The 114705-nt window shown below is 64.2% G+C and carries 102 protein-coding genes, 2 other RNA genes and 3 pseudogenes (1 of these 107 running past the window's edge); 59 read left to right on the top strand and 48 right to left on the bottom strand.

Annotated elements, in window-relative coordinates; translation table 11 throughout:
* On the bottom strand, positions 1–62 hold the 5' end (the start) of the coding sequence (locus ASF90_RS18050) for a PA4780 family RIO1-like protein kinase (RefSeq protein ID WP_055853372.1). 799 nt of this gene lie to the left of the window's left edge; the window shows 62 of its 861 coding nt (coding positions 1–62); it begins with the start codon at positions 60–62; its stop codon lies off the left edge, out of view.
* 146 nt (positions 63–208) lie between these two features.
* Between ASF90_RS18050 and ASF90_RS18055 the strand changes: the two genes are divergently transcribed.
* Entirely contained in the window at positions 209–1069 is an 861-nt protein-coding gene (locus ASF90_RS18055) for an IclR family transcriptional regulator C-terminal domain-containing protein (RefSeq protein WP_055853373.1), read from the top strand.
* Between the two features lie 218 nt (positions 1070–1287).
* On the opposite strand, the gene ASF90_RS18060 is transcribed toward ASF90_RS18055, so the two are convergent.
* The 9 genes from ASF90_RS18060 to ASF90_RS18100 all read right to left on the bottom strand — a co-directional run bounded on the left by ASF90_RS18060 (position 1288) and on the right by ASF90_RS18100 (position 9362).
* Positions 1288–2214, bottom strand: a complete 927-nt coding sequence (locus ASF90_RS18060) for an alpha/beta fold hydrolase (protein WP_055853375.1) — start codon at positions 2212–2214, stop codon at positions 1288–1290.
* Positions 2215–2296: 82 nt separating this feature from the next.
* Positions 2297–2683 (bottom strand): 4-carboxymuconolactone decarboxylase, encoded by a 387-nt coding sequence (gene pcaC / locus ASF90_RS18065; RefSeq protein WP_055853377.1) that lies wholly within the window; start codon positions 2681–2683, stop codon positions 2297–2299.
* A gap of 25 nt (positions 2684–2708) precedes the next feature.
* Positions 2709–3491: a 3-oxoadipate enol-lactonase gene (gene pcaD, locus ASF90_RS18070; RefSeq protein ID WP_055853379.1), complete on the bottom strand. Its 783-nt coding sequence runs from the start codon at positions 3489–3491 to the stop codon at positions 2709–2711.
* A 10-nt stretch (positions 3492–3501) separates the two neighbouring features.
* On the bottom strand, positions 3502–4854 hold the full coding sequence (locus ASF90_RS18075; protein WP_055853947.1) for a 3-carboxy-cis,cis-muconate cycloisomerase: 1353 nt from the start codon (positions 4852–4854) through the stop codon (positions 3502–3504).
* Between the two features lie 271 nt (positions 4855–5125).
* Positions 5126–5689 carry a protocatechuate 3,4-dioxygenase subunit alpha gene (gene pcaG / locus ASF90_RS18080; protein WP_055853381.1) on the bottom strand — a complete coding sequence of 188 codons (564 nt, stop codon included), beginning with the start codon at positions 5687–5689 and terminating at the stop codon, positions 5126–5128.
* A 4-nt stretch (positions 5690–5693) separates the two neighbouring features.
* A complete protein-coding gene (gene pcaH / locus ASF90_RS18085; protein ID WP_055853383.1) occupies positions 5694–6425 on the bottom strand; it encodes a protocatechuate 3,4-dioxygenase subunit beta in 732 nt (243 codons plus the stop codon).
* Positions 6426–6508: 83 nt separating this feature from the next.
* A complete protein-coding gene (gene pcaF / locus ASF90_RS18090; protein ID WP_055853386.1) occupies positions 6509–7717 on the bottom strand; it encodes a 3-oxoadipyl-CoA thiolase in 1209 nt (402 codons plus the stop codon).
* Positions 7714–8502 carry a CoA-transferase subunit beta gene (locus ASF90_RS18095; RefSeq protein ID WP_055853388.1) on the bottom strand — a complete coding sequence of 263 codons (789 nt, stop codon included), beginning with the start codon at positions 8500–8502 and terminating at the stop codon, positions 7714–7716. Before ASF90_RS18095 ends, pcaF begins: the two co-directional genes overlap by 4 nt.
* Positions 8499–9362, bottom strand: a complete 864-nt coding sequence (locus tag ASF90_RS18100) for a CoA-transferase (protein WP_055853389.1) — start codon at positions 9360–9362, stop codon at positions 8499–8501. The genes ASF90_RS18095 and ASF90_RS18100 overlap by 4 nt, the downstream gene beginning before the upstream one ends.
* A 254-nt stretch (positions 9363–9616) precedes the next feature.
* On the opposite strand from ASF90_RS18100, the gene ASF90_RS18105 reads away from it, so the two are divergent.
* The 7 genes from ASF90_RS18105 to glpK all read left to right on the top strand — a co-directional run bounded on the left by ASF90_RS18105 (position 9617) and on the right by glpK (position 17824).
* Positions 9617–10693, top strand: coding sequence for an aromatic ring-hydroxylating dioxygenase subunit alpha (locus ASF90_RS18105; protein ID WP_055853391.1), 1077 nt, complete (start codon positions 9617–9619; stop codon positions 10691–10693).
* Between the two features lie 22 nt (positions 10694–10715).
* A complete protein-coding gene (locus tag ASF90_RS18110; RefSeq protein ID WP_055853392.1) occupies positions 10716–11519 on the top strand; it encodes a GntR family transcriptional regulator in 804 nt (267 codons plus the stop codon).
* Positions 11512–12495 carry a PDR/VanB family oxidoreductase gene (locus ASF90_RS18115; protein ID WP_055853394.1) on the top strand — a complete coding sequence of 328 codons (984 nt, stop codon included), beginning with the start codon at positions 11512–11514 and terminating at the stop codon, positions 12493–12495. Before ASF90_RS18110 ends, ASF90_RS18115 begins: the two co-directional genes overlap by 8 nt.
* A gap of 141 nt (positions 12496–12636) precedes the next feature.
* The gene (locus ASF90_RS18120) at positions 12637–13464 is read left to right on the top strand and encodes a DeoR family transcriptional regulator (RefSeq protein WP_055853396.1); all 828 of its coding nucleotides are present in this window, start codon (positions 12637–12639) and stop codon (positions 13462–13464) included.
* 223 nt (positions 13465–13687) lie between these two features.
* Positions 13688–15202, top strand: a complete 1515-nt coding sequence (gene glpD, locus ASF90_RS18125) for a glycerol-3-phosphate dehydrogenase (RefSeq protein ID WP_055853397.1) — start codon at positions 13688–13690, stop codon at positions 15200–15202.
* A gap of 170 nt (positions 15203–15372) precedes the next feature.
* Positions 15373–16194, top strand: a complete 822-nt coding sequence (locus ASF90_RS18130; protein WP_055853399.1) for an MIP/aquaporin family protein — start codon at positions 15373–15375, stop codon at positions 16192–16194.
* Between the two features lie 130 nt (positions 16195–16324).
* Complete coding sequence (gene glpK / locus ASF90_RS18135) at positions 16325–17824, top strand: glycerol kinase GlpK (RefSeq protein ID WP_055853401.1); 1500 nt, start codon at positions 16325–16327, stop codon at positions 17822–17824.
* A gap of 111 nt (positions 17825–17935) precedes the next feature.
* On the opposite strand, the gene ASF90_RS18140 is transcribed toward glpK, so the two are convergent.
* Together ASF90_RS18140 and pobA are read right to left on the bottom strand one after the other, a co-directional pair.
* Entirely contained in the window at positions 17936–18448 is a 513-nt protein-coding gene (locus ASF90_RS18140; RefSeq protein ID WP_055853403.1) for a nuclear transport factor 2 family protein, read from the bottom strand.
* A 214-nt stretch (positions 18449–18662) separates the two neighbouring features.
* A complete protein-coding gene (pobA, locus tag ASF90_RS18145; RefSeq protein WP_055853405.1) occupies positions 18663–19850 on the bottom strand; it encodes a 4-hydroxybenzoate 3-monooxygenase in 1188 nt (395 codons plus the stop codon).
* 96 nt (positions 19851–19946) lie between these two features.
* Between pobA and ASF90_RS18150 the strand changes: the two genes are divergently transcribed.
* Positions 19947–20843, top strand: a complete 897-nt coding sequence (locus tag ASF90_RS18150) for a helix-turn-helix domain-containing protein (RefSeq protein WP_055853407.1) — start codon at positions 19947–19949, stop codon at positions 20841–20843.
* Between the two features lie 125 nt (positions 20844–20968).
* On the opposite strand, the gene ASF90_RS18155 is transcribed toward ASF90_RS18150, so the two are convergent.
* The 6 genes from ASF90_RS18155 to ASF90_RS18180 all read right to left on the bottom strand — a co-directional run bounded on the left by ASF90_RS18155 (position 20969) and on the right by ASF90_RS18180 (position 28302).
* Positions 20969–22450 (bottom strand): benzaldehyde dehydrogenase, encoded by a 1482-nt coding sequence (locus ASF90_RS18155; RefSeq protein WP_055853409.1) that lies wholly within the window; start codon positions 22448–22450, stop codon positions 20969–20971.
* A 30-nt stretch (positions 22451–22480) separates the two neighbouring features.
* Positions 22481–23248: a coniferyl-alcohol dehydrogenase gene (locus ASF90_RS18160; protein WP_055853410.1), complete on the bottom strand. Its 768-nt coding sequence runs from the start codon at positions 23246–23248 to the stop codon at positions 22481–22483.
* Between the two features lie 33 nt (positions 23249–23281).
* Positions 23282–24301 (bottom strand): transporter, encoded by a 1020-nt coding sequence (locus ASF90_RS18165; RefSeq protein WP_055853413.1) that lies wholly within the window; start codon positions 24299–24301, stop codon positions 23282–23284.
* A gap of 137 nt (positions 24302–24438) precedes the next feature.
* Complete coding sequence (locus tag ASF90_RS18170) at positions 24439–24915, bottom strand: MarR family transcriptional regulator (RefSeq protein ID WP_055853415.1); 477 nt, start codon at positions 24913–24915, stop codon at positions 24439–24441.
* Positions 24916–25587: 672 nt separating this feature from the next.
* Positions 25588–26841, bottom strand: a complete 1254-nt coding sequence (locus ASF90_RS18175) for an HD-GYP domain-containing protein (RefSeq protein WP_055853950.1) — start codon at positions 26839–26841, stop codon at positions 25588–25590.
* A 150-nt stretch (positions 26842–26991) separates the two neighbouring features.
* On the bottom strand, positions 26992–28302 hold the full coding sequence (locus ASF90_RS18180; protein WP_055853418.1) for an MFS transporter: 1311 nt from the start codon (positions 28300–28302) through the stop codon (positions 26992–26994).
* A 917-nt stretch (positions 28303–29219) separates the two neighbouring features.
* Here ASF90_RS18180 and ASF90_RS18185 point away from each other — a divergent pair.
* The gene (locus ASF90_RS18185; protein ID WP_055853420.1) at positions 29220–29765 is read left to right on the top strand and encodes a gamma carbonic anhydrase family protein; all 546 of its coding nucleotides are present in this window, start codon (positions 29220–29222) and stop codon (positions 29763–29765) included.
* A 56-nt stretch (positions 29766–29821) separates the two neighbouring features.
* Here the strand turns inward: ASF90_RS18185 and ASF90_RS18190 are convergent, their stop codons facing one another.
* A complete protein-coding gene (locus tag ASF90_RS18190) occupies positions 29822–30088 on the bottom strand; it encodes a YkgJ family cysteine cluster protein (RefSeq protein WP_082473614.1) in 267 nt (88 codons plus the stop codon).
* Positions 30089–30494: 406 nt separating this feature from the next.
* Here ASF90_RS18190 and ilvD point away from each other — a divergent pair, with 406 nt between their 5' ends.
* Entirely contained in the window at positions 30495–32333 is a 1839-nt protein-coding gene (gene ilvD, locus ASF90_RS18195) for a dihydroxy-acid dehydratase (RefSeq protein ID WP_055853423.1), read from the top strand.
* 381 nt (positions 32334–32714) lie between these two features.
* Here the strand turns inward: ilvD and ASF90_RS18200 are convergent, their stop codons facing one another.
* Positions 32715–33278, bottom strand: a complete 564-nt coding sequence (locus ASF90_RS18200; protein ID WP_055853425.1) for a phage integrase N-terminal SAM-like domain-containing protein — start codon at positions 33276–33278, stop codon at positions 32715–32717.
* Positions 33279–33562: 284 nt separating this feature from the next.
* On the opposite strand from ASF90_RS18200, the gene ASF90_RS18205 reads away from it, so the two are divergent.
* The 9 genes from ASF90_RS18205 to ASF90_RS18265 all read left to right on the top strand — a co-directional run bounded on the left by ASF90_RS18205 (position 33563) and on the right by ASF90_RS18265 (position 41534).
* Entirely contained in the window at positions 33563–34072 is a 510-nt protein-coding gene (locus tag ASF90_RS18205; protein ID WP_153066520.1) for a hypothetical protein, read from the top strand.
* Positions 34073–35127: 1055 nt separating this feature from the next.
* Entirely contained in the window at positions 35128–35634 is a 507-nt protein-coding gene (locus tag ASF90_RS18215; protein WP_055853433.1) for a DUF1579 family protein, read from the top strand.
* Between the two features lie 1277 nt (positions 35635–36911).
* Positions 36912–37283 (top strand): hypothetical protein, encoded by a 372-nt coding sequence (locus tag ASF90_RS18230; RefSeq protein ID WP_055853437.1) that lies wholly within the window; start codon positions 36912–36914, stop codon positions 37281–37283.
* Positions 37284–37646: 363 nt separating this feature from the next.
* Complete coding sequence (locus ASF90_RS18235) at positions 37647–37916, top strand: hypothetical protein (RefSeq protein WP_055853439.1); 270 nt, start codon at positions 37647–37649, stop codon at positions 37914–37916.
* Between the two features lie 751 nt (positions 37917–38667).
* On the top strand, positions 38668–39126 hold the full coding sequence (locus tag ASF90_RS18240; protein WP_055853441.1) for a hypothetical protein: 459 nt from the start codon (positions 38668–38670) through the stop codon (positions 39124–39126).
* 44 nt (positions 39127–39170) lie between these two features.
* A complete protein-coding gene (locus tag ASF90_RS18245; protein WP_055853444.1) occupies positions 39171–39710 on the top strand; it encodes an HAD family hydrolase in 540 nt (179 codons plus the stop codon).
* 69 nt (positions 39711–39779) lie between these two features.
* Positions 39780–40097: a ribonuclease E inhibitor RraB gene (locus tag ASF90_RS18250; protein ID WP_055853953.1), complete on the top strand. Its 318-nt coding sequence runs from the start codon at positions 39780–39782 to the stop codon at positions 40095–40097.
* Positions 40098–40177: 80 nt separating this feature from the next.
* Positions 40178–40444 (top strand): hypothetical protein, encoded by a 267-nt coding sequence (locus ASF90_RS18255; RefSeq protein WP_153066519.1) that lies wholly within the window; start codon positions 40178–40180, stop codon positions 40442–40444.
* Positions 40445–41318: 874 nt separating this feature from the next.
* A complete protein-coding gene (locus tag ASF90_RS18265) occupies positions 41319–41534 on the top strand; it encodes a DUF4287 domain-containing protein (RefSeq protein WP_055853449.1) in 216 nt (71 codons plus the stop codon).
* A gap of 48 nt (positions 41535–41582) precedes the next feature.
* Here ASF90_RS18265 and ASF90_RS24345 read toward each other — a convergent pair whose 3' ends face one another.
* The gene (locus ASF90_RS24345; protein ID WP_236699306.1) at positions 41583–41816 is read right to left on the bottom strand and encodes a hypothetical protein; all 234 of its coding nucleotides are present in this window, start codon (positions 41814–41816) and stop codon (positions 41583–41585) included.
* A 95-nt stretch (positions 41817–41911) separates the two neighbouring features.
* On the opposite strand from ASF90_RS24345, the gene ASF90_RS18275 reads away from it, so the two are divergent.
* The 3 genes from ASF90_RS18275 to ASF90_RS18285 all read left to right on the top strand — a co-directional run bounded on the left by ASF90_RS18275 (position 41912) and on the right by ASF90_RS18285 (position 44307).
* Complete coding sequence (locus ASF90_RS18275) at positions 41912–42406, top strand: N-acetyltransferase (protein ID WP_055853453.1); 495 nt, start codon at positions 41912–41914, stop codon at positions 42404–42406.
* Positions 42407–42811: 405 nt separating this feature from the next.
* Entirely contained in the window at positions 42812–43678 is an 867-nt protein-coding gene (locus tag ASF90_RS18280; RefSeq protein WP_236699307.1) for a hypothetical protein, read from the top strand.
* A gap of 242 nt (positions 43679–43920) precedes the next feature.
* Positions 43921–44307: a YfeK family protein gene (locus ASF90_RS18285; protein ID WP_055853457.1), complete on the top strand. Its 387-nt coding sequence runs from the start codon at positions 43921–43923 to the stop codon at positions 44305–44307.
* A 4-nt stretch (positions 44308–44311) separates the two neighbouring features.
* Here ASF90_RS18285 and ASF90_RS22900 read toward each other — a convergent pair.
* Positions 44312–44380: non-coding RNA, sX9 sRNA (locus ASF90_RS22900), on the bottom strand.
* Between the two features lie 950 nt (positions 44381–45330).
* Between ASF90_RS22900 and ASF90_RS18290 the strand changes: the two genes are divergently transcribed.
* Together ASF90_RS18290 and ASF90_RS23665 are read left to right on the top strand one after the other, a co-directional pair.
* Positions 45331–45726 (top strand): DUF1801 domain-containing protein, encoded by a 396-nt coding sequence (locus ASF90_RS18290; RefSeq protein WP_055853956.1) that lies wholly within the window; start codon positions 45331–45333, stop codon positions 45724–45726.
* Between the two features lie 141 nt (positions 45727–45867).
* Complete coding sequence (locus tag ASF90_RS23665; RefSeq protein WP_269079398.1) at positions 45868–46281, top strand: DUF5655 domain-containing protein; 414 nt, start codon at positions 45868–45870, stop codon at positions 46279–46281.
* Positions 46282–46387: 106 nt separating this feature from the next.
* Here ASF90_RS23665 and ASF90_RS18300 read toward each other — a convergent pair whose 3' ends face one another.
* The 3 genes from ASF90_RS18300 to ASF90_RS18310 form a co-directional block, all read right to left on the bottom strand.
* Positions 46388–48472 (bottom strand): methyl-accepting chemotaxis protein, encoded by a 2085-nt coding sequence (locus ASF90_RS18300; protein WP_236699308.1) that lies wholly within the window; start codon positions 48470–48472, stop codon positions 46388–46390.
* Positions 48469–48882: a hypothetical protein gene (locus ASF90_RS18305; RefSeq protein ID WP_236699309.1), complete on the bottom strand. Its 414-nt coding sequence runs from the start codon at positions 48880–48882 to the stop codon at positions 48469–48471. The genes ASF90_RS18300 and ASF90_RS18305 overlap by 4 nt, the downstream gene beginning before the upstream one ends.
* Positions 48883–49453: 571 nt before the next feature.
* Positions 49454–49891, bottom strand: coding sequence for a helix-turn-helix domain-containing protein (locus tag ASF90_RS18310; protein ID WP_055853463.1), 438 nt, complete (start codon positions 49889–49891; stop codon positions 49454–49456).
* 135 nt (positions 49892–50026) lie between these two features.
* On the opposite strand from ASF90_RS18310, the gene ASF90_RS18315 reads away from it, so the two are divergent.
* Together ASF90_RS18315 and ASF90_RS18320 are read left to right on the top strand one after the other, a co-directional pair.
* Positions 50027–50917, top strand: coding sequence for an SDR family oxidoreductase (locus tag ASF90_RS18315; RefSeq protein ID WP_055853466.1), 891 nt, complete (start codon positions 50027–50029; stop codon positions 50915–50917).
* A 1205-nt stretch (positions 50918–52122) separates the two neighbouring features.
* Positions 52123–53574, top strand: coding sequence for an OprO/OprP family phosphate-selective porin (locus tag ASF90_RS18320; protein ID WP_055853468.1), 1452 nt, complete (start codon positions 52123–52125; stop codon positions 53572–53574).
* Positions 53575–54003: 429 nt separating this feature from the next.
* Here the strand turns inward: ASF90_RS18320 and ASF90_RS18325 are convergent, their stop codons facing one another.
* Positions 54004–54375, bottom strand: coding sequence for a helix-turn-helix domain-containing protein (locus ASF90_RS18325; RefSeq protein ID WP_055853470.1), 372 nt, complete (start codon positions 54373–54375; stop codon positions 54004–54006).
* A gap of 191 nt (positions 54376–54566) precedes the next feature.
* Here ASF90_RS18325 and ASF90_RS18330 point away from each other — a divergent pair, with 191 nt between their 5' ends.
* From ASF90_RS18330 to ASF90_RS18345, 5 genes are all read left to right on the top strand, one after another.
* On the top strand, positions 54567–55550 hold the full coding sequence (locus ASF90_RS18330) for a zinc-binding dehydrogenase (RefSeq protein ID WP_055853472.1): 984 nt from the start codon (positions 54567–54569) through the stop codon (positions 55548–55550).
* Positions 55551–56191: 641 nt separating this feature from the next.
* Positions 56192–56269: non-coding RNA, sX9 sRNA (locus tag ASF90_RS22910), on the top strand.
* A gap of 63 nt (positions 56270–56332) precedes the next feature.
* Complete coding sequence (locus tag ASF90_RS18335; RefSeq protein ID WP_055853474.1) at positions 56333–56965, top strand: dihydrofolate reductase family protein; 633 nt, start codon at positions 56333–56335, stop codon at positions 56963–56965.
* A 77-nt stretch (positions 56966–57042) separates the two neighbouring features.
* Positions 57043–57450 carry a DUF4259 domain-containing protein gene (locus ASF90_RS18340; protein ID WP_055853477.1) on the top strand — a complete coding sequence of 136 codons (408 nt, stop codon included), beginning with the start codon at positions 57043–57045 and terminating at the stop codon, positions 57448–57450.
* 58 nt (positions 57451–57508) lie between these two features.
* Positions 57509–57895, top strand: coding sequence for a hypothetical protein (locus tag ASF90_RS18345; protein WP_055853479.1), 387 nt, complete (start codon positions 57509–57511; stop codon positions 57893–57895).
* Positions 57896–58061: 166 nt separating this feature from the next.
* Here ASF90_RS18345 and ASF90_RS18350 read toward each other — a convergent pair whose 3' ends face one another.
* The 3 genes from ASF90_RS18350 to ASF90_RS18360 all read right to left on the bottom strand — a co-directional run bounded on the left by ASF90_RS18350 (position 58062) and on the right by ASF90_RS18360 (position 60736).
* The gene (locus tag ASF90_RS18350) at positions 58062–59060 is read right to left on the bottom strand and encodes an NADP-dependent oxidoreductase (protein WP_055853481.1); all 999 of its coding nucleotides are present in this window, start codon (positions 59058–59060) and stop codon (positions 58062–58064) included.
* Between the two features lie 58 nt (positions 59061–59118).
* Positions 59119–59979 (bottom strand): oxidoreductase, encoded by an 861-nt coding sequence (locus ASF90_RS18355; protein WP_055853483.1) that lies wholly within the window; start codon positions 59977–59979, stop codon positions 59119–59121.
* 163 nt (positions 59980–60142) lie between these two features.
* The gene (locus ASF90_RS18360) at positions 60143–60736 is read right to left on the bottom strand and encodes a TetR/AcrR family transcriptional regulator (RefSeq protein ID WP_236699310.1); all 594 of its coding nucleotides are present in this window, start codon (positions 60734–60736) and stop codon (positions 60143–60145) included.
* 604 nt (positions 60737–61340) lie between these two features.
* Here ASF90_RS18360 and ASF90_RS18365 point away from each other — a divergent pair.
* Positions 61341–62276, top strand: a complete 936-nt coding sequence (locus ASF90_RS18365) for an NAD(P)-dependent alcohol dehydrogenase (RefSeq protein ID WP_055853486.1) — start codon at positions 61341–61343, stop codon at positions 62274–62276.
* 1 nt (position 62277) lies between these two features.
* Positions 62278–62976 (top strand): YafY family protein, encoded by a 699-nt coding sequence (locus ASF90_RS18370; protein WP_055853488.1) that lies wholly within the window; start codon positions 62278–62280, stop codon positions 62974–62976.
* Between the two features lie 101 nt (positions 62977–63077).
* Here ASF90_RS18370 and ASF90_RS18375 read toward each other — a convergent pair whose 3' ends face one another.
* The gene (locus tag ASF90_RS18375) at positions 63078–63815 is read right to left on the bottom strand and encodes an SDR family oxidoreductase (RefSeq protein ID WP_055853490.1); all 738 of its coding nucleotides are present in this window, start codon (positions 63813–63815) and stop codon (positions 63078–63080) included.
* 376 nt (positions 63816–64191) lie between these two features.
* Here ASF90_RS18375 and ASF90_RS24350 point away from each other — a divergent pair.
* A pseudogene (locus ASF90_RS24350) lies at positions 64192–64344 on the top strand (porin); the annotation flags it as partial.
* 204 nt (positions 64345–64548) lie between these two features.
* On the opposite strand, the gene ASF90_RS18385 reads toward ASF90_RS24350, so the two are convergent.
* The 3 genes from ASF90_RS18385 to msuE form a co-directional block, all read right to left on the bottom strand.
* A complete protein-coding gene (locus ASF90_RS18385; RefSeq protein WP_055853494.1) occupies positions 64549–65580 on the bottom strand; it encodes a methionine synthase in 1032 nt (343 codons plus the stop codon).
* A 28-nt stretch (positions 65581–65608) separates the two neighbouring features.
* Entirely contained in the window at positions 65609–66592 is a 984-nt protein-coding gene (locus ASF90_RS18390; RefSeq protein WP_055853496.1) for a DUF1852 domain-containing protein, read from the bottom strand.
* 160 nt (positions 66593–66752) lie between these two features.
* Positions 66753–67352 carry an FMN reductase gene (gene msuE, locus ASF90_RS18395; RefSeq protein ID WP_115560497.1) on the bottom strand — a complete coding sequence of 200 codons (600 nt, stop codon included), beginning with the start codon at positions 67350–67352 and terminating at the stop codon, positions 66753–66755.
* Between the two features lie 109 nt (positions 67353–67461).
* On the opposite strand from msuE, the gene ASF90_RS18400 reads away from it, so the two are divergent.
* The 3 genes from ASF90_RS18400 (at position 67462) to ASF90_RS18410 (ending at position 71507) form a co-directional block, all read left to right on the top strand.
* Positions 67462–68376, top strand: a complete 915-nt coding sequence (locus tag ASF90_RS18400; protein WP_055853500.1) for a LysR family transcriptional regulator — start codon at positions 67462–67464, stop codon at positions 68374–68376.
* Positions 68377–68398: 22 nt separating this feature from the next.
* Positions 68399–69283: a methylenetetrahydrofolate reductase gene (locus ASF90_RS18405; RefSeq protein WP_156364988.1), complete on the top strand. Its 885-nt coding sequence runs from the start codon at positions 68399–68401 to the stop codon at positions 69281–69283.
* 274 nt (positions 69284–69557) lie between these two features.
* Positions 69558–71507, top strand: coding sequence for a choice-of-anchor X domain-containing protein (locus ASF90_RS18410; RefSeq protein WP_055853503.1), 1950 nt, complete (start codon positions 69558–69560; stop codon positions 71505–71507).
* Between the two features lie 242 nt (positions 71508–71749).
* Here the strand turns inward: ASF90_RS18410 and ASF90_RS18415 are convergent, their stop codons facing one another.
* From ASF90_RS18415 to ASF90_RS18455, 8 genes and pseudogenes are all read right to left on the bottom strand, one after another.
* Complete coding sequence (locus ASF90_RS18415; RefSeq protein ID WP_055853505.1) at positions 71750–72889, bottom strand: MFS transporter; 1140 nt, start codon at positions 72887–72889, stop codon at positions 71750–71752.
* 145 nt (positions 72890–73034) lie between these two features.
* The gene (gene purU, locus ASF90_RS18420) at positions 73035–73886 is read right to left on the bottom strand and encodes a formyltetrahydrofolate deformylase (protein WP_055853506.1); all 852 of its coding nucleotides are present in this window, start codon (positions 73884–73886) and stop codon (positions 73035–73037) included.
* A gap of 218 nt (positions 73887–74104) precedes the next feature.
* Positions 74105–74497 (bottom strand): XVIPCD domain-containing protein, encoded by a 393-nt coding sequence (locus ASF90_RS18425; protein WP_055853508.1) that lies wholly within the window; start codon positions 74495–74497, stop codon positions 74105–74107.
* A 206-nt stretch (positions 74498–74703) separates the two neighbouring features.
* On the bottom strand, positions 74704–75579 hold the full coding sequence (locus ASF90_RS18430) for an NAD(P)-dependent oxidoreductase (RefSeq protein ID WP_055853510.1): 876 nt from the start codon (positions 75577–75579) through the stop codon (positions 74704–74706).
* A gap of 39 nt (positions 75580–75618) precedes the next feature.
* Entirely contained in the window at positions 75619–76737 is a 1119-nt protein-coding gene (locus ASF90_RS18435; protein ID WP_055853512.1) for an NADH:flavin oxidoreductase/NADH oxidase, read from the bottom strand.
* Positions 76738–76797: 60 nt separating this feature from the next.
* A complete protein-coding gene (locus tag ASF90_RS18440) occupies positions 76798–77679 on the bottom strand; it encodes an NAD-dependent protein deacetylase (protein WP_055853515.1) in 882 nt (293 codons plus the stop codon).
* Between the two features lie 519 nt (positions 77680–78198).
* Positions 78199–78616, bottom strand: a pseudogene (locus tag ASF90_RS18450) (VOC family protein).
* Positions 78579–79853, bottom strand: a complete 1275-nt coding sequence (locus tag ASF90_RS18455; protein ID WP_055853518.1) for an MFS transporter — start codon at positions 79851–79853, stop codon at positions 78579–78581. The pseudogene ASF90_RS18450 and the gene ASF90_RS18455 overlap by 38 nt, the downstream one beginning before the upstream one ends.
* 97 nt (positions 79854–79950) lie before the next feature.
* On the opposite strand from ASF90_RS18455, the gene ASF90_RS18460 reads away from it, so the two are divergent.
* Positions 79951–80838, top strand: coding sequence for a LysR family transcriptional regulator (locus tag ASF90_RS18460; RefSeq protein ID WP_055853960.1), 888 nt, complete (start codon positions 79951–79953; stop codon positions 80836–80838).
* A gap of 968 nt (positions 80839–81806) precedes the next feature.
* Positions 81807–82475: a hypothetical protein gene (locus ASF90_RS18465; protein WP_055853520.1), complete on the top strand. Its 669-nt coding sequence runs from the start codon at positions 81807–81809 to the stop codon at positions 82473–82475.
* A gap of 218 nt (positions 82476–82693) precedes the next feature.
* On the opposite strand, the gene ASF90_RS18470 is transcribed toward ASF90_RS18465, so the two are convergent.
* From ASF90_RS18470 to ASF90_RS18480, 3 genes are all read right to left on the bottom strand, one after another.
* The gene (locus ASF90_RS18470; RefSeq protein WP_115515047.1) at positions 82694–83194 is read right to left on the bottom strand and encodes a hypothetical protein; all 501 of its coding nucleotides are present in this window, start codon (positions 83192–83194) and stop codon (positions 82694–82696) included.
* Between the two features lie 328 nt (positions 83195–83522).
* The gene (locus ASF90_RS18475) at positions 83523–84329 is read right to left on the bottom strand and encodes a TatD family hydrolase (RefSeq protein ID WP_055853523.1); all 807 of its coding nucleotides are present in this window, start codon (positions 84327–84329) and stop codon (positions 83523–83525) included.
* Positions 84330–84802: 473 nt separating this feature from the next.
* The gene (locus ASF90_RS18480) at positions 84803–85720 is read right to left on the bottom strand and encodes a LysR family transcriptional regulator (protein ID WP_055853525.1); all 918 of its coding nucleotides are present in this window, start codon (positions 85718–85720) and stop codon (positions 84803–84805) included.
* Positions 85721–85846: 126 nt separating this feature from the next.
* On the opposite strand from ASF90_RS18480, the gene ASF90_RS18485 reads away from it, so the two are divergent.
* From ASF90_RS18485 to gvpU, 9 genes and pseudogenes are all read left to right on the top strand, one after another.
* Complete coding sequence (locus tag ASF90_RS18485) at positions 85847–86899, top strand: aromatic ring-hydroxylating dioxygenase subunit alpha (RefSeq protein WP_055853528.1); 1053 nt, start codon at positions 85847–85849, stop codon at positions 86897–86899.
* Between the two features lie 17 nt (positions 86900–86916).
* The gene (locus tag ASF90_RS18490) at positions 86917–87876 is read left to right on the top strand and encodes a PDR/VanB family oxidoreductase (protein WP_055853530.1); all 960 of its coding nucleotides are present in this window, start codon (positions 86917–86919) and stop codon (positions 87874–87876) included.
* Positions 87877–88276: 400 nt separating this feature from the next.
* Positions 88277–89590, top strand: a complete 1314-nt coding sequence (locus tag ASF90_RS18495) for an NCS2 family permease (protein ID WP_055853963.1) — start codon at positions 88277–88279, stop codon at positions 89588–89590.
* A 118-nt stretch (positions 89591–89708) separates the two neighbouring features.
* A complete protein-coding gene (locus ASF90_RS18500) occupies positions 89709–91253 on the top strand; it encodes an adenosine deaminase (protein WP_055853533.1) in 1545 nt (514 codons plus the stop codon).
* 404 nt (positions 91254–91657) lie between these two features.
* Complete coding sequence (locus ASF90_RS18505) at positions 91658–93118, top strand: AtzE family amidohydrolase (protein ID WP_055853535.1); 1461 nt, start codon at positions 91658–91660, stop codon at positions 93116–93118.
* On the top strand, positions 93118–94698 hold the full coding sequence (ggt, locus tag ASF90_RS18510) for a gamma-glutamyltransferase (protein ID WP_055853537.1): 1581 nt from the start codon (positions 93118–93120) through the stop codon (positions 94696–94698). The genes ASF90_RS18505 and ggt overlap by 1 nt, the downstream gene beginning before the upstream one ends.
* Before the next feature lie 230 nt (positions 94699–94928).
* A complete protein-coding gene (locus ASF90_RS18515) occupies positions 94929–95459 on the top strand; it encodes a hypothetical protein (RefSeq protein WP_055853540.1) in 531 nt (176 codons plus the stop codon).
* Positions 95460–95473: 14 nt separating this feature from the next.
* Positions 95474–97328, top strand: a pseudogene (locus ASF90_RS24540) (XVIPCD domain-containing protein).
* A 239-nt stretch (positions 97329–97567) separates the two neighbouring features.
* Complete coding sequence (gvpU, locus tag ASF90_RS18525; protein WP_055853542.1) at positions 97568–98026, top strand: gas vesicle accessory protein GvpU; 459 nt, start codon at positions 97568–97570, stop codon at positions 98024–98026.
* A gap of 147 nt (positions 98027–98173) precedes the next feature.
* Here the strand turns inward: gvpU and ASF90_RS18530 are convergent, their stop codons facing one another.
* Together ASF90_RS18530 and ASF90_RS18535 are read right to left on the bottom strand one after the other, a co-directional pair.
* Positions 98174–100678, bottom strand: a complete 2505-nt coding sequence (locus ASF90_RS18530; RefSeq protein WP_055853545.1) for a prolyl oligopeptidase family serine peptidase — start codon at positions 100676–100678, stop codon at positions 98174–98176.
* Positions 100679–100792: 114 nt separating this feature from the next.
* Positions 100793–101680, bottom strand: coding sequence for an alpha/beta hydrolase (locus tag ASF90_RS18535; protein ID WP_115528152.1), 888 nt, complete (start codon positions 101678–101680; stop codon positions 100793–100795).
* 371 nt (positions 101681–102051) lie between these two features.
* Here ASF90_RS18535 and ASF90_RS18540 point away from each other — a divergent pair, with 371 nt between their 5' ends.
* The 3 genes from ASF90_RS18540 (at position 102052) to ASF90_RS18550 (ending at position 105185) form a co-directional block, all read left to right on the top strand.
* Positions 102052–102945, top strand: a complete 894-nt coding sequence (locus tag ASF90_RS18540; RefSeq protein WP_055853550.1) for a LysR family transcriptional regulator — start codon at positions 102052–102054, stop codon at positions 102943–102945.
* A 491-nt stretch (positions 102946–103436) separates the two neighbouring features.
* Positions 103437–104225 (top strand): SDR family oxidoreductase, encoded by a 789-nt coding sequence (locus ASF90_RS18545; RefSeq protein WP_055853552.1) that lies wholly within the window; start codon positions 103437–103439, stop codon positions 104223–104225.
* A 150-nt stretch (positions 104226–104375) separates the two neighbouring features.
* Complete coding sequence (locus tag ASF90_RS18550; protein ID WP_055853555.1) at positions 104376–105185, top strand: oxidoreductase; 810 nt, start codon at positions 104376–104378, stop codon at positions 105183–105185.
* Positions 105186–105285: 100 nt separating this feature from the next.
* On the opposite strand, the gene ASF90_RS18555 is transcribed toward ASF90_RS18550, so the two are convergent.
* Positions 105286–106485, bottom strand: a complete 1200-nt coding sequence (locus tag ASF90_RS18555) for an MFS transporter (protein WP_055853557.1) — start codon at positions 106483–106485, stop codon at positions 105286–105288.
* Positions 106486–107025: 540 nt separating this feature from the next.
* Positions 107026–107919 (bottom strand): LysR family transcriptional regulator, encoded by an 894-nt coding sequence (locus tag ASF90_RS18560; RefSeq protein ID WP_055853559.1) that lies wholly within the window; start codon positions 107917–107919, stop codon positions 107026–107028.
* 557 nt (positions 107920–108476) lie between these two features.
* On the opposite strand from ASF90_RS18560, the gene ASF90_RS18565 reads away from it, so the two are divergent.
* Genes ASF90_RS18565 through uraH form a run of 7 tightly spaced genes read left to right on the top strand, consistent with a single transcriptional unit; the run spans position 108477 to position 114508 of the window.
* On the top strand, positions 108477–109748 hold the full coding sequence (locus ASF90_RS18565; protein WP_055853561.1) for an allantoate amidohydrolase: 1272 nt from the start codon (positions 108477–108479) through the stop codon (positions 109746–109748).
* The gene (locus ASF90_RS18570) at positions 109738–110994 is read left to right on the top strand and encodes an alanine--glyoxylate aminotransferase family protein (protein ID WP_055853564.1); all 1257 of its coding nucleotides are present in this window, start codon (positions 109738–109740) and stop codon (positions 110992–110994) included. The genes ASF90_RS18565 and ASF90_RS18570 overlap by 11 nt, the downstream gene beginning before the upstream one ends.
* Complete coding sequence (gene puuE, locus ASF90_RS18575) at positions 110991–111881, top strand: allantoinase PuuE (protein ID WP_055853567.1); 891 nt, start codon at positions 110991–110993, stop codon at positions 111879–111881. The genes ASF90_RS18570 and puuE overlap by 4 nt, the downstream gene beginning before the upstream one ends.
* Complete coding sequence (gene hpxZ / locus ASF90_RS18580; RefSeq protein WP_055853569.1) at positions 111878–112273, top strand: oxalurate catabolism protein HpxZ; 396 nt, start codon at positions 111878–111880, stop codon at positions 112271–112273. Before puuE ends, hpxZ begins: the two co-directional genes overlap by 4 nt.
* Complete coding sequence (uraD, locus tag ASF90_RS18585; protein WP_055853571.1) at positions 112270–112761, top strand: 2-oxo-4-hydroxy-4-carboxy-5-ureidoimidazoline decarboxylase; 492 nt, start codon at positions 112270–112272, stop codon at positions 112759–112761. Before hpxZ ends, uraD begins: the two co-directional genes overlap by 4 nt.
* Entirely contained in the window at positions 112758–114179 is a 1422-nt protein-coding gene (gene hpyO, locus ASF90_RS18590; RefSeq protein WP_055853574.1) for an FAD-dependent urate hydroxylase HpyO, read from the top strand. The genes uraD and hpyO overlap by 4 nt, the downstream gene beginning before the upstream one ends.
* Positions 114176–114508: a hydroxyisourate hydrolase gene (gene uraH / locus ASF90_RS18595; RefSeq protein WP_055853576.1), complete on the top strand. Its 333-nt coding sequence runs from the start codon at positions 114176–114178 to the stop codon at positions 114506–114508. Before hpyO ends, uraH begins: the two co-directional genes overlap by 4 nt.
* Positions 114509–114705 lie beyond the last annotated feature (197 nt).

Consider the following 114705-nt stretch of genomic DNA (forward strand, 5'->3'; position numbering starts at 1 on the left):
CGCAACACTTCGTCGATGACACCGTCGTCGATCAGCGGCTGCAGGCCCTTGGGGGTTTTCATGGACGAGGGGGACCGATCCGAAACAAGTCAGCAGCGATTATGCGGCAAGCAGGATGAAGTGCTTACATGCGAGGCGCACAGTGCGACCGGAAGCAGGCATTGGCGCGAGCGCTTACCATGCGTGGACCTGCCTGACGCGCGATCCGATGCCCGAGCCCACCACCAGCCGCCGCAAACGTCCCGCCGCCATCGCCGCGACCGGGAGCGAGCGCGGCCTGCCATACGAGTTGATGCAGCAGATTGCCGCCGCCCAGGGCGACCCGGACTTCATGACCTCGCTGGGGCGCGGGCTGGTGGTGCTGAGCGTGTTCGCCCAGCACCCGCGCGAGGTGACCATGTCGCAGATCAGCCTGGAAACCGGCATCTCGCGCGCGGCGGTGCGGCGGGTGCTGCATACGCTGGCCAAGCTGGGCTATGTCGGCGAGCAGGGCCGTGGCTATGTGCTGTTGCCGCGCGTGCTGGGCATTGGCGGCGCGTATGCGGCGTCTTCGGCGATGACCGCGGCGGCCCAGCCGGTGCTGGACGGGTTGCGCGACCAACTGCACGAGTCCTGCTCGCTGGGCGTACTGGACGGCGACGATCTGCTGTACGTGGCGCGCGCGGAGACGGTGCGGATCATGTCGATCGGGCTACGCCCGGGCACGCGGTTGCCGGCCTATTGCACCTCGATGGGCCGGGTGCTGCTGGCGGCCCTGCCCGGCGATACCTTGCAGGCCTACCTGGAGCGCACCACGCTGCGCCCGCGCACCGACCGGACGGTGACCCAGGCCTCGGCGCTGCTGGAGGTCCTGGCGCGTGCGCGCCGCGAAGGCATGTGCCTGACCGATCAGGAGCTGGAAATCGGCCTGCGTTCGATCGCAGTGCCGGTGCGTAACCTGCGTGGCGAGGTGATTGCCGCACTCAACATCGGCGCACAGGCCGGGCGCGTCAGCCTGCAGACCATGCAGACGCAGTTGCTGGAGCCGTTGAAGCTGGCGGCGCAGCGCTTGGGGGCGTTGCTGAGTTAGCTAGCGCGTGCGGCGCGTCTTGAGCGCCTTAGCAGTCTCGATCCTGGGTGAAGCGGCCGAGGGCCGCGGGCTGCGCGCGGCCTGGGTCCCGCGCACAAGCGTGACGTGCGCCCCGCGCACAGCTGTATTCATTGCTTCGCATGCAGCAGGCAGCGCGTTGGTCGCGTGCTCCTGCACCCTCCCGACGCACCCGACGCACCCGCCACCCGCGTCAGGGCTCAGCGCGGCCGACGCAGGAAGCCCACCACCGCATCCACCCAGGCCGCGTGGGTGTCTTCCACATGCGCCACATGATCGGCGTGCGGCAAGGTGATCCAAGTACGGTCTTGGCTGCCCAGGCGTGCGAACAGATGCGCGTTGTCGGCTTGCGTGGCGATGGGATCGTCGACGCCGCGCAGCAGCAGCACCGGCAACGTCGTGACCTGCTCGGGCTGGAACGCGAACTGCGCCATCGCGTGCCAGTCCGTGCGCACCGGGTCGGCTGCCAGCGCCTGCGCCACGTAGGCCGCACGCACGCCTGGGGGCGCGGCGTTGGCAGTGATGAAATCCTCGCCGGCCGCCGCGGCGGTGGTGCGTGCGCGCAAGGGCTGGGCCGGTGTTGTCGCGTCGGTGGGCGGCGCATCGACATCGTCGGGAAAGCCGTACAGCACCAGCGCGGACACTGCCTGCGGGTGTTGCTGGCCGACCAGCAGCGCCACCCGCGCGCCGTTGGAATAGCCGATCAAGGCGGGCGGCGGCAGACCCGGGTATTGCCGGGCAACCCAGGCCAGCACCTGCGCGACATCGCACACCGCGCGGTCGGGCGTGTTCCATCCGCTGCGATGGCGTGCACTGCCGCCGTAGCCGCGCAGGTCCACCGCGTAGGCGGCGAGCCCGGCCTGTGCGAAGGCGGCCAGCACCGAGCGCGAATCGGCCGCTTCGCCCGGCACCTGCAGGTCGAAGTTGGGCAGCGAACTCCAGGTCCGGCCATGCACCAGCAGTACCGCGCCACGCGGCTGCACAGGCACGCGCGACCACACCGCCAGTGCCTGGCCATCGTCGGCGCGAACCTGCGCCAGCTGGGTGCCGGGCCCGGGCTGCGGCTGTGCCCCGGCAGCCAGCGAGAACAGCAACAGCAGGAGCAGGTAGACGGGTCGGAACGTCATGCGGCATCTCGTCAAGGGCGCGGTGGACTGGGCACGCTGCGTGGCATGGCAGGCAGACGCGAAAACGACGATGCGGGCCGCGTCAGGTCTCGGCAGCCTGTTCTTCCAGGATCGGTTTGGCCAGCGCAAAAGCGTGGTTGGCCGCCGGGACGCCGCAATAGATGGCCGCCTGCAGCAGCACTTCCTTGATCTGCTCGGGGGTGACGCCGTTGTTGCGCGCGGCGCGCACATGCAGCTTGAATTCTTCGTCGTGGCCCAACGCGACCATCATCGACAACGTGATCAACGAGCGGGTATGCGCAGGCAGGCCGTCGCGGGTCCAGATGGTGCCCCAGGCGTAACGGGTGATCAGGTCCTGAAACTCGGTGGTGAGCTCGGTGCGTGCGGCCAGCGAGCGCTCGACATGCGCTTCGCCCAGCACACGGCGGCGTTCGCGCAGGCCGGCTTGATAGCGTTCGTCTTCGTGCATGTGCGTCCTCGTCATACGGAAAAGATCAGTCGGCTTGCAGGAACCCCAGCACCGCGTCGTTGAACGCGGCCGGCGATTCCAGATTGCAGATATGGCGGCCCGGTACCTGGGCGTAATGTCCGTCGGGCGCGGCGTAGGCGATCTCGCGCAGGTCCGGCGGCGGGCACACCGGGTCGTCGTCGCCGGCCAGGGCCAGCAGTGGCAGGTTCAGCCCATCCAGCGCGCCGCGGAAATCGGCCTCGGCCACCGCCTGGCAGCAGGCGATGTATCCGTCCGGGGAGGTGGAGACGAAGGCGGCGGCGATCATGTCCAGGCGCTGTGCGTGGCTGATGGAAAATTCCGGGGTAAACCAGCGCTGCAGCGTGGCATCGATCAGCATCGGCAGGCCTTCGCTGCGCACCTGCTCGATGCGGGTTTCCCAGGTGGCGGTGCTGCCGATCTTCTGCGCGGTGGCGCAGACCACCAGCCGGCGCAGCCGTTGCGCGGCATGCAGCCCCAGCCACTGCCCGGTCAGCCCGCCGATCGACAGCCCGCAGAAATCGCTGCGCTCGATCTGCAAGGCATCCCATAGCGCCAGCACGTCCTGTCCCAGGTCGGCCACGCTGTAGGGACCTGGCGGAGAGTCGGAATAGCCATGGCCGCGGCGGTCGTAACGCAGGATGCGGTAATGCGGGGCGAAGGCTTCGATCTGCACGTCCCACATGTGCATGTCGGTGCCGAGCGAATTGCAGAAGGTCAGCCAGGGCCGCCCGTCGGTGCCGTCCAGACGGTAATGCAGGCGATGCGTGGGCAATTGCAGATAGGCCATCGAAGCACCGTCAACGGGAGGAAGAAGCGGCCAGTACGCGATCGATCCAGACCGAGGACATGCCGCGCCAGCTGTCGCTATCGAACACCGCGTGCAGTTGCGCGTGCGTGAGTACCGCGCTCACCTGCGCGTCCTCTGCCAAGACCTCGCGCAGATGCCGCTGCTGCGCCTGCGCACGCGCCACTGCCTGTTCGACCAGCGCGTGCGCCTGCGGCTTGCCGAGCTGCGGGGCCAGCGCGAACACCACCGCCTCGGCGTAGAGCACGCCGCCATGGCTGTCCAGGTGCTGGCGCATGCGCGTGCGGTCCAGTTCCAGCTCGGCCAGGCAGGCCTGCATCTGCGCCAGGCTGCCGGCAGTCAGGCAGACGATTTGTGGCAAGGTGTCCCATTCGGCATGCCACTGCCCGGCGGCACGCTCATGCGGCTGCGCCATCGCACTGAACAAGGTAGAAATCAGCCCGGGCACGCGGGTGGCCGCGGCCACCGCCGCCACGCTGGAAACGGGGTTGCGCTTGTGCGGCATCGCCGATGAGCCGCCCTTGCCGGCCGCCGCAGGCTCGAACGCTTCGCCGACCTCCGATTGCATCAGCAGCACCACATCGCCGCCGATCTTGCCCAGCGTGCCGGCGAGCAGGCCGAACGCGCAACCAACCTCGACGATGCGGTCGCGCGCGGTGTGCCAGGGCAACGCAGGCAAGGGCAGCGCCAAGGTGGTGGCCAGGGCCTGGGCCACGTCCAGGCCGCGCGCCTGCAATGAGGCCAAGGTGCCGGCCGCGCCACCAAACTGCAGCACCAGCGCGTCGTGCCGCAGCGCGTGCAGGCGCCGATGCGCGCGCTGCAAGGCATCCAGCCAGCCGGCCACCTTGAGCCCGAAGGTCACCGGCACGGCCTGCTGCAACAAGGTGCGACCGGGCAGACCGGTGTCGCGCTCGCGTGCGGCCAACGCGGCCAACGTGTCGCACAGACGCTGCAGGCGCGGCAGCAGCAAATCGAGCGCGGCACGCAGCTGCAACACGCTGCCGGTATCGATGACGTCCTGACTGGTGGCCCCCCAATGCACCCAGCGCGCGGCCGCAGCATCGTGCGCGGCGACGCGCGCGGTCAGCGCCTTGACCAGCGGAATGGCAGGGTTGCCAGCGAGCGCGGTGGCCTGCGCCAAGGCGGCCATGTCGTAGTGCTGCACATCGCAGGCCGCTGCGATGGACGCGGCAGCTTCGGCAGGAATGACATCGCACTGCGCCTGCGCGCGGGCAAGCGCGGATTCGAAGTGCAGCATGGCCTGCACACGCGCCGCATCGTTGAACAATGCGTCGCACGCAGGCTCGCCAAACAAGGATCCCAACAACAAAGACGTCGCACTCATGCATCGCATCTCTTGGCGTGCCGGCAGCATGGCACCGAAGCACGGGGGTGCCAACTAGACGTTAGGGCAATACGCGCAGCGCCCGCAGCGTGGTCGCAGCGGGCGAAGGTGACAGCGTGCACGCCTGGTTTGCATGCGTGCCTTGGGCACCCCGATGTGCGCTTGTGCACCCGCCTTGCTGCCGTGCGCGGCGCTGCATGCCGCCTGGCCAGGCCAGTGGCGCACGTGCAGACACAGGCCGTCGTGTGCGGCACGTGTGCCGATCTACGGATCAATACCGGAAGAACACGGTCTCCGTGTCGCCTTGCATATGGATATCCCAGGCATAGGCGCCATTGCCGGATGGCCGGGCCAGCAGGGTGGCGCGGCGCGCGGCCGGCACCAGCGCCAGGATCGGGTCGCTGCCCAGCTGCGGGTCATCGGCGAAGTACAGGCGCGTCGATGCGCCCCGCAACAGCCCGCGCATGAACACCAGCACGCTCAAATGCGCGGCCTGCGGCGTGCCCTCCGGCCCGGCGACGGCGCCCGGCTTGACCGTACTGAAGCTAAAACGCCCCTGCGCATCGGTCGGCACCCGGCCCCAGCCATCGAAGCTGGCGTCGTGCGTCTGGTAACGGCTGTCGGCGGCATGCGCATAGATACCAGCGGCATCGGCTTGCCACAGTTCCAGCACCGCGTCGGCCACCGGGACGCCGGCACCATCGAAGATGCAGCCGCTGATCTGCACGTGCGTGCCGGCCGCCTGCGCCGGTGCGAGCTGGTCGCGATACAGCGGTTCCAGCCCAAGCCGGTAATACGGGCCGACGGTTTGCGAAGGGGTTGCGTGCAGGCTCATCGATTCACTCCCAGACCGTTTGCTTGCGGCCGCGCAGCACGATGTCGAAGCGGTAGGCCAGGGCATATTCGCTGATGGCGTTTTCCCAGTCGAAACTGGACACCATGCGCTCGCGCGCCTGCGCATCGTCGACGCAGTTGTAGATGGGGTCGTGCGCCAGCAGCGGGTCGCCCGGGAAATACATCTGGGTGATCAGCCGTTGCCCGATGCCATCGCCATGCAGCGAAAAATGGATGTGCGCCGGCCGCCAGGCGTTGTAGTGATTGCGCCACGGATACGCGCCCGGCTTGATGGTCTTGAAGACGTAGCGGCCATGCTCATCGGTGAGCACCTGGCCAGTGCCGCGGAAGTTGGGGTCCAGCGGTGCGTCGTGACGATCGCCAGCATGCTGATAACGGCCGGCCGCGTTGCATTGCCACACTTCCACCACGCTGTTGCGCACCGGCTTGCCGTTTTCGTCGAGCACGTGGCCGGAAACGATGATGCGCTCGCCCAGCGGCTCGCCACTGAATCCTGCGGTGAGGTCGGCAGCATGCTCGCCCAGGGTGAGCCGATCCAAACGCGGGCCGGTGACTTCCGACAGGGTGGCCGGGATATCGATGGGCGCCTGCGTTGGGCCGCGCAAGGCGGTTGAGGCGTAGGCCGGATGCAGATAGGCCGGCTGCGTGCCCGGCCGGGTGCGGCGGTAGCCGAGCAGCGGGTGGGCAAGTATCGAATCATCGGGGGCATCGCGCATCGTGAGATCTCCCTGCGCCGCACTGCGGCATGGTCAAGCGGTGTAGGTGTGCGGTGGCGGCGCAGTGGTTGCAGTGGGCTGGCTCACAGGCGCTCGATCGCCAGTGCCACGCCCTGCCCCACTCCGACGCACATGCTGGCCAGCCCGAGCCGGCCGTTGCGGGCTTCCAGTTGCCGCAGCAAGGTGAGCGCCAGCCGCGCGCCGCTCATGCCGAGCGGATGACCGAGCGCAATGGCGCCGCCGTTGGCGTTGACATGCGCGGCATCGTCGGGGAACCCGAACGCGCGCGTGCAGGCCAACGCCTGCGCGGCGAAGGCTTCGTTGAGTTCGATCGCATCGAACTGCTCGATGCGCAAGTTCAGCCGCGCCAACAGACGCTGCGTGGCCGGCACCGGGCCCATGCCCATGTAGGCCGGCTCGACACCTGCCGACGCAAAACCCAGCACGCGCGCGCGCGGGGTCAACCGATGCGTCTGCACGGCCTGCGCGGACGCCAACAACAACGCGGCGGCACCGTCGTTGATGCCGGACGCATTGCCGGCCGTCACGCTGCCGGGCTGGCGGAACACCGGTTTGAGCTTGGCCAGCATCTCGATGGTGGTATTCGGGCGCGGGGCTTCGTCGTATGCGACGGTGACGGCATCGCCGCCCTTGCGTGCGGCCACCGGCACCGAGGTGATCTCCGCATCGAAGAAACCGGCCGCCTGCGCGGCGGCCACGCGTTGCTGGCTGCGCAGTGCGAAAGCGTCCTGATCCTCGCGCGAAATGGCATGGCGCTGCGCGACGTTCTCGGCGGTTTCGCCCATCAACTCGGTGCCGTAGGCGGCTTGCATACGCGGGTTGATGAAGCGCCAGCCCATGGTGGTGTCTTCGAGCTGCTGGGTGCGGGCAAAGGCGCTTTCGGCCTTGCCCATCACCCAGGGCGCGCGCGACATCGACTCGACACCGCCGGCGATCGCCAGGCCCAGTTCCTCGGCGCGGATGCCGCGCGCCACCGTGCCGATCGCATCCAGCCCGGAACCGCACAGGCGATTGAGCGTGCTGCCCGGCACAGAACTCGGCAGGCCCGCCAGCAACAGGCTCATACGCGCGACATTGCGATTGTCTTCGCCGGCCTGATTGGCGCAGCCCAGATACACATCGTCGATGGCGGCCGGGTCCAGCTGCGGATGACGGACCAGCAACGCGGCAATCGGCACCGCGCCCAGGTCGTCGGGGCGCACGCTGGACAGCACGCCGCCGTAACGGCCGATGGGCGTGCGGATGCCGTCGATCAGATAGACCTCGCTCATGCCTCCGCTCCCGCCGAGTGGGTGCCATGTGCGGCGTCGGTACGCGCCTGCAGCGCGCGCAATGCCTGCAGTTCCGTGGTGCTGGGCGGTGCGGTCTGGGCGAGGTCGTCGGCAAAGCGGATCGGCCAGCCAGTCGCCGCGCTGACCTGTTCGCGGCTGATCCCCGGGTGCAGCGAAGTCACGGTGAGTTCGCGGGTCACCGCATCGGGTTCCATCACGCACAGGTCGGTGACCACCACGGTGGGGCCGGCGCCGGGCAGGCCGGCACGCGTGCGCGCATCGCCGCCGTCCAGATGCCCGACCGTGGTGATGAAGTCCAGCACCGACACGAAGCTGCGTTTGGACTGCCGCATGATGATGAACACCTGCTTGGCGCTGGCCGCGATTTCCGGCGCGCCACCGGCGCCCGGCAACCGCGTCTTCGGCGCTGTGTAATCGCCGATCACGGTGGTGTTGAGGTTGGCGTGGCGATCGATCTGCGCCGCGCCCAGGAAGCCGACATCCACCCGCCCCCCCTGCAACCAGTAGCGAAAGATCTCCGGCGTGGAGACCACGGTATCGGCAGTTTCGGCCAGCTCGCCGTCGCCGATCGAGAGCGGCAGCACGTCCGGGCGTGCGCCGATCGGGCCGGATTCGTAGATCAAGGTGACATCCGGCGCATGCGTGAGCCGGGCCAGATTGGCCGCGGTGGACGGCAGACCGATGCCGACGAAACACACCGCCTCATCGGGCAGGCGGCGCGCCGCGGCCACGGTCATCATTTCATTGGTGCTGTACGCGCTCATGCGGCCTCCTGCTGCTGCGAGTGCGCATACACGCGCATGAATGCGGCGAAGTCGTCGGTGTCCAGGATATGCGTCTGGATCCACGCCTGGAAACGCGCGCGGTCGCGCGCAATCGCGTCCCAGGCCAGATAAAACCGGTTGTCGCGGGCGTAGTAGCCATGCGCGTACGACGGCGCCGCGCCGCCAGGCACATGACACACCGCATCGACCACCCAGCGCGGCAGGATGCAGGCATTGGGTGGCGCGTCGAGCGTGTCGACGATTTCTTCCACCGTCACGATCAGCTTGCGCGCGGCCAGTGCCGCCTCCTTCTGCACCCCAAGAATCCCCCACAGCAAGACGTTGCCACGTCGGTCGGCCTGCTGTGCGTGGATGACCGTGACATCGGGGTTCACCGCCGGCGTGGTGGCCAGCGTTTCGCCGGTGTACGGGCATTGCAGGAACTTGATGCTGTCGTTGACGCGCGGCAGGTCCGAACCGACATAGCCGCGCAGCACCGCGAATGGCAGGCCCGACGCACCGGCCACGTAGGCGTTGGCCATGTCGGCATGGCTATGTTCGCGAATCTGCAGCGGCTGCGGCCAGGCGTGTTCGACCGCATCGCGCAGCCGGTGCAGCGAGCCGACCCCCGGATTGCCGCCCCACGAAAACCGCAGCGCCGATGCGCAGCCGGCGCCGATCAGCTGGTCGTAGATCAGGTCCGGTGTCATGCGCACCAGACGCAGCTCGCGTTTGCGCTGGCGGATCACTTCATGGCCGGCCGCATGCGGGATCAGATGGGTGAAACCCTCCATCGCCACACAATCGCCGTCGGCGATCAGGTGGGACACCGCATCTCTCAGGGAGACGATTTCGACCATGGCACCACCCCGCGCTGAACGTGCAGCCACGGTAGAGCCGGCCGAACAGCGCGGTCAATACGATTATCGGCGATTGAATTCGATAATCGCACAATTTCCATCTGGCAATAACGCTCCGACATTGTCTCCGGTGTATACATAACTTCGCTCGCAAGCAGACGCCAGCGCTGGAATGCGCGCTAACTGGTTGCCGGCCGACGCAGTGCGTCGATTCGTATCCCAGGTTGTATACAAAAACCCCAGGAGTCACGGTCATGTCCCAGTCCAAGCCGCTGTTTCCCCTCAACGCGTGGTATGCCGTCGCCTGGGACCACGAAATCAAGCACGCCCTGACGCCGCGCAAGGTGTGCAACCTGGAAGTGGTGGTCTACCGCACCACGGCCGGCGCAGTGGTCGCCCTGGAAGACGCTTGCTGGCACCGGCTGGTGCCGCTGTCGATGGGCAAGCTGCGCGGCGACGATGTGGTGTGCGGCTATCACGGCCTGGTCTACAACACCCAGGGCCGCTGCGTGCACATGCCCTCGCAGGAGACCATCAACCCGTCCGCCTGCGTGCGCAGTTTTCCGGTGGCCGAGAAGCATCGCTACGTGTGGATCTGGCCGGGCGACCCGGCCCAGGCCGACACCGCGCTCATCCCCGACCTGCACTGGGCGCACGACCCGGCCTGGGCCGGCGATGGCCGCACCATCTACGCCAAGTGCGATTACCGGTTGGTGCTGGATAACCTGATGGACCTGACCCACGAGACCTTCGTGCACGGGTCCAGCATCGGCCAGGACGAGATCGCCGAAGCGCCGTTCGATGTTGTGCATGGCGACCGCTCGGTGGTGGTCTCGCGCTGGATGCGCAACATCGACCCGCCGCCGTTCTGGGCCAGTCAGATTGCGAAACACCTGGATTACCACGGCAAGGTCGACCGCTGGCAGATCATCCGCTTCGAAGCGCCCGGCACCATCGCGATCGATGTCGGTGTGGCCATCACCGGCACCGGCGCGCCGGAGGGCGACCGCAGCCAGGGCGTCAACGGTTATGTACTCAATACGATTACGCCGGAGACCGACACCACCTGCCACTACTTCTGGGCGTTCATGCGCAACTACGCGCTGCACGATCAGTCGTTGACCACGCTCACCCGCGCCGGCGTCACCGGTGTGTTCGGCGAGGACGAGGCGATCCTGGAAGCGCAGCAACGCGCCATCGATGCGCACCCGGATCACACCTTCTACAACCTCAACGTCGATTCCGGCGGCATGTGGGCACGGCGGGTGATCGACCGCCTGATTGCCCAGGAACAGCGCGCGCAGGATCTGTCGCTGCGCATGGTGGGCTGAGCGCAGCGCACAGGAGACCGCCATGCCACCGACCACACCGTTCCACAGCAGCGCAGCGCAGACCACGCGCGCGCTGCTCTCGCTGCGTGAGCTGATCCTCGACGGCACCCTGCCCTCTGGTGCGCGATTGTCCGAGTTGGCCGTGGTGCAACGGCTGGGCATGTCGCGTACGCCGGTACGTGCGGCACTGCAACGCCTGTGCGAAGAAGGCCTGGCCCGCGCGCTGCCGGGTGGCGGCTACGCGGTGCAGGCCTTCAGCGAGCGCGACGTGCACGACGCCATCGAACTGCGCGGCACGCTCGAAGGGCTGGCCGCACGCATGGCCGCCGAGCGCGGCGTCTCACACGCGCAGCTTGCCCAGGCGCACGCGCTGCTGGCGGAGATCGATGCCATTGTCGGCACGCCACCACAGGCCATCGACTTCGCCGCCTATGTCCAGGCCAATGCGCTGTTCCACGCCTTGCTGGTGGCGATGGCCGGCAGCGACGTGCTCGGCCGCGAACTCACCCGCGTGCTGCAGCTGCCCTTCGCCTCGCCCAATAGCCTGGTCATGGCACAGACCAGTGCTGCCGACGCGCATGTGATCCTGACCCTGGCACAGGACCAGCATCGCGAAGTGATTGCCGCCATCGAGCAGCGCCACGGCAGCCGCGCCGAAGCGCTGATGCGCGAGCACGCACGTCTGGCGCACCGCAATTTACGCCACATCCTGCAAACCCCCGCGGCCATCGCCCAGGTGCGCGGCGGCGCACTGATCGGCCGCGCCCATGCATTCAACGCCGGCAGTGCCCGGCACGCTCTTCTGCCTGGAGTTCCTTATGCGTAAAGACACCCAATGGCACCGCGCCCATGTCGTCAGCATTGCCGACGCCTGCGACGGCGTGCGCGAAATCGTGCTCGATCCGGGCACCGCAGCACGCACCTTCGAGGTGGGCAGCCACCTGGATTTTCGCGTGCAATTGCATGGCCGCAGCGATGTGCGCTCTTACTCGCTGGTGGGCGAGCCGCGTGCGGACGGGCATTACCAGATCGCGGTACGGCAGATGCCGGACAGCCGTGGTGGCTCGCGGCATATGTGGACGCTGCAGCCCGGCGATGCAGTGGAGATCTCTCCCCCGAACAACAACTTTGCGCTGGACGAACGCGGCGAAGAAATCCTGTTGATCGCCGGCGGTATCGGCATCACGCCGATCCTGGGCATGGCGCAGCGGCTGGCGCAGCGGCACCAGGCGTTCCGCCTGCTGTATGTCGGTCGCTCGCGCAGCGCGATGGCCTACGTGGACCAGTTGGAAGCGCTGCTCGGCGCGCGCCTGCAGCTCCATTGCGACGACGCTGACGGCCCGCCCGATCTTGCCGCCGAACTGGCGCGGTTGTCGCCCAATGCCGAGGTCTATGTGTGCGGGCCGTTGGGGATGCTGGAAGCGGTGCGCCAACACTGGCATGCCGGCGGTCGCCCGCGCGCGCGGTTGCATTTTGAAACCTTCGGCAATAGTGGCCGGGTGCCGGCGCAAGCGTTCGTGGTCAAGCTGCCCGGGCTCGGCCTGGAAGTGCCGGTGGCCGAAAACGAATCGATGCTCGATGCCCTGGCCGATGCCGGGGTGGAGCTGATTGCCGAATGCCGTCGTGGCGAATGCGGGTTGTGCGTGGTGGAGGTGCTCGACAGCGCTGCCGATATCGATCACCGCGATGTGTTCTTCAGCGACGAGCAACGCCGCGAAAATCGCAAACTGTGCGCCTGCGTGTCGCGTGCGGTCGGTGGCAGCATCAGCATCGATACCGGCTACCGCGGCGGGCTGGGCTGAGCGTAGCCGTCATGCTGACCGCGCCCGCCATTGCGCTGGCGCGGTGCTGCTGAACTCGCCCTGCGCCGTGCGGCGGCGCAGGGCGATCGGTCCGCTTGGCGGACCGAGGCCTGCAACCGCTGTGCTTGCATCCTCACGCGCATGCGCGATCATCTGCGCATGGAGTCAACTCACTACAGGACTGTCCCGGCGCCGGCACTGAACCCGCGCCAGGAGCAATTGGTGGCGCTGGTGCGGCAGCAGGGCTTTGCCGATGTCGAAGGCCTGGCCACGCGTTTTGAGGTCACCCCGCAAACCATTCGGCGCGATCTGACCTTGCTGTGCGATGCCGGCGTGCTGCGTCGCTACCACGGCGGCGTCAGCATGCCCTCCAGCGTGGAAAACCTGGCCTACACCGCGCGCAAGGCGCTGCAGGCACGCGAAAAGCAGCACATCGCCACGCACGTCGCGCGCTTCATTCCCGACGACGCCTCGCTGTTCATCAACCTCGGCACCACCAACGAAGAGGTCGCGCGCGCATTGCTGCAGCATCGCGGCCTGCGCGTGATCACCAACAACCTCAACGTGGCGGTGATGCTCAGCGCCAACCCCAGTTTCGAGGTGATCGTGGCCGGCGGCGTGGTGCGCGGGCGCGACCAGGGCGTGACCGGCGAGGCCACGGTGGAGCTGATCCGTCAGTTCAAGGTGGACTTCGGGGTGATCGGCATTTCCGGGATCGATCTGGACGGCACCTTGCTGGATTTCGATTACCAGGAAGTGCGGGTGGCACAGGCCATCATCGAGCACTCGCGCCAGGTGGTGCTCGCTGCCGACCACAGCAAGTTCGGCCGCAACGCCATGGTGCGGCTGGGCGCCATCGCACAGGTGCACGACTGGTTCACCGACCGACCGCCGCCGCAGGAACTGGCCAGCGTGCTGGCCGAGGCCGGCACCCGCGTGCACCTGGCGAGCGCGACCGACGCCGGCTGAGAAATTGTTCGTTTAAGTACGTTTGCGATACGCAGATGCCGTCCTGCCCCCTCAATTGATTCATTGGCTCAATGAATTTTCAGTTTTCGATGCGCCGCATAACCTGAAAACCCTTCCCCTCAAAGACACCCACGTCTTCACGCTCCGAAAAGGTTCGATGTTCGAATATGTTCGAACATGAAAACTTAGGTTCGCTCCTCAGCGCACCTGGACGGAGATACCGATGGGCGAGACGTACGATCTTCTGGTGGTAGGCGGCGGCATCAACGGGGTCGGCATCGCCCGCGATGCGGCCGGGCGCGGTCTGTCGGTGTGTCTCTGCGAGCAGGACGATCTTGCCTCGCATACCAGTAGCGCCAGCACCAAACTCATCCATGGCGGCCTACGCTATCTGGAGCAATACGAGTTCGCGCTGGTCGGCAAGGCACTGGCCGAGCGCGAAGTGCTGTTGCGCCTGGCCCCGCACATCATCTGGCCGCTGCGCTTTCTGTTGCCGCATCAGCCGCATTTGCGCCCGGCCTGGATGATCCGCGCCGGCTTGTTCCTGTACGACCATCTGGGCGGCAGCAAGCGCAGCCTGCCGCGCTCGCGCCGGCTGTCGCTGCGCACACACCCGGTTGGGCAGCCGTTGCAGGAATCGCTGCGCACCGGCTTCGTCTATTCCGATGCCTGGGTGCAGGACGCGCGCTTGGTGGTGCTCAATGCGATGGATGCCGCCAAGCGTGGTGCCAAGATCCACACCCGCACGCGCTGTGTGGGAGCGTGGCGCGATGCCGGGTTCTGGTACGCCGAGCTCGAAGACCGCGACGGCCGCCGCCGCACCGTGCAGGCGCGCGCACTGGCCAATGCGGCCGGGCCGTGGGCGGTGTCGTTCCTGGACAAGGTGGCGGCGGTGCCGCATCAGCACGCGCTGCGGCTGGTCAAGGGCAGCCATATCGTGGTGCCCAAGCTGTTCGATCACGATCACGCCTACATCTTCCAGCAACCGGACCGGCGCATCGTGTTCGCCATCCCGTACGAGCATGACTTCACCTTGATCGGCACCACCGACGTCGACTACGAGGCCGACCCCGCCGCACCCAAGATCGACGCGGCCGAGGTGCAGTACCTGTGCGATGCGGTGAACCTGTATTTCCAGCAGCAGATCAGCCCGCAGGACGTGGTGTGGAATTACAGCGGTGTGCGTCCGTTGCTGGACGATGCCGAAGACAATGCCGCCGAAGTGACCCGCGACTATCAACTGGAAGTCATCAACGACGGCGCGCCGCTGCTCAACGTGTTCGGCGGCAAGTTGACCACCTACCGCAAGCTTGCCGAAGAGGCGGTCGACCGGCTCACCCATGTGCTGGGCGTCCGCAAGCCGGCATGGACGGCGCGCGGCGACGCACTGCCGGGCGGTGAACAACGCGATATCGCCAGCCTGCTCGAACGTGTGCGCAACGCGCGCCCCTGGTTGCCTGCCGCCACTGCGCAGCGGCTGGTGCGCAATTACGGCACCTGTGCAGAGCAACTGTTGGGCGATGCGCAGAATGTGGCCGGCCTGGGCACGCACTTCGGCGCAGACCTCTATCAGGCCGAGGTGGACTACCTGCGTCAACACGAATGGGCGCAGACCGCCGACGATATCCTGTGGCGTCGCAGCAAACTCGGGCTGCGGATCGATGCAACCGGGCGTGCGCGGCTGGAAGACTATCTGCAGACGCAGGCGCCCCAACCAGCCGATGCCGCAACTGTTTGAACACACCGCGTTGCCGGCGAGGACGGGTCGTCCGGCAACGTATCCTGGCGCACTGCCTGCATCACCCTGTGGAGGGCACCCCCGATGAGCACGACCCACTCCCCCTGCGCGCCAACGCGCGCGTCGCAATCTCCTGTTCGTTGCAATGACCTGCTCGCGGGCCTGCGCGCATGAGCCGTCAACTCGTGGGTGAGTTGATTTCCGAAGCGATCGCGATGTTCATCATCATCGCGCTCGGCGATTCGGTCGCGGCGATGTACATCCTCTACGACCCCAGTCCTTACCAGAACGCCTACTGGGGCGTGTGTATCGCCTGGGGCCTGGCGGTGACGCTGGCGATCTACGTGACCGGCTCGGTGTCGGGCACGCACGCCAACCCGGCGGTCACGCTAGCGCTGGCGCTATTTCGCGATTTTTCGTGGAAGAAGGTGGTGCCGTACTGGATTGCGCAGGTCATCGGCGCCTTCCTGGGCGCGGCCATCGTCTATCAGTTGTACGGGCCGGTGATCGACCATTTCAACCAGGTGCAGCAGCTCACCCGTGAAGCCGGCGGCGCGGCCGGTGTGTTCTTCACCGCACCCGGTCTTGCGGTCACGCCAATGCATGCGCTGGTCGACCAGATCATCATCACCGCGTTCCTGATCTTCGGCATCTTCGCCATCACCGAGCGCTTCAACGAAGCCGCGCCGGGCGCCAATTCCGGCGCGTTGATGATCGGCCTGCTGGTGGCAACGCTGGGTGCGTCGATGGGCTATCTGGAAGCGTGGGCAATGAATCCTGCGCGCGATTTCGGCCCGCGTCTGTTCGCGTATTTCGCCGGCTGGGGTGAGGCGGCGTTGCCGGCCAAGGACAATTACTGGTGGATCCCGATCGTCGGCCCGTTGATCGGCGGGCCGATCGGCGCACTGGCCTACCAGTGGCTGATCCTGCCGTTCCTGCCGGCGCGCGTGCGCCATCTGCAGGGCGACACCGCGCCGCTGGATCCGCGCTAGTCGCCGCGCAGTGAATCGACCACCACGACGATGTGCGGGCCGCCGCTAACCGGCAGCCCGCACATCGCTCCCAGGCTGCACCGACCACTCTCGCCGCGCGCCAATGCCGGCATTGTTTGAGGAATCTTCGATGGAAAAGCAATACGTCCTTGCGATCGATCAGGGCACCACCAGCTCGCGCGCGATGTTGTTCGATCGCCAGGGCAAGGTGGCCGGCGTGGCGCAGCGCGAATTCGGGCAGATCTTCCCGCAGCCGGGCTGGGTGGAACACAACCCGCGCGAGATCATGACCAGCGTCTACACCACCATTACCGAGCTGCTTAATAACGCGCAGATCGATGCGCGCTCGATCGCCGGCATCGGCATCACCAACCAGCGCGAAACCGCGGTGGTGTGGGACAAGGCCACCGGCCAGCCGATCTACAACGCCATCGTGTGGCAATCGCGGCAGACCAAGGACATCTGCACCCAGCTCAAGGAAGCCGGCCATGAGCAGATGGTGCGCGACAAGACCGGGCTGCTGATCGATGCGTATTTTTCCGGCACCAAGGTCAAGTGGATCCTCGATCACGTGGAAGGCGCACGCGAGCGCGCACGCAACGGCGAACTGGCCTTCGGCACCATCGACAGCTGGCTGATCTGGAACCTCACCGGCGGCAAGGTGCACGTGACCGATTACACCAACGCCTCGCGCACCATGATGTTCAACATCCACACCCTGGAATGGGATGCGGAGCTGCTGGAGATGCTGGACGTACCGGCGCAGATGCTGCCGGAGGTGCGCTCCTCCAGCGAGGTCTATGGCATGACCCAAACCCAGTATTTCTACGGCGAGCAAGTGCCCATCGCCGGCATTGCCGGCGACCAGCAGGCGGCGTTGTTCGGCCAGGCGTGTTTTGAGCCGGGCATGGCAAAAAATACCTATGGCACCGGCTGTTTCATGCTGATGAATACCGGCGACAAGGCGGTGATCTCCAAGGCCGGCCTGTTGACCACGATTGCCTGGGGCATCGATGGCAAGGTCGAGTACGCGCTGGAAGGCGCGATCTTCGTCGCCGGCTCGGTGGTGCAGTGGTTGCGCGATGGCTTGCGCATGCTGGGCAAGGCCAGCGACTCGCAGGCCTATGCCGAACGCGCTGGCGATAACGATGGCGTCTACCTGGTGCCGGCCTTCGTCGGCCTGGGCGCGCCGTATTGGCGCAGCGATATTCGTGGTGCGGTGTTCGGCCTGACACGTGGCACCAGCAAGGAGCACTTCGTGCGCGCGGCGGTGGAATCCATGGCGTATCAGACCCGCGACGTACTCACCGCGATGCAGAGCGATTCGGGCATCGAGTTGAAGGAACTGCGTGCCGACGGCGGCGCGATCGCCAACGATTTCATGGCGCAATTCCAGAGCGACATTCTCAACGTGCCGGTGCTGCGCCCGGAAGTAGCCGAAACCACCGCGCTCGGTGCGGCCTATCTGGCAGGTCTTGCAACCGGCTTCTGGAGCAGCCGCGAAGAAATCGCCAAGCAATGGGCAGTGGATCGACGCTTCGAACCGGCCATGGCCGAGGACAAACGCGAGCAACTGTATGCCGGTTGGCAGCAAGCGGTGGAAGCGACGATGGGCTTCAAGATCACCTGAGCGGCTGCGCCTGATGGTGGCTGCCGGCGTGCGTTCTGCCGCAGTGTTTGCTGGTTACACAACGCATCTATCGCCGGCCTGCATCGTGCAGGCCGGCGATACGTCACACGATTACTGACCGCTGGTATTTGCGCGGCCGGCAATGGTGTCCGGGTCCCAATGTTCTTTGATCAGACCCTTTTCGATACGGAACATGTCGAACCAGGTGGTGGTATAGGTCTTGCCCGGGTTACGCGGGTCCGGCAGCGTGCGCACCGACACCAGCGTGACCAGATCGCCATCGGCGGTGATGGCCACCAACGGCAACTGCACGCGCGGCTGCACCGGGGTGGGCCTCACGAAAGCGGTCAGGAATGCAATGAACGCATCGCGCCCGTTGGCGACATTCGGGTTGTGCTGGATGTAGTTCTTGTCCATGTACATCGGCGCGTACTGCACCTGCCCCGCTTCGAACACGATGCGCCAGAAGTCGTAGACCAAGCGCTTGTTGGCGGTCTCGTACCAATTTGAACCGAGCAGCATCTTCTGGTGATTGGTATTTTCAGTGACGGCGGTCTGCGCGAACGCCGCCATCGGTGCGACCAGCATGATCAGCAACAAGGCGCGGGAAACAATCTTTTTCATGGGGCTCTCCTGGGAGGAAACGGGTCGTGCGCTCGCGGGGGAGTTGGCGCACGGCTCGCTATTGGGGGAATGACGCGTCCTTGCATGGACAGCAACCGCCACGCGTCCATGCCACCCTACCGAGCACATCCGCTGCCGCGCTAGCCACCCGGAAGTGCACCAGGGCACTTCAAAACTGCCTGGTGATAAAAGAATTACCTTCGAAATGCCTGCGTCAGGCCCCGGCCAATTCGGCCATCGGCAGCCCCGCATAGTTCTCCGCGATGGTCGCACGGCCGGCGTCGCTGCCCAGCAAGTACTCCAACTCGGCCTGGCGGATGCGTGCAGTAAAGGCATCCTCGTCGTCGAAGGTGTGCAGCAGCGTGGTCATCCACCACGAAAACCGCTCGGCCTTCCACACCCGCTGCAGCGCCAGGGACGAGTACTGCTGCAACACGTCAGCATCGCCGGATGCCTTCCAACGCGCGAACAACTGCGCGAGCAGGCCGACATCGGCCAGCGCCAGGTTCAGCCCCTTGGCGCCGGTGGGCGGCACGATATGCGCCGCATCGCCGGCCAGAAACAGGCGGCCGTATTGCATCGGTTCGGCGACGAAGCTGCGCAGCGGCGCGATGCTTTTTTCGATCGATGGGCCGGTGACCAATTGTTCGGCCAATGTTGCCGGCAAGCGTGCGCGCAGTGCATCCCAAAACGCCGCATCGCTCCAGGCTTCCACACGGGCGTCTGCCGGCACCTGCACGTAGTAGCGCGTGCGGGTGGGCGAGCGCATCGAGCACAACGCAAAGCCGAGCCGATGGCGCGCATAGATCAGCTCATCGTGCACCGGCGGCGTATCGGCCAGCACGCCTAACCAACCGAACGGATAGACGCGCTCGAACAGGCGCATGCGCTCGGCCGGAATGCTGGCGCGGCTGACCCCATGAAAGCCGTCGCAGCCGACGATGTAGTCGCAGGCAACGCGCAGGCGGGCACCGTGATGCGTGAACTCGACGCTGGGTGCGGCACTGTCCAACGCGTGCAGGGTGACGTCGCGTGCGTCGTAGTAGGTGGGTGCACCGCTGCGCTGACGCGCCTGCATCAGATCGGCGGTGACTTCGGTCTGGCCATACACCGTGACGCCGCGGCCGCAGCCGCGCAGCAGATCGATGCGCTCACGCTGGCCATCGAGCGATAGTTCGAAGCCGTGATGCGGCAGCCCTTCGCGCTGCACGCGCTCGCCGACACCGGCGCGTTGCAGCAGCTCCACACTGCCCTGCTCCAGCACACCGGCGCGGATGCGCCCCACCACGTGTTCTGGGGTCTGCCGTTCGACGATGAGGGTGTCGATGCCGGCGCGCAGCAACAGCTCGCCCAGCAGCAGCCCGGATGGCCCGGCACCGATGATTGCAACCTGCGTCCGCATGGGGCGCTCCTGCCTTCAATGATCAGACCTGCAGTGTCGGTAGCCAACCGCTGCCATTGAAGGGATGATTGCAGGCAGTACTTGGACTTTTCGACGATGCCCACACGCACACACCACACTGCTGCAGTCGCTGCTGTCCCCGCATTCGGCCTGTACGGTGAGCGGCACGCCGATGCGCCGGAGTTGTTGCATTGGGAGTCGATCGCCGCCCGCAGCCGGCTGCATGACTGGCACATCACCCCGCACCGGCATGAGGATCTGGCGCAGCTGCTGTATGTGCAGCGCGGGCCGGCAACCCTGCAACTGGATGGACGCACCCAGCGTCTGCGGGGCGCTACCGTGGTCTGGCTGCCGCCGCTGTGCGTGCACGGGTTCGCGTTCGACCCGCAGGTGCGCGGGCACATCATCACCTTGTGCATGCCGCTGGTGCGCGACGCCCTGAGCGCTGCACCGCTACTGCAATCCAGCCTGGCGACGCCGGCAGTGCTACCGGTCAGACCCTCGCAACGCCTGCTCGATGTGCTGTTCGGCAGCATCGCCGACGACCACGCGCACCAGCGCGTCGGGCACGAGGCCGCATTGCAGGCCGCAGCAACGCAACTGGTGATCTGGACCGCACGCGCTGCGCTGCAGGGCCTGCAAGACGCGGCCGTGGCCAACGCGCAAGCCGATCCGGCCCTGCGGCATCTGCGCGCGTATCAAACCTTGATCGATCAGCACTACCGCGCACACTGGCCGATCTCCCGCTACGCGGATCAGCTGGGACTGACGCCAGGCCATCTCACTGCATTGTGTAGACGGCTGGCCAATGCGTCCGCATTGGAACTATTGCAGCGCCGGATCATGCTAGAAGCACGTCGCAACCTGCGCTACACCAGCCTGAGCGTGCAGCAGATTGCCGCAGCGCTTGGATTTTTCGATGCTGCGTATTTCAGCCGCTACTTCGCGCGGCAGGCAGGCTGCTCGCCGACGCGTTTTCGCACCGGCGAGTGAGTCGATGAAGCGCCGCCGAGCCGGGGCACGAAAACGTCGCCACAAGCTCGGCACTGACACAGCGACACAACCCGCCATGTCTTGGAGCTGCGCCGGGAGCAGCTAGCCGATCCCGGCGCCTGCCATCAGAACGGGTACTGCGGTACCTCGTTCTTGATCGTCAGCCACTGCCAGTGCGTGTACTGCTCCCAATCGGCAGGGCCACCGACGCTGGTGCCGTTGCCGGATGCACCGGTGCCGCCGAATGGATTGATCACCTCGTCCACCACGGTCTGGTCGTTGATATGCAGCAACCCTGTATGCAGGCGTTCGCCCAGGGCCAGCGCGCGCGACACCGACGCCGACATGATGCCGGCGGCCAGACCATACTCGCTGTGGTTGGCCATTTCCGCGGCTTCTTCGTCGGTATCGAACACGGTGATGTTGATCACCGGCCCGAACACCTCTTCATCGAACACGCGCATGCCGGGGCGCACGTTGGACAGCACGGTGGCCGCGTAGAACAGCCCCTCGTTGGTCGCGCCGGCTTCCACCACGGCACCGGCAGCGACGCTGTCGGTGACGATATCGATCACGCGTTGCAGCTGGCGCTGGTCGATGATCGGGCCCAACGCCACGGTGCCGCTGACCGGGTCTCCCACCGGCAGATGCCGCGCTTTTTCCGCCAGACGCTGGGTCAGCGCATCCGCCACGCTGCGCTGTACCAGCACCCGTCCGGTCGCCATGCAGATCTGGCCCTGATGCAGGTACGCGCCGAAGGCAATCGCCGATGCAGCGCGGTCTAGATCCGCGTCGTCGAGCACAATCACCGCGTTGTTGCCGCCGAGTTCCAGCGCCACCTTTTTCAGATGTCGCCCGGCAATTTCGCCGATGCGGCGGCCGGCGGCAGTGGAGCCGGTAAAGGCGATCATCGGAACATCCGGCGCTTCCACCAACGCCTGACCGATCTGCGCATCGCCGTGCAGCACATGCAGCAAGCCCTTCGGCAGGCCCGCTTCTTCCAGCACCTGCGCAATGATCACACCACCGGTGTACGGCGTGCGCGGGTCGGGTTTGAGGATGACCGCATTGCCCATCGCCAATGCCGGTGCAACCGAGCGCAGCGACAGAATCAGCGGAAAGTTGAACGGGGAAATCACCGCCACCACGCCCAACGGCAGATGACGGGCAAGGCTGAGCTGGCCCGCGCCGGTCGGCAGCACCTGCCCAACCGCCTGCAACGGCAGGCCGGCGGACTGCTGGTAGAACACCACAGCTTCATCGACTTCGCGCTGCGCCTTGGGCAGGATGCCGCCGGTTTCGCGTGCGATCAGCAACGCGGCTTCGGCACTGCGTGCCTGCATCACCTGTGCAGCGCGATGGAAGATCGCAGCACGCTCGCGCGGCGCGGTAGCGGCCCAGGCGCGCTGCGCCTGCTTGGCCTGTGCCACGGCGGCGGCAACATCGGCCAGATCGGCCTTGCTCACCTCGTGCAACAAACCGCCGGTGGCCGGCTCATAGATCGGCAACGCGCCGCCGTGGCCGGGCACCCAATCGCCATTGAAGATGCAGCCGTGCCAAGCGGGTGTCGCGGTCGCAGCGATCGCTGCGCTGGGAAGAGCATTCATGGTCTAGCTCCTGCTAAAACAGTGGGGGAATTACAGCGTGGTGGATGCCAGGCCGCCATCGACCGGCAGAGTGATGCCGTTGATCCAGCGCGCGGCATCGGATGCGAGAAACACGATGGCCTCGGCCACTTCGTCGGCATACGCAGGGCGTGTCATGCGCTTGGCGTCTTCCTTGACGCGCTCCTCGCCCAGCATGGCGGCGAAATCACCAAGGATCGGCGTAAACACCGGCCCGGGCGAGACGTTGTTGACACGCACGCCGCGCTCGGCAAACCACGGCCGCGATTGCAGCAAGGTCCACACGATCAGGGCTTCCTTGAAGTACTGATAGCAGGTGTCGTGCGCCACCGGATGCGCGGCCAGCCATGCGGTGCCGGCGTCGAAACTGTCGGTAGCGGCCAGTTGCTTGTGCAGGTCCAGCCGCTGCGGCCATTCTGCCCCCAGGATCGACGCAACATTGATGATGCTGCCGCCGGCCACGATGCGCGGCAGCAGCGCCTGGCTCAGATGCCGCAGGCCCAGGTAATTGACGCGTGCCACCACATCCAGCGGTGCGGTGCCCGGCACGCCGGCCACGTTGGCCAGGGCATCGATCTTCTCCGGCAGCGCGCGCACCAGCGCATCGATGGAGGCCGTATCGCCCAGGTCGGCCTGATGGAAGCCATGCAGGGTCATCTGCACCGGAGTGCGATCGACACCGATCACCGTGGCGCCATGGAACCGCGCAAGCCTTGCGACCTCTGCGCCGATACCCGACGCCACACCGGTCACCACGATCGTCTTGTTTTGCAAATTCATTGCCACCCTCCGTAGGAGCCAGCTGCGCCGGCACTAGAACACATGGACGTACTGCAGGTTGACGTTGTTGCCGGAAGCCGCGTTTCTGACTTCCACCGGCAGGTAAAGATTGGCGAACAGAATGTTGTCGGCATCGAACCGCCACACACCGCCCGGGCCGGCGTAGAACACGCGCTGGCGGCTGTCGGGCACGCGCTGGCCATTGGTGCGGTTATCGCGAAATTGCGTGAGGTAATACGCGTTGATGCCGAATCGCACATCCGGCACCACTTCCCAGGAGGTGGCGAAATTGATCCAGCCCGCGTCGCCTGCCTGGCCGTTGCGGAAGGCAAACCCGTCGGGCAGGTTGGGCCGGCGCTCGCTGCGAAAGTTGTAGACGTAGTTGAAGCGTGCGCTGACTTCCCACTTGGGCGTGGGCAGCACCGTCACTGCGTAATTGGGGATCAGTGACCAATAGCCCGAACCCTGGTTGAGATCGCGGTCGCGGTCGAACTTGCCGATCGGTGCCACCGCGTTGAACTCGAAACGCTGCGAGAACACCGGCCGCCCGTCGCGCATTACCGGCAGCATCTGCACATACGGGCCGAAGGTCAGATCGCCCACGCCGGCGCCGTTGTCGCGCAAGGTGGCGATACTGTTGCGACCGAACGAGGCATCCAGATTCACCAGCGGCAGCAGCGTGTTGAAGCCCACTACGCCACCGAACAATTTGTAAGGCGTGACGTACGCGATCTGGGTCAGCAGCAGCGTCGAGTCGATGCGCGGGTTGTCGAACACCGGCACATCGTCGCCACGCGCGTCCTTCACCGAATCCAGCGAGGTCTGGCGCAGATAGGTGATCACCGCCCAGCCGGGTGTGGTGCGGGTAAAGCCATCCAGAAAACTCGTCCCGCCGGTGTTGAGGCCATTGGTCAACGCCATGCTCTGCGGCACGCCCTGCGCCAGCGCCGCCCCGCTCGCAAGCAGCCCCACGATGCCGAGCGCTGCACGCACCCGCCACGCTGCCTTTACAGCCACGCCACACACCACCGAGGATCGAATCACGACGAACATCTCCAGCGTTGGAAGAAAACAGCGGGCGTGCCACCTGGCACGCGATCAGGCAGGGGCGATCCCCGCGCTGCGCACAGCACGTGCCATCAAGATATTGGTGAGATCACGCCGCCCGGCAACGGGCCGGCGCAGAAGACTTACAGCGTGTCGAGCCGATCCAGGCGATCGAGCGCGCGCAGCAGCGGCGCCTCGCTGGTACCGAGTACGGCACTGAGCTGCTGTTCCATGCTCAGCACTTCTGCTTCGGCATCGGTCAGCAGGGTGACGCCGGCCGGCGTCAATGACAGATGCTGCATGCGCCGGTCCTGACGCCCGCGCACCTGACGCAGCAGACGGCGCTTGACCAGCCGCGCCACCACGATGGCCAGATTCGGAGCCGACACATGCAACACGTCGCCGATCTGGCGCTGGTTGATGCCCGGGTTGCCGTCCACCAGCATCAGCAGGGAGAAATCGACCGGCTTCAGATCGAAGGCGGCAACGCACTCCTGGAACATCCGCCGCACCAGCAGTTCGGTGCGGGTGATGCGATAGCCCAGCAGTCGCAGCAGACGCGCCTGGTCCACCGCAGTGATGGCATCGGGCAACGGTGCAGCAGGGGCAGTAGCGGGCATGACGGTTCTCGCGACAAAGGCAGCGGGCGGAGCGGTACGCGCCATGCGCCCGGTCCGCAACGCCGATCCCCGGCGTGCAGCGCATTGTAGACGCGGCCAGGCCTGCCGATGTGGACATGCAGGCTGCCGGTACGCGGGTTGTTTGCGCACGCGTCCGTGCGTCTGCCGCACCGCCCTTCCACGCATGCGCCTGCCATCGGTACAGCAGCGCTGCGATGTGCGGGGGACGGCAGTGATCCAGGCACGGCTTGGACATGAGATCCGGTCGGCAAGTGATTGCGTTCCGGAATAGTTATTGATCATAACTACATTGCCAAGCTGCAGCGCAGCATGGTCGCGCTCGCTAGGTGCTAGGTGCTAGGTGCTAGGTGCTAGGTGCTGGGTGCTGGGTGCTGGGTGCTGGGTGCTGGGTGCTGGGTGCTGGGTGCTGGGTGCTGGGTGCTGGGTGCTGGGTGCTGGGTGCTGGGTGCTGGGTGCTGGGTGCTGGGTGCTGGGTGCCGGGTGCCGGGTGCCGGGTGCCGGGAAGCCGGGAAGGCAAGTGCGGATCGCAGGCGAGCCAGCTGCGATGGCCGCCACGGCGTTATCGCCGCAACCCACTGTCGAGATCACCGATGCCCGCGCCCGCCCGCGCTGCGCATGCAACGCCCGGCAAGACAGCCCTGCGCAGCGCGCTTACGGCAGCCAGAGTTTCTCTAGATCGCGGAAGCCCCAGTCGCTCGGGCTTTCCATCTGCGCAATGCGGTCCTGGCAGTCGGGCCGCGACAGGTCGATGTCCTGCACCAGCACGTGGCTGCGCAACTTGGCCGAATAGAACACGCGCACCTTGGGCTTGAGCAAGGCGTCTGGCGTCTGCTCGATCACCACGGCCAACTTTTGCGATTCCAGACGCACCAGCGAGCCGACCGGATAAATGCCCAGCCGGCGCACGAATGCCTGAAAGATCGCCGGGTCGAAGTGACCCTTCCACGACGCCATCTGCTTGAGCGATTCGGCCGGGTCCCAGGCGCGTTTGTAGGGGCGGTCGGAACTGATGGCGTCGTACACATCGCACACCGCGCCCATCCGCGACATCAGCGAGATGTCTTCGCCGACCAGGCAGTTGGGGTATCCGCTGCCATCCATCTTTTCGTGATGATGCAGCGCAATTTCCAGCACCACCGCGTTCTGCACGCCGCCGGCCATCAGCAGGCGATGCCCATCCAGCGGATGCTGGCGCATCACTTCCATCTCGTCGTTGGTGAGCCGGCCGGGCTTGTTGAGAATGTCCAACGGCGTCACCGCCTTGCCCATGTCGTGCAGCAGGCCGCCCATCGCCGCTTCCACCACCTGCGCCTCGGGCAGACCGAGCTGCCGCGCCAGCCCGCTCATCAGCCCGGCCACGGCCATCGAATGCAGATAGGTGTAGTCGTCGGCGGTCTTGAGCCGCGCCACGCTGATCAAGGCCTGCGGATGACGCAGTACCGAATCGTTGATGGCTTCCACCAACGGCATGGCCGCCTCGGTGTCGACGGTGCGCCCCAGCCGCACGTCGCGAAACATCGCTTCCACCATGTCGCGGCCGTCTTCAAAAATACGCCGCGCCCGCACCACTTCGGCTTCGATCCCGACCTGCGCGGTGACGCTGTTGGTCCGTGCACTGCGCGCGGTGGACGCCGGCTCCGGCGGTTCGGGCTCCGGTTCCGGCGTGGGCGGCGACGATAGCGTCTGGCCCGTCTCCTGCTCGTCGACCGTCGCGCCGGTGTCCACATCCAGGCCGCGGGCGGTGTCGATCACCAGTTGCTCGATCCGGCTGCCGTGAATCTTGTCCACGTCGTCGGAATCGACCAGAAAGGACGTTTTCCAGAACGGATGGTGCACCCACGCGCCCAGCAGCTTGTAGACATACATGCCGGGACGGAGTTGGTCGGAGTCGATGGTTCTGAGCATGCCGGCGCTGGTCTGCACAATATCCACGGAAGAGTCCGCCACGGGCTTGGCGGTCTCCGGAGTTATCGGCACCGGTCGCGATTTCTTTGGTCTACGAACGTAACCGCAGCCGCCACATCAGCCGGCATTGGGCACCGCAAGCTGAGCAGTTCAGCGCTCCGGCAAGCGCATCGCCACCACCGCAGCAGCGGCGAACAGCAACGGCACGCCACAGGCCAGATACAACATGGCCGGCGACCATCCTGCATCCAGCAGCACCCCGGCGCACAGCGGCGAGGCAATGGCGCCCAGCCGCCCGACCCCGATCGACCAGCCCATGCCGGTGGAGCGCACCGCCGCGGTAAAGACCACCGGCGCCACCGCATACAGCCCACCCATCGCCGCCGTCAGGGCCGCACCGGTCAGCAACGCGGTGACAAATGCCCAACTCAGCACCGTGCTGCTCAACCCGAACGCGACCATCCCGATCGCTACCAGCACCAGTGCGCCGGCGGTGAGCCGCGACAAGCGCCCGCGCAGGGCCAGCCAACTGAATAGCGTGCCGCCCACAATGCCGCCCAGGTTCAGCAGCACCCCGCCGGTAAGGCCCTCGGCAGCCGACAGGCCGGCGGTCACCAGCAGCTTGGGCGTCCAGCTGAGCACGAAGTAGAACGCGAACATCAGCAGGAAGAACGCCAGCGCGATCAGCAGCGATTGCCGCCGCAGCTTACCCACGAACAGGGTCGCATACCCCTGCGCCTGTCCTGCCGTCTGCGTAGGTGGCAGCGGCAACTGCGGATGCGGCGCCATCCCCATGCGTGCCAGCACCGCATTGAAGCGTGCATGCGCGTGGGGCGGCCGGCGGGCGATCAAAAAGTCCAGCGATTCGGGCAAAAAGGCCAGCACCAGCGGCACGCAGAGCAGCGAGCCGAGCGCACCGAGCCAGAACACCGCTGGCCAGGACCAGTGCTGCACCAGCAGCGCCGCGATCGCGCCCCCGATCGTCGCCCCGACCGGGTAGCCGGTGGCCTGCAGCACCGTCGCCGTACTGCGCCAGCGTGCGGTGGAATATTCGGCAGCGGTCACCGCCACGCAGGCCAGCATGCCGCCGATCCCGACCCCGGTGAACGCCCGCAGCGCGCCCAGCTGCCACACATCGCCCGCCAGCGCAGACGCGCCCATGCCGACGGTCAGGATGGCCAGGCACACCAGGATCAGCGCACGGCGGCCGATGCGGTCTGCCAACGGCGCCAGCAACAGCGAGCCCACCGCCATGCCGACCAGCCCGGCACTGAACAGCGCCCCCAGCAGCTTGCCCGACAGCTGCCAGTCGGCCGATACATGCGGAGCGGTGAATGCCATCGCCATCACGTCGAAGCCGTCGAGCATCGTCAGCAGCACGCACACCGCCACGGCCCTCCACTGGAACGGCGTCATGCGCTCCAGGACAAAGGGCGTGGAAGTTGGGGTGCTTTGGAGCATTGGCGTGTCCTGTGAGATGAGGCGTGTTGGTCTAGTGTCGCTGCAGGACGTGCGGCATCGCGGCGTGCCTTGTGCGCCGTGCCACGCCACGTGGCCGCCAACTGGAAAAAAGGGTACGTGTTGCAGACCGCGATCAACGCGCGGCAACCGCATGCACGCTAGGCCGATTGCAGGTGGTGTTCAAGACCGATTACCGCAGTGTTGTGCGCTTATCGGACGGCCGGCAAACTGGACTTCGCTTGCGCAGCAATGCGTTCGGGTGTGCTGTCTGCGTTGCCGTCTGCTCCTTCAGGTACGGCGCGCGCCTGGCGATCAGATCCGGCGCGGCCGCAGCGTTCGCGGCCGCAGCGTTATCTCGTTAGCTGTGCGAGATCGCCTTCAACAAGAGTGTGTAGTGCTTGTCCGCAGCGTTGCGCCAACTTGCGCAATGCACTTCGTCGGCGAATATCACGGCGACAACGCTCCATGCGGCTTGGAGCGCCTCACAAACCCGCTCGAACAGCCGTCAGGTGGGTGCGGACAGCGCGTGCATAACCGGAGCGTACGCGTCGCCCATGCCGATTCCGAGCACCGGCCCTGCCCGGCCGGTGGCCGCGCCGTAGTTTGTTATCTGCTCCTTGTCACGCATGCATCGTGGGCAGCGGACGCGCTGCGTGTCTGTCGGATCGCCGGATGTGCAGCATGCTCAGGCAGCAACACAGCGTGTGCCTTCAAAGGGGCGCTATTCGTCTGTAGCGATTGACCAAAGCCTGGCCCAACACACATCGAGACATGCCGCGTCCACGGTATCCACAACACACGTGCACATCTGGCGACATCCATTGCGCAGCACGACCGCTGCCGCGGCAATCCGCACCGCACAGGTATCATCCAGCCGTGTCCGCAGTTGGCGGCACGTTGATTGACCGGAGAGTGCCGTGACCCCGATTCGCCCGTTTCTGGAACACACCCCACAGCTGGGTGAACGCGTCTATGTCGACCCGGCCTGCACCATCATCGGCAAGGTGAGCCTGGGCGACGATGTATCGGTATGGCCAGGCACGGTGATCCGCGGCGACGTCAATCACGTGCAGATCGGCGCACGCACCAACGTGCAGGACGGCACCATCATTCACGTCAGCCACCACAGCCCGTTCAACAAGGCCGGCTATCCAACCATCATCGGCGAGGACGTGACCGTGGGCCACGGCACCATCCTGCACGCCTGCACCATCGAAGACCTGTGCCTGATCGGCATGGGCGCGTGCGTGCTGGATGGGGCCACCATCAAACGCTACGGATTTGTCGGCGCCGGTGCGGTGGTGGGGCCAGGCAAAGTGGTTGGCGAAGCGGAATTGTGGCTGGGCAATCCTGCGCGGCTGGCGCGCACGCTCAGCGACAAGGAAATCGAAAGCCTGCATTACTCCGCGCAACATTATGTGCGGCTCAAGGATCAGTATCTGAGTGGGCCGGCGGGCGACTGAGCAGGCGCGTGGCCGACTGCTGAATCGCGTCGACGCACCGGCGCGTGGCTGGTTTTTCAGGGCTGCGTGGCGCGCTCCAACGCCGTCAGCATCGTCAACGCCTGTTCGCGCGATGTGCCGCACATCTGCAGCGACGGCCGCAAGTTGCCGCACACTGCCGGGCGCTGCGGCGACCCGAACAACCGGCAGCCCAGCTGTGCGTCCAGTTGCACGCACGCCACCCCCGCCGGCTTGCCGTTGGGCATGCCGGGAATCGGCGAACTGATCGAGGGCGCGATGCAGCACGCGGCACAGCCGGCGCGGCACGACATGGCAGGGGTCATGCGCGCAGTTTAGTGCGACCAGCAGAACGTAGCGAGCGAAGGTCACATGACCGTGGGCGAGGCACCCGGCCCCGCGATTCGCATGGTTGGCGACGACGCTGCGACCCGAATGCCCCCCCCTGACGTTGAGCGCTGTGGTTGTCGTGGCCGCCCCCGAACCCGCGCGCATGCGCGCAGCCTGGAAAACGCGTGTGTCGCGCCGCATCGATGAACCGTTCGGGGTGGCCGCAACGCCTGTCTGCCCGCGCGTTCGCCGCATCCGTGCTCGCCTGCCGCCGCGCTCGTGCCTGGCGGCTGCGTGCTACCGTGACCGACCGCCAGAGCGCGCCGCGACGGTTGCAGCAGCAACAGTCGCGGCGCGCTCTAATTGCCAGCCACCGCTCGCTGATCAGTTGTCGATATCGCCATGCCCGAATACCGCTCCAAGACCTCCACCCACGGCCGCAACATGGCTGGCGCGCGCGCACTCTGGCGCGCTACCGGCATGCAGGATGGGGACTTCCACAAGCCCATCATCGCCATCGCCAATTCCTTCACGCAGTTCGTGCCCGGGCACGTGCACCTGAAGGATCTTGGTCAGCTGGTCGCGCGCGAAATCGAGCGCGTCGGCGGCGTGGCCAAGGAGTTCGACACCATCGCCGTGGACGACGGCATCGCGATGGGCCACGACGGCATGCTGTATTCGCTGCCCAGCCGCGAAATCATCGCCGACTCGGTCGAGTACATGGTCAATGCGCATTGCGCCGACGCGCTGGTGTGCATTTCCAACTGCGACAAGATCACGCCGGGCATGTTGATGGCCGCGCTGCGGCTCAATATTCCGACCGTGTTCGTCTCCGGCGGCCCGATGGAAGCCGGCAAGACCAAGTTGTCCGAACATAAACTCGATCTGATCGACGCCATGGTGATCGCTGCCGACGACAGCGCATCGGACGAAAAAGTCGCCGAATTCGAACGCAGCGCCTGCCCCACCTGCGGCTCGTGCTCGGGCATGTTCACCGCCAACTCGATGAACTGCCTGACCGAAGCGCTGGGCCTGTCGCTGCCGGGCAACGGCACCGTGGTGGCCACGCATGCCGACCGCGAGCAGCTGTTCCTGCGTGCGGGGCGCGTGGCGGTTGAACTGTGCCACCGCTGGTATGGCGGCGAAGATCCCACCGCATTGCCGCGCGGCATTGCCACCTTCGAAGCGTTCGAAAATGCGATGACGTTGGACATCGCCATGGGCGGCTCGACCAATACCATCCTGCATTTGCTCGCCGCCGCGCAGGAGGGCGAAGTACCGTTCGGCATGCGCGACATCGACCGCCTGTCCAAGCGCGTGCCGCAGCTGTGCAAGGTGGCGCCGAATACGCCCAAGTACCACATCGAAGACGTGCATCGCGCTGGCGGCATCATGGCCATCCTCGGCGAGCTCGCACGTGGCGGCCTGCTGCATACCAACGCAGCCACGGTGCATGCACGCACCCTGGCCGACGCCATCGCGCAATGGGATGTCACCCAGACCGGCGATGAAAAGGTGCATACGTTCTACAAGGCCGGACCGGGCGGCATCCCCACGCAGATCGCCTTCAGCCAGGCCACCCGCTGGGACAGCCTGGATACCGACCGCAGCGACGGCTGCATTCGCGATGTCGCGCACGCGTTCTCGCAGGAAGGCGGCCTCGCCGTGCTGTACGGCAATATCGCCCGCGATGGCTGCGTGGTGAAAACCGCTGGCGTGGACGAATCCATCCATGTCTTCGAAGGCAACGCCCGCGTCTATGAAAGCCAGGATTCGGCGGTCAAGGGCATTCTTGCCGACGAAGTCAAAGCCGGCGACATCGTGGTGATTCGCTATGAAGGCCCCAAGGGCGGCCCCGGCATGCAGGAAATGCTGTACCCCACCAGCTATCTCAAATCCAAAGGCCTGGGCAAACAATGCGCCCTGCTCACCGACGGCCGTTTCTCCGGCGGCACCTCGGGCCTGTCGATCGGCCACGCCTCGCCGGAAGCGGCCGCAGGCGGCGCGATCGGTTTGGTGCGCGATGGCGACAAGGTCCTGATCGACATCCCCAATCGCTCGATCAATCTGCTGGTGTCCGACGAAGAGCTTGCTAGTCGTCGCGCCGAGCAGGACGCCAAGGGCTGGAAGCCGGTGGAAGTGCGCCCGCGCAAAGTCACCACGGCGTTGAAGGCGTATGCGCTGCTGGCGACCAGCGCGGACAAGGGCGCGGTGCGGGACAAGGCGTTGTTGGACGGCTGAGATAGCTCCGAGCCAGGCCCATGCCGTCCGTCCCCGCAGCCGCGGCCGTGACCAACTGCACTCCCTAGATTTACGAAGACTTACGAAGACTTACGGAAAAACCGTCCTCCGCCCTTCCCCCGCCTGCGGGGGAAGGTGCCCGAAGGGCGGATGGGGGCAGCCACGCGATCACGCGATGAAGCCGACGAACCTAAACCGCGCCCACTGCAAAGCACCCTGCAGAACTCCCCCTGTAAGCGTGACGCCGGCCAATCCGGCAGTTGCGTGGATCCACCCACTGGCGCGGAGAACGAACGGATATTGCCAACCATGCCACGGCATCGGCATGGGGGCACTTGCGCGCTACCGCATGCGACAACACCACCCACCGGGCACAGGTCATCACTTCCACGCGCGGAGCAGCAGCATCCGCTCGCATTGCTGCATCATCGCCGCGCGCAAACTGAGCCCCAGTGGCACCAGCCCGTCGCTATCACCCCCGCCGTCGCGCACCACGATCTCGTTGCGTGCCACATCCACATTCTTGATGCGTAGGCGCAGGCACTCCATCAAGCGCATCCCGCCGCCGTAGAGCAGTGCCGCCATCAGTGCATGATGCCCTTCCATCCGCGCCAGCACCGCCATGACCTCCGCCTCACTCAGGACCGTAGACAACCGCCGCGGCGGCTTGGCCCGCTCAATCTCGTCCATCCATGGTAGATCGCGTCCCAACACCTCGCGATACAGAAGCAACAAAGCGGCCAGCGCGTGATTCTGCGTCGAAGACGCCACGTGATCGCGCGCCGCCAACACGGCCAGGAACGCTTCCACTTCGCGCCTTCCCATCGTCTCTGGATGGCGTATGCCGTTGGCCAGGCTGAAGCGCCGAATCCAGCCAACATAGGCATCCCCGGTGCGCTTGGCACGGCCCAGCCGCCCCAACCGATCGCGGACGCGATCCAGCAACCGAGCCGGGTCGCCCGGTCGGCGCTGCCGAAGACGGTTGCCTGGCGCCCGATGCGGACCAGGAGATTGAAGCGTTTGGGCCGGAATGATACGGTCGCATTCAGAATGAGTCGCGCAAGGGAATGCGACGTACTTATGTATCGTGGTCACGCACCACGATCGGGATACCGCGTTGATACGACCGGGGTTGCACTGGATGGGGAGGTCAGAGATTACGTACTACACCCCGGTGCTACGCACCTTTTTGACTTCGAATAGTTGTTAGATGCCAGTGAGGTTTCGTCGTGACTTCAACGCTTGCTATCGCACTTGTCTCATTGTCCCTATCCGTGATTTCAACCGGGATCGCGATAGCGAGCTATTGGCGCGCTCGAAGCAATCAAACCTATGACTACGCGGCTCGCCTGCAGTTGGAGAATGAAAGCATCCAAGGCGGTAGCGGCCCAGAGGCTTTTCATTACTCTGCAGACTTGGTGAACGTCGGAATTAAGCCTGTAGAGATCCGCAACATCTTCATTGACTATGGTGGGCAGTCCGAAGGCACTTACTACAAATTCAACGTCGAAGGTCTGTTCCATCTTCCTCCGAACGGCAAACGCAGTGTCGGATTCTCCATTTCCAGAGAGGACTATGAGGATGTGTTAACAAAATTCGGCGTGCAACAGTGTCTGTTTCGCTTGCGCGTTTGCTTCGCCAACGCTACTGGCGGCAATGTTGAGGCCACTCGTAATCTCATGGGGCTGGGTCCGAGCGAGACCACCTTTTACGCGCAGCGCGGCGATGCAATCGTCTGAGCTGGCATCTAACAATTCATTCAAGCCGAACCCGCTTCGCGGGTCTGTTTAATTCAGGCATTAAACCTTATGGCTAGACCGTCGTGGCGAACACTAAAAGCTGGCGACCTACTCTCCATCCCGGTAGACGAGGATCGTATTGCTATTGGTCATGTCATTGACCAAGGCCAAGAGTTCTATTTGCGCGTGTACCAACCATTGTTCTCTGTGAGCGAAGCGACTCCAGACCTTTCAAACACTGAGGTTGCGCTCATTTCCAGAACAACAGACGAACTCATATGGCATGGTCGTTGGACAGTCATTGGTTGGCAAGAACCTCCGGCCAGCGTGCCTCGCCCACCCTACGTTGTAGATACGCCAGGTGGCTTACGGCTACGGACCTTCCACGGCGACGATCTCCGTCCAGCGGACGAGCAAGACCTAGCGACCTTTGGGCGAAAATTCTCAATTTCCAACATCAAATTCTGTCGTGTGATGCGGCACATACATGGTGTAGAGCCATACCCTGATGACTTCTCCCGCATCACATACAGTGTTGCTTGCAAGAGAGCTGCACTTACATGACCTCGGCAAAAGGCCTAACCATTCATTCAAGCCGAACCCGCTTCGCGGGTCGGCTTAATTCAGGCGTTAGGCCGCTCAGAAAAATATGCTAAGAATTGACGCAAATAGCATCGTTGACTCGGAGTCGTTTCACTCTGTTTTTGCTTCCGCATTCGGCTTTCCCGCGTTCTACGGTAACAATATGGATGCCTGGATAGATTGCCTTTCCTACCTCGATGACCCGTCCGCTGAAATGACCACAATACACGTACAGTCCGGTCAGGCGTTATCGCTTGTTGTAGATAATTCGGCCGGCTTCAAGGCGCGTTGTCCCGAGTTATTCACCGCCTTTCTAGAGTGCGCCGCATTCGTCAACTGGGGCTGTATCGAGACAGGTGACGCCCCGGTTCTCGCGGTCGCTTTACATGGGTGAGCGGCCTAACAATTCATTCAAGCCGAACCCGCTTCGCGGGCCGGCTTAATTCAGGCGTTAGCACCCAGAGGAAGATTTGATGCGGCTTGTAGCAATAGCTGGTTTGTTGATGATCCTTGCAGCAGGCACTCTGCGTGCTCAAGAGCACCCAAAGATCCCCGAACGACCAGCAGCCCTAAGGGCGCTGGATGGTGATTGGCTCATGTCCGGCGATGTAATGGGTAAGCCGGTCACCTATCGGATGGTCGCCGGGCCTACGCTCCAGGGTGCCTTCACCGAAATCCACATGAATGATGTCCAAGTGCCTTCTGAGTATGAGGCGCGTGTATTAATTGGGTACGACGCGGAAAGCAACACTGTCATTACGCACTGGATGGACAGCTTTGGCGCCAAGTATTCAGTTCCGCATGGAACGGGAAACGTCACGGAAACCTCGATTCAGTCCACGATCCCCTACGAGGATGGCGCCTTCCGGGATACCTTCGCTTATAGCGCTGAGACAAATACTTGGCTATTCGTCCTTGAAGCATCACAACCGGATGGCACATGGAAGAACTTTGCGCGCTATAGCGTCCGCCGTCCGTAGCTGAGTGCTAACAATTCATTCAAGCCGAACCCGCTTCGCGGGTCGGCTTAATTCAGGCGTTAGGCCTACCGAGCATGAATGATCCAACTACGGAACAAGTGTTTGCCTATCACAAGGCTACTGGCTGCCCAATTAGGCTCGCCCAAAACACGCTTCGCGCAATGGAGCCACTCCTTAGGGAGCGCGTACTGATAGCGATCCAACGACCCAAGCGGCAGCGAGGTTTGGTGGATCCCATACAGGAGGATCCACATGCCGGCCCTCTAGTTTCCGCTTCAGCGGAGGAGGCCAGGGAGTTGGCTCAACATGCCGGTCACATCGGCAGAGGGAGCTGTCATTTTATCTGGCATGAGCAGGCTAGAATCTTGCTTGAGTGTCACAATATTGTGTGGTTCTCGCCAAAGCAGATGAACCCTCACACCATCTATGACTAGATGGGCTAACAATTTATTCAAGCCGACGCCGCTTTGCGGCTCGGCTTAACTCGGTTGTTAGGCCCAGGCACCACAATGCTCGTTCGCACCTTTCCGGTCATGCCCACTCGTCCATGCAGATTCTGCTTTGCGCTGCAAGATGACAGCGTGTTCGCAGACTTTGATGTGGACGAGAAAGGCCGGTTATTTCTGGTCAGGATTTCTTTTGATGGCTACGGCTGCTGCTACCCTAGTTGGAGCAACTGGGCGGTGAAAATGCCTATCGATGATTCTCAGAAGTTAGTTTGGCTTATAGAGGCCGGTGAGCTGACTCAGCCAGTTGTTTCCAGCCTCCTCAGGTCGTACTTCGTCGCGTGTGGCGAGTCAATCTGGGTAGACGCTTTACAAGAACACAGATTGGTTTGAAGGTGAAGATGGACGGACAGTCCAGGCCTAACAACTCATTCAAGCCGAAGCCGCTTCGCCGCTCGGCTTAATTCAAGCGTTAGGCCGTGGTAGAGCAAATGCGTTGGTGGTTGCCGCTTCGGTGAGTTCGCAGGCGTGCATGCGGTTGGCTCCGGACAGCAGTCATCACCGTTGCTGGTTGTGGTAAGTTCGGTGCTTCGCCTTGGCGAGTCGTTCCCGCGCTGCGCTCGGTGCAGTTGGCATCGGTGGTATCAGGCGCCGCTGCATCACTGGGCAAGCTGCATCCCGCAAGCTGTGGCACACTCGGTCCCGGCGGCAGTGCTGGGGAGCATGGTTGCACCACTCAACCTCTGCGACCACTCACTGCCTAACAACTCATTCAAGCCGACACTGCTTCGCAGCGCGGCTTAATTCAAGCGTTAGGTCGCTAATTCAACAATGTCCACCTTGCAGCTCATACCACTTGCTCTCGTCATAGCAGGATTTGTTGGCGGCGCCATCATTTCAGAGCTGTCGCTTCGTGGAGTCGCAGCGGAGACCAAAGGCCAACTCCTTTCAGCCTTCACGCTGCTGAGGTTCCTGCATCTTTTAGCAATCGCAGCTATTGTTTTGGCAGGCTTCTTCTATCACGCCCCTGTTTGGTGGCTTCTCGCGGCGTATTTCGGTATGGCGACGTTAGTTGCCATGGCCAGACTCCGCAGATTGCCCCTCACTAGCCGCCTCCGTAACTTGCAGGTTGCGTCAGTTTTCTCTGTGTTCGCGAGTGCAGTCGCTGCTGCTTCATCGCATTCTCTGCTGGCCGCAACCTAAGGAACCTCTGAATAACTCATGGCCCAGCGAGAGAGAGTTGCAATCCAGGCTAATCACGACAATCGCCGACACTTAAAATCAAGCACTTGCGCGTGATTTAGTCTGTCCAAGGTATCGATGGGAAACCTATGAAAGAGTTGTTCAGAGCTTCCCTAACAATTCATTCAAGCCGAACCCGCTTCGCAGGTCGGCTTAATTCAGGCGTTAGCTGCTCAGGGGGAGCACGCATGGACCCAAAGCTCAAAGAGCTCGTCGCCCGCACCAATCTCGGGGATCTACTTCAGCCCACAAATCCCGAGATTGACCTAAACCAACCTGTTGAGACGGCGCCCCCCGCCAAAAAGCGAGCCAGTTCGATCGACTGTGGATCCCTTTCAAATCAACTTCGCCACTGCGGACATCGTCGGCAAGCTTCAAGATCCCCGTACGGGCAAGGGCGTAACGACGTTCGCGCTTGTGCTTCTTGGTGGCCCCTTGATGATCTTCTGGATCGGACTGGTGTTCATGGCTTGGACCAGCCCCAATGGGAGCGCCTTCGGCAAACTGTTCGCTTCAGCGCTGGGCTTGGCCATAGCCGGCTTCTGGCCCTATGTCGTTTTCGCTCATCGCCTCAAGCAATCGCAGCGCAGCTAACAATTCGTCCAAGCCGACGCCGCTTCGCGGCGCGACTTAACTCAGGCGTTAGCACAACGGAGAGCAGATGAAGTACCTAATCCTAGTATCAGCAGTGCTTTTGTCTGGTTGCATTACGACGTCCGGAAGCTACACGATCACCGCAGCACGGGCCGACGGAACAGCCATGCCCAATTCCATCGTGGCCCAAGGGTCTGGAATTTACACCGCAAGAAATGCATTCTGCCTTGCGCACCCAGGTGCAGTCGTGACAATAGTTAACAACGAAACTAAGAAGGAGCACTCGGCCGAGAGCCCCTACAGGTGCAAATAGCGCTCATCGCTAACAAGTCATTCAAGCCGACGCCGCGTCGCGGCGCGGCCTAATTCAGGCGTTAGGTGCCATGCGAAGGGTTCTTGCGGTTATTGCCAGCTTCGTCTCTATAGTTCTCCCGGTTGGCGTCAGCTATGTACTTCGCCCCACGCCGGAGCAGCAAAACCACGCAATGATGTGGCTGCTCCTCGTCGCTGCAAGTCTAGGTGTCTCCACCCTTCTATCTGGGTTCGCCATCTACTACGGTCAAACCAGGTTTCGTGCCCTTCCAGCACCACGCCCTTTGCACCGCAAGCTCGAGCTTGGCGTACTGTTGCTCCCTCCAGTATTGTTTGTGACACTCGTTGCCTCTCGGGTGCTGTCGTCTGGCACCTAACAATTCATTCAAGCCGAACTGGATCCGCCAGTCGGCTTAGTTCAGGTGTTAGGCATTCCAACATGAACCAGCAGCCTGAGACGGTCAAACAGCAAGTTCTGCGTGAAATGTCCGTCGCAATCTCCCAGAATAACTGGCAGGCCTCATGTGATCTACTGAGCCTTACCCTAACCATCGGTGAGCCAGAAAATCGATCAGACATCCTCAATGAGCTGCTTGTGATGCCAGGGCACGAGCTTCATCAAGAGGTAGCCAGGGAAATCCAACTCCTTCGTAGTCCGTCGAGCGTTCGCTACATTCGTCAGGTTCTCGAAGGTGACTTTCAAATGTTTGAGTACACGTGTTCCGAACCAGGCGTTATTGCCAAGTGGTTCAGCCATGCTCTCGCAGACATCAACACGCCCGAGTCCATCGCGCTCATCAAAGAAATCGCCGCATCAGGCAAGCCTGACGTAGCGGAAGAAATGGCATACCGGCTGAGGCGCCTGAATGCCTCACCCTTCCTTCAAGCGGACGCCTGACCGGGCCACTTAAGTCAAACGTTAGGCCCCACACCCAGCGCTGCATGACACTCTTGATTCTAGATCTCGACGAGACACTCATCCATGCAACCGAAGGTTGCCTGGACCGTGATCCTGACTTTGAGGTTGGACCGTACGCTGTGTACAGGCGGCCGGGCCTTAGCTCGTTTCTGTCTACGGTAGGTTCGCACTTTGACCTAGCAGTTTGGACTTCTTCTACTCGTCTGTACGCGGCGCCGGTTGTCGCGGCAATCTTCCCACCTGACATCGACCTCAAGTTCATATGGTCCCGCGAGCGTTGCACGATGCGCTTTGATCCAGAGCATCAAGACTATGAGTGGACAAAGAATCTTGGCAAGATAAAGCGCCGGGGTTATCGGCTTGAACAGGTGCTGATGGTAGATGACACACCCGCCAAACTGGCCAAACACTACGGAAACCTCGTCAGGGTGAAGCCGTTTTTTGGTGATCTAGCTGACCAGGAACTGTTCCAGCTAGGTGAGTACTTGCCCACACTCGCAAAGGCACCAAACGTCAGAAGGCTTGAAAAGCGCTTCTGGCGCAAATCCGCTAGTGATTCCTAACAATTCATTCCAGCCGAACCCGCTTCGCGTGTCGGCTTAATTCAAGCGTTAAGCCGTATGGAGATTTCAATGAGCTGGCCAGATGATGCAGATGGGGATGTTTTTCGGCGCCTTGAAGCCGATGGCTTCGATTTCTCCAAACCCTATGCAGTTGATTACAACGTGGACTTTGAGTCTTGGCCTCCTGCTCCCTTGGCACTTGAGGTACTTCGTTCGCAGTACGGCGGCATTGAGGTGATTGAGCCAGATGAGGACGGAGATGGGTATGTTCTCTTCCAAGTCATTGGACCCGTCACCTACGCAGGAGTTATTTCCGTTCAGCGCCGCACCAGCTCAACAATGCAGCCATTTGGCGGCATTTGTGAGTCCTGGGGAGTCATGCACTAATGCGGCCTAACAACTCATTCAAGCCGAAGTTGCTTCGCAACTCGGCTTAACTCCGGCGTTAGCCGGCAATGGAGCATCACGTGGAGCTGAAAGATTTCATTTCCGAGACCTTGGTCCAGATTGTGGGCGGAGTTGTTGATGCTCGTGCCAAGGTCGATGCGCTCAATGCCGTGGCACGCGTCAATCCGTTCCTTGACCCAAAGGCTGACCAGCTCGCCAAACATGGTTTCACGCTTGCTGGCGGTGATGCGGTGCAGTCCGTTGAGTTTGAGGTGTCGATCACAACAAAGGACGTTTCGGGCACAAAAGGTGGCGTGGGTGTGTTCGTCGCACCCTTCACTTGGTAGCAGCGGACAGTCAAGCAGCGAGCAGTCCGGCAGCAGCAAAGTTTCGTTCCTGGTGCCGCTGACCTTGCCATGCGAGCTTGTCGGATAACAATTCATTCAAGCCGAACTGGCTTCGCCAGTCGGCTTAATTCAGGCGTTAGCCCCTAGGAGATTTGGTTATGCGATTTGGATTATTTGCTGGTCTGTTGTTAGCTGCCTCGACTAGTTCTGCGCAGTCGGTGCACGTCTATGATGGGTACTTGAAAGGCGAGACGTATGTAACACAGTCACCTGCCACTCGATCAGCCTATGTAATGGGGGTTGTAGACGGGCTGCTGAGCTCTGGATTCTACGGAGCCTCTAAGGAAGAGGTGCAGAAGGTTCATGCATGTACTTCTGAAATGAGCAGCGAGGCATTGCGAGACGTTGTTGATAAGTATCTGCTGACCAACAAAGATGTCTGGAAAGACCCCATGAATGTTCTCGTGTCGAACGCGCTAGTGGGGGCTTGCCCGGTGATGCGGCCAGGCGGCTAACCATTCAGTCAAGCCGATGCCGCTTCGCGGCGCGGCTTAATTAATGCTTTAAGCCTCACAGGCAATGTCTCGAGTCACCCGATACAGGCTTACTTACCTACTGGTACTAGCGGTGCTGTTGGCTGTTATGTTTCTTGTCGTCCGCAGCACGGGCGGGAGCAACCTAGTTATGGATCGAAACGCACCTGGGCGCGCTTGAAATCCTCCTAGCTGGGCCCGCTTGATGAGGCACTTATATCTTTTTGACCTATAGGCGATGCTCTGATCGCCACTTGTCCGACGTCGTGTTGCTGGACAAGCAGGTGCAAGCCAAGCCAGTTATCCTGACCTCCCTACTTCTTCAATAGCGAGAACCGTTTGTGACTACGGAAACGAAGGTCAAGGGACCAGCTTCGTACTTCCCCTCCATCGAGAAGATCTACGGGAAGCCGGTTGCGCATTGGTTCAATTTGCTTGACTCCGAAAAAGACAAAAAGCATATGGAGCAGGTGGCTTTCCTCAAGACCGAACATAAGATTGGCCACGGCCATGCGAATGCCCTTGTGGCCTACCACAAGGCCCAGCGCGATCTCTAAGCGTTTACCGAAGCCAACAGTTCTTTGCGGTGCGAACTCACTCCAGCATTAGGTCAGTGGTAGAGATGGCAGATCTTCCCCTTCGGCGTCCCTGCTGCGGGTAAACAATTTATCGAGTGTGGTGGTTTTGACAACTGCGCTGCGGGTCTCTGGAAGGACGATGGCCAGGATGACGAAGATGCTGATGAGGTCCGGGTTGGCCGAAATAGGCACATCAGCCTTAGCCAGGGCTGGTTGAACTACAGAGAGTTCGGTGCTTGCCGAAAGAAAGATCTCCTTCATGCACGTCCGCCACGTCCCGACGAGATGCTGGCTGTGGGTTAGCAATGCCACTTCGCCGGCCAGCTTCACTCAATCAGTAGGATCCGCGATTCATCATGCGCATTCGACAAGCAAACGCGTCCGATCTCGCTTCGATGTGGAGCATCTTCAAGGCAGTTATTTCAGCGGGTGATGCACTGCCATTCGCTGCTGACTTCGATCTTTCCACGTTTCAGTCGCATTGGTTCGCATCGCAGAGGTCTTACGTCGCTGTCACTGATGCCGCTGTGTTGGGCATGTATAAGTTTGGGGCCAATTACCCCGGGCCTGGGTCTCATGTGGCTACTGCCACCTATCTGGTGGATCCGGAGGCACAAGGCAGGGGGGTTGGACGTGCGCTTGTCCAACACAGTCTGACGCAGGCAAAAGATGCCGGCTATTTAGCCATGCAATTCAACTATGTGGTGAGCAGCAACGCGCCAGCCGTGGAGCTCTACAAGAAGCTGGGGTTCGCCATCGTCGGCACTTTGCCACAGGCGTTTCGCCATCGCCGACTGGGGCTCGTGGATGTCTATGTCATGCACAGACCTCTGCACGCAGAGGATGCCTGAGGATTCGGCTAGCCAGCCTGTTGCGCAGATCGGTGTCATTCCACCTTCGGGTCACCTGCATATCGACGTTGCACACAGGGTAAGTTTGCACGATGCGTAGCGATGGCATCGAGAAGACAACTGGCTGTGGCGGAACTGCAGTTGCTTTCATCGAGGCGCCGCTCTCATGCGCTTGGCTCACAGACTCCGCAGTGCGCGGTTCAACGGTGTCGGCTCCTGCGGCGTGCCTCGCCAAATGCGTTCTGCCAGGCCGGCGTACGCCTGCGCGCTTCGTTACCTGCACCTTTGCGCCGAAGTCCAACAACAAGCATCCACTCCGACGCGAATGGACGGCGACCGCGAGCGCGTCGCCTGCTCCGTGACAGGCTAGCAAGACGATGCCGCGTCAGGCATGGTTAGCGCCTTGTGTCTGCGCGCCGCTCTATCACGCTTGCACTCGGCGCCCTGCGCTGCCACTCACACGTAATCGCCAAGGAACGCATGTTCTCCTTCTTCAAGAAAAAAACCACACCGTTGTTGATCGTTCGAGCAGATGGAAAAGAGTTGTGTTGCGTGACAGAACAAGATCTCCCTTGCGAAATGACGCCTTCAGTGCAGTTGAAGTCTGGCAGCGTGCTGGAATGTGTGGATTCGGCCGGAGACGTGCGCACGCATGAGCTCGGTAGTGCGTCTGGATGGTTCCATTTTTCCGTGCGCGTCCATGCCAATCTGGGATGCCAGGTGGATTGCGTCATTTCCGAGGACCAGCAGCTCGCTGCGGATGCGTTTGCGACCGGAAAGGCATCCGGGGTCAGGTTTCAGCCGTTCTTTTTGCCGGGCGCAGCCATCAGCAACTCCGCGCTTGCAGGCAAGGGGCTGTTTGCGCGCGGGCTGCACTATGGCGGTACGGTCACCAGTGGCAATGTGGTGCTGTCCTGTGTATGCGACCACTGCCGGCGTTCATTCCTGATCCGCTCCTATCACGCCGGATTTAGCAACGCGGGCTACTTCTACTCGGCATCTGGCGCGTACACCATGACGGTCGACAGCCATCTGCCTGGCAGCCCAGCGGCGCTGTCCGAGCCCGATGCTGAGGCACTTGCTGCGCTGGAAAGCGCATTGCCTCTGGCACCGGACGGGTCGAGCTATAGCTACCTCAACCCTTTCCGCTGCCCGCATTGCTCCATGGCATACATCGATTTCAGAGCGAACCCCGGCTTGCGGGAGAGCGAGTATTACGGAAATTATTTTAATGATTCAACATTGCTGCGCTACTTACCGGCGGATGCCTAGCATTCGCCCTTGATGCGCACAGGGCTGGATTGAATCCGTTAGCCGGACGCGATGCAATGATGCGCAGTGATGCGCGCGCACAGTGCATGCCATGCCGATATCCGCGCTATCTCGCAAGACCGACGCCTCCGACCGTCTTGCACCATGAAGTGGGCCGTGCTCTTGATTGACGCTGGACAACCCTCGCCTCCATCGGCTGTTCTACCGGCTAACAGGGTGGCGTCCTGCGTTACCATGCGGTCATGAACACTAAATTTCTTCTTGTTGCACTATTCCTGTGTACCTCTGCTTCTGCACAAGCTGTTTCGCCAACCACCACATGTGAGGTTGGCCAGCTTTTCAAAGCACTTGAGCAATCCAACTGCGAATTTTCCCGCAACGGGTCGTGGTATGCAGCGCCGAAAGCCAGCGAACACTTGCAGCGCAAGTACGAGTACTTGCAGAAAAAGGCATTGGTCACGTCTACCGAGTCTTTCATCGAACTCGCTGCGACCAAGAGCAGCATGTCGGGCAAGCCGTATCAGGTGCGTTGCGGGAACGCCGCGCCGGTATCGAGCCAATCATGGTTCATCGGCAAGCTACGGGAGTTACGTAAGCGACCCTCGAACAACGACGCCGCGTCCGGCTAAGAGCGGCTGACAAAAGCTAGCGAGCAGTTGTCAGGTGGGTGTGGACGGCGCTGAGGAACCGAAGTGTAGGCATTGTCCGTGCCGCACCGAGTACCGGCCGCGTCCCCCTGGCGGCTGTACGGTGGTTTTGTTAGTTGCTCTAAACCACCCGTCCGCGTTTGATCGACCGATCAACATGCAGTCGCAGGCCCAACGCGCTTGGGCGGTTCCAATCGCTCACGCAGCGTTGCCTGCGGGCTTGCGGCACAGGACCGCCTGTTTGACCCCTGCCCGGGGCCATGACGCGTCGATTGCCTGACACACCCACCGATGATGCGCTTTTCTAGCGAACGCTAGGTGACCGGTGGAGTACGGGCCTACGCTATCAACGCGCCTCCGCATCATGCATTGATGCTGCGCGCGCTCCGGTTGTGAGCGCTGCCGATGACGCGTTTCAGATCACGCCGGATGATCCGCGGTTGGCTACTGATGTGCCCGAGATGCAGGTCGAATGCTGCAGGTCTGGTGCATGCTCCCGATGCGCTTGATACCAAGCCGGATCGGTGACCGCAGAACGTCAGCGATGACTGGATCAACTCGACGGAAGGCGGACAGCATGAGTGTCCACCAGTCGGTCAAGCCGAATCGGCGTCGCGGCTCGGCCTTATTCAGACATTCGGCGACTCAGTAAAACGTAGCCCGGACTGAGATGATGATGGAGGATGAACTCCAGAAGTAATGTCCTCGCTTGATCAATCGATCCGGACAACGCGCGGACTGCTCGCTTCGCGATCTATCGCAGACAAGATAAGGATTGGATGCCTGACGCTGGTAAGCCATTCAACAACGCTGCCACCTGGGACCGGTTCGCTAAGGATCAGGCTGCTTTGAAGGAGAGGCTGCAGGTGGTTCGAGAACATGCTATTGAGTCCCTCGTTGGCTTCCCCAACAAGCGTCGACGCGAGTGATACAGCGGTCTAACAACGCATTCAAGCCGAGTCCGCTTCGGATATCTGCTTGGGGCGATTCAAGGGAGAGCGCACGGTGACGGACAAGAAGCGCAAGCCAGCACTGTCTGTTCAGTCCTTCATTGATGCACTCGACCATCCGCTCAAGCGCGAGATTGTTGCGATCAGGCAACTCTTGCTGAGTGCGGATCCGGCGATCTCGGAGGAGATCAAATGGAATGCACCCAGCTTTCGCACCACCGAGCACTTTGCCACCATGCATTTGCGCGCAACAACCGCGGTGCAGCTTATTTTTCATCTGGGCGCCAAACCCGGACGGAAGGTTCCAGCAGACGCTATCGCTGATCCGGAAGGGCTATTGACGTGGCACGGGACAGACCGCGCCTCCCTCAGTTTTACCGGGGCCGCGGATCTGGCCCTCAAGCATGACGCATTGCTTGCGATCATTCAGCAATGGATCACGCATGTTTAGAGCGGCGAACAAAAGGACTGTGCAGCCGCCAGACGCGCGCGGCCAGTGCTTGGAATCGGCATGTGCTACTCGCACATTGACGACTGCTCGCTACGTTTTTTTAGACACTCTTGATTCAGACATTCATCGATGATGACGCGCATGTGGGCATGCCCCAACTGCAATCGCCAGTTCACTCGAACGAATCAGCGCCACGCGTGCGGAACAGGCGATCGACGCGAGGTCTTGCGCGGCAGGCCAGCCGATCTGGTGGAGCTGTATACCGCGCTGGAGACGTTCATGACCGCGCTTGGAGCAGTGGAGTGTGTCACGCGGGAGCGGTATGTCCTCTTCCGCAGCTGCAAGGTTTTTGCGGACGCCACCATCATGACAGACGCGATCCGCCTTGCTGTCCACCTTGGGCGACGGGTGGACCACGCGATGTTCATTAAATCAGTGACAGATGGAAAGCAGGTGACTCAGATTGCGAAGCTCTACACACGTGCCGATCTTGAAGCCATCAAAACGTTTTTGCACGAGGCGTATGAGCACTCGATTGCTTCGCGCGCAGCTTAGAAATCCCGTGAAGCCAACCCACTCGCAAGTCTGCGTGACTGATCAGCGCTTGCTCGAGCCTGCTGCAGCCCGACACCGACGACGGTGCCGGGCTTGATCGTTCGCATCAGGCCGCACGTTTGGCGCAGTCATCGAATGCGTCGGCAACAAACGTACTCACCGCATCTTCCAGCTGCGCGGCGTGATCGCCCATCGCGCGTGCGGCAGCACTGGCGTCCTGCATGCGGGTAACGCCGTCGCGCATGTCGGTATCCACGTTGTTGAGGGTGTGATGCACCTGCGCAATGCTGCCGGCTTCCTGTTGCGAGGCGATGGCAATCTTGCTGAGCGTGCTGCTGACCTGGCCGATGGTGGCCACAATGTGCTGCATGCCTTCGCCAGCGTGGCGCACCTGCTGCACGCCTGCCTGCATGTGCGTGACCGACTCGCCGATCAGCGTCTTGATCTGGCTGGCGGCGGTGGACGAGCGTAGCGCCAGCGCGCGCACTTCGCTGGCGACCACTGCAAAACCGCGACCTTCGTCGCCAGCGCGCGCGGCTTCGACCGCAGCGTTCAAGGCAAGAATATTGGTCTGGAACGCAAGGCCGTCGATCACCGAGATGATGTCCTGGATGCGGCGCGATGCTTGCTCCATCTGCTGCATGGTGCCCATCGCCTGTTGCATGGTGTCGCCGCCACTGCGTGCGGCCTCCGAAGCAGCGGCAGTGAGTTTGTCCGCATCCGCTGCCTGGGCGGTGTGTTGCTGCATGGTGCCGAGCACCGCCTGCATCTGGGCAGCGGTGTGGCCCAACGTGGCCGACTGGCGCTGCACTTGCTGCTCCAATGCATCGTTGCGGGTGAGGATGTGGCCGGCCGCATGATTGATCGCGCTGCTTGAGCTGCGGATCTGCGCAATGATGCGGGCCAGTTCATCGGCGGTGGCATTGGCATCGCGCTTCATCTGCTCGAACACGCCTTCGCACGGGCGATCGATGCGTTGCGACAGATCGCCGCGCGACATCGCCCCCAGCATCTGGCGCATGTCCTGCAGGCTGTCGTCGGTGATGGCGAGGAAGCGGTTGACGCCGTCGGCCAGCTGGCCGAGCGTGCCGCCGTTGGCATGCCCGTGCAGACGCGCGCCCAGTTCGCCGCGCGTGGCCTGTGCGATGACGGTTGCCAGCTGCTCTTCCAGCATCAGGTCCTGGGTGCGATCCTGCCACTCCACCACCACGCCCAGCGAACTGCCGTCATGATCGTGCACCGGCGTGATGTTTTCCTGCAGCTGCAGCGCGGCCAGTGCGCGTGTTCTGCTGGTGCCGGTGGCATGCCCCAGCTGCACTGCATCGGCCAACGCGGTCTCCAGCACATCGGCATCGACGTGCGTGCTCAGTTGCTGGAACGACTGATTGCGGTAGATGGCAGCGCCCTGCCCGTCGACGATGGCCACTGCCATCGCCGAGGCGTCCAATGCCAGACGGATGCGGCGGTTTTCCAGCAGTAACTGCTGTTGCTGCGCGATGCGTTCTTCCACCTGCACGCTCATCCGCACCAGCGCTTGCGCCAGCGATCCGCTACGGAATGTCTGCTGCATGATCGCCGGCGGCAAGGTGGCACCGGTCGCCAGGGTGTCGGCCAGCTCCGCCAATGCATCGGCTTCGTGATCCAACGCATCGACCTGACGCCGCAGTTGGATAGCCATCACGCAGACGAAAGCGGTTTCCACGATCACGTAGCCAGCGTGCAACAGCACGATGCCGAAGCCGCTGCCGACAGTGAAGGCCTGCACCGGCATCCCGCGCGATTGCAGCCAGTAAAACGCCAGATGGTGCACGGCGATGGCGCCGGCGGCGACCACCACCGGTAGCCAGTCGCGGTAATACAGCAACAACGCCAGGATCACGAACACGCCGAAGTGCATTTCCACCAGACCATGCGCTTGCTGGATGGTGGCGGCGACCAGAGCCATCAGCACCAGCGCGTTGGTAATCCGGGTCAGGCGCGTGCCGGGGTTTGCATGCACCTGCCAGGCCATCAGCAGCAGGCTGGGCAGCGTGACGGCGAGGAAGGTGGTCCATTGGCCCTGGCTCCAGGCCAGGACCAGCGAGCCGGCACTCTGCAGCACCGCCAACCACAGGAACAGCCGGTCGGCCTTGATGGCCAGACGCGTGGCGTAGTTGGAGGTCGGCGGCGCCGATGCGGACAGTTCCATCATGACAGCGACTCCACGGCACACGGACAAGGTGACACCACTGCGGCACTTGCCGCGCGGTTTAGAACTTCAGGCAGCCAACGCGACCACGCCGCCGCACCCGCAGTGCCGCACACCGCGCCACCGTCTGCAGGGCCGGCATAGCGCGGCTGACCATCGGCGCCGAGCAGCCACACGGCGTAACCGCTGCCCTGCAGTGCCGGGCTGTCGAGCAGCCGCACCTGGCCTCCGTGGGCGCGCACGGCGGCGCTGAGCACGGCCCAGGCGCGATCCGATGCGAGATTGGTGCAGGCGCAGGCGCCGACGACGCCGATCAACATTGGCGCTGGCTGGGCGGCCGGCAGGCTCGCCTGGACTAGTGCCCAGGCACTGCCCAGATCACCGGCTTGCGCGCGCGGAGTTGTCCAGGCCACGGCAATCCAGCCGCACCACAGTGCAAGTAGGGCGATGCCCAGGGTACGTCGCGATGCACAAGACAGGCTGCCGAGCACAGGCATAGAGGAGTGGCTTCGCGAGATAAGGTGAGCCCTTATCGGACGCACCTGCGTGCGCTTGAGCCAGCTTGCGATTGAAATTTGCGATGGGTGCGATAGGCGGGCGCTTGGCCGTTGCGCTGTAAGCGTTTGCCATCGAATCTGCCCATCTCGGGGCGATCAGGCATTTAGCTGAAACGCGATTTTGTGAGCACGCGCTCACACTATTGCAGCTGCCCGCAGCAGGTCGTCAACGCCGCCGAGACGGGCGAGGTGGCATCGCCACGCCTCCGCGATTTGCCGGATCACTCCAGCTCGGCGGCCGTAAGCGCATCGGCGCAACACCGCAGACCGCCTGCCGTGCGCCCCCGGACGTCAGCGGTGGCAACACGGCGGGCAATCGGAACAGCCGGCGGACTACCTATGCCAACCGCACGGCCACGCACGTGGCGACGACCATCGGTTTCCACGCCACGGACACCGCCCCGGGCGTCAGCGCGGGTCAGCCCGCTTATGCATGCGCCATCGCTTCGTCGGCATCCAACGCGACATGCGGCTGCTGCGCGCGATCAAAGCGCTCGCGTGCGGCGCGGATGCCGGCATGGTTTTCGCCTGCCCAGTTGAGCAGTTGCGAGACCGGGCCGAGCAGGGCGACGCCGAGCTTGGACAGTGCGTATTCCACGCTGGGCGGCTTGGTGGCGTAGACCTTGCGGGTGATCATGCCGTTGCGCTCGAGGTTGCGCAGGGTCTGGGTCAGCATCCGCTTGGAGATGTCCGGCACGGCGCGCTGGATGGCGCTGAAGCGGGACGGTCCGGGGATCAGCGTCAACAGGATCAGCAAGGTCCACTTGTCGCCGATCTGATCGAGCACATCGCGCACGGGGCACTTGGTGGCATCGAAGGGGCCTTCCAGGGACGGCGGCGGTGGGAACAAGGCAATCGCATTCACGGGGGTATCTCACAGTAACCAGGGGGAGTAAAACTGCCTCCTTGCGAAGGACCGGGCGGTCCTGACAATAGGCTCGCTGACCACAAGGTCTAGATACTAGACCAAACCTCTTCTCTAAACCTATTGGAGCTCCACATGGCACATGCCTCCCCCCTGATTCTTGTTACCGGCGCCAGCGGACAGCTAGGTGCACTGGTCGTCGACGCGCTTCTGGAACATGTGCCTGCCAGCCGCATCGTAGCAACGGCCCGTGATACTGCGTCACTTGCCGAGTTCGCAAAACGCGACATCACGGTGCGTCAGGCCGACTACGCCGACCCGCACAGCCTGGACCTGGCCTTTGCGGGCGTCGGCCGGGTGCTGCTGGTGTCGTCCAACGCGGTGGGCGCACGCGTGGAGCAGCACCGCAATGTGATCGACGCGGCCAAGCGCGCCGGGGTGGAGTTGCTCGCCTACACCAGCATCCTGCGTGCCGACACCAGCACGCTGTCGCTGGCCGAAGAACATGTGGTCACCGAGGCGCTGCTGCGCGAGAGCGGCGTGCCGCACGTGCTGCTGCGCAACGGCTGGTACACCGAGAACTACACCGGCTCGATCGCGGCCGAAGTGGCGCACGGCGGGGCAATGGGCAGCTCGGGCGAGGGCAAGCTCAGCACCGCCACACGTGCCGACTATGCGGCGGCCGCCGCGGCGGTCCTGGCATCGGATGCGCCGCAGGCCGGGCAGGTCTATGAGCTGGCCGGCGATACCGCCTTCACGATGGCCGAGTACGCAGCCGAGCTGTCGCAGCTGGCGGGCAAGCCGGTGGTGTACCACGACCTCCCGGAAGCCGACTACGCCGCGGCGCTGGTGCAGGTGGGCGTGCCGGCCGGCTTTGCGCAGGTGCTGGCGCAGTGCTCGGCGTCCTCGCGCGGCGGCAGCCTGTTCGACGACAGCCACACCCTGAGTCGTTTGATCGGCCGCCCCACCACGCCATGGCGCGACACCGTGGCGGCGGCGCTGGCGGCGGCACAGCCGGCAGCCTGAGCCAAGGAGCCCGGCCGGCCGCGAGACGCAGCGATGCGTGTGGCGGCCGGTGAAGACAAGCAACGCCATGCCCGTCGGGTGTGGCGTTTTTTTTGACCTGTGCCAGTGCGCTGCGGATGACGCGCTCGGTGAGGGGCGGGTTGGGCACGGCAGTAGCGCTGGCTGAGCGTGGCGTCGCTTTGCAGATGTCTCTCGCGAATTAGACCCTGCATTTTTCAGCGCTGCGATCGGCCGCTTGGTCATCCGCAATCGGGCCTCTGGGCGCGGCGCGGTCGCCTGGCGCCAGCGGATTCCTGCGTGAGGGGCGACCGTAACGCGGCCCAGCGATTCTGGCGACTTAGAGCGGTTAACAAAACGACGTCACGCCAGTCTACTGCTGGCGGGCTGATCTGCTGCCTGGCTGCAGGGCCCTTGCCCGCCCACCATCGCAGGACACCCAGCAAGGACGTCCTTGTAAGCGCTTACGCAGCATCCATGCCGCACAAGGTCCCGCGACGGCGGGCAGGCAAGGACCTGTGGAGAGTGTCGGTGCGCATGGCTTTCAACAAAACAGCCATCACACTGTCTGGCGCGGTGTCCTCGCCGATTGCGGGACCGTTGGCGGCACGGATGCCGCCACCGAGCCCCCAGGGACGGGTTCACGGCGTGTCCCGCGAGCGGTGAGGGCACCGCGCATTCGACCCTGCACTCACTGACAGTCGCTCGCTCGGTTTTATTAGCCGCTGTCACTGGCGAGGTGCCACCAACCCCGCTCGAAGAGCGCATTCCTCAATCTGGCCGACTGCTCGACTGCTCGACCGTTCGACCGTTCGACTGTTCGGCTGTTCGACCGTCACGGTCAACGTGCGTGCCAAGCGTATCGCTGCACGCAGCGCCTGCTCAGGCGGGTGGGCCACGCAAGGATCAGTGCAGACGTTACGGCCGCCAGGACTCCCGCCATAGCAGGGCCGCCACCGCTTCTCGACACAGCTCGCGTCGCCGGACTGACATCTACCGGACACGCGGTTGACACAGTCGCCAGTCGGATAACGGCCCGGATGTCACCAAACTGACATCAAACCTAAATATAACTGCACCCCATCGCTGCTACGGCAGCAGTGCGGAGCGCCATGACGGTGCCCGGCGTCCGGCCGCACGCGCCCTATGCGAGGGCGCTTCGACTGGCCACGCCACCGCCGCCCAGTTTCCCTTGCCGAGCCGGATCCATGAAAAAACGCAATCTCGCCACCGTCCTGTGCGCCCTCAGCGCGACCGCCAGCGGCAGCACGCTGGCCGCCGAGCTGGAGTTGTACGTCGACCGCAAGACCAAGCAGATCTTTGCCGAGCCGGCACCCGGGCGCGACAAGCTGGGCACCTTTGTGCAGGTGGACGAAAACGGCAAGCTGCCCGCCTCGGCGATGCCTGCCGCGCCGGCACAGACGCTGCCTCCGGCACCTGGCGCAACCGTGCCGGCCGACACTGCCATCGCACAGGCCGCCCCTGCACCGGCGCCAGCCGCCGCACCGGCCAAGGCCGGCGATGTCGGCAAGAAGTGGTACGACAAGCTGAGCCTGCGTGGCTACACCCAGATCCGCTACAACCAGGGTATTGGCGGCGATGCGCAGGACCTGCGCGCGCCGGGCGATCGCTTCATCGGCAACGACCAGAGCCTGGGCATCCGGCGTGCGCGCCTGGTGCTGAGCGGCGATCTCAACGAGCACGTGTCGCTGTATTTCCAGCCGGATTTCGCCAGTACTCCGACTGGTTCGACCACCTCCAACTTTGCGCAGCTGCGCGATGCGTACGCCGATATCTTCTTCGACAAGAAGCGCGAGTACCGCGTGCGTGTGGGTCAGTCGAAGATGCCGTACGGCTGGGAAAACCTGCAGTCCAGCCAGAACCGCCTCACCCTGGATCGCGCCGACGCGCTCAACTCCGGCCTGCGCGACGAACGCGATATCGGTGCGGTGTTTTATTACAGCCCCACCGTGGCCAAGGGCCGCTTCCAGGACCTGGTCAAATCCGGTCTGAAGGGCTCGGGCGATTACGGCGTGCTGGGCGCGGGCGTGTACAACGGTCAGGGCGCCAACCGCGCCGAACGTAACGACGGCATGCATGCGGTGGTGCACGCCACCTACCCGTTCAAATTCGCCAACGGCCAGTATCTGGAAGTGGGCGCCGATGCCTACAGCGGGCGCTTCGTGCCGACGGCGGCAGCGGTGAACATCGGCGGCCGCAGCTTCACCCCGGCCATCACCAACCCCAACGGCTATACCGACCAGCGCGTTGCTGCGCACGTCATCTACTACCCGCAGCCGTTCGGCTTGCAGGCCGAGTGGACGGTGGGCCGCGGCCCGGAGCTGGATGTGGCGCAGCGCCGCATCCGCACCCGCTCGCTGAGCGGCGGGTATGTGCAGGCGATGTTCAAGCACGACTTCAACTACGGCACCTTGCTGCCGTACCTGAAATGGCAGACCTACCGCGGCGGCTCCAAGTTCGACACCAATGCGCCGCGCATGCGCCTGGACGAAGTGGAAGCCGGCGTCGAATGGCAGCCGATGGACGCGCTGGAACTGGTGTTTGCGTATTCGAAGATGAAGCGCACCGACGTCACCACGGCGCCGTATCCGGTGGTGGAAGGCGATCTGCTGCGCTTGCAGTTGCAGGTCAACTACTGAGTCACGCCATTCGCGGCCACGCCGCGCGCACCACCGCAGCAGTGGGCGTGATGCAACGCTGCGGTGCTACGACTGCAAACGCCCCGCCCTGTGCGGGGCGTTTGCATGACGACGCTGCGTGTTGTGGTGCAGATGTGCTGGTACGCCCCTGCAATGCGATGCCTGCACAACGTTGAGGGCAGTGGCGGTTGTTGCACGTCAAGACATCGCGCTGCGCGACTCATCGCGCGGCAGCGACATGTCGATGACACGGTGTAAGCACTGCACTACCTTGCAGTTGTCCGTGCGTGCCAGGCTGGTGCAAGCGCGGATCGTGCGCCATTGCATGCGCTGCGATGCCGGGTCGTCCAGCATCGCAGCGTGACTGTCTGCCACTGAGGTGCACATCGCAACGCACGCGCGTCCTGCCGCCTGGCTACTTACCAACGCTTACGCTGCTTCGCGGTCGAATGCCTCACGCGCTTGCTCGATCGCGTGCTGGTTATCCAGCGTCCAGGCGCACAGCAATTGGATTGGCTCTTTCAGACGCAGGCCGAGCGGGGTGATGCGGTACTCCACCGCAATCGGCGAGCGCACGATGACCGTGCGCACGATGATGCCGTTGCGCTCCAGCCGACGCAGGCACTGGGTCAAGGCTTTTTGCGAAACGCCTTCGAGATTGCGCTTGATCGCGTTGAAACGCAGCGGCGTTACCAGCAGGCAGGCCAGCACCATCACCGACCATTTGTCTGCCAGTTGCTCCAACGTCTCACGGCCTGGGCAATCGAATTTGAAAGCGGGTTGCAGCATCGCTGTGTTCATTGCAAGTGTCTCGTGGGATACCTGGTGGATAAGTGGTGCCTGATTGACATCAGGTTTATAGAATATACCTTGTGATGCATCCCGCGACGACCGGCTGCACAGCCTCTCCCCGGGACAACATCTCCTGCCGGCACTCTGGTTGCGGCAGGCGTCTCCGGCCATTCGGCCCCCTGACCCAGCGAGCATGCATCATGAAGGCAGTACGGTTTCACCAGCACGGCGGCACCGACGTGCTGGTCTATGAAGAAGTTCCGCAGCCGCAGCCCGGCAATGGCGAAGTGCTGATCAAGATCGAAGCGGTCGGCCTGAACTTTGCCGACGTCATGCGTCGGCGCGGCGATTACATCGAGGCATCGCCACTGCCGTACACCCTCGGGATCGAGGTGGCCGGTACGATCGCCGCGCTCGGCGAAGGCGTCACCGGGCTGGAGGTGGGCATGGCCGTGCTGGCCACGCCGGGCGTGGGTGGCTATGCGCAATACATCGCCTTCCCCGCCGCGTTGGTGGTGCCGTTGCCGCCGGGCGTGAGCGCGGTGCAGGCCGCCGCAGTGGTCGCGCACGGGCTCACTGCCGGTATCGCGTTGCGGCAAGCCGCGCGACTGGCACCGGGCGAGACGATATTGATCGAAGCGGCGGCCGGCGGTGTGGGTTCGTTCGCGGTGCAACTGGCCAAACTCTATGGCGCCGGCAAGGTGATCGCTGCGGCCAGCTCGCCGGAAAAACGCGCGCTGGCCGAACGCCTGGGCGCAGATGCCTCAGTGGACTACACCGCACCCGGCTGGTCCGAGCAGGTGCTGGCACTGACCGATGGACGCGGCGTGGATGTGCTCCTGGAAAGTGCCGGCGGCGACAGTGTGGGCGAAGGCCTGGCGGCATTGGCACCGTTCGGTCGCATGGTGTTTCTGGGCCAGTCCAGCGGCAAAACTGCATTGATCGACCCCTGGCAGCTCACGCTGAAGAACCACACGCTGACCAGCTTCTACATCGGCGGCTACCAGGCCCAGCCCGGACTGCTGCAGGAGGTGCTGGGCGAGATCATGGGCTTCATCATGACCGGCAAGCTGGCCCCGCAAATCGGCACGGTGTTGCCGCTGTCGCAGGCCGCGCAGGCGCACCAATTGCTGGAAAGTCGCCAGACCACCGGCAAGGTAGTGCTGGAGCCCTGGGCCGAGTAAGCGCGACAGACAAAACGACCGCCCCGGCAATCGGGCGCGGTCGGCGTCGGCGTCGGCTAGGTCCATGCACCGGGTTGCGTGGTGAGGCCGCAACCGGCCTTCAAACCCATCGCGAGATTGGATGGATTTGAAGGCATGCACGGCATCACTGCTGGTCACACCACACGACACCCGCAGCGGCCATCGAATCAGCGGTCACTGCGGGTGTTGCACGTTGCGCGTTTCAAAATGCACGTCTACATGCCGCACCGCGCGATGGCGCTGCGGCCAGTGCTGGATCATTGCACTGCGGCCGGGCCCTACCGGGCGCACTTGGCATCAGCGCCAGCACCTCGTGCGGTTTGCCCCCCAAGACGCGGGTAACGACACCCTGCAGCACGCCACAAGGACGCATGCATAGATCGGTTGGCAAGCCACCGACATGCGCACGCGTTGGCGTACGACGCATCGCGTTTCTGGTGGTTTCTATCTTCCGTAACGGAAAAAACCACTGGCCTGCAGATGTGGCTGCATCAGCGCTGTATCAGGCGAAGACTGCGCATGGTGGGGACTAACAATGCATGCAAGCAGACGCAACCAAGAGCAGCAAACAAAAGGACTGTGCTCACCGCCAGGTGGGCGCGGCCGATGCTCGGTGCGGCGTGTACCACGCGTACACTCCGGTTCCTGAGCGCGCCGTCCACACCCACTTGACGACTGCTCGCTATGTTCTATTAGCCGCTCTTAGCGGGTCGAGTGAATTCGAATGTTCTGCTGCCCTCAGACATGTGACAGGTGAAATCATGAGCAAGGTATTCGTCAGCATCGGCCTTAGCCTTGATGGCTACATGGCGCCGGAAGGGATGACCATGGACGACCCCGAGCACAAGAACTGGGGGGCCAAGTGGGGCGCGATGATGGGGTGGCTGATCACAACGCAGTATTTCCGCGAGAACGTGCTCAAACTCGCATCGGGTGGTGACACCGGCCCGGTCAACGACCTGGTCCGCAGCACCTTCGCGCGTATCGGCGCCAACATCATGGGCAAGCGGATGTTCGACCAAGGCGAGGTTGCCTGGCCAGAGGAGGCTCCGTTCCACACACCGGTCTACGTGCTGACCCACGAGAAACGCGAGCCCTGGGTGCGCCCCGGCGGAACGACCTTCCACTTCATCAACGACGGGCCGGAACATGCGCTGGAACTGGCTCGCGAATCGGCTGGCAGCCGTGATATTCGGATTGCCGGTGGAGCGGATCTGATCCAGCAGTATCTGAGCTTGGGCGTTGTCGACGAGCTGGAGATTGCGTTGGCACCGGTCTTATTCGGCGGCGGACGACGTCTGTTCGAACACCTTGGCGAGCCCGCGACACAATTTCGTATCGACAAGGTTGTTAATGGGCCTGCGGCCACGCACCTGCGCTATGTGCGGCAGTGAGCTGAGGCCTACTCATCCATCAGGCAGCAGGCCAACGCGCGCCTTATGCCAAACATTCGACCTGCAGGAGTACGTTCATGGGTTGCTGGGGCATCGGTTCTTTTGACAACGACACTGCTGCGGATTGGGTATGCGACCTCACCGAGGGCGGCGACTTGTCGCTCGTTCGCGAGGCAATTGCAGCAGTCCTTGCCACCGATAGCGATGTGGATTCGACGGATGCAACCACTGCGCTGGCGGCCATTGAGGTGATCGTTGCGGCCTTGGGACGCCCCACCGCTGAGGCCCTGGATGAGCCGGATGTCGTGGAATGGATCGACAGGGTAAAGCCGCTACCCGACGCTCAATTGACCAGCGACGCTGCGCAGGCGATTGATCGCATTCTTGGACCAACCTCGGAGTTGCGCGAGCTGTGGGAGGACACCGATGACTTCAACGAGTGGCAAGCGGAAGTGCGTGGTTTACGATCACGGCTGCAGATCTGACGATTTATTCAATCCGATGCCGCCTCACAGCGCGGCTTCATTCATTCTCTAAGCCGCCATGCGATATCTTCCCATCCGTGATATTGCAGCGACGTTTCGTCGAGGCAAGTCCGTTGAGCAGTTCCTTGGATGCAGTCCTCTGCATCCGGACTACATTCGCCATATCGAGTTGCGACCCGTTGATGGATCGGTGCAGATTTGGGTGTATGACGTCCAGGACATCGGCAGTGAGCAATACACCGATCTGTATGACTTCCCATATCTGGCGCCAGAGGATCTTGATGCTGCGGCAGCCACGTTCCAGGCTCCCAACGCAGCTATTGCATATGCAGAGACATCACTGGCGACCCATCCACACCGCTGGGTCAACCTGGGCGTTGCCGAGTCCGAGTACCTTGATTACATCCGGGCGGGTAGGCCGGCGGTTTGGCCGGAAATGGCATAAGAATTCATTCAAGCCGAAGCTGCTTGGCGAATCCACCGGGTTCACCGGCTAGACACGCACATAGCGCAGACGCAAACGGGGTGGGCACCCTGCCCACCCCGTTATCGTTTTCGAAGCACGACCTTTTCGCTGTTACCGATAAGGCAACACCACGCGATCGCCGCTGCTACAGCGTGACCACGACCTTGCCTTTGACGCGGCCGCTGTCCACCTGCGCGAGCGCTTCTTGCGCACGTGCGAGCGGATACACCGTATCGATCACCGGGCGCAGCACGCCGCTGTCGAGCAAACCCGCCAACGTGCGCAGCTGCGGACCATCGCCGCGCATGAACAGGAAGGTGTACGACACCTGCCGCTGCCTGGCCTCCGCGCGCACCTTGCGGCTGAGCAGGCGCATAACCAGCCTGAGAGGAAACGCCAGGCCAAGTTGCTGCGCGAATGCCGGCGTCGGCGGGCCGGTCAGCGAAATCAATACACCGCCGGGCTTGAGCAGTTGCAGCGACTTGAGCAGCGTCGGCGTATCCAGGCTGTGCAGCACCACATCGTAATCGCGCACCAGCGCCTGGAAGTCCTGCCGCTTGTAGTCGATCACCAGATCGGCACCCAACGATTTGACCAGCTCCACATTGGCAGTGCTGGTGGTGGCAGCCACGTACGCACCCAGATGCTTGGCCAGCTGGATCGCGATGGTACCCACACCGCCGGAGCCGGCATGGATCAACACCTTCTGACCAGGTTTGAGCGCGGCGGTTTCCACCAGCGCCTGCCAGGCGGTCAGGCCGACCAGCGGAAACGATGCGGCCTGCTCCATGCTCAGGCTGGCCGGCTTGTGCGCGACCACCGCTGCATCGATCGCCACGAACTCGGCCAAGGTACCGATGCGGCCGGGTTCGATCTTGGCGAACACCGCATCGCCAACCGCGAAGTCGCGCACTGCGGTGCCGACCTGCGTCACCACGCCGGCCACATCGTTACCCAGCACGAAGGGCGTCTTGAACGGCAGCAGCATCTTGAATTCGCCATCGCGCACCTTGGCATCCAGCGGGTTCAGGCTGGCGGCGCTGACCTTGATCAACACATCGTTGGGGCGCAGCTGCGGCATCGGCATCTCGCCGATGCGCACCGGGCCATGTTTCTTGTACTGATCGACAATGACGGCTTTCATGCGTGTTCCCCACAGGCGCGTGCCCACATCTTGGCATCGGTGCGATCAATCGTGTGCATCATGCGCGTGCTCCGGCAGCAGCCGAGCCGCTGGCGCGCGCTGGCGATGCAACCTGATCCAGCTTGAGTTCCTTGCGCAGCGCATTGCCGAGCATGCGGTTGGGCAACAGGCGACGCAGCAGGCTCATCTGCTTGGCCACCTTGCCGGCGGTGTAGCGCACCTTCGGTTGCGGATCCTGCGCTGCCTTGAGCACCACCTCGGCCACCACGCTGGGCGCATCGGCCTTTTGCATCACCTGTGCGACGTGTGCGGCCAAATGCGCGCGCATGTCCCGATAGATCTCCAACGGAGCATCCGGTTGCAGCGCATTGGCGTCGAACGGCGTCCTGGTGTAGGCCGGCTCGATCACCGACACCCGGATGCCCCAATCGCGCAATTCGTGATCCAGCGATTCGCTGTAACCCTCGACGGCATGCTTGCTGGCCACATACATCGCCGTATACGGAATCGGCACCAGCCCCAGCACCGAGCCGATATTGAGGATGCGCCCGCTGCCTTGCTTGCGCATCTGGCCGATCACCGCATTGCTCATACGCACGGTGCCGAAGAAGTTGGTGTCGAACACCGACTGCGCCTGCGCGATGGAGCTCTCCTCTGCCGCGGCCGGTGCAACGCTGAAGCCGGCATTGTTGACCAACAGGTCCAGGCGGCCTTCCTTGCGCAGCAAGGTATCGATGGCGGTGGCCACCGACTCGTCGTTGGTGACATCCAGCGACAGCATCTGCACGCCGGGCGTGCTGGAGCGGCCACCGCGGCGGCTGGTGCCATAGACGGTGTAGCCGGCCTTGGCCAGGTGGGCGGCGGTGGCTTCGCCGATACCGGAGGAGGCTCCGGTGACGAGTGCGATCTTGCTGTTCATGGGTGTCTCTGTCTCGAGTGATGGGTGCCGGCAAGCCAATGAGGGGCTGCCGTCGCACGCGGTGGTGGTGGTGGAGAGCCGCGGCTGCGGCGGACTGCGATCTGTACGTCTAAAATATTACGAACATCATATTTTTGAACAACGATCAACCCGAGCGTTTTGCTCAGGCTGCGCCGAAGTGTTCGAGTGCCGCCTCACGCATCGCGGCCGACAATGCGGGGTCGTCCACGGCACGCGCCAGCATCAAGGTGCCGGCCATGGCGCAGACGGTCACCAGCGCACGCGCATGCGCCTGCGGCGTTCCCCAGTCCGGCGATTGGCGCGCGGCCAGGTCGATCATCTCCTTGATGCGACGCGTCGCCACCTGGCGCACCGCCGGTGCCTGACGCGGCATCTCCGAACCCAGCGCGGCGATTGGGCAGCCGGATTCGACGTTTTTGACGTGCCCATCGGACAGATACGCCCGCATCAGTGCCTGCGCCGCCTGCTCCGGCGGCACGGCGGCAGCGATCCGCGCAGAGTTGGCCACCGTCTGCGCGCCGGCATGGTCGGCAGCCTCGGCAAGCAGCGCATCGCGCGAAGAGAAATGCGCGTAGAAGCCGCCGTGGGTCAGGCCGGCCTCTTTCATGATGTCGGCCACGCCGGTGCCGTCGTAGCCGGTACGCCGGATCGCACGCGCAGCGACTTCGACGATGCGTGCATGGCTATCGGCCTTGCGGCCTGACGATGCGCGGGAGCGTGGCGAGGTGTTTTTCATGATGGTCATCATACATAAGATCGGTCGCGATGGAAGCCGCAACGGCGGCTGTCCGACGAGCGGTAGAACACGGGGCACTGCCCGCTTTCAGGATCGAACGGCACCGCGACTGCACGGACAAGGGAACGGGAGTGGCAGTCGCACGCTTCCATGGAGCGCTGGCCTGGCAGCACGCGCGGCTGTCTGACAGACAGAATGGCGAGGTTGGCTCGCGCGGGTCGGGCTGCGCGGGTGTGCCGTGAAGTCACGCGATGCCGGCGCTGGCGACGGCGGTTGCGCATCCGCGATCGGGCGAAAAGCATGGTGACAAAATCTGTCACCACCGCTTCCTAGACTGGGCGCCCACTCCGAGGAATGTCCTGGTGACCATCATCACCCGCTCCCGCCCGACCGACCCTGCAGCTCCAAGCGCGCTCGATGCCCACGCGCCCACACTGATGCCCTCGCGTCCGGTCACGTTTGTGTTCCCCAGCGCTGGCCGGCCTTTTGTTGGCCACCGAACCGGGCCTGCCGCCCATCCCGGCAACCCGGTCGACCGACGACACGTGCTTCTCGCCTGCAAGGTCACATCCACATGTGCCGCTGCCACCGGAGCACTGCGCCAATGAAGCGCCTTCAATACAACCGCTATGGTGGCCAGGACGTCATGCAGCTGGCCGAGTTCACGCTTGCTGCGCCGGCAAAGGGCCAGGTCGCAGTGAAGGTGAAGTACGCCGCGATCAATCCGGTCGACTGGAAGATGCGCAACGGCGTCATGAAGATCGTGACCGGGAGGACGTTTCCGCGTGCGATGGGCATGGATCTGTCGGGCGTAGTGCTCGCGGTGGGCGAAGGCGTTACCCGCTTCAAGCCCGGCGATGCGGTGTTCGGCCTGGCGCGCTTCAAGGAGTGCGGCGCATTGGGCGAAGCGGTGATCACCACCGAAGAGAGCCTGGTCAAGAAACCCGATAACGTCTCCTATGAAAACGCCGCGTGCCTGGGCACGCCCGGAGTCACCGCGTGGAATGGCCTGGTCGACAAGGCGGCGCTGAAGAAAGGCCAGCATGTGTTCGTCAACGGCTGCGCCGGCGCGGTGGGCGAAGCGGCGGTGCAGCTGGCGCAGCTCTTGGGTGCAACCGTGTCCGGGAGTTGTAGCGCGGGGTCGATGGAGCGGGCCAGATCGCTGGGCCTGAAACAGGTCTACGATTACAGGGTGACCCGACCGGAAGACATCCATGAGCGCTTCGACGTCATCTTCGACACCTCGGCCGTCATGAAAGCTGCTACGGGATTGGCGTTGTTGCGCGACAAGCGCGGCAGCTTCCTGGATCTGGAGCCCGACCTGGGAAAGTTTGTCCGCGCCGTGGTGGACCGCCGCTTCAAGCTGGTGATCGGCAAGCCGTCCAGCGCCATCCTGGCTTACCTCGCCAGCGCTGCGGAAGCGGGAACCTTCGGCCTGCCGATCGGCGAGATCGTTCCGCTGGAAGGTGCCATCGGCTTGATGAATACCCTTGAATCCGGCCAGAAGCGTCCGGGCAAGGGCCTGGTCAGAATGGACTGACATGTCGCGTAGCCAGCGCCTGTTCGATCTCTTGCAAGTGTTGCGTCGACACCGGGGAACCGTGTCCGGCAGCACGCTCGCACAAGAGCTTGGCGTCTCGTTGCGCACGATCCGGCGCGACATTGCGACCTTGCAGGCGATGGGTGCCGATGTCGAAGGCGAAGCGGGCGTGGGCTACATCCTGAGACCAGGCTTTGTGCTTCCGCCGCTCTCCTTCACCGAGGAAGAAATCCGCGCGCTGGTCACCGGCGCGCAGTGGGTCAGCAGCCAGAGCGACGATGCGATGACGCAGGCAGTGCAGAACGCACTGGCAAAACTCGACGGGGTGATCTCGCAGGAGGTGCGCCTGGCACTGGACGACAACGTGCTGTACATCAGCCGGGCACGGCGGCCAGAAGCAATCGTCGACCTTGGAAAAATCCGCAAGGCGCTGCATGCACAACGCAAGTTGCAGATCGGCTATACGAGCAAGACCGGCGTAGTGTCGGAGCGCACGATCTGGCCGATCATGCTGGGCCTGGTCGACGCACGGTGGCATGTCGCCGCGTGGTGCGAAGCGTGCGGTGATTTCCGCATCTTCCACGCAGACTCTATCGACAGGATCGATTATCTGCAGGAGCAGTATCAACGCAATCGCCGCCAACTGGTGAAGCAATGGCGGGCTAGCGCTGGCAATCCATGCAAGCAGAGCGATTGCTGAGCGCTTGACCTGCAGCGGCGACACCGATCGCTATCGTCGCCAAGACGTCGCTGGTGGCGTTGTGCAACATGCAACAACCACCAGTGACGTTACCCAACAACCTAGCGGTGATTCATTCGCTCGAACAAGGCTTCACCCAAGCGACGGGTGTCGGCCGAAATGCCGATCAGCACCTCGTCCTTGCCGGCTTCCAGCTGGGCAATGGCCTCTTGCGCAAACTGCTCGGCAGACATCATGTTGCGCGCTGCGGTCCCTGCACTGCGGGTGCCGCCACCTAGCCCGGTATCGACGATTGGCGGGGCAATCTCGATCACGCGCACGGTACTTCCTTTCAACTGGTGACGCAGACTCAGGGTGAAGGAGTGCAGCGCCGCCTTGCTGGCGCAATACACCGGCACATCGGCCATCGGCGAGAACGCCAGCCCCGAGGTGATGTTGATGATGGCCGCGTGCTGTTGCTGCTGCAGCAATGGCAGCAGCTCGGCAATCAGATGGATCGGCGCGGTCAGGTTGATGGCAATTTCCTGATCGAGATGGGCCACAGCATCGGCGCCAGTGAAATCGCGATGCTGTTGCACACCGGCATTGTTGATCAGCACGTTGCAGTGCGGGTGGTGTGCCTGCAACCAGTCCACCAGTGCACGACGACTCGCCGTGTCGGTGATATCGCAGACCTGGGTGATCAATGCTGGCAGCGTGTCCTTGGCCTGGCGTAACGCCGCGGCGCTGCGCCCACAGATGATGACGGTGTTGCCCTGCTCCACCAGCGCGCGTGCGAGCGCAAAGCCAATGCCGGTAGCACCGCCGGTGATCAAGAGGGTGTGTGAGGTGAGTTGCATGCGCAATATCCTTCCAGGGTCAGTGGAGGCGCGCCGATGATGGGTCGTGAGAGATCACCGGGCACACCTCGTTCCGGCAATGCCGGTCTCGGTGTCGCGGATACCCTCAGCGGGAGAGCTTGCCACCCGGATCGGATGGATGACCGGGCTACCATCCGGCCTGCACTCTTTCGACCCCGCAACTGTAGCCATGCCATGCAACGCAGGCAATTGCGCGGGACGCAGTGACGTACGCAGGTTCAGCGTCGGCACTGTGTCGGCTGCGCTCACCGCGCGCGCTCCGCTGGACGGCTACGTCGCGATGCCGCGCGGTCATCATGCCGACGGCGTGGACGTTCACGCCGCAGGCAATGACCAGGTGGTCGCCCCCAATGCGCTGCGCCTGGACGCTGTGGAAGCCGCTGTGCCATGACAACCGATGGACACGCTGGAACTGGTGTTGGCGTACGCGAAGATCAAGCGTAGCGGCGTCACCGCCGTGCAGTCTCCGGTGGTCGAAGGCGACCTGCTGCGGTTGCAGTTGCAGTTGCGGTTGCAGTTGCGGTTGCAGTTGCAGTTGCAGTTGCAGTTGCAGATCAAGTATCGCGTCCTGCAACCCGATGAAGCCATCGCGCCCGCGTGTGCGGGGGCGCGATGTTGTTGCGCCGCCGATATCGGTCACCCGTTGCTTCGGCAGGATGGAGCGCGCCTGGCCCCACTGCGCCGGCTGCCGATCCATTCAAGCACCAGCGCGCTACCGCGCTGCCAGTTCTGCACGAATGATCTCTGCGCCTGCACTGAGGGCAGAGAGTTTGCCTCTCGCGATGTGTCGGGCGAGAGGCGCCATCCCGCAGTTGGTGGACGGGTAAAGCTTGTCGGTATCGACAAAGCGGAGCGCCTTGCGCAGCGTGTCGGCCACTTCCTGCGGTGTTTCGATCGTGTTGCTTGCCACGTCGATGGCGCCGACCATCACCTTCTTGCCGCGGACGAGTTCGATCAAATCGATCGGCACGTGCGAGTTGTGGCACTCCAGCGAGACGATGTCGATCGTGGATGTCTGCAGCTTGGGGAACGACTCTTCGTACTGACGCCACTCCGACCCCAGGGTCTGCTTCCAGTCGGTATTGGCCTTGATGCCGTAGCCATAGCAGATATGGACGGCGGTTTCGCATTTGAGCCCTTCGATTGCCCGCTCGAGGGTGGCAATGCCCCAGTCGTTGACCTCGTCGAAGAAGACATTGAAGGCCGGCTCATCGAACTGGATGATATCCACGCCGGCAGCTTCGAGCTCCCTGGCTTCCTGGTTGAGGATCTTGGCGAATTCCCATGCCAGCTTTTCGCGGCTTTTGTAATGCGCATCGTAGAGGGTATCGATCATCGTCATGGGGCCGGGCAGCGCCCATTTGATCGGCTGCCGGGTTTGCTGGCGCAAGAACGTTGCATCGTCGACAAAGACAGGCTTGGGGCGGCTCACCGCGCCCACGACGGTCGGCACGCTGGCGTCATAGCGATTGCGAATCCTGACGGTCTCACGCTTTTCGAAATCGACGCCGCTGAGGTGTTCGATGAAGGTGGTGACGAAATGTTGGCGGGTCTGTTCGCCGTCGCTGACGATATCGATGCCGGCGTGCTGCTGTTCCTGCAGCGACAGGCGCAATGCGTCCTGCTTGCCTTCGATCAGTTCCTCGTCCTGCAACTTCCAGGGCGACCAGAGTTTCTCCGGCTGCGCGAGCCAGGAAGGCTTGGGCAGGCTACCGGCGGTAGAGGTGGGGAGCAGCTTGTTCATGATGGGCGATGTCTTGGGTTCTGGTTGATCAGAGCGCGTGGCCGGAGGCCCACTGCGCGAGAAGATGTCCGTAGGGCCTGATGAAGTGCTCCTCGGTGAATTTCCCCTGCGTCACCGCGAGCTGACTGCGCTCTTGCCGGTCGTAGACGACCTGGGTCGCCGAGTAGTCCTGATGGGTCAGGCTCGGCTGGTAGATGGCCCCCGCCGCGGAATTGGCGTTGTAGATTTCCGGCCGATAAATCTTCTGGAACGTCTCCATGGTGCTGATGGTGCCAATCAGCTCGAGATTGCTGTAATCGCCCAGCAGGTCGCCGAAGAAATAGAACGCCAGCGGGGCCGCGCTGTTCGCAGGCATGAAGTAGCGCACGGTCAGGCCCATCTTCTCGAAGTACCGATCCGTCAATGACAACTCGTCCTGCCGGTACTCGATGCCCAGGATAGGATGCCGGTTTCCCGTTCGGTGATAGACCCTGCTGCTGGAGACGCTGATGCAGATGACAGGCGGCTTGGCGAAACGCGCGCTGTACGCGTCCGAGTTCACGAAATGCTTGAACAACTGGCCATGCAGGCTGCCGAAATCGTCCGGAATGCCGAATGCGGACCGGTCCTGATTGTGGGCCGGCAGCAGCACGCTGAAATCGTAGTCGCGTACGTAGGAGGAAAAATTGTTTCCTGCGATGCCATCGATGCGCGCACCGGTTGTTCTATCGAGAATGTTGGTCTTCAGTATCTCGATCAACGGAAACTCGTCGCCCCGCTCACTCCCGGCAACCATCATCTCCACCGAGATGATGTCGAGTTCCACAGCATAGCGGTCGCGCTTTGAGTTATCCCAGTGCGCCAGGTCGTTGAAGCGGTTGTTGATCATCGCAAGCGTGTTGCGCAAGTTTTGCTGGCGACGCTCGCCCCTGGCCAGGTTGGCGAAGTTCGTCGTGTTGCGCGTATTGCCCGCGGGACGGTAGTCCTCGTCGAAGCGGAGGCTCTTGATGCCGAAGGTGAATTCTTGAGTCATTGCGAGCTGACGCCTTGTTTCCGAGATGAGACGAGCGCGCGTCCCTGCACAGGCAGTGATGCGCGCTGGAGGGACGCCGAGAATGCGGATCGGCAAGCGATCGCCGGCTGATCCTGTGGCCGGCAAGAGGCATTGCGGCAGGCCTTGGGCCGAATGGCCCTCAGGCGGCGGCCACGTTTTTTTCTGCGGCAATTTTTTCTGCGGCGAGCGCGTTTGCCTGCTGGGTCAATGCGATCAGCGGCAGTGCGCGCTGCACCGCCAGCTTGGCGCGCTCGGCCAGGGCCTCGTTGTGCACGCGGTAGTCCAGGAAGTCGCGGTCGGTGGCGTAGACGCCCAGCGGCAGGGTGCGTGCCTGGAAGAAACTGAAAAGTGGCCGCAACTGGTGATCGATCACCAGCGCATGGCGTTCACTGCCGCCGGTTGCCGCCAACAGCACGGGCGTGTCGATCAAGGCATCCTGATGGATGAAGTCGAAGAAGTGCTTGAACAACCCGGTAAAGGAACCGCGATAGACCGGCGTGGTCACCACCACGATGTCGGCCTGCTCCACGGCGGCAAGTTCCTGCTCCACCGTCGCGGGCAGCTGCGAGCGCCAGAGCGCACCGGCGAACTGCGGCGCCAACGCCCCGAGTTCGACCAGATGCTGCTGGCATGGCACTGCGTCGGCGATCAAGCCCAGCAGATGCTCGGCCAGGGCGACGGCCTTGGAGGGACGTTGCAGCCCGCCGGAGACGGCGACGACACGGAGCGGGTGTGGCACGTTGACAGTCATGCGGGGCGACCTAGAACGACGAGCCTTGATGCTAGGACTCGCATTCGATGAAGTAAAATGGTGTTATTTCAACAATCCATGAATTCGGATCATCTGAATGCTTGAGCGCATCCATCTCACCATCGTCCAGCAGGTCGAGCAGCAAGGCTCGCTGACGGCCGCCGCAGGCGTATTGAACCTGACCCAGTCGGCGCTGAGTCACAGCATGAAAAAGCTGGAACAGCAGCTGGGCACCGACGTCTGGCTGCGCGAAGGGCGCAGCCTGCGCCTGACCCAGGCCGGCCAGTACCTGCTGGCGGTGGCCAACCGGGTACTGCCGCAACTGGATCTGGCCGAAGAGCGCCTGGGGCAGTTCGCGCAAGGCGAACGCGGCGCGCTGCGCATCGGCATGGAGTGCCATCCCTGCTACCAGTGGCTGCTCAAACTGGTGGCGCCCTATCTGGCCACCTGGCCGGATGTGGATGTGGACGTCAAGCAGAAGTTCCAGTTCGGCGGCATCGGCGCGCTGTTCGGCTACGAGATCGATCTGCTGGTCACGCCCGACCCGCTGTACAAGCCCGGGCTGCGGTTCGAGCCGGTGTTCGACTATGAGCAGGTGCTGGTTGTGGCCAAGGGCCATGCGCTGGCGTCGGCGGCCTACGTCAAGCCCCAGCAGCTGACGCGGGAAGTGCTCATCAGCTATCCGGTGGACCTTGATCGCCTGGACATCTACAGCCAGTTTTTGTTGCCGGCCGGTGTCACGCCCAGGCGCCACAAGGCCATCGAAACCACCGACATCATGATGCAGATGGTGGCCAGTGGCCGCGGCGTGGCCGCCATGCCGCGCTGGCTGGTGGAGGAATACGCCTCCAGGATGGACGTGGTGCCGGTGCGGCTGGGTGCGCGCGGTATCCCCAAACAGATCTTCCTGGGCGCACGCGAGGCAGATATCGCCATCGACTATCTGCGCGCCTTCATCGAACTGGCCCGGCAGCCTGCCACTGGCACCGCCACGACATCTGCAGCCCACTGAGACAGGACGACAAGACCCCTTGATTGATGCCAAGACGCCCGGCGTCGCCCGCACCATCGCCAGCACCATCACCGACGCCTATTCGCTGGAAGTCAGCGCAAAAGACACTGCCGGGCTGGCAGCCGCGGCGCCGCGGATCATGCGTGGCGCAACCATTGCCATCCCCTACCTGCCCAATCAGGACGACGACGCGCGGCTGGCTGCGGCTCGGCGGGTGCGCACCCTCGGCTTTCAGCCGATGCCGCACCTGTCCGCGCGCCGCATCGCCTCGCGCGACGCGCTGCACAGCTTCGTCAGCCGCGCTGTCGATGAAGCCGGCGTTGAGCGCTGCCTGGTGATCGCAGGCGACCCGCCTGCTCCGCTCGGGCCGTTTCCGGACAGCGTGTCGCTGATCGATACTGGGGTCTTTGAGCGCTTGGGTATCCAGACCATCGCCGTGGCGGGACATCCGGAAGGGCATCCGAGCATGCCTGCCATCGATCGATGGGATGTGCTGGAGCACAAGTGTCGCAGCATCACCGCGCACGGCATGGCGCCGCTGATCGTCACCCAATTCGCGTTCGATGCCGACATCGTGCTGACGTGGTTGCAGGCGCTGCGCGCGCACGGCATTGAACATCCTGTGCGCGTGGGCGTGCCCGGTCCTGCTGGCGTGGCGGTGCTTGCACGCTATGCCGCACGCTGCGGTGTCGGCGCATGCACAGCGATGCTGTCCACGTACGGCATCTCGCTCGGCAAGCTGTTGGGCACCGCAGGGCCGGAGCGTTTTGTGGATCGCCTGGCCACTGGCCTCACCGAAGCGCATGGAGACGTCAGCCTGCACTTCTACCCTTTCGGCGGGATCGCACAGACGGTCGCGTGGGTGGAGCGCTACCGCGCCAGCATCGCGCGAGTCAGGGCGGACTAACACCCGCCCAATTCAGCGCCGCACATCGACTGCAGACCTCCGGCTTTTATCAAGCGAAGCGTTGTGGCTTCGACATGTCCACGACCCAGATCACAGTCTGTAATTTCTATTTCTGGCGTTTTGTTTGCTACGCGTGAGGTGCTGCAGCGCACAGCAGACCTGTCACAAGTGCGAGGTATAACCATCGGCGAATCGCGGCGAGGGGGCGCTGCATCCGATGCCGTTGCCCTGCGTGGCGGCATTGCATCCGCAACGTCCAAGGAGAGATGTCGCCATGCCCAAGCCGTCATTGCTATCGCTGATGTGCACCCTATCGCTCGTATCCCTGCCGCTGGCGGCGGCCGAGTTGCAGCCCAAATTGCTCGCTGGCCCACCGGAGGAGTTTGCGCAGATGCGCGCGCCCGACCCGGCCGAGTCGGCGATCCTGTCCAAGAGTGCATTGCTGCCGGTGGAGCTGACGCCCGCAGGCACTGCAGCGCGCTGGCAAGGCACGCTGCCAGTGGAAAACGGTCACCTGCGTTTCATGGTGCTGGCGGGCGAGCAGGCGTGGGATGCAGCGGTGAGCGCACCACGCGCTGCCGGCGCGCGCGCTGCTGCAGCACCCCAGGTGCAGGCACAACGCACGGTACTGGGCAGCGCAGAAAGCGGCACCAGCGGCATGCGCTATGCCGTGGACACTGCACAAAACGGCGCGTGGTCGCTGACCCTGCAATCGGCATCGCCGGTGGCGCAGCGTGGCTATGTGCTGATGGAAGGCGATGCGCGCACGCAGCTGGCTTCGTATCCGCGCGACCGCCAGCAACTGGTGGGCAAGTCGCTCACGCTCAACGCCATGCTGAGTGGCAGTGACGCGCGTGGTGCAACCTTGCTGGCCGGCCAGGCCGGACAGATCGACGACGCCAGCCTGCGCGTGATCGACCCGCAAGGCGGCGTGCGCGTGCTGCCGATGGCTGACGATGGTACGCACAACGATGGCGCCGCCGGCGACGGTGTGTATGGCGGCAACTTTCAGCCAACGCGTGAGGGCACCTGGATCGCGCAGGTGATCGTGCGTGGCCACGACCAGGCCGGGCAGGCGTTTGTCCGCACCAGCGAACACGTGCTGCCGGTGCTGGATACCGCGTTGCGATTGCTCGGCAACACGCTCAGCGCACGTGCTGCCGAAGGCACGCGGCTGACGGTGGCACTGCCGGTGGCCGCACGCGGCAATGCGCCGTCGCACTATCGGGTGTTCGGCCAGGTCTGGGGCACCGATGCCAAAGGCAAGGACGTGCCGGTAGCGTGGATCGGCGGCATGCTGACGCCGCAGCAGGGGCAGTTACCGCTGAGCCTGGACGAACGCTGGATCGCACGTGCCGGCGCGCGTGCACCGTTCACGCTGCGTGGGTTGCGTATCGAAGACCCGGACCACTACATCCCGTTGGTGCAGGCCGGCACGCTGCCGTTGCAGGTGCCCGCGTTGCGACGTGCCAGCATCGCGCGGTCCAGCGCTGCGATCGACGACAGCATGCGCATGGGGCCGCGTCCGTCGACGCTGGCCACCGCGATGGCACAGCCGCAGGCGGCCGGGTCGCAGTTGGTGCTGGTGCACGGTTATTGCTCCAACGGCGTGTGGCCGCAGGCGCAGTTCACCAATGCCTCGACGTTTCTCGATGCCAAGCAAAATCGCAGCAACGACCAGTTCGCACAGCGCATCGCACAGTTCGCCAGCCAGTGGTCGTCGTTTTCCACCGTGGCGCACAGCCAGGGCGGCATGGCCGCACTGCATCTGTATGCGTACTACTGGAGCGGCCTGGATAACGCCACCGGTGGGCGCGTGATGCAGTCGGTGGGCACGCCCTACCAGGGCACCAATCTGTCGGGCGTGCTTGCTGCGGTGGGCTCGTGGTTCGGCGTGGGCTGCGGCACCAACACCGACCTCACCTACGACGGCGCCAAGGCCTGGTTGGCCGGTATTCCCGCCGACGCACGCGCCAAGGTCAACTACTACACCACCTCGTTCGCCAAGACCAACTGGTACACCAACGACTACTGCAACGCCGCGTCCGATCTGATCTTGAACGACCCCGAAGACGGCACCGTGGAACAGGTCAATGCGCAGCTGCCGGGCGGCGTGAATCGCGGCCACACCACCGGCCAATGCCACACCACCGGCATGCGCGACCCCGCGCAATATCTGGATGCAAACCGCAACGCGGTGATGAACGCCAACGCGGCGCGGTGATGCAGTTCTAGCGGTGTGCAATGCGATGGCCGGCGTCTGCGTCGGCCATCGCGACATGCATGGGAACACGTGGTGTATTGCATGTATTGATTCTCTCTCGCCTAAGCGCGGCCAACACCACTCCTACGGCTTTGAGTATTTACCCACCGAGGCGTAATCCACGCTCCACCCTTGGTAGGAACGTGCCTACGCGCGACACATTACCGACAACCCACCAACGACAGGCGGATGACGCCCAACACTCACACATTCAACCACCGCGTGGAAATCGCCACGCCCACCATCAACACCGCAACCCCGATCAAGGCACCGATCAGGCCGATGCCGTGGGCGGCGAACCCGATCAATGCCGGCCCGGTCAGAATACCGGCGTAGCCCAATGTCGTGACTGCGGTGATGGCGATGCTCTCCGGCATGCGCGTCTGGTTGCCGGCCAGCGAGAAAAGGGCCGGCACTATATTGGCGCACCCCAGCCCCACCAACACGTAACCGCCCAACGAGGCCTGCCACGGGTTCACCAGCGTGAGCACCAGAAAACCCACACTGGCCAGCAGCGCGCCAAACACGATCGAACGGAGGCGTCCCAGCCGCTCCACCACCGAGTCACCCAACAGACGGGTCACCGTCATGGTCAACGCAAACACCACATAGCCCAGGCCGGCGGTACTGGGGTTGACCTGGTGCACATCTGCCAGGAACACCGAGCTCCAGTCCAGAATGGTGCCCTCGGCAAGAAACACCACAAACGCCAGAACGCCGATAAACAGCACGATGCCCTTGGGCAGCGCGAGCAACGGCCCCTGCTGGGAGATACGCTCGGCACGCCAATGCCGAACGGACAGTGCACCGACAAGCAGCATGGCAATCACACCGGCGGTCGCAGCGCTCAGCGGACCAATGCGCGCCGACAACAGCAGCGTCATCGCACCGGCACCGACAAAGCCGCCGATGCTGAAAAACGCATGAAATCCCGACATCATCGCGCGCCTGGCATCGCGTTCGACCACCACCGCCTGCATGTTCATCGCGCAATCCATCGCGCCAACGCCGGCGCCGAACACGAACAGCACCGCGCCCAGCATCCACGGGTTGGCGACAACGGCCAGAAACGGCAGGCTGATGCAGATCAATGCAGCCGTCACCGCCATCACCATGCGAAAGCCGAAGCGCGCTGACAGGGCGCCGGCCAGCGGCATCGCCAGAAACGAGCCTGCGCCCAGGCACAGCAGGATCAACCCGAGCGCACCATCGTCCACGCCGGTTCTGGCTTTGGCGAACGGCACCAGCACCGCCCAGATGGCTGCAGCAAAGCCGGGAATGAAGAAGGCTGCGCGCGTGGCGTATTGCTGCGCGCGAGCGCTGGAGCTAGGTGCAAGCGACATGCAAACAATTCCAATGGGAGCGGCGAACGGAAACGGCGACGGGGCCGCCAAGCGCGCGCTCGCTGGTTGAAACATGGCATGACCACTGCTGCACCACGCTTGCTGCAATCGTCCCTGTCCGATGGGATGACACGCATCACTATCGCTAGCGAAACACCACCGTGCGATGGCCGTTGAGCACGATGCGATGCTCGACATGGCGCCGTACCGCGCGCGCCAGCACCAGCGATTCGGTGTCGCTGCCCAGGCGCACCAGATCGCGTGGGGTCATGGCGTGGTCCACGCGGGCGACGTCCTGTTCGATGATCGGGCCTTCGTCCAGATCTTCGGTGACGTAATGCGCGGTGGCGCCGATGATCTTGACCCCGCGCGCGTGCGCTTGGTGGTACGGCTGCGCGCCCTTGAAGCTGGGCAGGAAGCTGTGATGGATATTGATCGCGCGCCCGGCCAGCGCGCGGCACAGGCCGGGCGAAAGAATTTGCATGTAGCGCGCCAGCACCACCAGATCGATGTGCAGGTCGTCGACCAGGGCGAGCAGCTGCGCTTCCTGCTCGGCGCGCGTGTCTGCGGTGACCGGCAGATGATGGAAGGCAATGCCGTAGGACGCGGCCAGCGGTGCGAAATCGGCGTGGTTGGAGACCACCGCGACGATATCCACCGGCAACTGCCGGCTATGGGTGCGGAACAGCAGGTCGTTGAGGCAATGACCCTGCTTGCTCACCAGCACCAGCAGCCGCGCGCGGCGACGCGCGTCGTGCAACTGCCATTCCATCTCAAACGCGTTGGCCAACACCGAAAACTGCTGCTCCAGGGTGGCGATGTCGGTTGATGGCGGTTTGTCGAAATGTACGCGCAAGAAAAAGCGGCCGCTTTCGTCGTCACCGAATTGCTGGGCGTCGAGGATGTTGCAGGCAAGATCGAACAGCAGCCCGGTGACGCGGTACACGATACCGGTGCGGTCGGGGCAGGACAGCGTAAGAATGTAGTCGGAGCGCATCGGCGCAATGATAGCCAATGGATGACACCGCTGGCGCAGTGCTTGCGTCGGTAACTTTTACATTGCGACGTGGTGCAAGCGTCGGGGCAGCTGCACTGCAGGTATGCGTGATGGCTCGGTGCCCGTGGTGCGCGCAGATCGGCCGATCAGCGCAGTGCAGGCGTTGCGCTGGTGGCATGCCTCGCCAAACGCGATGCGCATGCCACTCCCGATCAAGGTCAGCGCGGCGGCAGCCGCAACATCAGTCGCCGATTGATCTCGTCCAGTTGCGTCATCGAGGCCTCCACCGAGGTCTCCATCGCTTCCTGGGTGGTGATGTGCGCACGCAGATGCGCAGGGTCGGAGAGTTCGCCACGCACCAGAAACACGTTCTCGCCCACCTCGCCGACGTGCCGGCTGAGCACCACGTAATCCACCTGATCGAAGCCATGCTGCTTGGCCAGCGGCAGCAGGCGCGCGGCCATGCGGACGCTGGCCTCGTCGGTGGGTTTGTTCAACTCGGCATCGAGCACGCCCACCGCTTCGCGGATCTGCGCGAACAGATAGTGGTCCGGATGTTCGGGATGGTCCGGACCCACCGGGCCCTGGTTGACGACCGGCTCGGCGGTCATCGTGTGCCACCGGCGCAGGTCAGTGCGCGCGGTGTGCGCTCGGTCGAACCGAGCGTGATATGCAGGTGTCGCATCGCATCCTCCCTGGAGCGGCGGCTGTAACGAGCCGGCATTTTAGAAGGTCTGCTGCATGTTGAGGTGAGCAAGACGCATCGCGCCGCGCTTTCAAGCGAAGCGCGCAACACGCGCGCGCCTCTGCGCGGCGATCAGGCCTGCCCTGCCCGCCGCGCCGACACCTCTGCCAGCACGGCCCAGTCTGCATTGCCATCGCCATGCGCGATGGCGTCGTCCAGGCTGGCGCGCAGCAGTTCGCCCAACGGCATCGGCACCTGTTTGTCGGCGCCGGCCTGGATGGCCAGGTCCACATCCTTGCGCCCCAGCGTGGCGGTGAAGCCGGCGGGTGTGTACTGGCGCTGCATGATCAGCTTGCCGTAGCCCTGGTACGCGGGTGCGGCGAACAAGGTGGTGGTGAGCATGCCCAGGAATTGGGTGGCGTCCACGCCGTGCCCGCGTGCCAGTGCGCTGGCCTCGGCCATGGCGCCAATGGCGCTGGCAAGGCAGAAGTTGGCAGCCAGTTTCACCGCGTTGGCCTGCTCCGGGGCATTACCGATGTGCCAGGTCTTTTGCCCCAGCACATCGAACATCGGCTGCACCCGCGCCAGCGCGGCCGCATCGCCGGCCGCCAGGATATTGAGCTTGCCGGCCTCGGCCACGTCGACGCGGCCCAGCACCGGTGCGGCAACGTAGGCGATGCCACGCTCGGCGTGCAGTGCGGTCAGCTCGTGCGCCAGCGCCACCGAGATGGTGGCCATGTTGACGTGCACGCTGCCGGCTGGCAGTGCGTCCAGCACGCCGCCGTCCAGCACGGTCTGACGAACCGCGGTGTCGTCGGCCAGCATCGAGAACAACAGCGGACCGTGTGCGGCGTCCACCGGCGCATCCACCACCGTTGCCCCGGCATCACGCAAAGTGCGCGCGCGTTCTGGCGAACGGTTCCAGACGCTCACTTCGAAGCCGCCGCGCAGCAGGTTGTGCGCCATCGGCAGGCCCATCGTGCCCAGCCCCAGAAATCCTATCGGCATGCGTATGCTTCCTCTTCGGTATGACGTCGGTGGCGTGCGTCAGCTGGCGAACACGCCGCGTGCATCGCGCGGTTCGCAACGCAGATATTGCGGCGCCGGTGTGACCGATGCACCCAGCGCAGCAGCGGCATGCCACGGCCAGCGTGGGTCGTACAGGATGCCGCGCGCCAGTGCGATTGCATCGGCCTGGCCCTCCTGCACAATCGCCTCGGCCTGCGCCGGCTCGGTGATCAGGCCCACGCCGATCACCGGCATCGTGACCTGCGCACGGATCTCCTGCGCAAACGGAATCTGATAGCCAGCCTGCACCGGAATCTGCTGACGCGGGTCCAGCCCGCCGCTGGAGACATGGATGTACTGCGCGCCACGTGCATCCAGCGCCTTGGACAGGGCGATGCTCTGCTCCAGATCCCAGCCGCCTTCCACCCAGTCGGTGGCCGAGATGCGCACGCCGACCGCGATGCGCTCGGACACCGCCGCACGTACCGCGTCGAAGATGCGCAGCGTCAGGCGCATGCGGTTTTCCAGCGAGCCGCCATATTCGTCGCTGCGCTGATTGCTCAGCGGCGACAGGAACTGATGCATCAGATAGCCATGCGCGGCATGCAGTTCAATCAGCTCCAGGCCCAGGCGTTCGGCGCGGGTGGCCGCGGTGACGAACGCAGCGACCACCGCATCGATGCCGGCCTCGTCCAACGCCTGCGGCGACGGTTTGCCCGGGTTGAACGGCTGTGCCGAGGCAGACACGGTCTGCCAGCCATGCGCGTGATCGGGGGCGATGGCCTCACCACCCTTCCACGGCAGGTCGGTGGAAGCCTTGCGGCCGGCATGCGCCAGCTGGATGCCGATCGGCATCGGCGACCAGCGTCGCACCGACTGCAGCACCTCATCCAGCGCCTGCTCGGTGGCATCGTCGTACAAACCAAGATCGGCGTAGCTGATGCGCCCTTCCGGCAGCACCGCAGCGGCCTCCAGGATCAACAGGCCCGCGCCCGATTGCGACAGCGTACCCAGATGGATGCGGTGCCAATCGCTGGCGCGGCCGTCCTGTGCGGAGTACTGGCACATCGGCGCGATGACGATACGGTTGGCGAGCGCGAGCGGGCCGAAGGCGATGGGGGTGAACAACTGGCTCAAGGCAACATCCAGACGCGACATGGGGACACCCATTGCACTGCGCCAGGCGCCGCCGCACAACCGCTGCAATGGATCACTGCGTCATGCAGAGCGCGCACTGTCGTACCTGGCCTGCGGAGTGTGCAGTGGGTCTGGTGACTGCTGCAGGAAGGCCAGCGCCTGCGCGCACGACTGCTCCACCTTCAGGCTGAGCAAGTCGTCGGCGCGGGTACGCCCGAAGTTCAGCGCGGCGATCGGCAGGCCGTTGCGCGCGGCAGTCTGCACGAAGCGAAAGCCCGAATACACCATCAACGACGAGCCCACCACCAGCACCGCATCGGCGGCCTGCAAATGCGCAAACGCACGCTCCACACGCTCGCGCGGCACGTTCTCGCCGAAGAACACCACATCCGGCTTGAGCACGCCGCCACACACCGGGCACGGCGGCACCACGAAGGTCTCGAAGGCGACATCGTCCAGATCCGCATCGCCATCGGGCGCCTGCGCCGCGTCCAGCGTGGCCCAGCCGGGATTGTCACGCTCCAGCAGCAGCTGGAACTCGGTGCGCGGCATGCGCCGCTCGCAGCTCATGCACCGCACTACATCGAGCCGGCCGTGCAGATCGATCACCGCCTGGCTGCCAGCGGCCTGATGCAGGCGGTCCACGTTCTGGGTGAGCAACACTTCCAGTTGCCCGCGCGCTTCCAACGCGGCCAATGCGTGATGGGTGGCGTTGGGTTGTGCCAGCCCGAAGCGCGGCCAGCCGACCAGGCTGCGCGCCCAATAGCGTTGCCGCGTGGACAGCTCGCCCATGAAGGCCTGAAAGGTCACCGGTTGCGGACGCTTCCAGCCGCCTTGCAGATCGCGGTAATCGGGGATGCCCGAGTCGGTGCTGCAACCGGCGCCGGTGAGCACGAACAGGCGCTGGTGGCGCTCGATGAACGCTTGCAGCGCATCGCCGGTATGGTCGGTCAGGCCCGTCATCATGCAACTCCGTTAGCGGTGAGATCACTGTGCAACACCTTGGCGTGATGCGCCTGCAGCGGCGCACCACGTTCAGCCGGTGCACTGCGGGCAGTGGGTAGCTCGACGCGCGCCAGTGCGCCACCTGGTGTCTGCAGCACAGGGGTACGACCTGTGCGTTGCGCTGGATGCAGATGCAGGTCCATCGGCAGGCAGCAAGCGGCTGTGTCGCTCACGATGGGGCCGTGCGGGCCAATTCCAAGCCGACGCCTGCGGCGGACTCAGGCGCCGCATCTGCGGCAAGGCAGTATGCAGTTGCGGGTTTGCGCCTGTCGCTCGTCGCGTGCCTGCAGGCAGGCAGGCAAGCGTGTGCAGCGTGGTCCGGTGCTTGCGTACATCGCCATCTGGCAATGGCGCTGCGACACCAACGCGCAACACGTGCGGGTGAACGACGGCCATCGCGTCAAGACCCTCGGCCGCGCGAAGAACCGCAGCATCGCGCACAAGCGCACAGTCCGCAGATGCGGCAGCAATCCGCCATTACAGCAAGCTGCTGACCTCGATCAAACTGCCATCCGGGTCGCGGCGGAGACCGACAACACCGCGCCGGTTGCGCCGGTGCGCTGGATCGGAACCTGCTCGATGATGACGCCGGCAGCGACGATGCAGTCCTGCGCCTGCTGCAGCACAGTTGCGGTGATCAGGCATGGATCGGCCGATCCGGGCGTTGGCACGCGTGCATTGGGGTCGAACGCGCGCCCGGCGGCATGCAGGTTGATCTTCTGCTGCCCGAAGGCCAGCGCAGGCCGCCGGTCGCCGAACTCACCAGCTGCATACCGAGCACGCGCGCATCAAGGTCGCAGGTGGCATGCACGTCGGCAACGGTGAGCAACAAGTGGTCGAGTCGCTCGATCCGCCTGTCATTCGCCACGCGCAGGATGCGGCGCAAAGCGGCCATACGGGCGTGCGTCATCGGCGCGTTGGCGCAACACGTGTGCGGCGGCAAACGCCAGCGCCAGCAGCGTCAGGCACATGCCGACCAGCCCGGCCCAACCGCCGTGTTGCCAGAACCAGCCGCCGAGCGCGCCGATCACACTGGAGCCGGCGTAATACGCCAGCAGATACAGCGACGCGGCATGACTGCGGTGCGTGCCGCCGAGCCGGCTCACCCACGCGCTGGCGGCCGAATGCGCGATAAAAAAGCCGATCGTCAGCAACACGATACCGCCCACCACCAGCGCCAGCACATGCGCCAGGGTCAGCGCCACGCCGAGCACGCACAACACGATGCCGGCACTGACCACCGGCCCGCGACCGAACCGATCCGACGCCGCCCCTGCCACCGACGAGCTGACGATGCCGAACACATAGGCGCTGAAGATCATGCCGATCTGGCTCTGGCTCAGGTTGAATTCCGGCCCGCCCAAGCGAAATCCGGCGTAGTTGTAGAGGCTGACGAACACGCCCATCAACAGGAACGGCAACGCGAACAACCACGGCAGATTGCGATCGCGCAGATGCCCGGCCCAGGCGCGCAGGTGGAACTGCAGATTGACCCCATGCCGACGCACGAAATGGCGCGACGGCGGCAGCAGCCACACAAATGCAATGGCACATAGCAGGTCGAATCCGCTCAACAGCGCCAATGCCGTACGCCAGTCGGTGTGGTCGGTCAGCACGCTCATCATGATGCGCCCGCTCATGCCGCCGAATGCGTTGCCGGCCACATACAGGCCGGTGGCCGCGCCAAGTTTGTTGGCCGGTAGTTCTTCGCCCAGATACACCATCGCTACCGCCGGCACGCCGCCCAACGCGATGCCGGACAGGGTGCGCACCACCACCAGCGCGCCCCAGTGCGGCAGGAACGCCGCGATGAGGTTCAGCACCGCGGCCAGCGCGATGGAAGCGAACATCAGCCCGCGCCGGCCCAGGTTTTCCGAAACCGCCCCGGCACAGAAGATCGCCACGGCCAGCCCGCCGGTGGCCAGCGACAGCGGCAGCGAGGCGGTGGCCGCATCCACGCCGAAGGCGCGTGCGAACTCGGGCAGCACCGGCTGCACGCTGTAGAGCAGCGAGAAGGTGGCAAAGCCGGCCAGGAACAATGCCAGCCGGATGCGGCCAGTGGCAGGCGCCGCGAGCTCGGGGACGGCGGCACTGACCGGTAGGGCGCTGGAGCGGGAATCGGAAGCAGGCACGGGTATCTGGATGAGACCGGGGACGGGGAGTATTCGCCCGCCATCACCCCCTGTCCAATATATGATGCTGGCAGTTGCCATATATGAAACAGATACCATGGAGCTGCGTCACCTGCGCTATTTCCTGGCGGTTGCCGAGGAAGGCAACTTCACCCGCGCTGCGGCACGGGTCGGCATCGGCCAGCCGCCGCTGAGCCAGCAGATCCAGACACTGGAGCGCGAGCTGGGTACGCCGCTGTTCCGCCGCACCCATAGCGGCGCGGAACTGACGCCGGCCGGCGAGGCCTTTCTCGGCGAAGTGCGCCGGGTGCTGGCCGATGTGGAGCGCGCCGCGGAAACCGCCCGGCGTGTGGCGCGCGGCGAATCCGGCCGGCTGCGCATGGGCTTCACCGCCTCGGCCGCCTTCAGCCCGGTGGTGCCACGCCTGATCCGCGATTTCCGCCGGCAATGGCCGCAGGTCGAACTGCTGCTGGAAGAAACCAACACCGCCAGCTTGCTGGTGGGCCTGGCCGATGGCCGCCTGGATGCGGCGTTCGTCCGCTACGGGCTGAGCACGCCACCGGACCTGCAGCTACTGCGCTTTGCCGATGAGCCGATGAAGATCGCGGTGCCGGCGGCGCACCCGCTGGCCGCCCGCAACAGCGCGCCGTTGGCGGCGTTGGCCGGCGAGCCGTTCATCCTGTTTCCGCGCAGCTTCGGTTCGAGCCTGTACGACGAAATCCTCGCTGCGTGCCGCGAGTCGGGCGTGACCTTGCGGATCACCCAGGAGGCGCCGCAGATGTCGTCGATCATCAACCTGGTCGCCGCCGAACTCGGCATGTCGGTGGTGCCCGCGTCCACCGCGCAACTGCAGCGTCCCGGCGTGCGCTACCTGGATATCGAAGGACGCATGCCGCTCGCTCGACTAGCCCTGGCGGTTGCACCGGGCGCGCTGGACAGCGCTCCGCTGGTGCGCCATCTATGGGGGCTGGCGGAATTGATCTGAATGTAATCAAGAACCGACGTCGCAACGACCTCAAGCGGCTGATCGCCCTTTACGCGCCCGGCAGCGGGCGCGGCACTTTCCACACCTGCGCACTGGCTTGCCGCACCGCGCTCGCCACTTTACGCCTACCCCCAGGGTAATCCGTTGCTTGGAACAAGTTTCATGCTGCCACGTATCACTGCTGCCAACGACATGCCCTGACTGCAGCAGTGATATGCGCGACAGATATCAGCGCAGTGAGAACCAGAAATTTGTAAGACGGTCAAACCCTGGGACAGTCGACATCCTACGTAGCACGATGCCGTTCAGACAACGAGTTGAAGTAAATCCACGAATGGTTACGGGTGTTCCGTTGGCCACCAGAGATTGGGGAGGTGTAACCCACGTGATTGCCCCACGATCGTTTCCACGAGTCACTCTAATACACGTTTCAAATCCTGTATTATTGATACCTCTGCCAACCACATAAACTGAGTTGATGTTACTGCTGTTCGGAACACCGACCATCAACACATGGTAATCCTGGCTCAACTGGGCATTGGCACTCGGCAAAAAGCACAGCGATGCTGCCAGCACGCTGGCGGCCATAAACGAACTCTTTATGCTCATTTTTATTCACTCCCGGATTTTGATCGATTAAAGATGAGAAACCCATTTGACGGGACTTCCGGTGATCGCGGTCATCATTGTGCAATGGGTTCCACCCAAGGATGGCAACTTGCATCCGCTGTTGCGCGCAGTGACAATCGCTAATCACATCCGGACTCTACTTGACGGCTCTGCAAAAAAACGGAGGCAACTTCGTGCAATGCTCCAAGGGTTCGCCATGCGACATATTCCGGTCACATTTAGTGCGATCAGGTTCGGGCCTGCCATCGCGACGACAGCGCTTTGTTGGCAACGGGGTCTTGATCTCAACCATGATTGAGGTTGTTCAATATGGACTTCCCCGCTACAGAAGTATCGCCATGCAACTGCGCCACCTTGTTCTACCCTGCCTCGATCCGACCCTCAGCCTGCGCTTCTATGCAGATACGCTGCAGTTGCCACTGTCGGGCAACAGCGTTCGCATCGGCTGGAGCACGCTGGAATGCATCCAGGCGCAGCAGCCTGTGGGCAGCGTGCATCTGGCCTTCAACGTTGCGCCTGCGCGCTTCGATGCAGCGGCGGCATGGATCGGCGCACGTGCAACGCTGCTCACCGATCCCGCTGGCCAGGAACGCTTCCAGCTCGATGGCGTGTGGCAATCGCGTTCGGTCTACTTTGCCGGCCCCGATGGCGCCGTGCTCGAACTGATTGCGCGCAATGCACTGCAAGACGCACCCACCGGCCAGGGCATATTTCATGGCAGCGAATTGCTTTGTCTGAGCGAGATCGGCTTGCCCAGCAATAACGTCGACGCGGTGACCAGCAGCGTGGCCCATCATTTTGGCGTGCAGCCGTTTGCGCCGGCCGTGGACGGCTTTGTCGCGCTGGGCGACGATGACGGCTTATTGATCGTGGTGGATCAGCGCCGGCGCTGGTTCCCGCAGCAACGCCAGCTGCCGTGGGCCGACGGCTTGCGCGTCAGCGTGGATGCACCACAGCCGGGCCTGCGGCTGCGCGATGCGCAGGGCTGGGAATTGCTGGCTGCCTAGGTCACAGCACCACGTTGGCTTTGCAGTACAAGGCGGCATCGCGCCGCATCGCCGTCACCTCGACCATGCATGCTTTACCCCGCTGCCGTGCTGCCGTGCTGGTGGGCGATAGCCACAGCACGGCGCTCTGCCATCGCACACCCGCTGGCTGACCTGCTCGATGCACGCACGGCGCCGCCACCGATGCGGCAGCGCCGTGCATCGGTCGCGTTGCAAACTCAGAGGTAGTACCAGGTTACATGGGCAGTCATCCCACCCAGGCCGGACGACTCCACCGCCACCGTCATGACCGGATTGCCCCGGGCGCGGCCACCCACGTAGTAGCACTTGATGTACGCATAACCGCGCTTGGGCGGGCATGCGCCTTTGTAATAGCCCACACGCTCGCCAACGATCTCCATCTGCGTTGCGGCGGACAAATGGATCGCGTCCCAGTAAGCATCCTTGTCGGCATTGTCGCAGCCGGTGAGCTTGGCGCCCGATTCGGATTTGTTGTACCAGTGCGTCGCCGCACAATTGGCGAGGCGTTTCACCTCGGTCGAGCGATAGGACAGATTCCCACTGACCTTGAACGAATCCGCGTAGGCCGACGTGACGCCGCCAAGGGTCAAGGTGAGCACTGCAGCCACGGCAAACACACCGCGCTCCAGGTAACGAGAAATGCGCATGGTCTTTCCCTTCAGTGCGAGGGCCGATTGCCCGTCGGCGAAGGTGGACACTGGCGGTGACCGCATGACGACCTGCGCGTGACAACCCCGGCACATCACTCGACAACGCGCTACGTGGCTGCACGCTGCACCATCGCATTAACGTCCAGCCGCACGTCGTGCCGTTAAGTGCCCTGGTCTCCACGACGAGATCGTCGTGAATCTGGCGGTTTTAGCGCAGTGCACAGCTGCTAGCGGACAGCGGGTTATCGAACGACAGCCATCGTGTCTTCGACACCAACGTCCATGCACGAAACAGCGTGCGATGGTGCGGATAACCAGCGCACTCACTTCCGCGATGCAATATCTCGGCGATGCGGCAGCCGATAACTGCGTATCTTCAGCTGGCCGCCTGAGCTGCCGGCAAACGGAAAAATGCGCGCGCCGCAGCGGTACTGTTGGCAGCGGTCACCGCTACGTCTTCGCCGCGGTCGCGCGCCAGTTCTTCCACAATATGCGACAGAAACATCGGCTCGTTGCGGCGGTCCTTGGGCATGGGCTTGAGCGTGCGCGGCAACAGGTAGGGCGCGTCGGTTTCGATCATCAAGCGGTTGGCGGGGATATTGCGCACCAGCTCGCGCAGATGCGCGCCACGGCGTTCGTCGCACAGCCAGCCGGTGATGCCGATGTAGTAGTCGCGATCCAGATAGGCGAACAGTTCTTCGCGCGTGCCGGTGAAGCAATGCACGACGGCCGCACCCAGCTTGCCGTCGAAGCTGCGCATGATGGACAGGAAGTCGTCGTGCGCGTCGCGCTGATGCAGAAACAGCGGCTTGCCATTGTTGGCGGCCAGTTGCAGCTGGCGCTCGAAGGCCTTGTGCTGGGCCGGGCGCGGTGCGAAATCGCGGAAGTAATCCAGCCCGCACTCGCCCACCGCCACCACCTGCGGATGCGCCTGCAAGGTGCGCATTTCGGCCTCGCATTCGGCGGTGAATTCCACGGCATGATGCGGGTGGACGCCGGCGGTGGCGTACAAGACTCCGGGATGTTGTTGCGCCAGTTGCAGGGCCAACGGCGAATGCTCGCGGCTGGCGCCGGTGATCACCAGCTGCGCCACGCCCGCCTCGCGTGCGCGTTGCAACACGGCGTCGCGGTCGCGATCAAAGGAATCATGGGTGAGGTTGGCGCCGATATCGATCAACTGCATGGTGCGGGTGTGGCCTGAAAGAGCAGATGCGATTGTACTGGGTGAGCGTTGCCCTCATCCGCCCTGCGGGCACCTTCTCCCGCAGGCGGGAGAAGGGACGCGCTGCGGGCGCGGGTGGCGGGGTGATTATCTCGGCGCTTTGTCGTTTTCCCGCACGCGGGAGAAGGGATAGCCGCTGCGGCATCTGCATGCTGTTGGCAGTATCTGCATGCTGTTGGGGTATCTGCATGCTGCTGGGGGTATCCGCATGCTGTTGGCGGTCTCCGCAGCTGTCCGCGGTATCCGCGCGCGGCTAGCTATGTCTGCATGCGCTCGTCAGCATCTGCGCGCGCTCTATGCACCCGAACACGGCTGACAGCACTGCATGCCGCCATGCAGCACCTGCACACCACCGGCCTGCAGCGAGTGCGTTGCCGTTCCCCTCTCCCGCCTGCGGGAGAGGGGCAGGGGTGAGGGCCGCTTGCGCAGCGCACTCACCCCACCACCGGCACCACCATTGCATCGATCTTCGCCGCCAGCGCCTGGATTGCCAGCTGCGCCGAGCGCGAGAGTTGTCGCTGCGGGGCCACGCACAAGGCCAGCGTCATCGGCTTGGTCAGGTGCTGGCGGAACGGCACAAATGCCAATCGCCCGTCGGCCACGTCGGGCGCGGCGTCCAGCCACGACATCAGGCCCACGCCCGCACCCGCGCGTACCAGTCCGCGCAGGGTGCGCACATCGTTGCAATGGGTGAGCCGCTTCACGTCGATGTGCTGGCGCTGGTACAGCACCTTGGCGTGCTCGCCCACGATCAGCGGGGCGGCCGGCAGCAGCAACCGGTGCTCCAGCGTTTCGCTCAGCTGCAGCTCGGTGCGCGTGCTCAACGGGTGCCCGACCGGCATGGCAATGCCCAACGGGATATCTGCAAACGCGCGCACCTCCAGGTCCACGCTGCTCACCGGGTCGAGCAGCAAGCCGATATCCACGTCGGCGGAGGTCACCATTTCCATCACCCGCTGGTTGCGCGCGGTAGACAGATTGAAGGTGATGCCCGGGTATTCCTGCACCAGCGCGGCCACCGCTGCCGGCACCACGCTTTCGCTGAGCGCGTCGATCATGGCGATCTCCACATGCCCGCGGCGCAGCCCCTTGAGTTCGTCGAAGCGCTCCAGGGTGCGTGCGTAGGCCTTCTCCCAGCCGCGCACATCCACCAGCAGCAGCTCGCCGGCGGCGGTCAGCCGCAGCCGGCCCGGCAGGCGTTCGAACAGCTGCGCGCCCAGCTCCTCTTCGGCCTTGAGGATCTGCCGGTCGATCGCCGAGGCGGACACGTGCAACACGTCGGACGCCTTGCGGATGCTGCCGCAGCGGGCCACTTCGATGAAGTAACGGGTGAAGCGGGAGAAGGTCAGCATGCGGTGGGGCTCGGTTGGTGTTGCATTTTTTGCAATGGCTTGGCGGAAAAACGATGTTTGATCACACACCCCCGGCTTCCTAGAGTCAATCGGGCACCGCTCCCGCCTCACGCCAGAGACCGCCCCATGGATGTCGCCGTCCCCGCCCTGCCGCTGCACTGCACCTTCGAAGCCGCCGACTGGCAGCGCCTGGCCCAGCATTGGCACGCGGTGGCGCTGAGCAGCGAGGTGGGGCAGGCGCCGTTCAAGGCCACCCTGCTGGACGAGCCGCTGGTGCTGTACCGGCTGGGCGAGGAGCTGGTGGCCGCGCGCGATGTCTGCCCGCACCGCGGCGTTCCACTGAGCATGGGCACCGCCGACGGCGGCGGCGTGGTGTGTGCTTATCACGGCCTGCGTTTCGGCGCGGGTGGGCGCTGCAATCACATCCCGGCCAGCCCAAATCAGAACATCCCGGCCAAGATGCGCCTGCACACCTATGCGGTGGCCGAGCGCTACGGCTTGATCTGGGTGTGCCTGGCCAAACCGGCCGGAGTGAGCGCGGCCGAGGTGCAGATCCCGCCGATGCCCGGTTGGGACGAGGACGGCTTCCAGCAGATCGTGTGCCCAGCGTTCGATATCGGCGGCAGCGCCGCGCGCCAGCTGGAAGGCTTTATCGACGTGGCGCATTTTGCCTTCGTGCACACCGCCACCTTCGCCCAGCCGGACAAGCGCGAGGTACCGGCCTACACCACCACCGAAACACCCACCGGCTTCAACGCCGATTACCTCAGCAGCGTGGCCAACTATTCGGTGGACATGCCGTTGCCGGACGTGGACCCCAGCTTCCAGTGGCTGCGGCACTTTGAAATCCATCTGCCATTTACCGCCACGCTCACCATCCACTTCCCGGTGCCGGGCAAGCGGCTGGTGATCATGAATGCCGCCAGCCCGGTGTCCAAGCACAAGACGCGGCTGCTGGTGCCGATCGCACGCAACTTCGACACACATCTGCCGGTGGAAGACGTGCACGCCTTCAACCTGCGCGTATTCGAAGAAGACCGCGCCATGGTCGAAGCGCAGCGCCCCGAATACCTGCCGCTGGACCCGCTGCTGGAAGTGCACATCCCGGCCGACCGCAGCTCGATCGCCTATCGCCGTGGCCTGCGCAGCCAGGGCTATAGCGACTTCTTTCTGCGCTGACCGCCAAGGACACTGCCATGAGCCTGCATCAAGTGCGCGTTGCCGCGGTGGTCGACCAGGGGCATCGCCAGCGTGCGATCCGGCTGGAACCGATCGACGCCGAACTGCCTGCCTTCGAGGCCGGCGCGCACGTGGACCTGCATCTGCCTGATGGTTTGATCCGCCAGTATTCGATTGCCAGCGCACCGCATGCGCGCGATCACTATTTGCTGTGCGTCAAATTGGCCGACGCCTCGCGCGGTGGCTCGCGCCATCTGTGCGAACAGCTCAGCACCGGCGACCGCTTGCAGATTTCCAGCCCGCGCAATCTGTTCCCACTGCATCCGGGCGAGCGGCATGTGCTGCTCGCCGCCGGCATCGGCATCACCCCGCTGCTGTCGATGGCCGAAGCGCTGGAAGCACGTGGCGAGCCGTTCGTGCTGCATTACTACGCACGCCGGCATGCCGATGTGGCCTTCGTGCAGCGGCTGCAACAAGGCTTCAGCCATGGGCAGGTGCACGTGCATCTAAGCGATGGCGGGCAGAGCCCGCGCGTGCACGTGCCCGACGCACTCGTCCAGGCAGGTGCGCGCGATCAACTGTATCTGTGCGGGCCGGCCGCGTTCATGGATCACTTCACCACGCTCGCCCAGGCGTACGGGTGGTCGGCGGCGCAGCTGCACCGCGAACACTTCGCCCCCGCCGCGCTCAGCCTCGCGCACGATGCCGACAGCGCCTTCGAAGTGGAACTGGCCGCCAGTGGCCGCGTGGTGCAGGTGCCGGCCGATTGCAGCATCGCCAGCGCCTTGCTGGATGCCGGTATCGCGGTGCCGCTGTCCTGCGAACAAGGCATGTGCGGCGCCTGCCTGACCGGCGTGATTGCCGGCACTCCGGATCACCGCGACAGTGTGCTCAGCGACAGCGAGCGCGCCGCCAATGCGCAGATCACGCTGTGCTGCTCGCGCAGCCGTTCGCCGCGCTTGGTGCTGGATCTTTGATCGCTTTGTGCGACATGCGCGTACGCAGACAGGACGACAGCGGGCGCGCAGGTGGGTGATGCGGGTAACGCCGCAGCGCGATGCACGCACCAGCGCCGCCGAAGCCTGCGGACAGGCGTGGGCGCCACGTCTTCTTGCGCGGGGCAATTGAGGCCGGCACAGCGCAACGTTGGCACGACCCCAGCCAGGCAGGTGCCGGCATGCCTTCCTGCTACGCAAGACGCAACGCGCCTGCGCCGCATTCCGTGCCCAAGGTCCGTGGCAACCGCCGTCGCACAGTGCAAGATGATCGCCCCGCATGCGTCCACCGCGACCGCGCGTGTCCCCCTGTGTCGATGAGATGTCTGCCGATGGTTGTTTGTGTGATCGCCTTCGCCCGCCCTTGCAGAGGTGCATGCTGATGCGCTGGCCCGGATTTGCGCTGGCCGCCAATGGCAGCAGCGTGCGCACGGAGGTTCTGGCCGGCGCCACCACCTTCCTGACGATGGCCTACATCGTCTTCGTCAACCCCGACATTCTGGCCACCACCGGCATGGACCACGGCGCGGTATTCGTGGCGACCTGTCTGGCCGCCGCGCTCGGCTCGCTGTTGATGGGCGTGCTGGCCAACTATCCCATCGGGATGGCGCCGGGCATGGGCTTGAATGCGTTTTTTGCCTTCTCGGTGGTGGGCATGCTGGGCTACAGCTGGCAGCAGACGCTGGGGCTGGTGTTCGTCTCCGGCTGCGTGTTCTTGCTGCTCAGCGTCACCGGCGCGCGGCGCTGGCTGGTGGATGGCATTCCGCCCGCGTTGCGCAGTGCGATTGCGGCAGGTATTGGCCTGTTTTTGGCGTTGATCGGCTTGCAAAAAGCCGGGCTGGTGGTGGCGCATCCGCAGACACTGGTGACCCTGGGCGACCTGCATCGTCCCGAACCGCTGCTTGCGCTGGCGGGGCTGCTGCTGATCGGCGTGCTGGAAGTCCGCCGCGTGCGTGGGGCGATGTTGCTGGGCATCCTGGCGGTCACCGTGGCGGCGCTGGCGCTGGGCCTGGTGCAGTACCAGGGCGTGCTGTCGCTGCCGCCGAGCCTGGCGCCTACCCTGCTGCAGCTCGATATTGCCGGCGCCTTGCAAGGCCATGGCGGCAGCGGCGCATTGACCGCCGTGCTGCACGTGGTGCTGGTGTTCGTGCTGGTGGAGATGTTCGATGCCACCGGCACCTTGATGGGCGTGGCCCAGCGCGCCGGCCTGTTGCGCACCCCGGCGCACCGTCGCCAGTTCGACCGCGCCCTGCTCGCCGACAGCACCGCCATCCTGGCCGGCTCGCTGCTTGGCACCTCCAGCACCACCGCCTACGTGGAAAGCGCTGCCGGCGTGCAGGCAGGCGGGCGCACCGGCCTCACCGCGCTGGTGGTGGCAGCGCTGTTTCTGCTGGCGCTGTTGTTCTCGCCATTGGCGGCGATGGTGCCGGCGTATGCCACCGCACCGGCGCTGATCTACCTGGCGTCGGTAATGCTGCGCGAATGCACGCAAATCCAGTGGGACGATGTCGGCGACGCGCTACCGGCCGCCATCTGCATGCTGGCGATGCCGCTCACCTACTCCATCGCCACCGGCCTGGCCTTCGGCTTCATCACCTACGCAGCACTCAGGCTGGGCAGTGGCCGCTGGCGCGCAGTGCATCCGGCCACCTGGGCGATTGCCGGCCTGTTCGTGCTGCGCTATGCGTTGGAATGAACGGATTGCCGGGCCTGTTCCATCTCACCAGCCACTGGCCTCGCACCGCGTCGCGCGGCAAGCTGCATCGCAACCGGCAGCGCCACAACATTGCCGCCTCTTTCCCAGAGCTCACCGCATGCCACATCGTTATCGCTGTCTGATCCTTGCCTTGTGCACCTTGTTACCAGGCATGACGCTCGCACGTCCTGTGCAAGCGCCCGCGCAACCACGCGAGCAGCAGGTGGCACAGTTGTTTCACGACGCGGCCGCGCAACCTGCGCAATTGCGCGCGTGGCTGCAGGCCATGCCCAAGGGTGGCGACCTGCACAACCATCTCTCCGGGTCGGTGTATGCCGAGGACTATCTGCAATGGGCCAGCGAAGACGGTGCCTGCGTGCAGCTGGACGACCTGAGCCTGCGCGCTGCGCCGTGCGGTCAGGGGCAGGAGCCCGCACGCGGGCTGGCCGCGCGCAATGCGGCCCTGTACGGGCGGGTGGTCGATGCATTATCGATGCGCAAGTTTCTCCCCGATGCTGCCCAGCCTAGCGGGCATGACCAGTTTTTCAGCACCTTCGGCAAGTTCGACGCGGTAGTGCGTGCGCGTGTAGCAGACACCGTGGCTGCGGTGCTCGACCAGGCCGCGCGCGACCGCGTGCCGTATGTGGAGATCATCGCCAACCCGCCGCAGATGGATCAGGCAGCACAGCGCATGCAGTCGCTGCCGTGGAGTGGCGATGACGATGCCGCCAACCTGCGCACCCTGCAGGACGCCTTGCCGCCGCTGGTACAGGCCGCGCAACGCGAGCTAGCGGCCACCGACACGCAGGTACGCCGCGTCCTGCGCTGCGACCAGGCCGATGCGCACGCCGGCTGCCAGGTGAGCTATCGCTACGTACCCTATGTGCTGCGCGTGCTGCCGCAACCGATGGTGTTCGGGCAGATGGCGCTGGCGCATGCCCTGATCGCCGCTGGCGGCAGTCGCGCGGTGGCGGTAAATATCGTCGCGCCCGAGGACCACCCGGTGGCATTGGCCGATTACACCCGGCATATGGCGATGTTCCGCTTCTTCGCTACGCGCTATCCGGGGGTGCCGCTGTCCTTGCATGCCGGCGAGCTGACGCTGGGGTTGGTGCCGCCTGCGCAACTGCGCTCGCATATCCGCCAGGCGGTGGAGGCCGGTGCGCGGCGCATCGGCCATGGGGTGGATCTGCCCTACGAAGACGATGCCAATGGGTTACTGCAACAGATGCGCAGCCAACAGGTCGCAGTGGAAATCAACCTCACCAGCAACGATGTGATTCTGGGCGTCAAGGGCGCCGCGCACCCGCTGGCGATGTATCTGCGCGCCGGTGTTCCGGTGGTGCTGTCCACCGACGATGCCGGCGTTTCGCGCGCGGACATGACCCACGAATATCAGCGTGCCATGCAGGAGCAAGCCATCGATTACCCGACCCTCAAGCAACTGGCACGCAACGGCCTGAGTTACAGCTTTCTGCCGGGCGACAGCCTGTGGACCGCCGAAGGCGCCGCCGTGCCGGCCTGTGCCGCAGCGATGCAGCGCGAAACCGACGATGCGGCCTGCGCCGAGTTCCGCAAGGCCAGCGAGAAGGCGCGCTTGCAATGGCAGCTGGAAACCGACCTGGCGCAGTACGAGCGCACGTTGCTGGCGCAACGCAACTAGGGCCGAGACCACGCATATGAAACACGCGACATGCCAGCGCGTCTGCGCGCGATGGGCTTCATCGATACAGCGTCATCGCGCGCAGGCACGCTCCTACGCATGCGAGGTCCGCTCAATCGTCGCCGCACTGCCGTCCTTTTCCCCGCCCCAGGCGCAATGACCCACTTGCGCGCTACCAGCGCCCCACGCATCCCCAACCTATCGGGCACCATCACCTAACGCATCACCCGCAGAAAGGGGCTAGCGTCCAGAGCGCAACACGCTGAGACAAAATCGCCGCACTTTCCCGCCGCATCGTGCTTTGATCGCGTATCCGCAGCGTCGCATGGCCCCACAGCCGCAGGCGCCGCGGTCCAGCAACGCAGCACACACCCGCCGCACTCCCAGCAACCCAAGGTGACCCCATGCAACTCCCAGCGCAGTGGCAGGCCGGCATCGATCGCAATAGCGAGGTCCTGCGCGGCCACGCGCAGCTACTCGCCAACTTCATCGTCCCGCGTCCCGCATCACCGGACACCACCACCCCGCGCGGCCAGATCGCAGCGATTGTCAGCACCACCCGCAGCCAGCCCACGCTGGTAGCACGTCATGCCACCCAGACGCTCACGCGCATCAACCAGGCCAACGACCGCTTGTGCGCGGTCACCCGCCTGCTGCCCGCACGCACCGCTGCCGATGCTGCGCGCGTGCAGGCCGCGCTGGCGGGCGGCAGCGATGGCGGTGCGTTGGCCGGGGTGCCGTTCGTGGTCAAGGATCTGTTCGACGTCGCCGGCCAGGTCACCACCGCTGGCGCCGTGGTCCGCGCGCGGTGCGCGCCCGCCAGCCGCGATGCGGCGGTGGTGCAACGCCTGTGCGACGCCGGTGCGGTGCTGGTGGGCACCGCCAATATGGACGAATTCGCCTACGGCTTTGCCACCGTCAACGCGCATTACGGCACCACCGCCAACCCGCACGATCACCGGCATCTGGCCGGTGGTTCGTCCGGCGGCTCGGCGGCAGCAGTGGCGGCCGGGCTGGTGCCGTTCGCACTCGGATCGGACACCAACGGTTCCATCCGCGTGCCGGCCGCGCTGTGCGGCGTGTACGGCCTGCGCCCCACCCATGGCGCCGTGCCGCTGGAGGGCGTGTTTCCGTTCGTCGATGCGCTGGATGTGGTCGGCCCGTTCGCTAACTCGGTGGCCGATCTGCGCCGCGTGTACGAGGTCATGCACAGCCATGCGCTGCGCAGTTGCAACGTCGCCAACCTGCGTATCGCCCGGCTCGGCGGCTGGTTTCAACGCAATCTCGATCCCGAGCTGGATGCCGGCATCGGCGCATTGCTGACCGCGTGCAACAGCAGCACGCTCGTCGAATTGCCGGAAGCAGAGCGCGCCCGCGCGGCTGCCTTCGTACTCACCGCGGCCGAGGGCGGTCACCGCCATCGCGCAGCACTCACCACGCACGGCGATCAATTCGACCCGGCCACACGCGACCGCCTGTTCGCCGGTCTGCAGCTGCCGGCCAGCGCGGTGGCCGATGCGCACCGCTTCGCACACTGGTTTCGCGCAGCCATGCAACAGCTGTGGGACGACGTGGACGTGCTGATCGCACCGGCTACGCCCTGCGTTGCGCCGCGCATCGATCAGGACACCATCGTGATCGATGGCCTGCCCGTGTCTGCGCGCGCCAATCTCGGCATCTTCACCCAACCGCTGGGCCTGGCCGCCTGCCCGGTGCTGGCCGCACCGTTGCCGCGTCCGGGGCGCCTGCCGCTGGGGGTGCAATTGATCGCCGCACCCGGCCGCGAAGACCGCCTGTTCGCGCTCGCCGCACAACTCGAGCGCGACGGCTTGCTCGCCTTCAGCGCGCCGCCGGAGACACCCTGATGCTGCACACCTTGCGCGCACGTCGCGGCATGGTCGTCGCCCCGCACCATCTGGCCGCACAGGCCGGGCGTGACATCCTGCGCGCCGGCGGCAACGCCATCGAAGCGGCCGTCGCCACCGCCGCCTGCCTGGCGGTGGTGTATCCGCACATGACCGGCATCGGCGGCGATGGCTTCTGGTTGATCCATGAGCCCGACGGCCGCGTGCACGCCATCGATGCCTGCGGCCGCGCCGCGCAGGCGGCCACGCTGGACTTCTATCGCGGCCACACGCAGATCCCCTGGCGCGGCCCCGGTGCAGCCAACACCGTGGCTGGCACCGTCTCCGGCTGGGCGCTGGCGCTGCAACAGGCCGGTGGCGCACTGTCCTTGCCGCAGCTGCTGCAAGAGGCCATCCATCACGCCGACGCAGGCGTGGCCATCACCCTCGGCGGTGCACACGTCGCCGCCAGCAAGGGCGATGCACTGCGCTGCCTGCCCGGCGCGTATGCGCGCATCTTCGAGCCACGGGGCGCGCCCCTGCACGAAGGCGCAGTACTGCAGCAGCCGCAACTCGCGCGCACCCTGCAGCGGCTGGCAAGCGATGGGCTGGACAGCTTCTACCGCGGCGCCCTGGCCGACGACATCGCCGCCGATCTGCACACGCTCGGCAGCCCGCTGCAGGCTAACGACCTGGCCGCACACAGCGCCGACGCCAGCGTGCCGCTGTCGGTCGCCATCGCCGGTGCGCGCTTGTACAACCATGCACCGCCCACGCAAGGGTTGGCCTCGCTGCTGATCCTGACCTTGTTCGATCGCCTGCATGCCGACCAGCCGGACAGCTACGCGCATCTGCACGGCCTGATCGAGGCCACCAAACAAGCCTTCCTGATCCGCGATGCGCACATCGGCGACCCGGCCTGGATGTCGCTCGACGCACAGGCGCTGCTCGACGATAGCGCCGCGCTCGACGCACTCGCCGCGCGCATCGACATGACCACCGCGTTGCCGTGGCCGCAACCATCGCAGGCTGGCGACACGGTCTGGTTCGGCGCCATCGACGCGCACGGCCGCGCGGTCAGCTGCATCCAGTCCACCTATTTCGAATTCGGCTCCGGCCTGGTCCTGCCACGCACCGGCATCACCTGGCAAAACCGCGGTTGCAGCTTTCGTCTCGCACCCGATGGCTGGAACGCCCTCGCCCCGGGGCGCAAACCTTTCCACACGCTCAACCCAGCGCTGGCCACCTTCGACGACGGCCGCGTCATGACCTACGGCACCATGGGCGGCGAAGGCCAACCGCAAACCCAGGCGGCGATATTCTCGCGCTACGCCCGCTACGGCATGCCGCTGCAACAAGCCATCACCGCACCGCGCTGGCTGCTCGGCCGCACCTGGGGCGAAGACAGCACCTCGCTGAAGCTGGAAGACCGCTTCGACCCGGCCGTGGTACAGGCACTACGCGACGCCGGACATGCAGTGGAACTATTGCCCGCCTATACCTCGGTGATGGGCCATGCCGGTGCATTGGTGTGCGAGGTGGATGGCGTGATCAGCGGCGCCAGTGACCCGCGCTCCGATGGCGCGGTGGCTGGGTGGTGATGGTTGGGGCCTAGATCCGTCAATGCTGTGACTGATAATTTTAGCGAAAAACTTAACTGATGATTCATGTTAGGCAAACTAACTTCCGCTGATCATCCGCATGGAACGAGTCAATGAGATGTTTAAGAACTGTCCTGCTTTCAATACTCGCGCTATGCGGAACGACACTCTGTGCTTGCGCGCACACCTCGGCCGCTGCGATACAGGCACCCGCGAAGGAGCATGGCACCATGACCTCGACTGACAGTCCATCGGCTAGCACCCCTGAACTCAGCGCCGACGAGATCGGCAAGCGGTTCTTGAAACTGATCGGTGCTCTGAAATCCTCCAGCGATCTCAGCCCTGAGCGTGTGAATGAAGTGGTCGGAGTTCGCCTTGAACACTTCAACGCGATTCTGGGGCAGCGAGTCGAATCGTTCGCCTATAGCCAGCTATTAGGAGGCGATTGGTCGTACGAAATTCAGTACCTGCCAGCAGCTGCTATGCGTAGTCCTGGTGTATCGCTGAACTTCGTGCACAAGTCCGATAGATATGCAGCCATGACGGATATTTGTCAGCTCAGTTTCGAGGATTACCACAACGCCATGAAGGCAATGGGCTTTGGCGATGCGCCTAACTACGGCGAACTTGGCCAGCTCATTGATTGGCGCTATCACAAAGACGGCATGACGGTCTCTATTGCTTCCAGGCCTGAAGTAACAGCGCTTGATGGCAAGAAATATCGCGCCTGCGTAACGTCGATTTCCACCGTGAATGAGTAGGAGCGCCTACCGACATGGCTAGTCCAAATGCTCAACTTGAAGCAGCTTTGAAGCAGTTTGCAAGTCAATCAGGTGTTACGCCAGAGCAAGTTGCGCAACTTCGCTCGGCCGTAGTTGCTGACTCACAACAGCTTGGGCTTCTCAATCAAGATGCCCAGAATGGGCACTTGAAAGCATTTGCACTGCAAGGTTCTACAGGACAACAAAATCTTGCTGGAAGTTACGATATTCAGTCGGGGACTGTCACTATACCGGCAGCTGATTTTCAATCCTCTGGCGCTAGACACAACCCGGATCTGCAAGCAACTCTCAGGCTGCAGCATATGTCGATCGAATTTTCCCAGAAGACATATCTGGATGCATCGAGGGCGACTCATCCAGTGACGCAAGATATGGTCAACAACCTCCAATCGACCATCAATGGCTCGCCAGTGCTTGCAGATGAGATCAAGCGAGCGGTAATGACGACCGACAAGGGTGATCCGCCGCATAAGCATTTAGAACACTTCGACTTTATACCTGCAGGATTCACGGCTGGTGGCACCTACAGCGCTAGCAGTCACTCCATGAACATGCCTGCTGCCAGATTACAGGGTAGGTCGGCGGCAAACCCTAACGGGTACGATCCCAATGACATGACGTTTGTCCTCGGGCACGAGATTCAACACGGTTTCAATGCCCCCCGAAAGAAGGCTAGCGAACGCGGCGTTCCACAACGATGCCGTTTCCATAGCTAAAAGTACAAATCCTGTTCACGATTACACACGTGTCTTCGCCACTTCCATTCAAGCAAGCAGAGACGACGAAGCGAAAGCAGAAATTGCAGGTTGGAACGCGTTACTGAGTAGACAAAAGCAGGGCAATCCAGCTGCAGGCTTGCCAGAAATGAATGCTCTAGGAAACAGCAGGATTGACGATTTTATCGTCAAGTCACAGGGTGCCGGCGCAACTATTCAGCCACGGTCAGGACTAAAATTCGACCCAGATGGTCAGCTGCAAATGTCGCCGACAAATGTTGCGGCAATGGGACAACATTACTTCAATAGACCAGATCCAACACACCCTATCCCAGGTCGAAACCCAATTGGAATCGGGGATAGAGGTACATCAGACTATCCAAACTATTACGCGACCTCAGGGGTAGAGCATATAGTTGAGTACGAAAGGAAGTATGCAAGGCCCATACAGGGTGTGATGCCTGCAGTAACCATCAATATGGCCTCTGTCGGAATGAAAGAGCCGATCATTGAAGCTGAGGGTTTGGACTTTGGCAAGAACAAGACTCCCTTTCCTTACTACGACAGCAGCACAACACCACCAGTCCTTCATCACTTCGATCACACCCAGGATGGAAGCGTAAATCCGGCACATGACCATAAATATGTACCAGTCTCGCCCACACCCAGCTCGACTCCAGCCCAGCGCGGTCCAGACGAACCAGGTCATCCCGACCACGCCATGCTTGGGCAGATCCGCGATGGCATGCGTAAGATCGACGAGAGTGTTGGCAAGCCGTACGACGAAATGAGTGAGCGGGCAAGCCGCTGCCTATTGGCTGCATGTAAAGACAACCGCGAAAGCTACCCAGAGGCTGCAGACCGATCCATGGAGAGCAACGCGTTGACGCGCGTCGACCACGTGGTGATGGGCAAGACAGGCAACCTGTTTGCGGTAGAAGGTCGGTTGGACGATCCGGCGAACAAACGCGTGCATGTACACATTGACCAAGCAATCAACACTCCAGTTGAGCAATCGGACCAGAAGTTGCTGGCAGCCAATCAGGCGATTGCACAGGAAAGGCAACTTACCCAACAACAGGAACTTGCGCGCGGGGCGAATGAGCCCACCCAAGGCGGACCTACAAGATGAGGCATGCAGAGGACTTTGCGGTCGCGACTGGACGTCGGATCAATCATCTGAGGCAGGACGGTTCAAGGTAAGGAACATGCCATAGACTCACCCCATGCTCTTCCACGTGGCACTGGCGGACCCAACCGCAGCGATCACCTGACAGAACGCACCCGCGTTCTTGGGCATGCAAGGCGATGCGTGGGCAGGCCGCCGCGCTGATTCCGACACACATCACACCTTCAATCAGGGAGAGCCACATGACAGATCAAGAAGACAATCAACCGAGTCTGGAAGACGTCAAGCTGGCGTTCGACGGCCAGAGCCTGGATTGGTATCTGCAGAAGCTGGTCGCAACCGTCAACACCTCGAACGTGCAGTTCGGTATCACGCTGTTTGTGGAAGGCATCATCGTTTCCGGCCAGCTGGTTAGCGGGAAACAGTACTTCGAAGCGTTTGCGCAGGAATTTTCCGCTGCCTATCCCGGCGATGCCGAAGAAAAAGAGGATATCCGTCGCGCGTTCGCCAGCCATGCCAGCATCTACGACACCGAGGACGATGCGCAGCAAAGCAGCAGGCCGCCGCAGTTCATTCACCTGATCGAGTCACGTTGCTTCTCGCCCGGCGGCCAGCCGCTGCCGAGCAACCGCGGTGTGCTCTGGCGCGGCAAAGTGAATGCCGTGTCCGGCTTTACGCTGGGATCGCTGTCGGCAGACTAATCCCGGCACGCTCCGCGTTGGTGTGAGGTGCTCGCCACCTCACATCAAACTGTTCGAACGAATCTCCAGGCATGCTGCAGCGCTGCGCAACGGCGAAAGCGGCGTGCGTTGCCGCCGCTGTTCCAGCCAGCGCCAGTGGCCCCTGATTTACCGTGCTGGCTTGCCGGCCGCTTCACGCGGCGGCGCATTTTTCACGTAGCGGTCGAACCAGTCCAGCATCTCGGCGACCACGTCTTCGGTGGATTCGCGTGCGGTGTACCAGTGCGGTTCGAACGGCAGCAGTACCAGCCGTGCGGTGCCGCCGTTGCCACGGATTGCCTGGAACAAGCGCGGTGCCTGGGTGGTTTCGGTGCCGGGGTTGGCGTCGTCCATGCCGTGCACGATCAACAACGGCTCGTTGATCTTGTCGGCGTGGAAGAACGCCGATGCCTGCGCGTAGATCTCCGGCGCGGCCCAGAACGAGCGGCGCTCGCTCTGGAAACCGAACGGCGTCAGCGTCTTGTTGTAACTGCCGCTGGTGGCGGCGCCGGCGCGGAACAGGTCCGTGTGTGCCAACAGGTTGGCCGTCATCAGCGCGCCGTGGCTATGCCCGGTGACGCCGATACGTTGGCGGTCGACCACGCCCAGCTCCACTGCTTTGTCCACCGCGGCGGTGGCGTCGTCCACCAGCTGCTGCAGGTAGGTGTCGTACGCGGTCTTGGGGTCGCCGACGATAGGGAAGGCGGCATCGTCGATGATCGCGTAACCGGCCAAGAGCAGCACTTGGTAGTAGCTGAGGCGGGTGAAGTCGCGCTCGCTGGCGCCGCTGACCTGGCCGGCCTTGGAGGGGTCGGCATAGTCGAGCGGGTAGGCGTACAGGATCGCCGGTACGCGCGTGCCTTCCTGATAGCCGGGCGGCGTGTACAGGGTGAACGACAGCTCCACGCCATCCTTGCGCTTGTAAGTCACCAGGCGCTTCTTGATCTGTCGCACCAGCGGGGTCGGATCCGGGAAACGGGTGACCGGCGTGGCAGTGGAGGCAAGGATCGCCTCACCTGTCGCCGCCGTCGGCAACGGCTGACCGAGCGTGCGCAGATACACGTTGGGCGGGTCGGTCGGCGACTGGTGCCAGGTCAGCAGGCGCGACACGTCATCGCCGGCAAAGCCGAAGAACAGTTCGTCCACACTGGCGTCGCTGCGGAACAGTCGCTGGGTCTTGCCACTGGCCAGTGCATAGCGATCCAGAAACGGCCGGTCGCCCGCAGGGGAGGCGCCCTGCCCGCTCAGGAACAAGGCACCCTGTTCTTCGCGCAGTACGGCCTGGCCGTTGGCCAGCAGATGCGTTTCCGGCACGCCGGGATCGGCATACAGGTCGTCGGTGGACAAGTCGAACAACACCCGCCCGGCAGTGCCGGGGCGGTCGGCATCCAGCAGCGTGGTGCGACGCCAATGGCGGTTTTCGTCGTACTCGTCCAACAGCGCCCGGCCGCCTTCGGCAAACCACGACAGGCCGGCATAGCGCTGTTGCACGCGCGTGAGTTCACGCGGCTTGGCGGTGAACGGTGCAGCCAGCGTCATCAGCTTGTCGCGCGCGGGCACGCTGGTTTTCCAGTCGCCCCCATCCAGCGCCTCGGCCCAGACCAGCGTGGCCGGTTGATTGGCACGCCAGGAATAGGCGCGCGGGCCGATCGCGACCCCTTGCACCGGCACCCGGTCGGCAACCGGCAGATCGGCCAGCCTGCGCTCGCTGTCGTTGGCCAGATCCAGCACCGCCACGTCGTGGGCGAAGCGCGCGTAAGTGGTGACGTAGGAATACGGCTGCTTCAACCGTTCCACCAGCACGTGGCGGCCATCGGGCGCGCCATCCACGGTGCTGTAGACCGCAGGCGAACCGAGCTTGCGCTGGGTGCCGGTGGCCGCATCCACCGTGAGCAGCTGGGAGGTGGCGTAGTAGCTAAACAAGGCCTCGTCTTCTGGGCTGGAGAGCGTGTCGCGCGCCTCGTAGGTGCTGCTTTCGCCCTTGCCCTGGATGGTTTCCTTGACCTCCGGGCCCGGTGGCACCGCCGCCTTGCGCGGCGCGGCGCCCAGGTCGTGCGGCACCGTCTTCAGCAGCACGGTGTCGCTGCCGCCCAACCACTGGATTTCGCCACCCAGCACCGGGTTGAGTTGCACACCGTCGATCTTGCGCACGCTGCCGGTGGCGACCTCGCCCACCCAGAGCTCGACGCGATCGGCGGCCGTGTTGTTGAAGGCGAAGCGACGCCCGTCCGGCGACCACACCGGCGCTGCCGGGCAGGCGCCGGCCGGCAGGGTCACCGTGGTCTGCTTGCCAGTGGCGACGTCGACCAGGCTGAAGCCTTCCAGGCAGGAACGAATGCCGTAGCCGCTGGACATGTCGTGACGGCTATGCGTGCGCGGTTCCACCCGCACGCCGGCCAGCTTCAGGTACGGCTCGGCCACGCGCGCGATCGGCGGATACTGCGTGCGCTGCACCAGCAACAGGGTCTTACCGGTGGGATCCAGCCGCGGCGATGGATTGAGCGGCGCGCGCAACACGCTCAAGAGCGGCTCCGGCGGCTGCCGGTAACCGCCATCGGGCGTGCCGGCAAGGGCAGACACCGGTAACAGGCTGGCAAGCACCAGCCATCCGCTCCATCGGTACGCGCTGAGCATCTCGGTCGTTCTCTGGGCAATGATCGCAGCAAACTAGCACGCGCCTGCAGCCCCACATCTGCATGCGCACGCAGCCCTGTCGCCACGTCCGCAGCGCGCGTGCAAACGCGCCGGTTACGCCGATGCCGTGAGCGTCCGCTGCAGGAACTCACCGATGTACTGCGCGATCTCCGGCGCATGCGTTTCCAGCGCAAAGTGACCCGTGTCCAGCAGATGGATTTCGGCTTTCGGCAGGTCCTTGGCATACGCCTGCGCGCCCGCCGGAATAAAGGCCGGATCGTGCTTGCCCCACACCGCCAGCAGCGGCGGCTGATGCTTGCGGAAATACGCGTGGAATGCGGGATAGGCAGCCACATTGCTGCGGTAATCCAGAATCAGATCCAGCTGGATGTCTTCCACACCGGGGCGCGCCATGTACGCGATGTCCAACGTGTAGCCATCGGGGGAGAGCTTGCTCGGGTCGGCACCGGTGCCGTATTGCCAGTCGCGAATGGTCTGCGGCGACAAGCTGGCGCGGCACGCTTCACGATTGGCATCAGTCGGGGCGCGCCAATACGCTTGCCATGCACCCCACTGGTCGCTGAAGCCGTCCAGGTACGCATTGCCGTTCTGGCTGATGATGGCGCTCACCTTGTGCGGGTTTGCCGCAGCCAGGCGAAACCCGACCGGCGCGCCGTAATCGAACACATACAGCGCGTAACGGCTTAGTCCCAGCGCTTCGGTAAAGCCCTCGATCACCTTGTAAAGCTGTTCGAAGGTGTAATCGAACTGCCCGCGTGGCGGCGCCTTGGTATTGCCGAAGCCCGGCAGGTCTGGCGCAATCAACCGGTAGCGGCTTGCCAACAACGGCATCAGATCGCGGAACATGTGGCTGGCGCTGGGGAAGCCATGCAGCAACAGCAACACAGGCGCATCCGCGCGCCCGGCTTCGCGATAGAACACCTCGACATCGCCGACGCGTTGGGTCTTGTAGGTCACGTTGATGCTTGGATCATGAGACATAGCGGCTCCTTTGTTGGTCTGCGTGTTGCCGGAAAGCGCACCTGCATGCAGGCCGCCGGCGCCCAGCGCGACTGCCGTTCCGATGCATGAAACAAGCATCTTGCGGCGGCCGAGTTCGATCGCGTGATCGGCATTGAGCGTGATGGGTGAAGCGGACTGCGTCATGGCACGTCGAAGATCGGATCAAGTGATCGACATGCTAGGCCTCGCTCCGCAGCAGCAGAACCACCGCGCCCATCAATTGACCATTGCGGCGCTCGCAATGCTGCGGCGCTCCCTGCACACGCCCTGCCCTGCACCGTGCATCGGCGGCGCACTGCTACTCTGTGGCGATAACCACGCGTGAGACACCGGTGGATCGCATCCAGGAAATGACGCTGTTTGCCGCACTTGCAGAGCAAGCGAGCTTTGCCGGCGTCGCGCGCCGCCTTGGCATTTCCACCGCCACGGTGACGCGCACCATCGCGCAGCTGGAAAATCGCCTCGGCGTGCTGCTGGTGGTACGCACCACCCGCACCATGCGGCTCACCGACGCTGGACAGCAGTACGCCATCGACTGCCGACGCCTGTTGGCCGACCTGGAGGATGTCGAAAACACAGCAGCCGGGTTGCACGCACTCCCCAGCGGATCGCTGACGGTGACGGCTCCGCAGATGTTCGGCGCGTTGCATGTCATGCCGGTGTTGACGCACTTTCTCAGTCGTTACCCAAAGGTCACCGCACGCGCCATTCTGGCCGACCGCGTGCTACCACTGCTGGACGAGGGCATCGACGTCGCGGTGCGCATCGGCGCACTCCCCGATTCATCGTTGACCGCGATCCCGGTGGGCAGTGTGCGTCGCATGGTCTGCGCTTCGCCGGGCTATCTGGCAGAACACGGCATTGCGCAGCACCCAGACGATCTATCGCAGCACCGCACCCTCTCGGTCGCATCTTCGGAGCGCGCACCCAAGTGGCCGTTTCGCATCGATGGACGTGAGTCTCTGGTCGAGGTTGGCTCACGCCTCAGCGTGACCTCGTCCAAGGCCGCCATCGGCGCCGCGGTACAGGGCTGGGGACTGACGCAAGTGCCGTCTTACCAGATCCGCGAACACCTCCAGAACGGCACACTCACGTGCATCCTCGAGACGTTCGAGATCGCACCGGAACCGGTGCATGTGGTCTACGTGGAAGGCCGTCGGAGCTCATCCAAGGTGCGCACGTTTGTCGACGACTGCGTGGATGCCCTGCGGCAGGATCTGATTGCTGCAGCATCGCTGAGCTAGACGTTTCGCCGCCACTGCTTCCGGGTTGTTCCCTCATGCAGCGGCTAGCCAGTCAGACCACGTCGACGGGATTGCTGCATTGCGCCTGCTCGATGAGTGCACCGGAATCACGGCGCAACAGTGCTGGCTTAGCCGGTCGCGGCTGCATTGCCAAGACAGCCGATGCCCGGCGATGTGGGCGCACGCAAGATGCGTACGCCACGGCGTTAAACAGCGCCGCGTCACCGGTCACGTTGACGCAGCGGACTTCACAAGTCCCCAGGCAGCCGTTCGGATTGTCGATCCAACACCTGCCCATACCCGTCTGGCGACAGCGCTGCACGGGGTTCCACCGCGCCTACCCAACAACACCCTGCCCGGCCGATTGCCCGGGCACGCGCGGCGCCCATCCAACCATTCCTTGGCAGGACCCGATATCGAGCATCAGCAAACGCTTGCTTTTTTAGATGATGATAATCATCATAAATTCCATCTCAACCCGAAGGCCTGTCATGACCACGCGTCCCACTGTTCTGATCACCGGCGCTTCCAGTGGTATTGGCGCCGTCTATGCCCAGCGCTTTGCGCAGCGCGGCCATGCGCTGGTGCTGGTGGCGCGCGACAAGCAGCGCCTGGAGGCATTGGCCGCGCGTTTGCGCGGCGCCCACGGCGTCACGGTCGACGTCTTGCAGGCAGACCTGACCAGCCACTCTGCGTTGGAGGCGGTCGAGGCGCGCCTGCGCGACGACAGCCAGATCGAGATCCTGATCAACAACGCCGGCATTGCGCAGTCCGACGGGTTTCTGGACCAGGATGCCGCCAGTATCGAGCGCCTGGTCGCGCTTAACACCACCGCACCGACCCGCCTCGCGGCGGCGGTAGCCGCGCGCCTTGCCGCTGCCGGTCGCGGCGCCATCGTCAACCTCGGCTCGGTGGTCGGGCTGGCGCCGGAGTTCGCCCCCACCGTCTATGGCGCGACCAAGGCCTATGTGCAGTTCCTGTCGCAGGGCCTGCACGTGGAACTCTCGCCCAAGGGCGTCTACGTGCAGGCCGTGCTGCCGGCCGCCACCCGCACCGAGATCTGGGAGCGCGCCGGGATGGACGTCAATGCATTGCCCGAGGTCATGGACGTGGAGGAGTTGGTCGATGCGGCGCTGGTCGGTTTCGACCGCCGCGAGCTGATCACCATCCCGCCGCTGCACGTGGCCGAACGCTGGGACGCACTGGACGGCGCCCGCCAGGGCCTGCTGTCGGACCTGCGCCAGGCGCATGCGGCCGAGCGGTATCACACCAGCACCTAAGCGCAATCCACAACGCGGCTGCGCGGGCGAGGCCACAACAGCCCTGCACGCCGCGCGTCAGCCGGCCGCACAGCAACACAGCCACGCGTTGCCGCACGCTCCACGTGTGGCAACGCGCTCCTTCTTCGCCGTGACCATCGAGAACATTCCATGACATCCAAGCATCCCGTGGCGCTGGTCACCGGCGCTTCTTCAGGTATCGGCCTTGCAGCGGCCACGCAACTGACCGCTGCCGGCTACACCGTCTATGGCACCAGCCGTCGCGGCGCCGATGCAGGGCAACGCGGCTTTCCGTTGCTGGCGCTGGACGTCACCGACGATGCGTCGGTGCAGGCCGCCATCGCCACGCTACAGACGCGCGAAGGACGCATCGACCTGTTGGTCAACAACGCCGGCATCGGCATCACCGGAGCCGCCGAGGAAAGCTCGATCGAGCAGGTGCGTGCACTGTTCGACACCAACGTGCATGGCGTGGTGCGGGTGACCAATGCGGTGCTGCCGATCATGCGTGCGCAACGCAGCGGGCGCATCCTCAACGTGGGCTCGGGTCTGGGCTTGCTGCCGGCACCCTTCAGTGCGTACTACTCGGCCACCAAGCACGCGCTGGAAGGCTATTCCGAATCGCTCGATCATGAAGTGCGCGGCTTCGGTATTCGCGTAGCAGTCATCGAGCCGGGCGCCACCAAGACCGGTTTCGAGTCGGGCACAGCAACGGCGGACCGCCTGCTGCCAGCCTACGATGCGCTACGCGCCAGCTACCAGCGCGCCTACGACACGGCGATGGCGGTTGCCGACAGCGCCGACAGCGTGGCCGAGACCATCGTGCGGGCGGCCCGCGACCAGCACCCCAAGCTGCGCTATCCCTCGGGTAAGTCGGCACGGCAAGGCGCATTCGCCCGGCGCTTTTTGCCACGCGCGTTGCTGGACAAGGTGCTGCACAAGCAATTCGGCATGGGCTGATTCCAGCCCTGGCGTACCCGCCGCGCGAAGCTCAGCTGACGCGGCGCTCAAGGCAACGCGCTTTGCGTGTTGCTGCCTCCGTGCCGGCAGGGCGCTGGCATCACGGCTGCAGCCGCGCGCCGTTGCTCGCCACCAGCGAGGATGCCAGCAGCAATACGCTTGCCCCAATGAATGTGGCGCCGATCGACAGGTGATCCAGCAACACACCGCCCAGCGCGCCACCGAGCATGATGGAGAGCTGGATCGCAGCCACCATCAAGCCGCCGCCGCTTTCCGGCGCATCCTTGATGCAGCGGCTCAGCCAGGTGGACCACGCCACCGGAATTGCCGCGTTGAGCGTGCCCCAGGCGATCATCGCCACCGCCACCGCCCACAGCACGTGGCCGCCCAGCAACATGCCAAGCGTGACGACGCCCAGTGCGGCCGGCAACACGGTGAGCAGGGTGAACAGCCGCTTGGCGACCAGCGCGGTGGCCGCATAGGTGCCAACGAAACCGGCAAGGCCCAGGCCAAGCAGCAGCAACGACAGCTGCGACACATCGACCTGCGCGACGCTTTCCAGGAACGGGCGGAAGTAGGTGAACGCGGAGAATGCGCCGGCAAAGCCAAGCATCACCGCGAGCATTGCGCGAGCGACGTAGCGGCGCTTCAACAAGCGGGCGATATCGCGCAGCGAACTGGCACCTTGCGCCGGCATCGACGGCAGGCTGCGCCATTGCCAGGCAATGGCCAGCACCACCAACGGCACCATGCCCCAGAACACACCACGCCAGCCGATGATGGCGCCGAGGTAACTGCCCAGCGGCGCGGCAAAGGCAGTCGCGACGGCATTGCCGATAAACACGATGCCCAATGCCTTGGGCACGGCATGCTCGGGCATGATGCGCATCACCGTGGCGGTGGACAGCGCCCAGAACCCACCGATGGTGATGCCGAGCAATGCACGCGCGACCATCAACATGCCAAAGCTGTGTGCGCTGGCAATCAGCAACAACGACAGCAACATCACCGCGCTCAGACCCAGCAATACATGGCGCCGGTTCAAACGCGACGACAGCGGCGCGATCAGCAGGCTGGCAATCACCGCAAATAGGCCGGAGATGGAGATCGCCTGCCCGGCCATGCCGGCGCTTGCGTGCAAATCGGCGGCGATCGGTGTGAGCAGGCTCACCGGCATGAATTCCGATGCGATCAGTAGCGCAACGCACAGCGACATCGAGCCGACCGCGCTCCAGGTCTGACGGGTCGCGACAACGGCATCGGGCTGGGCTGTATCGGTGGTCAATGTGTTGGCTGGCATGGGGAAGCCTTAGGTAAGAGACAGGACACACGGCACATGGGCGCGCTACGGCGCGCAAGCGACTGTGCTGTTCGGGATGGATGCGCTACGGGCGGCGATGGACTGCACCGGCCCGCGCTTGCTTCGGCCGCACGACAAACGTGATGCAGCGCATGATCGCGGCGCCGGCATGCGCGTGTCTGGAGGTTGCGCAGATTACGTGGTCCACGTGCGCGGAGTAAGACGCCTGCGCCGCACGGGCTTATGAGGTGCACTCATGAGCGTGGTCTGCGGATGATCGTGGTGAAGCGCGCGATGCACGGTAGTTCGACGGTGCGTCCATACACGCACAGGCCCGGAGATCGAATGCAATGCTGGTGCAGCCTCCATCCAGACGCCATCTTTGCCGCAGCTGCTCTGCTACGGCGCCGGTTCTCAGGTTCAGCGCCCCGGCTCACGGTGCCGCCGTTCGACTCACGTCAGCAACGCTTGGCCGATCTCTGCAGATCCATGCCACGCGTCGCACGCCTGCACCGTGTGCTCCGCCATCACGCGCGCGCATCAGCCTTTGTAACGCAATGCATCCAGCACCAGATTGAACGCTGGCGACGAGTGGCGGCGGCTGGGATAGAACGCATGCAGGCCCGGCCAGGTGGGCGACCAATCCTTCATGATCCAGCGCAGGCGCCCGGCCTTGATATGTGCGCGAGCAAGATCCTCCTGCACGAACGCGATGCCGAAACCGTCGACGGCCGCGTCCACCGCTTCATAGGTGCCGTTGAAGGTCAGCTGGCCCTGCACGCGCACGATGACTTCGCGGCCGTCCTTCTCCAGCTCCCAGGCATAGATGCCACCGGCGGTTTTCATACGCAGGTTGATGCAGCGATGCGCGGTGAGGTCCTGCGGCGTTTTTGGCAGCGGCCGGCGCGCCAGGTACGACGGCGATGCAACAAGCGCCATGCGCATGTCCGGCGCGATGCGCGCGGCGATCATGTCCTTTTCGACCTGGTCGCCCAGGCGCACGCCCAGATCGTAGCGATCGGCAACGATGTCGGTCAGTCCATTGTCGATGACTATCTCGACGTTGATGTCGGGGTATTGCTGCAGCAGCTTGGACAGCTTGGGCCACAGGATCGCGCGCGCGGCATAGTCGGTGGCGGTGATGCGCACGTTGCCTGCTGGGGTATCGCGCATTTCGCTCAGCGCCGACAGCGCGTCTTCGATCTCCGTAAATCGCGGCGCCACCGTCTGAATCAAACGCTCGCCCGCCTCGGTGGGCGCCACGCTGCGGGTGGTGCGCGTCAGCAGGCGCAAGCCCAGCGTGGCTTCGAGCCCGCGGATGGTATGGCTCAACGCCGACTGCGAGACGCCCAGCGTGGCTGCGGCCCGGGTGAAGCTGCCTTCGCGGACGATGGCGATCAGCGCCAACAAATCCTTGAAATTGTCGCGCGCCATTGGTGAATCTCTTTCATGGAATGCGCCGACTGTAGCAGCCGTTTGGATTCGAGGCGGCGCGGTGATTGTCCTTCTCCTGCGGGGCTCCAGGGCACGGCGTGCGTGCATTGGTGCGCCCGCGCCGCAAGCGTGGGCCGGGGGCGTGGAGCCGGGGTTGGGGAGGGAGGGATTGGCGAAGCAGGCGGTGCCTCGCTTCTATAGGCGCGTGGCGAGGCGTTTGTCTTTGCTGGGACCGACAGCGCTCTGCGGCGCCCCCTCATCCGCCCTTCGGGCGCCTTCTCCCAATGAGAGAGGGGACGCATGGCCACGGTGCCTGTCGCATTTTTTGCAACGCGTGACCCTAAAAAAACCGCTTTGGGGTGACGGGGGTGGTTCGTATAGTCGATCTCAAGGCGCTGCCCGCTCGGTAAGCGCCTGTCGCCACACCATCGTCCGGGCACTCCATCGCCCGGCGATGCCTCGCCCTTCCCCACCGCTTGCGGAGGCTCCATGCATCAGTCGCTATCGCATCGCGGTCCGCGCAGCGCCTGTGGATCGGCTCACCCGCATCACGCCCTATGCTGAGCACCCAGCGCCTCTCACCGGACAGCGGCTCCGGCGCACGTGCGGTGGCGCGTTGCGATGCGCTGGGCGTTGCGCCCTACAGCGACACACCCCAGGGACTGTTCCGCGCCTGGCTCAGCCCGGCGCACCGCGCTGCCATCGCGCAGGTGAGCACGTGGATGCGCCAGGCCGGCATGCAGGTGCGCCTGGACGCAGCGGCAAACCTGATCGGCCGCTACGACGGCACGCAGGCCGACGCACCCGCGCTGCTGATCGGCAGCCACCTGGACAGCGTGCGCGATGCCGGCCGCTACGACGGCCCGCTCGGCATCCTGCTCGGCATCGAATGCGTCGCCGCACTGCACGCGCAAGCGCGCCGCCTGCCATTCGCCATCGAAGTCATCGCGTTCGGCGACGAAGAAGGCTCGCGCTTTCCGGCCTCGATGTTCTGCAGCCGTGCGGTGGCCGGCACGCTCGACCCGACCACGTTGGCGGTGACCGACGCCGCCGGCATCGACGTCGCCACCGCGCTGGCAGACTGGGATCTGGACATCGCGCACATCCAGCACGCCGCACGCACCCCGGGCAGCGTGCTGGCGTATCTGGAAACCCATATCGAACAAGGCCCGGTGCTCGAAGCCGACGGCCTGCCGGTGGGCATCGTCACCGCGATCGCCGCGCAACGCCGCTTCGCGCTGCGCTTCGACGGCCGCGCCGGGCATGCCGGCACCACCACGATGGCGCTGCGTCGCGATGCCTTGAGCGCTGCGGCCGAGGCGCTGCTGGCAATCGAACGCATCGCGCGCGATGGCAGCAACGATCTGGTCGCCACCGTCGGCAAGCTGCAACTCGCACCCGGCGCCGTCAACGTGGTGCCCGGCCGTGTGGACTGCACGCTGGACGTGCGCGCCGGCGACGACGCCACCCGCGATGCCGCGGTGCGCGCCATCGAACAGGCACTGGCGCGCATCGGCGCGGCGCGCGGCATCGCCATCGCCATCACCCCGCTGCAAACCCTTGCCGCCAGCCCATGCGCACCGACGCTGATGACCCGGCTCGACCACGCGGTCGCCGCGCAAGGTATCGCCCCGCGGCGGTTGGTCTCCGGTGCCGGCCACGATGCGATGACGATGGCCGCGCTCTGCCCAACCGCGATGCTGTTCGTGCGCTGCGCCGGCGGCATCAGCCATCATCCGGACGAACACGTCGACCCGGCCGATGCCGAGGTCGCCCTGGCGGTCATGCGCCATTTCATCGAACACCTGGGAGACCCCCTTGTCACCTGATCTGCGCCACCTGCATACCTTTGGCGAACTCGACCCACCACAACGCCTGTTGATGGGCCCCGGCCCGGTCAATGCGCATCCACGCGTACTACGCGCGATGGCGGCCGACCTGCTGGGCCAGTTCGACCCGGAAATGACCACCTACATGAACGAGGTGATGGCGCTGTACCGGCCATTGTTCGGCACCGAAAATCGCTGGACGTTTCTGGTCGACGGCACCGCGCGTGCCGGCATCGAAGCGGCGCTGGTATCGCTGGTGCAACCGGGCGACCGCGTGTTGGTGATCAACTTCGGCCGCTTCGGCTTGTTGCTTACCGAAATCCTGCAGCGCCTGGGCGCCGACGTGCACAGCGTGGATGCACCGTGGGGCGAGGTGGTGCCGCTGGCGGCCATTGCCGAGGCGATCGAACGGGTGGAGCCCAAACTGGTGGCCACCGTGCACGGCGACACCTCCACAACCATGGCGCAGCCGCTCGATGGCCTGGGCGCACTGTGCCGCGCGGCCGGCGCGCTGAGTTACGTGGATGCCACCGCCACCATCGGCGGCATGGAGATCGCCAGCGACCGCTGGGACGTGGACGTGGTGACCGGCGGCCTGCAGAAATGCCTGGGCGGGCCGTCCGGCTCGGCACCGATCACCGTGTCCGAGCGCGCGGCCGAGGCGATCTTTGCACGCCGGCATGTCGAACGCGGCATCGTGCGCACAGACATCGTCAATGGCACCGGGCCACGCATCGTGTCGAACTATTTCGACCTGGCGATGATCATGGATTACTGGTCGGACAAGCGCCTCAACCACCACACCGAAGCCACCACCATGTTGTACGGCGCACGCGAATGCGCACGCGTCGCGCTGCAGGAAGGCCTGCCCGCACGGTTCGCGCGCCACACCGCCGCCAGCCGTGCGGTGAGCGCCGGCATCACCGCGATGGGGCTGGAGGTGTTCGGCGACGCGGCGCATCGCATGACCAACGTCACCGGAGTGGTGATCCCGGCGGGCATCGACAACGACGCGGTGCGGCGGCGCATGCGCGAGGATTTCGAGATCGAGATCGGCACTGCCTTCGGCCCGCTGCAAGGCAAGATCTGGCGCATCGGCGCGATGGGCTACAACGCGATGAAGCACAAGGTGCTGCTCACCCTGGCCGCGCTGGAAGCGGTGCTGCGTGCCGAAGGCTACACCTGCACGCCGGGCCTGGCGGTGGAAGCCGCCCTGGCGGCCTGGCATGCGGAGCCGGCTGCATGAGCGTGGCGCGCGACCTGATCGGCTACGGCGCCACCCCGCCGGCTGCGCAGTGGCCGGGTGGCGCGCGCATCGCAGTGCAGTTCGTCATCAATTACGAAGAAGGCGCAGAAAACTGCGTGCTCAACGGCGATGCCGGCTCGGAGGCGTTTCTGTCGGAAATGGTCGGCGCACACGCCCAGGCCGGCGCACGCGCCATGGCCATGGAAAGCCTGTACGAATACGGCAGCCGCGCCGGGTTCTGGCGGCTGCATCGGCTGTTCACTGCGCGCGCGGTGCCGGTGACCGTGTTCGGCGTGGCGAACGCACTGGCCGCCAATCCCGACGCAGTGGCCGCGATGCAGGCCGCCGAGTGGGAAATCGCCAGCCACGGGCTGCGCTGGATCGACTACCAACACATCGACGAGGCCACCGAGCGCGCGCATATCGCGCAGGCGATCGCGGTGCACACCCGCGTCACCGGCAGCCGCCCGCTGGGTTGGTACCAGGGCCGCACCAGTCCCAACACCGCACGCCTGGTTACCGAAGAAGGCGGCTTTGTCTACGACGCCGACAGCTATGCCGACGATGTGCCGTATTACGACACCCGCCACGGCCGCGCGCAGCTGATCGTGCCGTACACGCTGGATGCCAATGACATGAAGTTCGTCGCCTACAACGGGTTTGCCGATGGCGAACCGTTCTTTCGCTATCTGCGCGACAGCTTCGAGCAGTTGCGCAGCGAAGGCGGGCGCATGCTCTCGATCGGCCTGCACGGGCGCATCGTCGGCAAGCCCGCACGCGCGGCCGCACTGGCGCGCTTTGTCGATCACGTGCTGGCCAGCGGCGATGCGTGGGTGGCGCGACGCATCGATATCGCGCGCCACTGGTTGCAGGTGCATCCGGCATGAGCAGTGTCACTGCCGACATCGATCTGCCCGAGGTGATCGCCCAGGTGACCGCCGCCTTTCACGCTTACGAAAGCGCGTTGATGCGCGATGACATCGCCGCGATGGATGCGCTGTTTCATGCAGCGCCCAGCACCGTGCGTTACGGCGTGGGCGAAGTGCTGTACGGCATCGACGCGATCCGCGCGTTTCGCATCGGCCGCGGCGGCTCGCCACAACGCCAGCTCATGCACGTGGAAGTGCACAGCTACGGCCATGACTGCGCAACTGCTCATGCGGAATTCGTCCGCGAAGGCAGCAGCGCGCGCGGCCGCCAGAGCCAGAGTTGGGTACGTTTTGCCGATGGCTGGAAAGTGGTGGCCGCGCACGTGTCGCTGCAAGGGACTCACGCATGAGCGCGACCGACGACCGTGTGCTGGACGATGCCGCCTTCGTGGCGCGCTATCGCGAGGTGTTCGAACATTCGCCGTGGGTGGTGGAGCGCGCCGCGCGTCGCCGTCCGTTCGAGGATGTGTATCGCGGCTTGATGCAGGTGGTGTTCGATGCATCGCCGCAAGATCAGCTTGCGTTGATTCGCGCGCACCCGGAGCTGGCCGGCAAGGCGGCCATCGACCGCACGCTCACCGCCGCCTCGGCCGCAGAGCAGGCCTCGGCCGGTCTTGATCGGTTGAGCGAGGACGAATTTACCCGCTTCCATGCGCTCAATCAGGCCTATCGCCAGCGCTTCGGTTTCCCGTTCGTGATCTGCGTGCGGCTGCACGACAAGGCCGGCATTCTGGCTGCGCTGGAACGCCGCCTGGATGCCTCGCGCGACGCCGAGATCGCCACCGCCCTCGCCGAGATCGGCAAGATCGTCCACTTGCGCCTGGAGGCACTGCCATGAGCCTGGCCCAACTCGAACGCGAACTCGCCCGCGACCTGCAACGTCTGGCCCATGGCGGGGATGCCTGGGTGCAACCGCGCGTACATCCGGCCGGGCATGTCTACGACGTGGTGATCGTCGGCGCCGGCCAGAGCGGGCTGGGCGCGGCGTTCGCACTGCAACGCGAGCGCGTGCACAACGTGCTGGTCATCGACGAAAACCCCGCAGGCCAGGAAGGCCCCTGGGTCACCTACGCACGGATGCAGACACTGCGCACGCCCAAGCAGATCACCTCGATCGACCTGGGCGTGCCGTCGCTGACCTTCCGCGCCTGGTGGGAAGCGCAACACGGCAGCGCGGCCTGGGACACGCTGGACAAGATTCCGCGCGCCCGCTGGATGGACTACCTGCGCTGGTACCGCGCGGCGCTGCGGCTGCCGGTGCGCAACGCCACGCAGCTGGCACGCGTCGAACCCGAGGTCGCGCCCGGCATCCACCGGCTGCATCTGTCGATGGGAGCGCCGCTGCTGACGCGCAAGCTGATCCTGGCCACCGGCATCCAGGGCGGCGGGCAGTGGGTGGTGCCGGACTGGATCGGCCGTGCCCTGCCCAGCCACCGCTACGCACACACCTCCAGCCACATCGACTTCGCCGCGCTTGCCGGCAAGCGCGTTGGCATTCTCGGCGGCGGCGCATCGGCATTCGACAACGCTTGTTTTGCGCTGGACCAAGGCGTCGCCACGGCCGAAGTGTTCGTGCGCCGCAGCGAGCTGCCGCGCATTAACCCGTTCCGCCACATGGAGCAAGCCGGCATCATTCCGCGGTTTCTGACGCTGCCCGATGCGGACAAGTACCGGATGATGGCCAGCTTCTTCGCACACAACCAACCGCCCACCAACGACACCTTCCAGCGCGCCTGCGCGCACCCAGGCTTTGCGCTGCACCTGGGCGCGCCGTGGCTGGAGGTGGCCGAGCGCGACGGCGCGGTGGTGGTGCGTACCCCGCACGGCGAACACCGCTTCGATTTCCTGGCCGTGGCCACCGGCCTGGTCACCGACCCGCAGCTGCGCCCGGAACTGGCCGCGCTGTCCGGGCGCATCGCCTGCTGGGCAGACCGCTACCAACCGCCGCCGGGCCAGGCCAACCCGGTGCTCGATGCACACCCTTATCTGGGGCCGGGCTTCGAACTATTGCCACGCACGCCGGACGACGCCGCACTGCTGCACGGGCTGTTTGCCTTCAACTATTCGGCGCTGATCAACCACGGCCCCTCGGCTGCGGCGCTATCCGGGCTCAAGGTTGCGTTGCCGCGGCTGGCCCGTGCGGTGGCCGACCAGCTGTTCCTGGACGACCGCCAGGCCATCGTCGACAGCTATCTGGCCTACGACCAACCCGAATTCGTCGGCCAGTGGCCGCAACCGACCCAGGCGGTCGCATGAGCACCCTGTCCACCCATGTGCTGGATACCGCCGCCGGTCGCCCTGCTGCCGGTGTACAGCTGCGCCTGTTCGCCGGCGACACATTGCAGCTGGAGGCGGTCACCGACCAGGACGGGCGTTGCCCAGCGCTGGCTACCCTCACCCTGCCACCCGGCCGCTACCGGCTGGAATTCGACGTGGCCGGCTACTGGCGCGCCACCGGCACCGCACTGGCCGACCCCCCGTTCCTGGAACAGGTGCCCATCGCCTTCGGCATTGCCGACGACGGCCATTACCATGTGCCGCTGCTGCTGTCGCCGTACGGGTATTCCACTTATCGCGGCAGCTGAGTGGCGCTCAGACCGACTGCGCTCGCACGCAAGGCCGGCGCGGTCGATACCGTGGGCCGGCGCATACCGCTCGACCTTCAACTACCACGCACCGGCCGTGTGCACCCGACAGCGGCTCACGACGGCTGCCCACAGCGCCTTGTCAGCCGCTTCCGGGCGGCTTCAGATCGGTAACGGATCGGCGCGACACACGCCGC

The sequence above is a fragment of the Xanthomonas sp. Leaf148 genome (assembly GCF_001423585.1).
Classification (GTDB): Bacteria; Pseudomonadota; Gammaproteobacteria; order Xanthomonadales; family Xanthomonadaceae; genus Xanthomonas.

What these genes read in the sequence shown, in the direction of transcription:
- ASF90_RS18130 (WP_055853399.1), top strand. Translation starts at nt 15,373, where the DNA reads ATGAGCCGTCAACTCGTGGGTGAGTTGATTTCCGAAGCGATCGCGATG.
- ASF90_RS18505 (WP_055853535.1), top strand. Translation starts at nt 91,658, where the DNA reads ATGCAACTCCCAGCGCAGTGGCAGGCCGGCATCGATCGCAATAGCGAG.
- ASF90_RS18215 (WP_055853433.1), top strand. Translation starts at nt 35,128, where the DNA reads ATGCGGCTTGTAGCAATAGCTGGTTTGTTGATGATCCTTGCAGCAGGC.
- pcaC (WP_055853377.1), bottom strand. Translation starts at nt 2,683, where the DNA reads ATGCACGAAGACGAACGCTATCAAGCCGGCCTGCGCGAACGCCGCCGT.
- pcaD (WP_055853379.1), bottom strand. Translation starts at nt 3,491, where the DNA reads ATGGCCTATCTGCAATTGCCCACGCATCGCCTGCATTACCGTCTGGAC.
- ggt (WP_055853537.1), top strand. Translation starts at nt 93,118, where the DNA reads ATGCTGCACACCTTGCGCGCACGTCGCGGCATGGTCGTCGCCCCGCAC.
- ASF90_RS18375 (WP_055853490.1), bottom strand. Translation starts at nt 63,815, where the DNA reads ATGCAACTCACCTCACACACCCTCTTGATCACCGGCGGTGCTACCGGC.
- ASF90_RS18315 (WP_055853466.1), top strand. Translation starts at nt 50,027, where the DNA reads ATGGCACATGCCTCCCCCCTGATTCTTGTTACCGGCGCCAGCGGACAG.
- ASF90_RS18055 (WP_055853373.1), top strand. Translation starts at nt 209, where the DNA reads ATGCCCGAGCCCACCACCAGCCGCCGCAAACGTCCCGCCGCCATCGCC.
- ASF90_RS18415 (WP_055853505.1), bottom strand. Translation starts at nt 72,889, where the DNA reads ATGTCGCTTGCACCTAGCTCCAGCGCTCGCGCGCAGCAATACGCCACG.
- ASF90_RS23665 (WP_269079398.1), top strand. Translation starts at nt 45,868, where the DNA reads ATGTGGGCATGCCCCAACTGCAATCGCCAGTTCACTCGAACGAATCAG.
- ASF90_RS18285 (WP_055853457.1), top strand. Translation starts at nt 43,921, where the DNA reads ATGAACACTAAATTTCTTCTTGTTGCACTATTCCTGTGTACCTCTGCT.
- ASF90_RS18430 (WP_055853510.1), bottom strand. Translation starts at nt 75,579, where the DNA reads ATGCCGATAGGATTTCTGGGGCTGGGCACGATGGGCCTGCCGATGGCG.
- puuE (WP_055853567.1), top strand. Translation starts at nt 110,991, where the DNA reads ATGAGCGTGGCGCGCGACCTGATCGGCTACGGCGCCACCCCGCCGGCT.
- ASF90_RS18245 (WP_055853444.1), top strand. Translation starts at nt 39,171, where the DNA reads ATGACACTCTTGATTCTAGATCTCGACGAGACACTCATCCATGCAACC.
- ASF90_RS18365 (WP_055853486.1), top strand. Translation starts at nt 61,341, where the DNA reads ATGAAGCGCCTTCAATACAACCGCTATGGTGGCCAGGACGTCATGCAG.
- ASF90_RS18095 (WP_055853388.1), bottom strand. Translation starts at nt 8,502, where the DNA reads ATGAGCGCGTACAGCACCAATGAAATGATGACCGTGGCCGCGGCGCGC.
- ASF90_RS18500 (WP_055853533.1), top strand. Translation starts at nt 89,709, where the DNA reads ATGCCACATCGTTATCGCTGTCTGATCCTTGCCTTGTGCACCTTGTTA.
- ASF90_RS18150 (WP_055853407.1), top strand. Translation starts at nt 19,947, where the DNA reads ATGCCCACACGCACACACCACACTGCTGCAGTCGCTGCTGTCCCCGCA.
- ASF90_RS18435 (WP_055853512.1), bottom strand. Translation starts at nt 76,737, where the DNA reads ATGTCGCGTCTGGATGTTGCCTTGAGCCAGTTGTTCACCCCCATCGCC.
- ASF90_RS18165 (WP_055853413.1), bottom strand. Translation starts at nt 24,301, where the DNA reads ATGTTCGTCGTGATTCGATCCTCGGTGGTGTGTGGCGTGGCTGTAAAG.
- ASF90_RS18100 (WP_055853389.1), bottom strand. Translation starts at nt 9,362, where the DNA reads ATGGTCGAAATCGTCTCCCTGAGAGATGCGGTGTCCCACCTGATCGCC.
- ASF90_RS18535 (WP_115528152.1), bottom strand. Translation starts at nt 101,680, where the DNA reads ATGTCTCATGATCCAAGCATCAACGTGACCTACAAGACCCAACGCGTC.
- ASF90_RS18515 (WP_055853540.1), top strand. Translation starts at nt 94,929, where the DNA reads ATGACCTCGACTGACAGTCCATCGGCTAGCACCCCTGAACTCAGCGCC.
- ASF90_RS18175 (WP_055853950.1), bottom strand. Translation starts at nt 26,841, where the DNA reads ATGCTCAGAACCATCGACTCCGACCAACTCCGTCCCGGCATGTATGTC.
- ASF90_RS18410 (WP_055853503.1), top strand. Translation starts at nt 69,558, where the DNA reads ATGCCCAAGCCGTCATTGCTATCGCTGATGTGCACCCTATCGCTCGTA.
- ASF90_RS18190 (WP_082473614.1), bottom strand. Translation starts at nt 30,088, where the DNA reads ATGACCCCTGCCATGTCGTGCCGCGCCGGCTGTGCCGCGTGCTGCATC.
- purU (WP_055853506.1), bottom strand. Translation starts at nt 73,886, where the DNA reads ATGCGCTCCGACTACATTCTTACGCTGTCCTGCCCCGACCGCACCGGT.
- ASF90_RS18250 (WP_055853953.1), top strand. Translation starts at nt 39,780, where the DNA reads ATGAGCTGGCCAGATGATGCAGATGGGGATGTTTTTCGGCGCCTTGAA.
- ASF90_RS18340 (WP_055853477.1), top strand. Translation starts at nt 57,043, where the DNA reads ATGGGTTGCTGGGGCATCGGTTCTTTTGACAACGACACTGCTGCGGAT.
- ASF90_RS18440 (WP_055853515.1), bottom strand. Translation starts at nt 77,679, where the DNA reads ATGACGGGCCTGACCGACCATACCGGCGATGCGCTGCAAGCGTTCATC.
- ASF90_RS18335 (WP_055853474.1), top strand. Translation starts at nt 56,333, where the DNA reads ATGAGCAAGGTATTCGTCAGCATCGGCCTTAGCCTTGATGGCTACATG.
- ASF90_RS18495 (WP_055853963.1), top strand. Translation starts at nt 88,277, where the DNA reads ATGCGCTGGCCCGGATTTGCGCTGGCCGCCAATGGCAGCAGCGTGCGC.
- ASF90_RS18155 (WP_055853409.1), bottom strand. Translation starts at nt 22,450, where the DNA reads ATGAATGCTCTTCCCAGCGCAGCGATCGCTGCGACCGCGACACCCGCT.
- ASF90_RS18325 (WP_055853470.1), bottom strand. Translation starts at nt 54,375, where the DNA reads ATGAACACAGCGATGCTGCAACCCGCTTTCAAATTCGATTGCCCAGGC.
- pcaG (WP_055853381.1), bottom strand. Translation starts at nt 5,689, where the DNA reads ATGAGCCTGCACGCAACCCCTTCGCAAACCGTCGGCCCGTATTACCGG.
- ilvD (WP_055853423.1), top strand. Translation starts at nt 30,495, where the DNA reads ATGCCCGAATACCGCTCCAAGACCTCCACCCACGGCCGCAACATGGCT.
- ASF90_RS18170 (WP_055853415.1), bottom strand. Translation starts at nt 24,915, where the DNA reads ATGCCCGCTACTGCCCCTGCTGCACCGTTGCCCGATGCCATCACTGCG.
- ASF90_RS18115 (WP_055853394.1), top strand. Translation starts at nt 11,512, where the DNA reads ATGCGTAAAGACACCCAATGGCACCGCGCCCATGTCGTCAGCATTGCC.
- hpyO (WP_055853574.1), top strand. Translation starts at nt 112,758, where the DNA reads ATGAGCCTGGCCCAACTCGAACGCGAACTCGCCCGCGACCTGCAACGT.
- ASF90_RS18550 (WP_055853555.1), top strand. Translation starts at nt 104,376, where the DNA reads ATGACATCCAAGCATCCCGTGGCGCTGGTCACCGGCGCTTCTTCAGGT.
- ASF90_RS18105 (WP_055853391.1), top strand. Translation starts at nt 9,617, where the DNA reads ATGTCCCAGTCCAAGCCGCTGTTTCCCCTCAACGCGTGGTATGCCGTC.
- ASF90_RS18485 (WP_055853528.1), top strand. Translation starts at nt 85,847, where the DNA reads ATGGATGTCGCCGTCCCCGCCCTGCCGCTGCACTGCACCTTCGAAGCC.
- glpD (WP_055853397.1), top strand. Translation starts at nt 13,688, where the DNA reads ATGGGCGAGACGTACGATCTTCTGGTGGTAGGCGGCGGCATCAACGGG.
- pcaF (WP_055853386.1), bottom strand. Translation starts at nt 7,717, where the DNA reads ATGAGCGAGGTCTATCTGATCGACGGCATCCGCACGCCCATCGGCCGT.
- ASF90_RS18425 (WP_055853508.1), bottom strand. Translation starts at nt 74,497, where the DNA reads ATGACCGCCGAGCCGGTCGTCAACCAGGGCCCGGTGGGTCCGGACCAT.
- ASF90_RS18120 (WP_055853396.1), top strand. Translation starts at nt 12,637, where the DNA reads ATGCGCGATCATCTGCGCATGGAGTCAACTCACTACAGGACTGTCCCG.
- ASF90_RS18300 (WP_236699308.1), bottom strand. Translation starts at nt 48,472, where the DNA reads ATGATGGAACTGTCCGCATCGGCGCCGCCGACCTCCAACTACGCCACG.
- ASF90_RS18275 (WP_055853453.1), top strand. Translation starts at nt 41,912, where the DNA reads ATGCGCATTCGACAAGCAAACGCGTCCGATCTCGCTTCGATGTGGAGC.
- uraD (WP_055853571.1), top strand. Translation starts at nt 112,270, where the DNA reads ATGAGCGCGACCGACGACCGTGTGCTGGACGATGCCGCCTTCGTGGCG.
- ASF90_RS18345 (WP_055853479.1), top strand. Translation starts at nt 57,509, where the DNA reads ATGCGATATCTTCCCATCCGTGATATTGCAGCGACGTTTCGTCGAGGC.
- ASF90_RS18320 (WP_055853468.1), top strand. Translation starts at nt 52,123, where the DNA reads ATGAAAAAACGCAATCTCGCCACCGTCCTGTGCGCCCTCAGCGCGACC.
- ASF90_RS18180 (WP_055853418.1), bottom strand. Translation starts at nt 28,302, where the DNA reads ATGCTCCAAAGCACCCCAACTTCCACGCCCTTTGTCCTGGAGCGCATG.
- ASF90_RS18400 (WP_055853500.1), top strand. Translation starts at nt 67,462, where the DNA reads ATGCTTGAGCGCATCCATCTCACCATCGTCCAGCAGGTCGAGCAGCAA.
- ASF90_RS18390 (WP_055853496.1), bottom strand. Translation starts at nt 66,592, where the DNA reads ATGACTCAAGAATTCACCTTCGGCATCAAGAGCCTCCGCTTCGACGAG.
- ASF90_RS18465 (WP_055853520.1), top strand. Translation starts at nt 81,807, where the DNA reads ATGCAACTGCGCCACCTTGTTCTACCCTGCCTCGATCCGACCCTCAGC.
- ASF90_RS18240 (WP_055853441.1), top strand. Translation starts at nt 38,668, where the DNA reads ATGAACCAGCAGCCTGAGACGGTCAAACAGCAAGTTCTGCGTGAAATG.
- ASF90_RS18110 (WP_055853392.1), top strand. Translation starts at nt 10,716, where the DNA reads ATGCCACCGACCACACCGTTCCACAGCAGCGCAGCGCAGACCACGCGC.
- ASF90_RS18565 (WP_055853561.1), top strand. Translation starts at nt 108,477, where the DNA reads ATGCTGAGCACCCAGCGCCTCTCACCGGACAGCGGCTCCGGCGCACGT.
- ASF90_RS18545 (WP_055853552.1), top strand. Translation starts at nt 103,437, where the DNA reads ATGACCACGCGTCCCACTGTTCTGATCACCGGCGCTTCCAGTGGTATT.
- ASF90_RS18060 (WP_055853375.1), bottom strand. Translation starts at nt 2,214, where the DNA reads ATGACGTTCCGACCCGTCTACCTGCTCCTGCTGTTGCTGTTCTCGCTG.
- pobA (WP_055853405.1), bottom strand. Translation starts at nt 19,850, where the DNA reads ATGCGGACGCAGGTTGCAATCATCGGTGCCGGGCCATCCGGGCTGCTG.
- ASF90_RS18370 (WP_055853488.1), top strand. Translation starts at nt 62,278, where the DNA reads ATGTCGCGTAGCCAGCGCCTGTTCGATCTCTTGCAAGTGTTGCGTCGA.
- ASF90_RS18530 (WP_055853545.1), bottom strand. Translation starts at nt 100,678, where the DNA reads ATGCTCAGCGCGTACCGATGGAGCGGATGGCTGGTGCTTGCCAGCCTG.
- ASF90_RS18460 (WP_055853960.1), top strand. Translation starts at nt 79,951, where the DNA reads ATGGAGCTGCGTCACCTGCGCTATTTCCTGGCGGTTGCCGAGGAAGGC.
- ASF90_RS18355 (WP_055853483.1), bottom strand. Translation starts at nt 59,979, where the DNA reads ATGAACAGCAAGATCGCACTCGTCACCGGAGCCTCCTCCGGTATCGGC.
- uraH (WP_055853576.1), top strand. Translation starts at nt 114,176, where the DNA reads ATGAGCACCCTGTCCACCCATGTGCTGGATACCGCCGCCGGTCGCCCT.
- ASF90_RS18555 (WP_055853557.1), bottom strand. Translation starts at nt 106,485, where the DNA reads ATGCCAGCCAACACATTGACCACCGATACAGCCCAGCCCGATGCCGTT.
- ASF90_RS24345 (WP_236699306.1), bottom strand. Translation starts at nt 41,816, where the DNA reads ATGAAGGAGATCTTTCTTTCGGCAAGCACCGAACTCTCTGTAGTTCAA.
- ASF90_RS18075 (WP_055853947.1), bottom strand. Translation starts at nt 4,854, where the DNA reads ATGAGTGCGACGTCTTTGTTGTTGGGATCCTTGTTTGGCGAGCCTGCG.
- ASF90_RS18350 (WP_055853481.1), bottom strand. Translation starts at nt 59,060, where the DNA reads ATGAAAGCCGTCATTGTCGATCAGTACAAGAAACATGGCCCGGTGCGC.
- ASF90_RS18480 (WP_055853525.1), bottom strand. Translation starts at nt 85,720, where the DNA reads ATGCTGACCTTCTCCCGCTTCACCCGTTACTTCATCGAAGTGGCCCGC.
- ASF90_RS18540 (WP_055853550.1), top strand. Translation starts at nt 102,052, where the DNA reads ATGACGCTGTTTGCCGCACTTGCAGAGCAAGCGAGCTTTGCCGGCGTC.
- ASF90_RS18160 (WP_055853410.1), bottom strand. Translation starts at nt 23,248, where the DNA reads ATGAATTTGCAAAACAAGACGATCGTGGTGACCGGTGTGGCGTCGGGT.
- ASF90_RS18385 (WP_055853494.1), bottom strand. Translation starts at nt 65,580, where the DNA reads ATGAACAAGCTGCTCCCCACCTCTACCGCCGGTAGCCTGCCCAAGCCT.
- ASF90_RS18490 (WP_055853530.1), top strand. Translation starts at nt 86,917, where the DNA reads ATGAGCCTGCATCAAGTGCGCGTTGCCGCGGTGGTCGACCAGGGGCAT.
- glpK (WP_055853401.1), top strand. Translation starts at nt 16,325, where the DNA reads ATGGAAAAGCAATACGTCCTTGCGATCGATCAGGGCACCACCAGCTCG.
- ASF90_RS18330 (WP_055853472.1), top strand. Translation starts at nt 54,567, where the DNA reads ATGAAGGCAGTACGGTTTCACCAGCACGGCGGCACCGACGTGCTGGTC.
- pcaH (WP_055853383.1), bottom strand. Translation starts at nt 6,425, where the DNA reads ATGCGCGATGCCCCCGATGATTCGATACTTGCCCACCCGCTGCTCGGC.
- gvpU (WP_055853542.1), top strand. Translation starts at nt 97,568, where the DNA reads ATGACAGATCAAGAAGACAATCAACCGAGTCTGGAAGACGTCAAGCTG.
- ASF90_RS18360 (WP_236699310.1), bottom strand. Translation starts at nt 60,736, where the DNA reads ATGAAAAACACCTCGCCACGCTCCCGCGCATCGTCAGGCCGCAAGGCC.
- ASF90_RS18140 (WP_055853403.1), bottom strand. Translation starts at nt 18,448, where the DNA reads ATGAAAAAGATTGTTTCCCGCGCCTTGTTGCTGATCATGCTGGTCGCA.
- ASF90_RS18475 (WP_055853523.1), bottom strand. Translation starts at nt 84,329, where the DNA reads ATGCAGTTGATCGATATCGGCGCCAACCTCACCCATGATTCCTTTGAT.
- ASF90_RS18230 (WP_055853437.1), top strand. Translation starts at nt 36,912, where the DNA reads ATGTCCACCTTGCAGCTCATACCACTTGCTCTCGTCATAGCAGGATTT.
- hpxZ (WP_055853569.1), top strand. Translation starts at nt 111,878, where the DNA reads ATGAGCAGTGTCACTGCCGACATCGATCTGCCCGAGGTGATCGCCCAG.
- ASF90_RS18560 (WP_055853559.1), bottom strand. Translation starts at nt 107,919, where the DNA reads ATGGCGCGCGACAATTTCAAGGATTTGTTGGCGCTGATCGCCATCGTC.